The sequence below is a fragment of the Arthrobacter sp. 18067 genome (assembly GCF_902706295.1).
Classification (GTDB): Bacteria; Actinomycetota; Actinomycetes; order Actinomycetales; family Micrococcaceae; genus Arthrobacter.
The window spans coordinates 1-115,343 of the sequence record NZ_CACSJJ010000002.1 but is presented as its reverse complement, the minus strand read 5'-3'; the positions used below and the strand labels follow the sequence as shown (position 1 = coordinate 115,343).

Annotated in this window: 100 protein-coding genes and 1 pseudogene (1 of these 101 running past the window's edge); 31 read left to right on the top strand and 70 right to left on the bottom strand. The window is 62.1% G+C overall.

Annotated features, from left to right (window positions below):
- On the top strand, positions 1 to 192 hold the 3' portion of the coding sequence (locus GVL04_RS03035) for an Lrp/AsnC family transcriptional regulator (RefSeq protein WP_144648325.1). The gene continues 87 nt to the left of window position 1, outside the view; only the last 192 of its 279 coding nucleotides appear in the window; its start codon lies off the left edge, out of view; it ends in the stop codon at positions 190 to 192.
- Between the two features lie 36 nt (positions 193 to 228).
- Here the strand turns inward: GVL04_RS03035 and trpD are convergent, their stop codons facing one another.
- Positions 229 to 1,287: an anthranilate phosphoribosyltransferase gene (trpD, locus tag GVL04_RS03030; RefSeq protein WP_159699387.1), complete on the bottom strand. Its 1,059-nt coding sequence runs from the start codon at positions 1,285 to 1,287 to the stop codon at positions 229 to 231.
- A gap of 148 nt (positions 1,288 to 1,435) precedes the next feature.
- On the opposite strand from trpD, the gene GVL04_RS03025 reads away from it, so the two are divergent.
- The 4 genes from GVL04_RS03025 (at position 1,436) to GVL04_RS03010 (ending at position 5,770) form a co-directional block, all read left to right on the top strand.
- Positions 1,436 to 2,074, top strand: coding sequence for a heme-copper oxidase subunit III (locus GVL04_RS03025; protein ID WP_090821562.1), 639 nt, complete (start codon positions 1,436 to 1,438; stop codon positions 2,072 to 2,074).
- 88 nt (positions 2,075 to 2,162) lie between these two features.
- Entirely contained in the window at positions 2,163 to 2,951 is a 789-nt protein-coding gene (locus GVL04_RS03020) for a c-type cytochrome (protein ID WP_090821564.1), read from the top strand.
- Positions 2,952 to 3,048: 97 nt separating this feature from the next.
- Positions 3,049 to 4,119, top strand: a complete 1,071-nt coding sequence (locus GVL04_RS03015; RefSeq protein WP_159699384.1) for a ubiquinol-cytochrome c reductase iron-sulfur subunit — start codon at positions 3,049 to 3,051, stop codon at positions 4,117 to 4,119.
- Positions 4,097 to 5,770: a ubiquinol-cytochrome c reductase cytochrome b subunit gene (locus GVL04_RS03010; RefSeq protein ID WP_159699381.1), complete on the top strand. Its 1,674-nt coding sequence runs from the start codon at positions 4,097 to 4,099 to the stop codon at positions 5,768 to 5,770. The genes GVL04_RS03015 and GVL04_RS03010 overlap by 23 nt, the downstream gene beginning before the upstream one ends.
- A gap of 119 nt (positions 5,771 to 5,889) precedes the next feature.
- On the opposite strand, the gene GVL04_RS03005 is transcribed toward GVL04_RS03010, so the two are convergent.
- Complete coding sequence (locus GVL04_RS03005) at positions 5,890 to 6,678, bottom strand: GntR family transcriptional regulator (RefSeq protein WP_159699378.1); 789 nt, start codon at positions 6,676 to 6,678, stop codon at positions 5,890 to 5,892.
- 156 nt (positions 6,679 to 6,834) lie between these two features.
- Here GVL04_RS03005 and GVL04_RS03000 point away from each other — a divergent pair, with 156 nt between their 5' ends.
- Positions 6,835 to 7,128 carry an HPr family phosphocarrier protein gene (locus GVL04_RS03000; RefSeq protein ID WP_159699375.1) on the top strand — a complete coding sequence of 98 codons (294 nt, stop codon included), beginning with the start codon at positions 6,835 to 6,837 and terminating at the stop codon, positions 7,126 to 7,128.
- Positions 7,129 to 7,233: 105 nt separating this feature from the next.
- Here GVL04_RS03000 and GVL04_RS02995 read toward each other — a convergent pair whose 3' ends face one another.
- The 5 genes from GVL04_RS02995 to GVL04_RS02975 all read right to left on the bottom strand — a co-directional run bounded on the left by GVL04_RS02995 (position 7,234) and on the right by GVL04_RS02975 (position 12,427).
- Positions 7,234 to 7,635 carry a cytochrome c oxidase subunit 4 gene (locus GVL04_RS02995; RefSeq protein ID WP_090821571.1) on the bottom strand — a complete coding sequence of 134 codons (402 nt, stop codon included), beginning with the start codon at positions 7,633 to 7,635 and terminating at the stop codon, positions 7,234 to 7,236.
- Positions 7,632 to 9,356: a cytochrome c oxidase subunit I gene (ctaD, locus tag GVL04_RS02990; protein WP_159699372.1), complete on the bottom strand. Its 1,725-nt coding sequence runs from the start codon at positions 9,354 to 9,356 to the stop codon at positions 7,632 to 7,634. Before ctaD ends, GVL04_RS02995 begins: the two co-directional genes overlap by 4 nt.
- Before the next feature lie 10 nt (positions 9,357 to 9,366).
- The gene (coxB, locus tag GVL04_RS02985; protein ID WP_159699369.1) at positions 9,367 to 10,239 is read right to left on the bottom strand and encodes a cytochrome c oxidase subunit II; all 873 of its coding nucleotides are present in this window, start codon (positions 10,237 to 10,239) and stop codon (positions 9,367 to 9,369) included.
- A 183-nt stretch (positions 10,240 to 10,422) separates the two neighbouring features.
- A complete protein-coding gene (locus tag GVL04_RS02980) occupies positions 10,423 to 10,812 on the bottom strand; it encodes an iron-sulfur cluster assembly accessory protein (protein WP_090821577.1) in 390 nt (129 codons plus the stop codon).
- Positions 10,813 to 10,975: 163 nt separating this feature from the next.
- The gene (locus tag GVL04_RS02975) at positions 10,976 to 12,427 is read right to left on the bottom strand and encodes a dipeptidase (protein WP_159699366.1); all 1,452 of its coding nucleotides are present in this window, start codon (positions 12,425 to 12,427) and stop codon (positions 10,976 to 10,978) included.
- 115 nt (positions 12,428 to 12,542) lie between these two features.
- On the opposite strand from GVL04_RS02975, the gene GVL04_RS02970 reads away from it, so the two are divergent.
- Complete coding sequence (locus tag GVL04_RS02970; protein ID WP_159699363.1) at positions 12,543 to 13,136, top strand: DUF3043 domain-containing protein; 594 nt, start codon at positions 12,543 to 12,545, stop codon at positions 13,134 to 13,136.
- 69 nt (positions 13,137 to 13,205) lie between these two features.
- Here the strand turns inward: GVL04_RS02970 and GVL04_RS02965 are convergent, their stop codons facing one another.
- Entirely contained in the window at positions 13,206 to 14,285 is a 1,080-nt protein-coding gene (locus tag GVL04_RS02965) for a quinone-dependent dihydroorotate dehydrogenase (RefSeq protein WP_159699360.1), read from the bottom strand.
- A gap of 68 nt (positions 14,286 to 14,353) precedes the next feature.
- On the opposite strand from GVL04_RS02965, the gene GVL04_RS02960 reads away from it, so the two are divergent.
- Genes GVL04_RS02960 through GVL04_RS02950 form a run of 3 tightly spaced genes read left to right on the top strand, consistent with a single transcriptional unit; the run spans position 14,354 to position 18,141 of the window.
- Positions 14,354 to 16,036: an FAD-binding dehydrogenase gene (locus GVL04_RS02960; RefSeq protein ID WP_159699358.1), complete on the top strand. Its 1,683-nt coding sequence runs from the start codon at positions 14,354 to 14,356 to the stop codon at positions 16,034 to 16,036.
- A gap of 9 nt (positions 16,037 to 16,045) precedes the next feature.
- Complete coding sequence (locus tag GVL04_RS02955) at positions 16,046 to 17,071, top strand: alpha/beta hydrolase (RefSeq protein ID WP_159699355.1); 1,026 nt, start codon at positions 16,046 to 16,048, stop codon at positions 17,069 to 17,071.
- On the top strand, positions 17,068 to 18,141 hold the full coding sequence (locus tag GVL04_RS02950; RefSeq protein WP_159699352.1) for an alpha/beta hydrolase: 1,074 nt from the start codon (positions 17,068 to 17,070) through the stop codon (positions 18,139 to 18,141). Before GVL04_RS02955 ends, GVL04_RS02950 begins: the two co-directional genes overlap by 4 nt.
- 15 nt (positions 18,142 to 18,156) lie before the next feature.
- Here GVL04_RS02950 and GVL04_RS02945 read toward each other — a convergent pair whose 3' ends face one another.
- The 3 genes from GVL04_RS02945 to leuA all read right to left on the bottom strand — a co-directional run bounded on the left by GVL04_RS02945 (position 18,157) and on the right by leuA (position 21,561).
- Positions 18,157 to 18,981, bottom strand: coding sequence for an isoprenyl transferase (locus GVL04_RS02945; RefSeq protein WP_159699349.1), 825 nt, complete (start codon positions 18,979 to 18,981; stop codon positions 18,157 to 18,159).
- A gap of 2 nt (positions 18,982 to 18,983) precedes the next feature.
- Positions 18,984 to 19,736, bottom strand: coding sequence for a DNA repair protein RecO (recO, locus tag GVL04_RS02940; protein WP_159699346.1), 753 nt, complete (start codon positions 19,734 to 19,736; stop codon positions 18,984 to 18,986).
- Between the two features lie 85 nt (positions 19,737 to 19,821).
- The gene (gene leuA / locus GVL04_RS02935) at positions 19,822 to 21,561 is read right to left on the bottom strand and encodes a 2-isopropylmalate synthase (RefSeq protein ID WP_159699343.1); all 1,740 of its coding nucleotides are present in this window, start codon (positions 21,559 to 21,561) and stop codon (positions 19,822 to 19,824) included.
- A gap of 248 nt (positions 21,562 to 21,809) precedes the next feature.
- Between leuA and GVL04_RS02930 the strand changes: the two genes are divergently transcribed.
- Positions 21,810 to 23,762, top strand: coding sequence for a M13 family metallopeptidase (locus GVL04_RS02930; protein ID WP_159699340.1), 1,953 nt, complete (start codon positions 21,810 to 21,812; stop codon positions 23,760 to 23,762).
- Between the two features lie 68 nt (positions 23,763 to 23,830).
- Here GVL04_RS02930 and GVL04_RS02925 read toward each other — a convergent pair whose 3' ends face one another.
- The 5 genes from GVL04_RS02925 to GVL04_RS02905 all read right to left on the bottom strand — a co-directional run bounded on the left by GVL04_RS02925 (position 23,831) and on the right by GVL04_RS02905 (position 29,322).
- The gene (locus GVL04_RS02925) at positions 23,831 to 25,390 is read right to left on the bottom strand and encodes an LCP family protein (protein ID WP_159699337.1); all 1,560 of its coding nucleotides are present in this window, start codon (positions 25,388 to 25,390) and stop codon (positions 23,831 to 23,833) included.
- Positions 25,391 to 25,495: 105 nt separating this feature from the next.
- Positions 25,496 to 26,458 (bottom strand): GTPase Era, encoded by a 963-nt coding sequence (gene era, locus GVL04_RS02920; protein ID WP_159699334.1) that lies wholly within the window; start codon positions 26,456 to 26,458, stop codon positions 25,496 to 25,498.
- Complete coding sequence (locus GVL04_RS02915; protein WP_159699331.1) at positions 26,442 to 27,773, bottom strand: hemolysin family protein; 1,332 nt, start codon at positions 27,771 to 27,773, stop codon at positions 26,442 to 26,444. Before GVL04_RS02915 ends, era begins: the two co-directional genes overlap by 17 nt.
- On the bottom strand, positions 27,770 to 28,243 hold the full coding sequence (ybeY, locus tag GVL04_RS02910) for an rRNA maturation RNase YbeY (protein WP_089595199.1): 474 nt from the start codon (positions 28,241 to 28,243) through the stop codon (positions 27,770 to 27,772). Before ybeY ends, GVL04_RS02915 begins: the two co-directional genes overlap by 4 nt.
- Positions 28,240 to 29,322 (bottom strand): PhoH family protein, encoded by a 1,083-nt coding sequence (locus GVL04_RS02905; RefSeq protein WP_159699328.1) that lies wholly within the window; start codon positions 29,320 to 29,322, stop codon positions 28,240 to 28,242. The genes ybeY and GVL04_RS02905 overlap by 4 nt, the downstream gene beginning before the upstream one ends.
- A gap of 424 nt (positions 29,323 to 29,746) precedes the next feature.
- Here GVL04_RS02905 and GVL04_RS02900 point away from each other — a divergent pair, with 424 nt between their 5' ends.
- Entirely contained in the window at positions 29,747 to 30,619 is an 873-nt protein-coding gene (locus GVL04_RS02900) for a GerMN domain-containing protein (RefSeq protein ID WP_159699937.1), read from the top strand.
- A gap of 22 nt (positions 30,620 to 30,641) precedes the next feature.
- On the opposite strand, the gene GVL04_RS02895 is transcribed toward GVL04_RS02900, so the two are convergent.
- From GVL04_RS02895 to hrcA, 3 genes are read right to left on the bottom strand one after another with little or no spacing between them, the layout of a single operon-like run.
- On the bottom strand, positions 30,642 to 31,415 hold the full coding sequence (locus GVL04_RS02895) for a 16S rRNA (uracil(1498)-N(3))-methyltransferase (RefSeq protein WP_159699325.1): 774 nt from the start codon (positions 31,413 to 31,415) through the stop codon (positions 30,642 to 30,644).
- 2 nt (positions 31,416 to 31,417) lie between these two features.
- Positions 31,418 to 32,545 carry a molecular chaperone DnaJ gene (gene dnaJ, locus GVL04_RS02890; protein ID WP_159699322.1) on the bottom strand — a complete coding sequence of 376 codons (1,128 nt, stop codon included), beginning with the start codon at positions 32,543 to 32,545 and terminating at the stop codon, positions 31,418 to 31,420.
- Between the two features lie 50 nt (positions 32,546 to 32,595).
- Positions 32,596 to 33,603 (bottom strand): heat-inducible transcriptional repressor HrcA, encoded by a 1,008-nt coding sequence (gene hrcA, locus GVL04_RS02885; protein WP_159699319.1) that lies wholly within the window; start codon positions 33,601 to 33,603, stop codon positions 32,596 to 32,598.
- Positions 33,604 to 33,797: 194 nt separating this feature from the next.
- On the opposite strand from hrcA, the gene GVL04_RS02880 reads away from it, so the two are divergent.
- Positions 33,798 to 34,649 carry a DUF3097 domain-containing protein gene (locus GVL04_RS02880; RefSeq protein WP_159699316.1) on the top strand — a complete coding sequence of 284 codons (852 nt, stop codon included), beginning with the start codon at positions 33,798 to 33,800 and terminating at the stop codon, positions 34,647 to 34,649.
- A gap of 121 nt (positions 34,650 to 34,770) precedes the next feature.
- Entirely contained in the window at positions 34,771 to 35,184 is a 414-nt protein-coding gene (locus tag GVL04_RS02875) for a DUF4870 domain-containing protein (protein ID WP_159699313.1), read from the top strand.
- A gap of 28 nt (positions 35,185 to 35,212) precedes the next feature.
- Here the strand turns inward: GVL04_RS02875 and hemW are convergent, their stop codons facing one another.
- Positions 35,213 to 36,442: a radical SAM family heme chaperone HemW gene (gene hemW / locus GVL04_RS02870; protein ID WP_159699310.1), complete on the bottom strand. Its 1,230-nt coding sequence runs from the start codon at positions 36,440 to 36,442 to the stop codon at positions 35,213 to 35,215.
- A complete protein-coding gene (gene lepA / locus GVL04_RS02865) occupies positions 36,443 to 38,296 on the bottom strand; it encodes a translation elongation factor 4 (RefSeq protein ID WP_026540780.1) in 1,854 nt (617 codons plus the stop codon). It lies immediately after the preceding gene.
- 159 nt (positions 38,297 to 38,455) lie between these two features.
- Between lepA and GVL04_RS02860 the strand changes: the two genes are divergently transcribed.
- Together GVL04_RS02860 and rpsT are read left to right on the top strand one after the other, a co-directional pair.
- Positions 38,456 to 38,983 carry a type II toxin-antitoxin system PemK/MazF family toxin gene (locus GVL04_RS02860; RefSeq protein ID WP_159699307.1) on the top strand — a complete coding sequence of 176 codons (528 nt, stop codon included), beginning with the start codon at positions 38,456 to 38,458 and terminating at the stop codon, positions 38,981 to 38,983.
- A gap of 177 nt (positions 38,984 to 39,160) precedes the next feature.
- A complete protein-coding gene (rpsT, locus tag GVL04_RS02855; RefSeq protein ID WP_054808077.1) occupies positions 39,161 to 39,421 on the top strand; it encodes a 30S ribosomal protein S20 in 261 nt (86 codons plus the stop codon).
- An 87-nt stretch (positions 39,422 to 39,508) separates the two neighbouring features.
- Here the strand turns inward: rpsT and holA are convergent, their stop codons facing one another.
- Positions 39,509 to 40,525 carry a DNA polymerase III subunit delta gene (holA, locus tag GVL04_RS02850; RefSeq protein ID WP_159699304.1) on the bottom strand — a complete coding sequence of 339 codons (1,017 nt, stop codon included), beginning with the start codon at positions 40,523 to 40,525 and terminating at the stop codon, positions 39,509 to 39,511.
- Between the two features lie 951 nt (positions 40,526 to 41,476).
- Here holA and GVL04_RS02845 point away from each other — a divergent pair.
- The 3 genes from GVL04_RS02845 to GVL04_RS02835 all read left to right on the top strand — a co-directional run bounded on the left by GVL04_RS02845 (position 41,477) and on the right by GVL04_RS02835 (position 46,849).
- On the top strand, positions 41,477 to 44,191 hold the full coding sequence (locus tag GVL04_RS02845) for a SpaA isopeptide-forming pilin-related protein (RefSeq protein ID WP_159699301.1): 2,715 nt from the start codon (positions 41,477 to 41,479) through the stop codon (positions 44,189 to 44,191).
- Positions 44,192 to 44,281: 90 nt separating this feature from the next.
- A complete protein-coding gene (locus GVL04_RS02840; RefSeq protein ID WP_159699298.1) occupies positions 44,282 to 45,766 on the top strand; it encodes a SpaH/EbpB family LPXTG-anchored major pilin in 1,485 nt (494 codons plus the stop codon).
- Between the two features lie 144 nt (positions 45,767 to 45,910).
- Entirely contained in the window at positions 45,911 to 46,849 is a 939-nt protein-coding gene (locus GVL04_RS02835; protein ID WP_159699295.1) for a class C sortase, read from the top strand.
- 23 nt (positions 46,850 to 46,872) lie between these two features.
- Here the strand turns inward: GVL04_RS02835 and GVL04_RS02830 are convergent, their stop codons facing one another.
- The 7 genes from GVL04_RS02830 to GVL04_RS02800 all read right to left on the bottom strand — a co-directional run bounded on the left by GVL04_RS02830 (position 46,873) and on the right by GVL04_RS02800 (position 57,611).
- Entirely contained in the window at positions 46,873 to 48,546 is a 1,674-nt protein-coding gene (locus GVL04_RS02830; RefSeq protein ID WP_235036139.1) for a ComEC/Rec2 family competence protein, read from the bottom strand.
- Positions 48,539 to 49,363 carry a helix-hairpin-helix domain-containing protein gene (locus tag GVL04_RS02825; RefSeq protein ID WP_159699292.1) on the bottom strand — a complete coding sequence of 275 codons (825 nt, stop codon included), beginning with the start codon at positions 49,361 to 49,363 and terminating at the stop codon, positions 48,539 to 48,541. The genes GVL04_RS02830 and GVL04_RS02825 overlap by 8 nt, the downstream gene beginning before the upstream one ends.
- A gap of 73 nt (positions 49,364 to 49,436) precedes the next feature.
- Entirely contained in the window at positions 49,437 to 50,471 is a 1,035-nt protein-coding gene (locus GVL04_RS02820; RefSeq protein ID WP_159699289.1) for a DegV family protein, read from the bottom strand.
- 8 nt (positions 50,472 to 50,479) lie between these two features.
- The gene (gene leuS, locus GVL04_RS02815) at positions 50,480 to 53,008 is read right to left on the bottom strand and encodes a leucine--tRNA ligase (protein WP_159699286.1); all 2,529 of its coding nucleotides are present in this window, start codon (positions 53,006 to 53,008) and stop codon (positions 50,480 to 50,482) included.
- Between the two features lie 301 nt (positions 53,009 to 53,309).
- Positions 53,310 to 54,824, bottom strand: coding sequence for a glycerol kinase GlpK (gene glpK / locus GVL04_RS02810; protein ID WP_159699283.1), 1,515 nt, complete (start codon positions 54,822 to 54,824; stop codon positions 53,310 to 53,312).
- Positions 54,825 to 54,904: 80 nt separating this feature from the next.
- A complete protein-coding gene (locus GVL04_RS02805; protein ID WP_090821629.1) occupies positions 54,905 to 55,657 on the bottom strand; it encodes an MIP/aquaporin family protein in 753 nt (250 codons plus the stop codon).
- Between the two features lie 169 nt (positions 55,658 to 55,826).
- Complete coding sequence (locus GVL04_RS02800) at positions 55,827 to 57,611, bottom strand: glycerol-3-phosphate dehydrogenase/oxidase (protein ID WP_159699280.1); 1,785 nt, start codon at positions 57,609 to 57,611, stop codon at positions 55,827 to 55,829.
- 122 nt (positions 57,612 to 57,733) lie between these two features.
- On the opposite strand from GVL04_RS02800, the gene GVL04_RS02795 reads away from it, so the two are divergent.
- The 4 genes from GVL04_RS02795 to GVL04_RS02780 are packed head-to-tail and all read left to right on the top strand — an operon-like array spanning position 57,734 to position 61,645.
- Positions 57,734 to 58,696 (top strand): sugar-binding transcriptional regulator, encoded by a 963-nt coding sequence (locus GVL04_RS02795; protein ID WP_159699277.1) that lies wholly within the window; start codon positions 57,734 to 57,736, stop codon positions 58,694 to 58,696.
- Between the two features lie 34 nt (positions 58,697 to 58,730).
- Positions 58,731 to 59,612 (top strand): aldo/keto reductase, encoded by an 882-nt coding sequence (locus GVL04_RS02790; RefSeq protein ID WP_159699274.1) that lies wholly within the window; start codon positions 58,731 to 58,733, stop codon positions 59,610 to 59,612.
- Between the two features lie 9 nt (positions 59,613 to 59,621).
- Positions 59,622 to 60,566, top strand: a complete 945-nt coding sequence (locus tag GVL04_RS02785; protein WP_159699271.1) for an alpha/beta fold hydrolase — start codon at positions 59,622 to 59,624, stop codon at positions 60,564 to 60,566.
- Positions 60,563 to 61,645, top strand: a complete 1,083-nt coding sequence (locus GVL04_RS02780) for a glycosyltransferase family 1 protein (RefSeq protein ID WP_159699268.1) — start codon at positions 60,563 to 60,565, stop codon at positions 61,643 to 61,645. Before GVL04_RS02785 ends, GVL04_RS02780 begins: the two co-directional genes overlap by 4 nt.
- 7 nt (positions 61,646 to 61,652) lie before the next feature.
- On the opposite strand, the gene GVL04_RS02775 is transcribed toward GVL04_RS02780, so the two are convergent.
- From GVL04_RS02775 to pyrR, 13 genes are all read right to left on the bottom strand, one after another.
- On the bottom strand, positions 61,653 to 63,752 hold the full coding sequence (locus GVL04_RS02775; RefSeq protein ID WP_159699265.1) for a primosomal protein N': 2,100 nt from the start codon (positions 63,750 to 63,752) through the stop codon (positions 61,653 to 61,655).
- A gap of 167 nt (positions 63,753 to 63,919) precedes the next feature.
- Positions 63,920 to 65,149, bottom strand: coding sequence for a methionine adenosyltransferase (gene metK / locus GVL04_RS02770; protein WP_159699262.1), 1,230 nt, complete (start codon positions 65,147 to 65,149; stop codon positions 63,920 to 63,922).
- 75 nt (positions 65,150 to 65,224) lie between these two features.
- The gene (gene coaBC / locus GVL04_RS02765; protein ID WP_159699259.1) at positions 65,225 to 66,475 is read right to left on the bottom strand and encodes a bifunctional phosphopantothenoylcysteine decarboxylase/phosphopantothenate--cysteine ligase CoaBC; all 1,251 of its coding nucleotides are present in this window, start codon (positions 66,473 to 66,475) and stop codon (positions 65,225 to 65,227) included.
- Positions 66,476 to 66,502: 27 nt separating this feature from the next.
- Positions 66,503 to 66,763 (bottom strand): DNA-directed RNA polymerase subunit omega, encoded by a 261-nt coding sequence (gene rpoZ, locus GVL04_RS02760; protein ID WP_017197559.1) that lies wholly within the window; start codon positions 66,761 to 66,763, stop codon positions 66,503 to 66,505.
- Positions 66,764 to 66,802: 39 nt separating this feature from the next.
- Complete coding sequence (gene gmk / locus GVL04_RS02755) at positions 66,803 to 67,375, bottom strand: guanylate kinase (protein WP_159699256.1); 573 nt, start codon at positions 67,373 to 67,375, stop codon at positions 66,803 to 66,805.
- A 21-nt stretch (positions 67,376 to 67,396) separates the two neighbouring features.
- A complete protein-coding gene (gene mihF, locus GVL04_RS02750; RefSeq protein ID WP_159699253.1) occupies positions 67,397 to 67,723 on the bottom strand; it encodes an integration host factor, actinobacterial type in 327 nt (108 codons plus the stop codon).
- Positions 67,724 to 67,820: 97 nt separating this feature from the next.
- Complete coding sequence (gene pyrF, locus GVL04_RS02745) at positions 67,821 to 68,696, bottom strand: orotidine-5'-phosphate decarboxylase (protein WP_159699250.1); 876 nt, start codon at positions 68,694 to 68,696, stop codon at positions 67,821 to 67,823.
- Positions 68,689 to 71,997, bottom strand: a complete 3,309-nt coding sequence (gene carB, locus GVL04_RS02740; RefSeq protein ID WP_159699247.1) for a carbamoyl-phosphate synthase large subunit — start codon at positions 71,995 to 71,997, stop codon at positions 68,689 to 68,691. The genes pyrF and carB overlap by 8 nt, the downstream gene beginning before the upstream one ends.
- On the bottom strand, positions 71,997 to 73,238 hold the full coding sequence (carA, locus tag GVL04_RS02735) for a glutamine-hydrolyzing carbamoyl-phosphate synthase small subunit (RefSeq protein ID WP_159699244.1): 1,242 nt from the start codon (positions 73,236 to 73,238) through the stop codon (positions 71,997 to 71,999). The genes carB and carA overlap by 1 nt, the downstream gene beginning before the upstream one ends.
- On the bottom strand, positions 73,219 to 73,740 hold the full coding sequence (locus GVL04_RS02730) for a hypothetical protein (RefSeq protein WP_159699241.1): 522 nt from the start codon (positions 73,738 to 73,740) through the stop codon (positions 73,219 to 73,221). The genes carA and GVL04_RS02730 overlap by 20 nt, the downstream gene beginning before the upstream one ends.
- Positions 73,740 to 75,065 (bottom strand): dihydroorotase, encoded by a 1,326-nt coding sequence (locus tag GVL04_RS02725; protein ID WP_159699238.1) that lies wholly within the window; start codon positions 75,063 to 75,065, stop codon positions 73,740 to 73,742. The genes GVL04_RS02730 and GVL04_RS02725 overlap by 1 nt, the downstream gene beginning before the upstream one ends.
- Positions 75,065 to 76,072, bottom strand: coding sequence for an aspartate carbamoyltransferase catalytic subunit (locus GVL04_RS02720; RefSeq protein ID WP_159699235.1), 1,008 nt, complete (start codon positions 76,070 to 76,072; stop codon positions 75,065 to 75,067). The genes GVL04_RS02725 and GVL04_RS02720 overlap by 1 nt, the downstream gene beginning before the upstream one ends.
- Complete coding sequence (gene pyrR, locus GVL04_RS02715) at positions 76,069 to 76,653, bottom strand: bifunctional pyr operon transcriptional regulator/uracil phosphoribosyltransferase PyrR (RefSeq protein ID WP_159699232.1); 585 nt, start codon at positions 76,651 to 76,653, stop codon at positions 76,069 to 76,071. The genes GVL04_RS02720 and pyrR overlap by 4 nt, the downstream gene beginning before the upstream one ends.
- A 110-nt stretch (positions 76,654 to 76,763) precedes the next feature.
- Between pyrR and GVL04_RS02710 the strand changes: the two genes are divergently transcribed.
- Positions 76,764 to 78,056 (top strand): PrsW family intramembrane metalloprotease, encoded by a 1,293-nt coding sequence (locus GVL04_RS02710; RefSeq protein ID WP_159699229.1) that lies wholly within the window; start codon positions 76,764 to 76,766, stop codon positions 78,054 to 78,056.
- 69 nt (positions 78,057 to 78,125) lie between these two features.
- Here the strand turns inward: GVL04_RS02710 and nusB are convergent, their stop codons facing one another.
- The 14 genes from nusB to GVL04_RS02640 all read right to left on the bottom strand — a co-directional run bounded on the left by nusB (position 78,126) and on the right by GVL04_RS02640 (position 91,722).
- Positions 78,126 to 78,536: a transcription antitermination factor NusB gene (gene nusB / locus GVL04_RS02705; RefSeq protein ID WP_159699226.1), complete on the bottom strand. Its 411-nt coding sequence runs from the start codon at positions 78,534 to 78,536 to the stop codon at positions 78,126 to 78,128.
- Complete coding sequence (gene efp / locus GVL04_RS02700) at positions 78,536 to 79,099, bottom strand: elongation factor P (protein ID WP_159699223.1); 564 nt, start codon at positions 79,097 to 79,099, stop codon at positions 78,536 to 78,538. Before efp ends, nusB begins: the two co-directional genes overlap by 1 nt.
- 156 nt (positions 79,100 to 79,255) lie before the next feature.
- A complete protein-coding gene (locus GVL04_RS02695; protein ID WP_159699220.1) occupies positions 79,256 to 79,777 on the bottom strand; it encodes a lipopolysaccharide assembly protein LapB in 522 nt (173 codons plus the stop codon).
- On the bottom strand, positions 79,774 to 80,865 hold the full coding sequence (gene aroB / locus GVL04_RS02690) for a 3-dehydroquinate synthase (RefSeq protein WP_159699218.1): 1,092 nt from the start codon (positions 80,863 to 80,865) through the stop codon (positions 79,774 to 79,776). The genes GVL04_RS02695 and aroB overlap by 4 nt, the downstream gene beginning before the upstream one ends.
- Positions 80,862 to 81,428 carry a shikimate kinase gene (locus GVL04_RS02685; RefSeq protein WP_268825349.1) on the bottom strand — a complete coding sequence of 189 codons (567 nt, stop codon included), beginning with the start codon at positions 81,426 to 81,428 and terminating at the stop codon, positions 80,862 to 80,864. The genes aroB and GVL04_RS02685 overlap by 4 nt, the downstream gene beginning before the upstream one ends.
- Positions 81,428 to 82,627 (bottom strand): chorismate synthase, encoded by a 1,200-nt coding sequence (gene aroC / locus GVL04_RS02680; protein WP_159699211.1) that lies wholly within the window; start codon positions 82,625 to 82,627, stop codon positions 81,428 to 81,430. The genes GVL04_RS02685 and aroC overlap by 1 nt, the downstream gene beginning before the upstream one ends.
- 26 nt (positions 82,628 to 82,653) lie before the next feature.
- Positions 82,654 to 83,508, bottom strand: coding sequence for a shikimate dehydrogenase (locus GVL04_RS02675; RefSeq protein ID WP_159699208.1), 855 nt, complete (start codon positions 83,506 to 83,508; stop codon positions 82,654 to 82,656).
- A complete protein-coding gene (mltG, locus tag GVL04_RS02670; RefSeq protein ID WP_159699205.1) occupies positions 83,505 to 85,211 on the bottom strand; it encodes an endolytic transglycosylase MltG in 1,707 nt (568 codons plus the stop codon). Before mltG ends, GVL04_RS02675 begins: the two co-directional genes overlap by 4 nt.
- Positions 85,208 to 85,798, bottom strand: a complete 591-nt coding sequence (ruvX, locus tag GVL04_RS02665; protein WP_159699202.1) for a Holliday junction resolvase RuvX — start codon at positions 85,796 to 85,798, stop codon at positions 85,208 to 85,210. Before ruvX ends, mltG begins: the two co-directional genes overlap by 4 nt.
- A 2-nt stretch (positions 85,799 to 85,800) precedes the next feature.
- On the bottom strand, positions 85,801 to 88,479 hold the full coding sequence (gene alaS, locus GVL04_RS02660) for an alanine--tRNA ligase (RefSeq protein WP_159699199.1): 2,679 nt from the start codon (positions 88,477 to 88,479) through the stop codon (positions 85,801 to 85,803).
- A 115-nt stretch (positions 88,480 to 88,594) separates the two neighbouring features.
- Positions 88,595 to 88,825: a hypothetical protein gene (locus tag GVL04_RS02655; protein WP_159699196.1), complete on the bottom strand. Its 231-nt coding sequence runs from the start codon at positions 88,823 to 88,825 to the stop codon at positions 88,595 to 88,597.
- A 23-nt stretch (positions 88,826 to 88,848) separates the two neighbouring features.
- On the bottom strand, positions 88,849 to 89,223 hold the full coding sequence (locus GVL04_RS02650) for a DUF948 domain-containing protein (protein ID WP_159699193.1): 375 nt from the start codon (positions 89,221 to 89,223) through the stop codon (positions 88,849 to 88,851).
- A gap of 157 nt (positions 89,224 to 89,380) precedes the next feature.
- Entirely contained in the window at positions 89,381 to 90,001 is a 621-nt protein-coding gene (gene rpsD, locus GVL04_RS02645) for a 30S ribosomal protein S4 (RefSeq protein ID WP_011774968.1), read from the bottom strand.
- 215 nt (positions 90,002 to 90,216) lie between these two features.
- Complete coding sequence (locus GVL04_RS02640; RefSeq protein ID WP_159699190.1) at positions 90,217 to 91,722, bottom strand: replication-associated recombination protein A; 1,506 nt, start codon at positions 91,720 to 91,722, stop codon at positions 90,217 to 90,219.
- Between the two features lie 41 nt (positions 91,723 to 91,763).
- Here GVL04_RS02640 and GVL04_RS02635 point away from each other — a divergent pair, with 41 nt between their 5' ends.
- Positions 91,764 to 92,372, top strand: coding sequence for a Vms1/Ankzf1 family peptidyl-tRNA hydrolase (locus tag GVL04_RS02635; RefSeq protein WP_235036138.1), 609 nt, complete (start codon positions 91,764 to 91,766; stop codon positions 92,370 to 92,372).
- On the opposite strand, the gene GVL04_RS02630 is transcribed toward GVL04_RS02635, so the two are convergent.
- From GVL04_RS02630 to hisS, 3 genes are all read right to left on the bottom strand, one after another.
- On the bottom strand, positions 92,369 to 93,172 hold the full coding sequence (locus GVL04_RS02630) for a GNAT family N-acetyltransferase (RefSeq protein WP_159699187.1): 804 nt from the start codon (positions 93,170 to 93,172) through the stop codon (positions 92,369 to 92,371). The genes GVL04_RS02635 and GVL04_RS02630 overlap by 4 nt on opposite strands.
- A 71-nt stretch (positions 93,173 to 93,243) precedes the next feature.
- A complete protein-coding gene (aspS, locus tag GVL04_RS02625) occupies positions 93,244 to 95,037 on the bottom strand; it encodes an aspartate--tRNA ligase (RefSeq protein WP_159699184.1) in 1,794 nt (597 codons plus the stop codon).
- Positions 95,038 to 95,147: 110 nt separating this feature from the next.
- Positions 95,148 to 96,494, bottom strand: a complete 1,347-nt coding sequence (gene hisS / locus GVL04_RS02620) for a histidine--tRNA ligase (RefSeq protein WP_159699181.1) — start codon at positions 96,492 to 96,494, stop codon at positions 95,148 to 95,150.
- Positions 96,495 to 96,702: 208 nt separating this feature from the next.
- On the opposite strand from hisS, the gene GVL04_RS02615 reads away from it, so the two are divergent.
- The 3 genes from GVL04_RS02615 to GVL04_RS02605 all read left to right on the top strand — a co-directional run bounded on the left by GVL04_RS02615 (position 96,703) and on the right by GVL04_RS02605 (position 99,845).
- Positions 96,703 to 97,503, top strand: coding sequence for a peptidylprolyl isomerase (locus tag GVL04_RS02615; protein ID WP_200846731.1), 801 nt, complete (start codon positions 96,703 to 96,705; stop codon positions 97,501 to 97,503).
- 66 nt (positions 97,504 to 97,569) lie between these two features.
- Positions 97,570 to 99,141 (top strand): DUF349 domain-containing protein, encoded by a 1,572-nt coding sequence (locus tag GVL04_RS02610; RefSeq protein WP_159699178.1) that lies wholly within the window; start codon positions 97,570 to 97,572, stop codon positions 99,139 to 99,141.
- Between the two features lie 101 nt (positions 99,142 to 99,242).
- Entirely contained in the window at positions 99,243 to 99,845 is a 603-nt protein-coding gene (locus GVL04_RS02605) for a hypothetical protein (RefSeq protein WP_159699175.1), read from the top strand.
- A 1-nt stretch (position 99,846) separates the two neighbouring features.
- Here the strand turns inward: GVL04_RS02605 and GVL04_RS02600 are convergent, their stop codons facing one another.
- From GVL04_RS02600 to pdxT, 9 genes are all read right to left on the bottom strand, one after another.
- Complete coding sequence (locus GVL04_RS02600; RefSeq protein WP_159699172.1) at positions 99,847 to 102,240, bottom strand: bifunctional (p)ppGpp synthetase/guanosine-3',5'-bis(diphosphate) 3'-pyrophosphohydrolase; 2,394 nt, start codon at positions 102,238 to 102,240, stop codon at positions 99,847 to 99,849.
- A 151-nt stretch (positions 102,241 to 102,391) separates the two neighbouring features.
- Positions 102,392 to 103,381 carry a protein translocase subunit SecF gene (gene secF, locus GVL04_RS02595; RefSeq protein WP_159699169.1) on the bottom strand — a complete coding sequence of 330 codons (990 nt, stop codon included), beginning with the start codon at positions 103,379 to 103,381 and terminating at the stop codon, positions 102,392 to 102,394.
- The gene (secD, locus tag GVL04_RS02590; protein WP_159699166.1) at positions 103,381 to 105,132 is read right to left on the bottom strand and encodes a protein translocase subunit SecD; all 1,752 of its coding nucleotides are present in this window, start codon (positions 105,130 to 105,132) and stop codon (positions 103,381 to 103,383) included. The genes secF and secD overlap by 1 nt, the downstream gene beginning before the upstream one ends.
- A gap of 114 nt (positions 105,133 to 105,246) precedes the next feature.
- On the bottom strand, positions 105,247 to 105,630 hold the full coding sequence (yajC, locus tag GVL04_RS02585) for a preprotein translocase subunit YajC (RefSeq protein ID WP_200846730.1): 384 nt from the start codon (positions 105,628 to 105,630) through the stop codon (positions 105,247 to 105,249).
- A gap of 145 nt (positions 105,631 to 105,775) precedes the next feature.
- Positions 105,776 to 106,852 (bottom strand): Holliday junction branch migration DNA helicase RuvB, encoded by a 1,077-nt coding sequence (gene ruvB, locus GVL04_RS02580; RefSeq protein ID WP_159699160.1) that lies wholly within the window; start codon positions 106,850 to 106,852, stop codon positions 105,776 to 105,778.
- A complete protein-coding gene (gene ruvA, locus GVL04_RS02575; protein ID WP_159699157.1) occupies positions 106,845 to 107,489 on the bottom strand; it encodes a Holliday junction branch migration protein RuvA in 645 nt (214 codons plus the stop codon). The genes ruvB and ruvA overlap by 8 nt, the downstream gene beginning before the upstream one ends.
- Positions 107,490 to 107,585: 96 nt before the next feature.
- The gene (gene ruvC, locus GVL04_RS02570) at positions 107,586 to 108,164 is read right to left on the bottom strand and encodes a crossover junction endodeoxyribonuclease RuvC (RefSeq protein WP_159699154.1); all 579 of its coding nucleotides are present in this window, start codon (positions 108,162 to 108,164) and stop codon (positions 107,586 to 107,588) included.
- A gap of 45 nt (positions 108,165 to 108,209) precedes the next feature.
- Positions 108,210 to 108,965 (bottom strand): YebC/PmpR family DNA-binding transcriptional regulator, encoded by a 756-nt coding sequence (locus tag GVL04_RS02565; protein WP_159699151.1) that lies wholly within the window; start codon positions 108,963 to 108,965, stop codon positions 108,210 to 108,212.
- A 3-nt stretch (positions 108,966 to 108,968) separates the two neighbouring features.
- Complete coding sequence (pdxT, locus tag GVL04_RS02560) at positions 108,969 to 109,670, bottom strand: pyridoxal 5'-phosphate synthase glutaminase subunit PdxT (protein ID WP_159699148.1); 702 nt, start codon at positions 109,668 to 109,670, stop codon at positions 108,969 to 108,971.
- 102 nt (positions 109,671 to 109,772) lie between these two features.
- On the opposite strand from pdxT, the gene GVL04_RS02555 reads away from it, so the two are divergent.
- Positions 109,773 to 111,104, top strand: a complete 1,332-nt coding sequence (locus GVL04_RS02555) for a Mur ligase family protein (protein ID WP_159699145.1) — start codon at positions 109,773 to 109,775, stop codon at positions 111,102 to 111,104.
- Positions 111,101 to 111,859: a type 1 glutamine amidotransferase gene (locus GVL04_RS02550; RefSeq protein WP_159699142.1), complete on the top strand. Its 759-nt coding sequence runs from the start codon at positions 111,101 to 111,103 to the stop codon at positions 111,857 to 111,859. Before GVL04_RS02555 ends, GVL04_RS02550 begins: the two co-directional genes overlap by 4 nt.
- A gap of 3 nt (positions 111,860 to 111,862) precedes the next feature.
- Here GVL04_RS02550 and GVL04_RS02545 read toward each other — a convergent pair whose 3' ends face one another.
- Entirely contained in the window at positions 111,863 to 113,128 is a 1,266-nt protein-coding gene (locus tag GVL04_RS02545) for a CapA family protein (protein WP_159699139.1), read from the bottom strand.
- Between the two features lie 73 nt (positions 113,129 to 113,201).
- Here GVL04_RS02545 and GVL04_RS02540 point away from each other — a divergent pair, with 73 nt between their 5' ends.
- Positions 113,202 to 115,214, top strand: coding sequence for a M3 family metallopeptidase (locus GVL04_RS02540; protein ID WP_159699136.1), 2,013 nt, complete (start codon positions 113,202 to 113,204; stop codon positions 115,212 to 115,214).
- A 1-nt stretch (position 115,215) separates the two neighbouring features.
- Here GVL04_RS02540 and GVL04_RS02535 read toward each other — a convergent pair.
- A pseudogene (locus GVL04_RS02535) lies at positions 115,216 to 115,343 on the bottom strand (pyridoxal 5'-phosphate synthase lyase subunit PdxS); the annotation flags it as partial.

Here is a 115,343-nt window from a genome sequence, read left to right as displayed (position 1 = left end):
GAGGTCTATTCCGTCACCGGTGAGTGGGATCTCATTGCGGTAGCAAGGGTCACCAAGCACGACGAACTTGCGGACGTGATCGCTGACCGCCTTTCGAAGGTTGACTCAGTGGTCCACACCACCACCCACATAGCCTTCCGCGCCTACTCCCAACACGATCTCGACGCCGCCTTCGCGCTGGGGTTCGAGTAATAGTTGAAGTTCGGGAAGCGGTAGGACGGTCCGGGTTCAACTCCGGCTGAGTTCGGTCCACTTCGCGAGCACTTCGGCAGCCTTGCCCGAATCAATGGATTCTGCTGCACGGGTGAACGCACTACGCATGCGCGCGGTCAGGCTTCCTTCGGCATGCAGATCGAAAGACACCAGTCCCGCTGCGGCGTTGAGTAGGACGGCGTCCCGTACCGGACCTGTCTTCCCGTCAAGGATGTCCCGGACTACGCCTGCGTTTGCAGCGGCGTCGCCGCCGCGAAGGTCGGCCACCGTTGATGGCCCAATTCCAAGATCCGCCGGAGAGAACACCTGCTCGGTGACCGTTCCGTTCCTGATTTCCCAAACTGTTGATGGCCCGGTGGGCGTGAGTTCATCAAGGCCATCATCACCCCGGAAAACCAGTCCACGACTGCCGCGGCGCGCCAGGACTCCTGCCACCAGCGGTGCCATCCGGGCATTGGCTACGCCGACGGCCGAAGCCTGTACATGCGCAGGATTGGTCATCGGACCAAGGAAATTGAATGCCGTTGGAACGGCGAGTTCCCGGCGCGGGACAGCAGTGTGCCGGAAGGAGGGGTGAAAGACCTGTGCGAAACAGAACGTGATTCCGGCCTCTTCGGCGTTTCGCGCCACCTGTTCAATCGAAAGGTCCAGGCGGACGCCCAAGGCTTCCAGCACGTCGGCGGAGCCGGACGTCGAAGAAGCGGCCCTGTTTCCATGCTTGACTACTTTGGCACCGGCCCCGGCAGCCACGAGCGCTGCCATGGTGGAGATGTTGACGGTGTTCAGCCGGTCTCCCCCGGTCCCCACAATATCCAGCTTCTGCCCGGAGATGTCGATCGCATTGGCGTGCTGGACCATTGCTTCAACAAGGCCGGCCAGCTCTTCGACAGTTTCGCCCTTGGCGCGCAACGCGACCAGGAAGCCGGCGATCTGCGCCGGAGTCGCTTCGCCGGCCATGATGGTGTTCATGGCCCACTCTGTGTTGCCCACTGCAAGGTCGTCGCCGTTGATCAGTGCTGAGATGAGCCCTGGCCAGGTATTGCTGGCTGCAGGTGCCGATGCCGGAGAAGTCACTCCCTGATGCTATCGAGCCAGCCACGCCGATGACCAATGTGAACGCGGCCGGGAACTTTTCCGCGCGATTTCGCGTCTTTGTAGAAAAAGTCTCCCGAATCGGTGGTTTGCATTGGGAAGTCTGGACTTTTACAGACATAATGTCCTTGTGACATCTGCGACCCATGCCCCCAGTACCCCGGCGCACCCGACGCTGAACCGCCCCAACCTGGTTTCTGTTGGAACCGTTGTTTGGCTGTCCAGTGAATTGATGTTCTTCGCCGGCCTCTTTGCCATGTACTTCACCCTGCGCTCCACATCCGGATTGATGTGGGCCGAGGAGACGGCCAAGCTCAACTTCCCGTTTGCGCTCGTCAACACCATCGTCCTTGTGGCAAGTTCGTTTACTTGCCAGATGGGCGTCTTCGCCGCCGAGCGGCTCGAACCACGCCGCACGGGCGGCCCGCTCCAATTCACCCGCTGGGGCATGACTGAATGGTTTGTCCTTACCTTCATCATGGGTGCCTTCTTCGTAGCCGGCCAGACCACGGAATACGCCATGCTCGTCTCGGAGCACGTATCCCTGTCGTCCAACGCCTACGGCTCCGCCTTCTACATGACAACCGGCTTCCACGGCCTGCACGTCATTGGCGGCCTGATCGCGTTCCTGTTCATCATCGGCCGCGCCTTTGCGGCCAAGAAGTTCGGGCACTTTGAAGCTACGTCGGCGATCGTCACCTCGTACTACTGGCACTTCGTTGACGTTGTGTGGATCGGCCTCTTCCTGGTCATCTACGTCCTCAAGTAAGCCCGGCTTTGACTCTTTTTCTACAAGAGGCAGAATTTCAAGAAGCGGCTCGCGGAGCCGACGCAGGATCGAATAAAGGAACCACCACGTGAAGGCACTCTCGCAGAAGCGACGTCACCCACTGGCAGCCATAGCGCTGCTGTTGATGGGCCTCCTCCTCACTGGTGGGCTCTACGCCGTTGCCACAACTGTCAACCAGGCCAAGGCCGATACCACAAGCTTCAGCGCAAGTGACGTAGAAGAAGGCGGCAAGCTTTTTGCCGCCAACTGCGCCACCTGCCACGGCATGGGTGCGTCCGGAACCCAGGACGGCCCCTCGCTGGTCGGCGTGGGCGCAGCTGCAGTTGACTTCCAAGTTGGTACCGGTCGTATGCCCATGCAGATGAGCGGCCCGCAGGCCCAGCAGAAGCCCGCCCAGTTCAATGAGGAGCAGACCAAGCAGCTCGCTGCCTACGTTGCTTCCCTCGGCGCAGGTCCGGCCATCCCCGAGGAACACCTCCTCGACGGCAAGGGAGACGCAGCCAACGGTGGCGAACTCTTCCGCGTCAACTGCGCCATGTGCCACAACGCAGCCGCTGCCGGCGGCGCCCTGACCCGCGGTAAGTTCGCCCCCGCGTTGGCAGGTGTCAGCGCAGAGCACATCTACGAAGCCATGGCGACCGGCCCGCAGAACATGCCTGTCTTCAATGATTCCAACATCACGCCTGAAGACAAGCGCGACATCATCACGTTCCTGAAGACCATCGAAGCCAACGGTTCACCCGGCGGCGCTGACCTGGGTTCACTGGGCCCCGTGTCGGAAGGTCTCTTCGTTTGGGTCGCTGGCTTGGGTGTCATCATCGCTTTCACGATCTGGCTGACGTCCCGTACGTCCTGATCCGGACACGACAAAAACTCCTGCTGCACGGTCAGCAGTTTGAAACTGAAAATAACTCGGCTCCGGCCGGGACAACGAGAGAAGGATGAGGCGAATTATGGGCAACCATAGTGACGGCAGTCCGAACCACTCGGGCACCGTAGCTACGGCTGGTCAGAATGAGGTGGAGAAGTTCCAGGATCCTGGACTCCCTCCGCATCGTTTGCGCCTGGCTGACACGGACCCGGTAGCCGCAAAGCGAGCCGAGCGTCAGGTAGCCATTCTGTTTGGCACCTCCGTCATCGGTACGCTGGTCTTCCTGGTGGCATACTTTGCCATCGACCTTGGCGACGACACCACCATTGCGACCATCCGTACCCAGAACCTTCTTCTGGGACTCGGTACGGCCTTCGCAATGCTTGGAATCGGCACCGGCATCGTGCACTGGGCCAAGGCCCTGATGCCCGACCACGAAGTGTCTGAAGAGCGCCACGCTATCCGTACCGAAGAAGATCGCCAAGCGGCCGTCCGGATCGTCGATGACATCGTCGAAGAGACCGGCATCAAGCGCCGTCCGCTGATCCGCAACACCCTTCTTGGTGCCGTTGCGCTGGCCCCGCTGCCCGCTCTCGCCATCTTCGGCGACCTGGGACCACGTCCCGACGACGCCCTGGCGCACACCATGTGGGCTCCCCAGGACGGAAAGCTGAAGCGCCTGACCCGTGACCCTGATGGCACCCCCATCAAGGCGTCGGACGTCACCATTGGTTCAGCCTTCCACGTCATTCCCGAAGGGCTCAACGAGCTTCACGAGGGCAAGCTGAACGAGAAGGCAAAAGCAGTCGTCCTGCTGATGCGCCTGGATCCCAACTCCTTGAACCCCTCCGAGGGCCGCGAAAGCTGGAGCTACAACGGAATCGTTGCCTACTCCAAGATCTGCACGCACGTCGGATGCCCGGTTGCACTTTATGAGCAGCAGACGCACCACCTTCTGTGCCCCTGCCACCAGTCCACTTTTGACCTGACGCGGGAATGCAAGGTCATCTTCGGACCGGCAAGCCGTCCGCTCCCCCAGCTGCCCATCGCAGTTGACGCAGAGGGCTACCTCGTCGCCACGAGCGACTTCAGAGAACCTGTAGGACCGAGTTACTGGGAGCGTGACGAGCATGAGCGCCTCATCAACAGCTGAAGCCCCCTTCGTTCCGAAGACCAAGGTTGGTAGTTTCACCAACTTCGTGGACGAGCGTGTGGGTGGCTCCGGCATCCTGCGTGAGTTCGGCCGGAAGGTCTTCCCCGACCACTGGTCGTTCATGTTCGGTGAGGTGGCGCTGTACTCCTTCGTCATCCTGCTGATGTCAGGTACCTTCCTGACGTTCTTCTTCGATCCGTCCATGGCGGAAACCCACTACCAGGGTTCGTACACGCCGCTGTACAACGTCGAAATGTCCGTTGCCTACAGCTCATCGCTGAACATCTCGTTCGACGTCCGTGGCGGCCTGTTCATGCGCCAGGTGCACCACTGGGCAGCCCTGCTGTTCGTGGCATCCCTGGGTGTTCACATGCTGCGTGTCTTCTTCACGGGCGCTTTCCGTAAGCCCCGCGAAATGAACTGGGTTGTGGGTGGCGTCCTGCTCATCCTGGCCATGGCAGCCGGATTCACCGGCTACTCTCTCCCCGATGACCTGCTCTCCGGTAACGGCCTGCGCATCATCGACGGCGTGATCAAGTCGATCCCGGTTATCGGCACGTACACCTCGTTCTTCCTGTTCGGTGGAGAATTCCCGGGTACCGCGATTATCGGCCGCTTGTATGTCCTGCACATCCTGCTGGTTCCCGCGCTCATCCTGTTGATGATCGTGATCCACCTCTTCATGGTGGTTGTGCACAAGCACACCCAGTACCCCGGCCCCGGTCGCAATGACGGCAACGTCGTCGGTTACCCCCTCGGCCCGGTCTACGCAGCCAAGGCCGGTGGATTCTTCTTCATCGTCTTCGGCGTCCTGGCACTCATGGCGGCCGCGTTCACGATCAACCCGATCTGGAACTACGGCCCCTATGATCCCTCTCCGGTTTCGGCCGGCACCCAGCCTGACTGGTACATCGGCTTCGTAGATGGCGCCCTGCGCCTCATGCCTGGCGTGATCAACGACTTCCACTTCGAGTGGGTCATCTTCGGACGTACCTTGACGTTGAACGTATTGCTTCCGGCACTTGTACCCGCCGGAATCATCTTCACCGTGCTGTTCATGTACCCGTGGATCGAACGCTGGATCACCAAGGACAACCGCGAACACCACGTTCTCGATCGTCCGCGCAACGCTCCCACCAGGACAGCGATCGGCGTTGCAGGCTTCACCTGGTACTGCGTGATGTGGGCTGCAGCTGGTTCTGACCTTATTGCGACGCACTTCCATGTGTCCCTCAACGATGTGACCTACTGGCTCCGGACTTTGTTCTTCATCGGCCCGGTCATTGCCTTCATCGTGACGAAGCGAATTGCGTTGGCCCTCCAGCGCAAGGACCGCGAGATTGCCTTGCACGGCCGCGAAACCGGCCGCATTGTGCGACTCCCCCACGGTGAGTTCATAGAGGTCCATGCTCCTCTGGACGAGTACAAGCGCTACAAGCTCGTTGGGTTCGAATCACTGGCTCCCCTGCCGGCCGAACCGAACGAACATGGCGTTGTTACCCGGAAGGAAAAGCGCCGCGCGGCTCTTTCCAAGTGGTTCTTCGAAGACCGTGTTGCCCCCGCAACTCCCGCGGAGCTCGAAGCCGCCCACGCACATGGCCACCACGAGGCCATTGCGGCTGGTGAAGACCAGAAGAGCCTGAGCCACTAGCGCTTAGCACTCAACATAAATGTAGGGCCCGGTCCATTCGACCGGGCCCTACTTTTATCTTCTTCGAGGAACCGTCCATTCCATCCCAATGGCCAACACCAGCGCGTTGTGCGGAACTGCTACTGGGTACGGTATCCCGACGAATAGTTTCGAGTAGGCCGAACGCCTGGTCGCTGCAGGGGAACCCAAAGTTTGTAGCGGTCCGCCCGATAGTAAGAGACTGAATAATCCACCATCGCGCGGGCGACGAAGGCGTGTCGTTGAATCTTGAGTAAAGGGGCACCAACGTCCACGTTGAGGAGTCTCGCGGTGGACGGAGAGGCCGCAGTAGCCTCAATCATGTCCTCACCCCACTCCATCACCAAGCCGAACCGTTCACTCAAGACGTTGTACAGCGAGGTCGGCGGTGCCTCGTCCAGCAGTCCTGGAACCCGGTGCGCCGGTATGAAGTTCTCATCGACGCTCATAGGCTCGTTGTCGGCCAGCAGGAGTCGTCTGAAGCGGACCAAGGGCGTTCCCTCCTCCAGCTGCAACTCCCGGGCGAGGAACGCGCTGGCAGCGATCTGTTCAAAACTCAGCACCTTGGCTGCAGGAACCATGCCTCGGCGCTGCATTTCCTCGCTGTAGGACGTTAGCTTGACTTGGAGGTCCAGCTTTGGCTTCCTGACGAATGTGCCAAGCCCGACCACGCGCTCGATCACTTCTTCGCCCACCAAAGCATCAATGGCCTGGCGAACGGTCATTCGCGCGAGCCCGAAGCGTTCCGAAAGATCCCTCTCGGACGGGAGAGCCGATCCTGGCGGGCACGACTTCGCTATGAATGCCCTGAGGATTTCCCGCAGTTGAACATAGATTGGCGTGCCACTGCTGCGGTCGATCTCGCCGGCAATGTTTGCTGCCTCAGGCACGGCAGCTGTCCAGCAAATGAGTCATGTCTCAAGGATAATTCAGTGGCGCCGCAGGTCTAGACCACTGAACTCCGATGTGGAGTAGTCACTGCGCCTGAGGCTACGCTGGTATGGATCATTTTCTGACGGAACAACCGTCATAACAAAGGAGTTGGGTTGCCGGAGCAGAAGGCCTTCGTTGCCGCCGAAATCGGATTGCACGCAAGGGCGGCCGCGGTTTTCGTCCGCGCCGTCACCGAAACCGGTATGCCGGTCACCATTCGAAAGCAAGGTGGTCAGCCGGTCGACGCCCGCTCGCTTCTGGAAGTCATGACCGAAGACTTCGGTCACGGCTGTGAAGTATATCTATCGGTCCAGCCAGACGCACTCAGCGCCGAACAGACGCTCTCTGGCGCCAAGAACGCGCTGGTCGCCCTTTCAGCCGTTCTTGAGGCCGCAGAGGCCCGCTGAGCGGCACTACGCGCTCAGGTCGAACCGGCCTTGTCGATTTTTGGAAGGCACTTAAAGAGAATGGGCCCCACCGAAAGGTGGGGCCCATTCTTCTGTAGCTGAAAGCTAGTGTGCGTGGTCACCGCGGCTGTACTCGAAAACCCAACCGACCAATGCAACCAAGGCGAGACCGCCGGCAACGTACGTCACCCAGAAGCCGATCGCGAGGCCGAGGAATCCGCCGGCACATGCCAGTCCGAGAACCAGGGGCCACCAGCTCCAAGGGCTGAAGTGACCCTGTTCGCCTGCACCTTCATGAACCTCGGCATCGGGACGGTCCTCGGGTCGCATACCGATCCGCTTGCCCGTGAAACCAAGGTAGGCGCCGATCATGCCGGCGAGACCGCCAACCAGGAGGATGCCCAGGACACCAACCCACTCAGACCATTCCGTCAGGAAGCCATATGCAATGGCTACGGGAACGAAGAAGAAGACTCCGGCTCCGAAGAGCCACGATTCAATTTTCATTTGTTGACGTCCCTCTGGTCGGCGTTACCCAAGACAGCTGCTGCGGGCGACGGGGCCTCGGCCGTGTGAACCTGGGCCAACTCCGGGTGGTGAAGGTCCAGAGCCGGGCGCTCGGAGCGGATACGGGGCAATGAGGTGAAGTTGTGGCGCGGCGGCGGGCAGGACGTTGCCCATTCCAGCGAAGCACCAAAGCCCCACGGGTCATCGACTTCAACCTTCTTGTTGCTGCGCCACGTGATGTAGACGTTCCAGAAGAACGGCAGCAGCGATGCACCCAGCACGAAGGAGGAAATAGTCGAGAACTGGTTCATCCACGTGAAGTTATCCTGCGGCATGTAGTCGGCGTAGCGACGCGGCATGCCCTCTACACCCAACCAGTGCTGGATCAGGAACGTGCCGTGGAAGCCGAGGAACAGCAGCCAGAAGTGAATCTTGCCGAGACGTTCGTTGAGCATCTTGCCGGTCCACTTGGGCCACCAGAAGTAGAACCCTGCGAACATCGCGAACACCACGGTGCCGAAGACCACGTAGTGGAAGTGGGCAACCACGAAGTAGGAGTCCGAGACGTGGAAGTCCAGCGGCGGAGAGGCCAGGATGATACCGGTCAGACCACCGAAGAGGAACGTCACCAGGAAGCCGATGCTCCAGAGCATGGGCGTTTCGAAGGTGATGGAGCCCTGCCACAGAGTACCGATCCAGTTGAAGAACTTCACACCCGTTGGAACGGCAATCAGCATGGTCATGAACGCGAAGAACGGCAGCAGCACAGATCCGGTCACATACATGTGGTGTGCCCACACCGTGACGGACAGCGCGGCAATGGCGATGGTCGCATACACAAGACCCTTGTAACCAAAGATCGGCTTGCGGCTGAAGACGGGGAAGATCTCGGAGACGATGCCGAAGAACGGCAACGCGATGATGTACACCTCAGGGTGTCCGAAGAACCAGAACAGGTGCTGCCAGAGAACGGCACCGCCATTCTCGGGATCGAAGATGTGGGCTCCAAAGCGGCGGTCGGCACCGAGTGCGAACAACGCTGCTGCCAGTGGCGGGAAGGCCATCAGGACCAGGATCGCCGTGACAAGGGTGTTCCAGGTGAAGATCGGCATGCGCCACATGGTCATGCCGGGGGCGCGCATACAGATGATGGTGGTGATGAAGTTGACGGCACCAAGGATGGTTCCGAAACCGGAGAGTGCAAGGCCAAAGACCCACAAGTCACCACCGACGCCAGGACTGAATGTCGTATTGGACAACGGGGCGTAGGCGAACCAACCGAAGGACGCAGCACCCTGCGGGGTGATGAAGCCGGAGACGGCGATGGTGGAGCCAAAGAGGAAGAACCAGAAAGCCAGGGCGTTCAAGCGCGGGAAGGCGACGTCGGGGGCGCCAATCTGCAACGGCATGATGACGTTGGCGAAGCCGGCAAAGAGCGGCGTTGCGAACATCAGGAGCATCACGGTGCCGTGCATCGTGAACATCTGGTTGTACTGCTCTTTGGTCTGCAGGATCTGCATGCCGGGCTCGAACAGTTCAGCGCGGATCAACAGCGCCATGACGCCACCGAGGCAGAAGAACACGAAGGACGCGATCAGGTACATGTACCCGATCGTCTTATGGTCGGTGGAGGTGATCCAGTTGACGACGATGCGCCCCTTGGATTTAGGAACTACGGGAGCGTCTAGGACCCCCGCGGCGGATTGAGTGTACGTAGCCACGTCGCTCCCCTTACTTGGTTTCGTTCAGGTTCGGGTTGCGGTCGTATTCCGCACCGAGGAGGCCCGTGTTGCCTTCCTGGCGAAGCTTGTCCATGTGTGCCTGGAACTCAGACTCGGAGACAACCTTGACGCGGAAAAGCATTTCGGAGTGGTATTCACCGCAGAGTTCAGCACACTTACCGTCGAAGGTGCCTTCCTTGGTGGGGGTGAACCTGATGTAGTTCGTCTTGCCGGGGATCATGTCGCGCTTCTGGAGGAACGCGGGGACCCAGAATGAGTGGATGACGTCGCGGGAGTTCAGCTCCAGGTCCACGGACTTGCCAACGGGCAAGTAGAGGGTGGGGAGAAGTTCCTTGTTGACATCGTTGCCGGTCAGGTGCGCCTGGACGCCGGCCTCGTGGAGGTCTTCATTAATGACCTCACCCTTTTTGTAGTTGAAATCCCAGGCCCACTGCTTGCCGCGGACGTCAACAACGACGTCGGCAGGCTGCGATCGGTCATCGATCGCACGCTGGTCCTGATCGGTGAAGTAGAAGAACACCAGCACCATGAACAGCGGGATGGTCAAATAGAAGACCTCGAGCGGCAAGTTGTAGCTGAGCTGCTTGGGGAATCCCGTGGTGCCCTTGCGGCGACGGTAGGCAATGATGCACCAGACCAGAAGGCCCCACGTGATGATACCGACTGCCAAGGCGGCGATCCATGAGTTGACCCAGAGGTCCATGATCCGGTCAGTGTGGTTGGTCGTGCCGCGCTCTGTAGGCAGCCAACCCTTCTCTACCTCTGGTGAACATCCGGTCAAAACCAACGCGCCGGCGAGTGCCAAGCCAGTGATCGATGTGATCTTTATGCGTCGGCTGCCGGTTCGGTTCTGCGAACTCACAGACGGCCCTTCCTCTTGTTGCTGTCTCCCGGCAGGCCGAAGGCTCACCGGGCACACTAAAAGTTTTACTACCCGATGTAGAGCTTACCGCTATCAAGCGGTTTTCGCGCACATGTCAGCGCCGTGGCTCCGAACGGTTTAAAACCAGTCCGAAGGGGCGCCGACATGCGGCGATGGCTCACATCAGTGGAACGAATCGCCGCAGGCGCAAGACCCGCCGGCATTCGGGTTGTCGATGGTGAAGCCCTGCTTCGAAATGGTGTCCTCGAAGTCGATGCTGGCACCGCTGAGGTAAGGAACGCTCATCTTGTCAACTACGACCTCAACGCCGTCGTAGTCACGCACAGCGTCTCCATCGAGCATGCGCTCGTCGAAGTAAAGCTGGTAGATCAGGCCGGAGCAACCGCCAGGCTGGACTGCAACGCGCAGCCGAAGGTCGGTGCGCCCTTCCTGCTCGAGGAGGCTGCGGACCTTGCCTGCGGCTACGTCGGTCAGATTGACCTCGTGCGTGGGCAGTTCGTCGTTGGAGACGACCTGTGCTCCGGTGCTGTTTTCGTTGGTTGCAGTGCTCATTGGCCTACCTTCTTATGAAGCTCTTGGCGGCCGCGCCGGAACGCTGCCTGCCCTTACCCAATTACGTACGGATTATAGCTAATGCTACGTCGCACAGACGCTTAGCTATAACTCCTGACGTAACCACAGACAGCATTTCGTTGTTCCCGGCGCGCCGTGGAGCTTAGTCCCCGAGCCCTTCGGCACTAACGAGCCCTTCGTCATTAAGCCGGGCCAGCATCAAGGCCTCAGCCAGCACTGCATGGCGGAAGTCTCCGATGTGAAGCGACTCGTTGGCGCTGTGCGCCCGGGAATCGGGGTCCTCGACTCCCGTCACCAGGATCTGGGCGTGCGGATACAAGTCCAGGAGGTCCGCAATGAACGGAATGGAACCGCCGATTCCCATCTCCACGGGCTGGACTCCCCACGACTCCCCCAGCGCCCAGAGTGCCACGCGTGCGGCGGCTGACGAAGTGTCCGTGGAGAAAGCGTTGCCCCGCTCCCCCGGGCTAAAGGTCACCTTGGCCCCAAATGGCGCGTGGGATTCCACATGCCGCTTCAAGGCATCCATCGCGGCTTCCGGGTCCTGCCCCGGGGCCAGCCTCATGCTGAACTTTGCACGGGCCGCGGGAATAAGGGTGTTGGAGGCAACGTCAACGGAGGGGACGTCCATGCCGATGATGGACAGTGCGGGCTTGGTCCACAGGCGTGAGGCGATTGTCCCGCTGCCGGCGAGCTTCACGCCGTCGAGCACTGAAGCATCAGCACGGTAGTCCGCTTCGGCGAGATCGACCGCCACATCGTCGCGGGCCACCAGGCCTTCGACCGCTACGTTGCCGTCGTCGTCGTGCAGGGTCGCGATGAGACGCGACAAAAGGGTGGGGGCATCGAGAACCGGTCCACCAAACATCCCGGAATGGACCGCATGGTCCAGGACGCGCACCTCGAAGGTTCCGTCCACCAGACCCCGGAGGCTGGTGGTCAGGGCGGGAACCCCCACCTTCCAGTTGCTGGAGTCGGCCACCACGATGACGTCGGCCCGGAGGAGCTCCTGATGTTCCTCAAGGAACGTACGGAAGGTGGGCGACCCTGCCTCTTCCTCACCTTCGAAGAAGAACGTCACACCAAGTCCAAACTCTTCACCCAGAACCTTGGTCACAGCACTGTAGGCGGCCAAGTGGGCCATGATTCCAGCTTTGTCGTCGGCAGCACCACGGCCGTAGAGCCGGCCCTCGCGTTCTTCGGCGACAAAGGGCTCTGAGTTCCACAGGCCCCTGTCCCCCGGCGGCTGGACATCGTGGTGGGCGTACAGCAGGATTGTTGGCTTGCCGTCCTCGGCTGCACGACGCGCGACGACGGCAGGACCACCGGGCGACCCGTCGGCTTTGCTGCTGCGAAGCACGCGGACGTCTTCCATGCCCGAAGCCTTGACCAAAGCAGCGACTGCTTCGGCACTGCGGTCGAGTTCGGCCGGGTCAAAACTTGCCCAGGCAATGCCGGGAATGCCGACGAGGTCTTTAAGGGATTCCATCGTGCTTTCGAAGGAATCGTTAACCGCTGCGGTGAGTGCTTCCACCGGAGTTTCGCCTGAGTGCCCTTGCTTGTTCTGCGGGGTCTCCGCATGTGCTGAAGTCATGGCCACACTTTACCGCCGGGGATTCCCCCGCCAGGGCAGGCGCGGCCCGACGCAATCACGGCCTGGCATTGGGACACGTAACGTACGCCACCTCCGTGAGGGGTATTCTGTATGGGTGTTCGGACGCAAAAAGGAAGAGCCCAGCGCTCAATCAGTAGTAGACCAGGCCTACGCCACCGCCCCGGAGCCAGGTGGCGCAAAGGGCGCGCCTACGCCCAAGCGGAAAGACCAGGAAGCAGCGCGTAAGCGGCCCCTGGTTCCCAATGACCGCAAAGCCTCCAAGGCCGCGGAAAGGGTAGCAATCCAGGACCAGCGGCAGAAAATGCGGCAGGCACTCGATACGGGCGACGAGAAATTCCTCCCCATCCGCGACAAGGGTCCCCAAAAGCGCTACACGAGGGACTATGTTGATGCGCGTTTCAGCCTCGGTGAGTACCTCATGTTCGGTGCTTTGCTGTTCGTGGTGATCTCCCTGATCATTCCGCCCACCAGCGCCGGCATCAGCTACGTGTTGATCGGCTTCTGGATCATGTTCCTGGCTGTCTTCGTGGACGTCTTCATCCTGTCCCGGAAGCTTCGGAAGCGCCTTACGGAGAAGTTCGGCGAGGTGGAACGAGGCTCTGTTTGGTACGGCTGCATGCGGGCCCTTCAATTCCGCAAGCTTCGCCTTCCCAAACCGCAGGTGAAGCGCGGGCAGTACCCGGCCTAAGCGCCCAAAACCCCAGACACAGGAAGACCCCGGACCGTTGGTCCGGGGTCTTCCTTGTCGATGGCCTGATTAACGCGCCGACCTCTTACGGATCTTTGCCAGTCCCTTGTTAATGCGTGAGGCCCAGAAGGGCCCTTCATAGAGGAATGCCGTGTAGCCCTGGACCAAAGTCGCGCCGGCATCCAAACGATCCTGGACATCTGTAGCGGTTTCCACACCACCAACGGCGATGAGTACCAAGTCGTCCCCCACAGCATCCTTGAGCCTGCGAAGAACCTCCAGAGACCGATGTTTGAGGGGCGCTCCCGACAATCCACCTGCACCCAGCGACTCCACCTTTGCAGCATCAGAGAGGAGTCCATCACGGGAGATCGTGGTGTTGGTGGCGATGATTCCATCAAGTTTCAGGTCCAGGGCCAGCCGAGCGACGTCGTCGATGTCCTCATCGGACAAATCCGGCGCAATCTTTACCAGCAGGGGTATGTGCCGTCCGGCAGCTTCATCAGCAGCGTCACCAACGGCCCGCAACAGCGGCCGCAGCGTTTCCACGTTCTGGAGCAAGCGAAGACCCGGCGTGTTGGGAGAGCTGACGTTGACTACGAGATAGTCTGCAGCAGGAGCCAGGCTCCGGGCACTCACCAGGTAATCCTCGGTGGCATCGTCGAGTTCCACCACCTTGGTCTTGCCGATGTTCACACCGATGACCGGGCGGACGTCCGGGTGCTGCCTTTGCAAAGCAGCCCGCGCGGACTTGAGCCTGGGCGCGACTGAAGCGGCGCCGTCGTTATTGAACCCCATGCGGTTAATCACCGCGCGGTCCTCAATCAGGCGGAACAGCCTGGGCTTCTCATTGCCTGGCTGCGCCTGGCCCGTGATGGTTCCCACCTCCACATGCCCGAACCCAAGCTCAGCCAACGCTTCGATACCGTGACCTTCTTTGTCGAAACCTGCCGCCAGGCCGAAAGGTGACGGGAACGTGAGTCCCAGCGCCTCCGTGCGAAGTGAAGCGTCCGGAGCTGTCAGCCGGGCAAGGATCCGGCCGGCACCGGAGCGGTGGGCCGCCCGGATTCCCTGGAAGCCGATCTTGTGTGCCTTCTCGGCGTCCATCCAGGAGAAGGCCAGCTTGAAGAATGTGGGGTAAACACGCATGGTCCTAGTTTTCCGCCTTACGGACAACTCACCAAACCCATGACTACCGATGCCGCTACCATGTACGCATGCTTGGGGATAATGGTGATGCAAATCATGGAAGCTACAGGATCAACGCCGACGTCCTAGTGGTCGGCGCAGGCCTGTCCGGGCTGGTTGCGGCCGCCACCGCCTATGCGGCCGGCAAGACAGTGGCTGTGCTGGATCAGGAGCCGGAGGCTTCCGTGGGTGGCCAGGCCCATTGGTCTTTTGGCGGGCTTTTCATGGTGAATACACCTGAGCAGCAGCGCCTGGGTGTCAGGGACAGCGCTGATCTCGCACTGCATGACTGGCTTGCCTCCGCAGCTTTCGACCGGTCCGATGACGGGACGGCCCGTGAGTGGGCAGAGGCGTACGTCGACTTCGCCGCCGGAGAGAAGCGGGCGTGGCTCAGGAGCCTTGGCGTTGGCATCTTCCCGTTGGTGCAATGGGCGGAACGCGGCGGCTACGGGCCGGAAGGCCATGGCAACACTGTTCCCCGCTTCCACGTCACATGGGGCACGGGGCCCGCCTTGGTGGAGCCGTTCCTCGCCAAGGTCTTGGAAGGCGTAAGTACCGGCCGGGTCAGTTTGCACTTCAGGCACCGCGCCCTGTTGCTGACGACCACGACGGGAAGGATCACGGGCGTTTCGGGCGAGGTTCTTGAACCGTCGACGGCGGTGCGGGGCCAAGCGTCCGCGCGGGTCGCCGTCAGTGGTTTCGAGGCCACGGCAGGCGCTGTTGTGGTGACGACGGGAGGCATCGGCGGCAATCACGCGACCGTCCGCAGCCAGTGGCCCGGGGGAAACGCGCCCGACTACATGCTGAGTGGCGTGCCGGCCTCCGTGGACGGCAGCTTCCTTCCCATCGTGGCAAGCGCTGGAGCTGCGTTGATCAACGGCGACCGCATGTGGCACTACCCCGAAGGAATCCACAATTACGATCCTGTGTGGCCCAATCATGGAATCCGTATCCTGCCCGGGCCCTCTTCGTTGTGGCTCGATGCCGAGGGCCGCCAGTTGCCCGCGCCGCTGTTCCCCGGTTTTGATTCGTTGGGGGCATTGCGCCACATCGTCGGGACGGGGTACGGCTACTCATGGTTTGTCCTCAACCGCACGATTGCCCTCAAGGAACTTGCCCTGTCCGGTTCCGAACAGAACCCCGACCTCACCGGCAAGGACGTCCGGCTGCTTGCATCGCGCCTGCGCCCAACAAGCGAGACCCCCGTCCAGCGCTTCCTGGACCGGGGCGTGGACTTTCTGCAGGCGTCATCTCCAGGGGAACTGGCCTCAAGAATGAACCGGCTCGCGGGCAACTCCCTCATCGAAACCCGCGCACTTGAACTACTGATAAGCGCCCGGGACCGTCAAGTGGAGAGCGGTCTTGGGAAGGACCCACAGCTGGCCGCCATCAGGGCAGCGCGTCGATTTGCCACGGACAAACTGATGCGGGTGGCACCACCGCATCGGCTGACCGACCCGACTCATGGCCCACTGATTGCCATCCGGCTCTCCGTGTTGACAAGGAAAAGCCTGGGCGGCCTCGCCACGGATCTGCGCTCCAGGGTCCTGGACCGTAAAGGGCAAGCCATCCCGGGCCTCTACGCAGCTGGTGAAGCGGCCGGATTTGGTGGCGGTGGCATCCATGGATACCGGGCGTTGGAAGGAACATTCCTGGGCGGCTGCCTCTTCACGGGGAGGGCGGCGGGCAGGGACGCCGCCGCCAGTGTCTAAGCTAAGGCCATGGACTGGACGGAGGACTTCCTGGGAGCGGACTTTCAGTCCTGTGGCCTTGATGCCACAGGACCCGATGGTGTGGTCCGCCACGCCACGCTGATCCGCCACCGTGCGAAGCCGACGAGCGAGGATGCCGGTCGCAGTGAGGGCGCCCCGAAGCGATTTGGTGCCGTGTTGTTCCTGCACGGGTGGAGCGACTACTTCTTCAATACCGAGCTTGCCAGATTCTGGGCCGGGCAAGGATATGACTTCTACGCCCTGGACATGCACAACCATGGACGGAGCCTGCAAGCGGGAAACCCGGGTGGATACGTGGCGAACCTGACAGACTACGACGCCGAAATCAACCAGGCCGTTGAGGTCATCCGGCGTGACCGCGGCGTATCGCTGACGGGCAGCCTGACTCTGATGGGGCATTCCACCGGAGGGCTCGTGGCAGCCCTGTGGGCAAGCCGCCACCCAGCAGAGGTCCAGTACCTGATCCTCGACAGCCCCTGGCTGGAAATGCACGGCAGCTCCTTGGTACGGCGTGCCGCGCAAGCGATGGTGGCGCCCGTAGCGAGATTTCGTCCCAAGACCGTCCTGAAGTTGCCCGAACGGGGCTTCTATTTTCGGAGCATCAGCAGTTCCGCCGAAGGCGAATGGTCCCTGGATGAGAAGTACCGGCCACCTTTGGCATTTCCAGTCCGGGCGGGATGGCTCAGTGCAGTCTTTGCCGGCCATTCGCAGGTAGCCCGAGGCCTGAAGCTGGAAATGCCAGTCCTGGTGCTGGCGTCGTCAGCCAGCGCCAACGGCATGGTGTGGCAGGAGTCCATGCGGCGGTCAGATGCAGTGCTTGACGTCAGTGTCATGGCCTTGCGCGCCATGGCATTGGGCAGGACCGTAACCCTGGAACGTATCGACGGCGGCCTCCACGACGTGTTTCTTTCGGCGCCGCCGGTGCGCAAAGACGCCTACGCACGGCTGGCCCGATGGATCAACGGATTCATGCAGTACGAAGCGCCGGATGAACGGCACGAAGGGGATCTATGACCACCGCAGGGGAATCGGTATCACTGTGGAAACGCGACATCCTTGGCCACGGCTACGAATGCCTCGACCTGCCGCTCAAAGCCGATGACGAAGGGCCTGTCAAAGCGACACTCGTCAGGCATGCTCCACCTGTTGAGCATGCCTCCCCTCAAGGCCTTCTTGACTTCCTGGCATCTTTCACCAAACGCAAGCGTCGAGCGGCCCCAGCCGATCCTGGCGGAGCGCCGCGGGTGGTTCTCTACTTGCATGGATGGGCAGACTACTTCCTGCAAACCGAGCTTGCCGAGTACCTCACGGCGTCGGGCTTTCATTTCTACGCATTGGACCTCCGCAAATTCGGCCGTAGCCTGTTGCCCGGCCAGACGCCCGGCTACACCTCCGACCTCAGCGTTTACGACGAGGATCTTGCAGCGGCCTTCGTGGAGATCGACCGCGACGTAGCAGCACGGACCAGCAACGGTACGGCACCCACGATCCACATGCTTGGTCATTCGCTCGGGGGCTTGATCGCTGCGCTTTGGGCCGATCGCAATCCTGGCAGGTTGGGAACCCTGGTCCTGAATTCCCCGTGGCTCGAGCTTCAGGGCAGCAGCCTCGTCCGCAGTATCGCCATGCACTTGGTGGAGCCTTTTGCCCGCACGGACCCCAAGCGTCCCTTCCGCTTTCCCGAGATGCCCGCCTATTGGGAGAGTGTCAGTAACGAAGCCCACGGCGAGTGGATCCTGGACCCTATCTGGCGTCCGCGGGCTTCGTTCCCTATCCGGGCTGGTTGGACGAAGGCCGTGTTGGCTGGTCACGCGGCCGTGGAGCGCAAGCTCAACATTGACGCACCCGTTCTGGTGCTCCTATCGGGGCGGACCAGAATCCAATCCGAATGGACGGCTGACCTGATGCGGGCAGATGCGGTCATTGATGTTGAGGAGACTTCCCGACGAGCGCTGGGTCTTGCGCGGCGCACTGCTGTGTTCCGTTATCCGGGGGCCCTTCATGACGTCTTTCTGTCCAGGCGCACCGTCCGCCAACAGGCCTATCGCGACGTCGCCGTCTGGCTGGCTGCCTACCCCTACTGATTTGGCAGGTGCGTGCTATTTGTTGGCGGGCGCAGCGTCCACTGCTCCCCCATAGCGCCTATCGCGCTTGGCATAGATCTCGACGGCGTCCCACAATGTCCTTCTGTCGACATCCGGCCACAGAGTGTCCATGAAAACGAATTCCGCATAGGCCGATTGCCACAGCAGGAAGTTGGAGAGCCGCTGCTCCCCCGAACTTCGAAGGAACAAGTCCACGTCCGGGAGGTCGGGTTCATCGAGGTACTTCTGGATGGTCTTCTCGGACACCGCTCCGGGCTTTAACCTTCCTGCGGCGACGTCGTGGGCGATAGCCGAAACAGCATCGGCGATCTCAGCCCGGCCACCGTAATTAACACACATGGTCAAAGTGCACGTGTCGTTGGCCCGCGTGTAGTCCTCGGCCTCTTCCAATTCCTTGATGACCGAACCCCACAAGCGGGGCCGGCGTCCAGCCCAGCGGATACGGACGCCCCACTCATCGAGCTGGTTGCGTTGTCGGCGTAGTACATCCTTGTTAAAACCCATGAGGAAGCGGACTTCCTCGGGTGAACGCCGCCAGTTTTCCGTCGAGAAGGCGTATACGCTGACGTATTTGATGCCGAGCTCGATAGCCCCTGCCATTACGTCCAGCAACGCAGGCTCGCCGGCCTTATGACCCTCTATGCGGGGAAGGCCACGCTGGTTCGCCCAACGCCCGTTGCCATCCATGACGATTGCCACGTGCTGCGGGATGAGATCACTTGGGATATTCGGTGGCACTGCCCCGGACGGATGTCCGTAAGGGACAACTACCGGTGCCGTCCTGGCCGTTGTTGCCTTGCTCTTCTTACCAAGTGCCACTGTCAGCTTCGCTCCACGTGTTTGAGTGATTTCAAGGCCCGCTCCAGATGCCATTGCAGGTAGCTGGCCACCAGCCCCGCGGCTTCTCGCCGGTGCCGAGGGTCGGATGCATCGGCTACGCCCCAATTACCGGTCAACAGCGCGCCGAGCAGCACCACCGTCTCCGGTGCCGGCGCAGGTGAACCGGGCGGTCTGCAATCACTGCAAACCATTCCGCCAACCGGAGCGGCAAAGGCGGTGTGTGGACCCGGGCGACCACAGCGGGCACAAGCGGTGAAACTCGGCGCCCACCCGCCTGTAGCCAAAGCGCGCAACAGGTAGGAGTCAAGGATGAGTTCAGGTGGATGGTCAGAGCGACTGAGGGCAGCCAGTGCACCAACCAGGAGATTGTATTGTGCCGTCCCGGATTCTGTATCGGCGTCCGTTAGCTTCTCGGCGGTCTCGGTCATGGCCGCAGCCACGGTAAACCGCCCATAGTCGGCAGCGATGCTGCTTCCGTAAGCACCCTTGGCCACAGCCTGCGTCACAATGTCGAGTGTCCGGCCGGCCACTAGCTGCAAATCCGCAACCATGAACGGCTCCAGGCGTGCCCCAAAACGGCTGCTGGTCCTTCGTACGCCCTTTGCCACGGCCCGGACTTGCCCATGGTGTTTGGTCAGCAAGGTGATGATGCGATCGGCCTCGCCCAACTTGTGGGTACGGAGCACCACGGCATCGTCCCTGTAGGACCGTGCTGCAAACGACGGATTGGCCACAACTAATCTTCGCACTATGCCTGGATCCAGCGGTGACCGCCAGACCGTGTGGTGACGGTATTTCCCGTCACCACACGGCAGACTCCTAGGCTCGGGCGTCCCGGACGGCCCGGTTGACAGCGGAAATCAAGGCCTTGAGGGACGACGTAGTGGTGCTGGGGTCAATACCCACGCCCCACAGGACCCGTTCGCCGACGGCACACTCGACGTATGCTGCCGCGCTGGCACTGCCGCCTTCGGACAGGGCATGCTCGCTATAGTCCAGCACACGGACATCAACACCGTCGTGGTGCAGGATGTCCAACAGCGCAGCAATCGGACCGTTGCCGTTGCCGGTCCGCCGAACCTCTACGCCATCGATCCGCAAGTTTGCGTTCATGGTCATGGCGCCGGATTCATCGGTTTCGGTGCTTATGCTGCCCAAGGCATAACGCCCCCACTGCGCCTGCTCCTCGTCGGACGGCAAGTACTCGTCCTGGAAGACCTGCCACAGCTGCGCGCCGCTGACCTCGCCACCCACGGCATCTGTCCGGCGTTGGATGACTCCGGAGAATTCAATCTGGGCACGACGGGGCAGGTCCAGGTTGTGTTCGTTCTTCAGCAGGTAGGCAACCCCACCCTTGCCCGATTGCGAGTTGACGCGGATAACGGCTTCATAGCTGCGGCCGAGGTCCTTGGGATCGACTGGCAGGTACGGAACCTGCCAGGTGAAGTCATCCACTGACTTGCCTGCCGCAGCGGCGTCCTTCTCCAGCGCTTCGAAGCCCTTCTTGATGGCGTCCTGATGTGAACCGGAAAAAGCCGTGAAGACGAGGTCACCACCATATGGGGAACGCTCGGGAACCGGCAGCTGGTTGCAGTACTCCACAGTGCGGCGGACCTCATCGATGTCGGAAAAATCGATCATCGGGTCAACGCCCTGCACGAACATGTTCAACCCCAACGTCACGAGATCCACGTTGCCCGTACGCTCACCATTGCCGAACAAGCAGCCTTCGATCCGATCCGCACCAGCCAGGTAGCCCAGCTCGGCTGCAGCGACGCCCGTACCGCGGTCGTTGTGCGGGTGCAGGGAAATGATGATGCCCTCGCGCGGGTGCAGATTACGGTGCATCCACTCAATCGAGTCGGCGTAGACATTCGGGGTTGCCATCTCCACGGTGGCCGGCAGGTTGATGATGACCTGGTTGTCGGCGGAAGCCTCGAAGACGTCGGCAATGGCGTTGCAGACTCGGGCGGCATACTCGAGCTCGGTTCCCGTGAAGGACTCCGGCGAATATTCGTACGTGATGTGCGTATCTTCCAGTGTCTCTTCGTACTTCTTGCACAGGCGGGCACCCTGCAGGGCGATGTCCAGGATGCCGTCTTCGTCCTGGTTGAACACCACTCGCCTTTGCAGGACGGACGTGGAGTTGTACAAGTGAACGATTGCCTGCTTCGCACCCACCAAGGACTCATAAGTCCTTTCAATGAGATGCTCGCGTGCCTGGGTCAGGACCTGGATGCTGACGTCATCGGGAATGTGGCCGCCTTCGATGAGCTGGCGTACGAAGTCGAAATCAGTCTGCGACGCCGAAGGGAATCCGACTTCAATCTCCTTGTAGCCCATCTTGACCAGCAACTGGAACATCTTCAGCTTGCGGGCCGGGCTCATGGGGTCGATCAGTGCCTGATTGCCATCCCGCAGGTCCACTGCGCACCAACGCGGGGCCTTGGAGATGACTTTGTCCGGCCAGGTGCGGTCAGGAACGTCGACGGTGATCTGGTCCTGGAACGGCAGGTAGCGGTGAATCGGCATACCGGAGGGCTTTTGTGCATTACGCATGACGTGTGGCCTTTTCTCTAAGAACTAAGTGAAAGCTTAGCCGGACACAACGGAACTCCGCGGCGAGGATGGCCCAGCTTCAGATAGCTTTCAGGCCTCGCCGCGGCAGCTAAGAAGAAGCATCGCCGTACGCACAAATTCACACTAACACGATGCGTATGATGACAGTGCAACACCTCATGCAACGTCCACTATGCAGACGCCGCGACGGTGGAAACTCCGGCGCAGTGTCCACACAAGGAGCCACAGTGCCACAGTCGGGGATCACTCTTTCGAACATCGATCACAGCGTCCGGCCCCAGGACGACCTCTACCAACACGTCAATGGCGCGTGGCTCAACAGCACAACGATCCCGGATGACAGGCCGTTGGAAGGTACCTTCACCGCACTGCGGGATGGGGCCGAGCTGGCCGTTAAGTCGATTATCGAAGAAGCTGCCGGCAAGGGCGAGTCCGCAACCGGCGTCGAGCAGCAAGTAGGCGGCCTGTACGCAAGCTTCATGGATCAGGCCACGGCCGAGGCAAAGGGGCTCGACCCGGTCCGGGGACGTCTCGAAGAAGTTCGTTCGGTGGGGTCCGCGCGTGAGCTGGCTGCGCTGATCGGCCGTTTATTCCGATCAGATGTCTCGGGCTTGTTCTCCATCTACCCGGCTCCGGATGCCGGGAACCCGGAGCGCATCCTGTTGTACATCGGGCAAGGAGGCCTGGGACTGCCGGACGAGTCCTATTACCGGGAAGAAAAGTTTGCGGGCATCGTGGCGGCCTACGGCGAGTACATTGCCAGGTTGCTCACCCTCGCAGGCGTCCCCGACGCGCAGTCAGCCTCAACCCGCATTGTCGCCCTCGAAACCGCACTGGCTTCCCATCACTGGGACAATGTCACGCTGAGGGATCCCCAGAAAACCTACAATCTCAAGACGGCCGATGAAGCAGTTGCGCTTTTCCCCCTGCTGGATACCTGGTTCGAAGCCGCGCGGGTTGAACGGGACAAGCGCAATGAGATAGTTGTCAGCACCCCGGACTTCTTCGCGGGCGCAGCAGGATTGCTGGAGTCCGAACCATTGGAAACGTGGAAGGAATGGTTGACGCTCAGGGTTCTTAGCTCGGCTGCCCCCTACCTTTCCTCAGAGTTCGTGGACACCAACTTCGACTTCTACGGCACCAAACTCAGCGGCACGCCCCAAAACAAGGAGCGCTGGAAACGAGGAGTTGCCGTTGTCGAAGCTGCGCTTGGCGAAGCCGTCGGTCAGATCTACGTGGAGCGCCACTTCCCCGCCGGCCATAAGGCACGGATGGAGACCCTCGTCGCCAATCTGATCGAGGCTTACCGCGACAGCATTTCTTCCTTGAAGTGGATGGGCGAAGAAACCAAGAAGGAAGCGCTCAAGAAGCTGGAAGCCTTCCGGCCGAAGATCGGTTTCCCCGAAAAATGGATCGACTACTCCGCCGTGGAAATCGATCCAACCGACCTGCTGGGCAATGTGGAACGCGCCCATGACGCTGACGTCGACCGGCATCTGGACGAGATCGGCAAGCCCGTTGACCTGACCAAATGGCTCATGACACCGCAAACGGTCAACGCCTACTACCACCCCATGCTGAACGAGATCGTCTTCCCGGCCGCGATCCTCCAGCCGCCCTTCTTCAATGCAGATGCTGACGATGCTGTGAATTACGGCGGCATCGGGGCTGTGATCGGACACGAGATCGGACACGGTTTCGACGACCAGGGATCACAGTTCGATGGAAGCGGGGCACTGCGTAATTGGTGGACCGAAGAGGACCGGTCCGCCTTCGAAGCACTCACGGCCAAGTTGGTGGCCCAGTACGACGCCCTCTCCCCCTACGCCGCACCCGACCACAAGGTCAACGGCAAACTGACCTTGGGTGAAAACATCGGCGACCTGGGGGGTTTGACCATTGCCTACAAGGCCTATCTGCTTAGCCTCGGCGACGCCGAGCCCGAGGTCATCGACGGCTTCACGGGCCAGCAGCGCTTCTTCATGTCGTGGGCAGCGGGCTGGCGCCAAGTGATCCGCACCGAGGAAGCAATCCGACGGTTGGCCACGGATCCGCACTCCCCGAACGAGTTCCGCACCAATGCCATCGCCCGCAACCTCGACGCCTTCCTTGAAGCATTCGATGTCAGCGCCGCGGATGGTATGTGGATGGAATCCGGCGACCGCGTGAGCATCTGGTAGGACAAGCATGAGAGAGGCCGGGCCACATGGCCCGGCCTCTCTCATACTCCAATGATTTCTGCGATCGGCTATTGATCGATGTACAGCGGATTTACCTGCTGGCAAACGGCTTCACTGGCTGTCTGATTTACCACGTCCGACGGAACCGACGCTGCCCCGTAGGCTGTACCCGTGCCAAAGTCCGTACCAACGTAGAGCTGGACTCCCGCAACTCCGGGTGCCTCTTGCACCTGGGCCGCCGGGATGCCGTACAGAGCGGCGACGTCAGCTGCCACGTCGGCAAAGCCGGCTCCGTAGTAGATCACGGTCTGGTCCACGGGGTTCGCCAGATATGATACCGCCTGGGTAAATCCGTTGCCCGTCAGCACAGCCATCATTTCCTGGGCCCTCGCGGCAATGCCGCTGCCGTTGGCAACTGCGACGGGCTGGATCGCTTTGTCGTAGGCCGGAGCCGCGGGCGTGGTTGCAGTGGGCTGCGGTGCAGGTGTTTCCGTGGCAGCCGGCGAAGAGGTAGCGCCGGGAGTCGTCAGGTCAAGGTCAGCGCGCAAAGCGGCGAAGAGTTGGGATGCCTGGGGCTCAATAAGCTCGAGCCTGTTCGGATCAATTGCTGCTGCTTGAGTCGGCACAGCTACGAACGCAACCTTGGAGACATCGATGTCCTTCAACCGCCCCCCGATGGTCAACAACGACGGTACGGACGCCAGGCCCTCATCGACCGTGAGGTTCTGCGTTACCACATCTGCGATCTGCAGGAGTCGCTGGGGGTTGCCGAGGGTTCCCTCATCCTTGAGCTTCCTTGTCAGGGACGAAAGGAAAGCCTGTTGTCCCTTGATGCGTCCAAGGTCCCCTCCGTCACCGAAAGCGTGTCGGGTCCGCAGGAAGGCGAGGGCTTGTTCTCCCTCCACCAGCGAGTCACCCTTCGGCAGGCGAAGCCGGGAATCCGGGTCAAACACGGGGTCGCTGACGCACACGTTGACACCGCCGATAGCGTGGGACAACTCCTTGACGGCGTTGAAGTCCGCCATCATGAAGTGGTCGATTTCCAGGCCCGTCAGCTTGTTGATGGTATCGACAGCACAACCGATACCGGCTTCTGCCATGGCCTCGTTGATCATCACGCCGCTGCGGGCGGGGAACGTCTGGTTGTTGGTGTGGTCAGTACACTGGGGTACGTTCACCAGGAGGTCACGCGGGAAACTCATGACGCTGACGCGCTTATTGTCAGCTGAGATGTCCAGCAGCATCATCACATCGGAGTGACCGTAGCCCGTGGAATCCTCGGAAGTTCCGTACTCGGAGTTCTTTCCGTCACGGGTATCAGAACCAAGGATGAGGATTTGCAAGCGGTCGGACTTGTCGTTGGCCAGGGCCTCGCCGGAATCCCGGGACTCCCCGGCGCTCAACGGTGCCTTGGTAATGTTGCTCTGCAGCCGGATGAACCAAAAAGCCGCAAAAGCAACGCCTGCAACCAGCGCCACGGAAACCACACCGGTAACAATCTTCAGCCAGAGCGGAAGTCCCTTGCGGACCTTCATGTGGCGGGGAGTGCCCTCGGCATCCTCGCCATGGCGGGCCGCAACGGAGCCAGCGGTGCCGGTGCCCTGCGGGCGGGCGTCACGACGTCGCACTATTCGGTTTACCTTTCCTCAAACACGTGGATTCCCGCCATCATAGTTGCCGATTCTGGGAAGTTCCTTATCGGGCCGAAGCCACGCCGGGACGTGTGACGCCCATTAGAATCCGAGTTTGACCAATTGCTTGGGATCGCGCTGCCAGTCCTTGGCTACCTTGACGTGCAAATCGAGATAGATCCGGGTACCCAGGAGTGTCTCGATTCCCTTTCGCGCGTTGGTCCCCACTTCACGAAGCCGGCTTCCGCCCTTGCCGATGATGATGGCCTTTTGAGAAGGACGCTCGACATAGAGATTTACCCGCACGTCCAACAGCGGGTTGTCTTCGGTTCGACCTTCGCGGGGAACGATCTCGTCCACCACCACAGCCAGGGAATGCGGAAGTTCGTCCCGGACACCTTCCAGGGCGGCCTCGCGGATGAGTTCGGCGATCATGACGGCCTCGGGCTCGTCCGTCAATTCGCCATCGGGATAAAGCGGTGGCGAAGACGGCATATGGCTGATGAGTACGTCCGCGACTGTGGAGACCTGGAAGCCGTCGGCCGCAGAAACGGGAACGATGTCGGCCCACCCCTGCTCGCCAAGGACCTCGCGCCCCAAAGCTGCGACGGCAAGCAACTGCTCAGTCAGTGCTTGACGGTCAACAAGGTCGGTTTTGGTCACGAGGGCCACGATCGGCTTACGCCCCACGGCGGCCAGTTGGGCCGCAATGTATTTGTCGCCGGGGCCGATCTTTTCGTTGGCCGGCAGGCAGAATCCAATGGCGTCCACTTCGGCCAAGGTATCGGCCACGAGTTCGTTGAGGCGCTTACCCAACAGCGTGCGCGGCCTGTGAAGGCCCGGGGTGTCTACCAGGATCAATTGAGCATCGTCGCGGTGGACAATACCTCGAATGGTGTGCCGGGTGGTTTGGGGCTTGGCTGAGGTGATGGCCACCTTCTGGCCGACCAAGGCGTTGGTCAGCGTCGACTTGCCCGCGTTTGGCCGGCCCACCAGCACCGAGAAGCCTGCGTGGAAGCCGCCGAAGTCATCATCGGCATCGAATTTCTTATTTTGCTTGCTCACGTGGAACTCCCTGTTGCGTTGAGTCGGCGTCATCGAGTAGGTCTTCAAAGTCAGTGTCTTCCTTTGGCATGGCTGCCGCAATGATATGGCTGACCCTGTTTCGGCGACCCTCAAGCCTATCCGCCCTGAGTGATATTCCGTTCACCTCAACGGAGCTTCCTACAATCGGAACCTGGCCGAGGGCCTTGGCGAGGAGGCCACCCACGGTATCCACCTCGTCGTCGTCGAGGTCGATGTCGAACAATTCGCCCAGATCATCAATGCTCATGCGCGCGCTGACCCGGAACGTACCGTCGCCAAGGTCTACGGCTTCTTCCGCGGCGGCATCGTATTCATCCACGATTTCGCCCACTATTTCCTCGATAAGGTCTTCGAGGGTGACCAGCCCGGCGGTTCCGCCGTATTCGTCAATGACGATCGCTACGTGGGTCGACTCCTGCTGGAGCTCCCGGAGAAGGTCGCTCACGAGCTTGGATTCGGGGACGTAGCGGACATCCCTGGCCAGGGAGTCAACGTCATGTGCCTGAAGTCCCGGTTCGCCGCGATGCATGGCCGCGGCGACGTCCTTCAGGTAGAGAATTCCTCGGATCTGGTCCGTGTTCTCGCCAATGACCGGAATCCTGGAGTAGCCCGAACGCAGAAAGAGGCCCATGGCCGTCTCGAGGTCTGAGCCGGTACCGATACTGACAATGTCCGTGCGAGGGACCATGACTGAACGCACCAAGGTGTCGCCGAAGTCAAAGACCGAATGGATGAGTTCAGCTTCGTTGTCCTCGATCATGTCCGACTCCGCGGCACGATCCACGAATTCCCGGAATTCTTCTTCGCTGACGAACGCGTCGTCGCCACTCGGGGCACCGGGAGCCACAGCTTGGCCAAGCGCCACGAGCCAGCCGGGAATGGGTCCAAGAATCCAGCAGAGAAACCTGATCAACGGAGCTGTGAAACGTACCACGGGTCCGGAGTGTGCACGGCCTAACTGCCTGGGCGAAACGCCAACCAGCACGAAGCCGATCACGGCCATGATTCCGGTAGCCGCAAGGCCGGCGAGCCACACGTTGTCCAACAAGCTATGCAGAACCACCGCAACGGCCACCGCAGCGGCCATTTCGAACCATACGCGCCAGAAGCGCAAGGCGCGCATATGCGCGATGGGAGCTTTGAGAATGCCGCTCAGGGCTTTGCCCTTGCTGCGGACAATGGATTGTTCGGCCTCATGCCGGGGCAGGAAGTTGAAAGCGGCCTCAGCAGCGGTCAGCAAAGCCACGAAGCTGAGGAAAACCAGCGCCATGCCGACCAGGATGATCCAGGTCACTGCATGGTCTCCATGGGGGCATCCTTGCCCAGGAATTCAGACAGCAGTTCGCGCTGTAAACCGAACATCTCTTCTTTTTCCTCGGGTTCGGCATGGTCGAAACCGAGAAGGTGGAGGATGCCGTGGGTGGTCAGCAACAGCATCTCGTCCTGGGTCGGGTGTCCGGCGTTGCGGGCCTGAACCTCAGCCACCTGCGGGCAAATGGCGATGTCTCCCAGCATTCCTTGTGGCGTGGGCTTGTCCGGAGTGCCCGGCGTCAATTCATCCATCGGCACGGACAGGACATCGGTGGCGCCGGGCTCATCCATCAGTTCAATGTGCAGCTTCTCCATGGCGGGTTCATCAACCAGGAGAATCGAAAGCTCGGCCTGGGGATGGATGTACAGCCGCTCAAAGATGAACCGGGACAACGTCACCAGCTGGGCCTCGTCCACCGCCACGCCGGACTCGTTGTTGACTTCAATGCTCATTTGCGTTCTCCACGTTTGTACTGTGTGCCGGCGGCGTCGGTGCGGTGCGCGTCATCCCATGTGCTGTAGGCGGACACGATATCGGCGACGAGGCGGTGCCGTACCACGTCAGCCGCCTCAAGAATGGAGAAGTTGACGTCATCGATGCCCGTGAGGATTTCCCGGACGATCCGCAGCCCCGACGTGGCACCCAGGGGAAGGTCGATCTGCGTGACATCGCCGGTGACCACCATTTTGGAGCCGAACCCAAGACGCGTCAGGAACATCTTCATTTGTTCCGGAGTGGTGTTCTGGGCTTCATCGAGAATGATGAAGGCATCGTTCAGAGTTCGTCCGCGCATGTACGCCAACGGTGCCACCTCGATGGTCCCTGCAGCCATCAGCCGCGGAATGGATTCCGGATCCATCATGTCGTGCAAGGCATCGTAAAGAGGGCGAAGATAGGGATCGATCTTGTCGCTCAACGTGCCCGGCAGGAACCCCAGCCGCTCCCCCGCTTCCACGGCGGGCCGCGTCAGGATGATCCGGCTGACCTCCTTCATCTGGAGCGCCTGGACAGCCTTCGCCATGGCCAAGTACGTCTTACCCGTACCGGCTGGACCGATACCGAAAATCACTGTGTTTGCGTCGATGGCATCCACGTAGTTCTTTTGGTTCAGCGTCTTGGGCCGGATGGTCTTGCCCCTGCTGGAAAGAATGTTGTGGGTCAGCACGTCAGCAGGATTCTGCACGGACTGGGTCCTCAACAAGGAGACGAGCTGCTGAAGGATATCCGGGGTTACCACGGTCCCCTTCGCCACAAGACCACGGACTTCCTCGAGAAGTCGCATGATCCGGGGAATAACTGCGGAAGGCCCCGTCATGGAGAGCTCGTTGCCGCGGACATGGAAATTGACGTCCTGGAACTGTTCCTCGATGTACCGCAGGGCTTCGTCGTGGCTGCCCAGCGAGTGAACCATCTGGTCGGAGTTATCGAACGTGACAACTTCCGTGCGCGTGCCCGGTAAGGTGTGCGGGAACTCGTTGGGCGGCTGGTTGCCGTTTCCGGTCCTGAGCCGCCCGTTCAAAGATTCACTCATAGTGCTGGCCGTCAGGCCTGTTCTCCTCCGGTTGGTCGTAATAACGCCATCGATTCGACATTCGCATGAGCTTTCAGCGCCCGCATTGATGCCGGAATGTCTCCAATCCTACGCCAGCCCGGCCTGCGATGAACCTCAGCAGGCGGCCACGTTCATGTCCGCATCCTGATTGCCGACATTTTGTCTCAACTCTGCATCAAGCCGGTATCAATCACGTTTCAGTTGGCGCAGGTCCGCGGAATCCCGGCCGACCGCCGTCGGCAATGTGCCAAGCTGGCATAGCGGGTGGAACCCCAACCCCGCACCCCAGCCACTCCACGGCGGCCAAAACAATGCAGGGCAGGACAGGAAACGCATCAAGAAGTCAGCCAACATCGCTCCGGGCGCGAAAAAGCGGACCAAGTCCGCCATCGCCGTGCCTGCGATGCTTGCTGCGCTCTTGCTGACCGGGTGCATTGCCAACGGTGAGAGCACCCAGGCCACCTCCAGCCCACCGCCTTTGACCATCCAGGATGCCCCGGCCAGCAACGCCCCCCTGGAGACAACCCAGGCCTCAACCAAGATCCCGGTGTATTGGATTGGGCGGAGCAAGGAAGAGGTCTACCTCTACCGCGAGTTCAGGGATATCTCCGGCGACGGAAACCCCGTGACCACGGCACTGCGGATCATGATGGCGGAAAAGCCACTGGACCACGACTTCTTCACGCCATGGCAGGAACCAGCCAGCCTGGCCACCTCCATTTCAGGCAAAAACGTGATTACAGTCGACATTTCCCGCGACGCGTTCAATTCGAACCTGGACGCCGGCATGGCACAGCGGGCCATACAGCAGCTGGTGTATACGGCGACAGCAGCGGCTTCATCCTCGGGGCTCATCAATTCCGGACAGCAAATCCAGGTGGTCATCCTGGTTGACGGACACAAGGATTACATGGCGTTCGGGCAAATTCAGCTGGGCCAGCCCATGGCGCGGGATGCCTCCCTGGTGGCGCCGCTGTGGATCATCGATCCGCAGGAAGACACCTCGATGCCCACGGGATTGGTCAAATTCAATGGGCGGAGTACCGACAGCTCCAAGCCCATCGCGTGGCAGGTCCTGCAGGACAACGGCAAGGGCGAAAAGACGAGTCTCCTGACGGGTCAAACTAAAGCCACTGGCGAGCCGGGACAGTACGGCCTCTTTACGTTCGGCGCCACGCTGAAGGCCGGTCAGTACGAGGTACGTGTCTCGCAGGTCGACGATGCCGGGAACACGATCGCGACAAGCACGGACACCCGGTTGTTCAGGGTCGGCTAGCTTTTCAGGGTGGCCGGGCCGGCTACCAGCGTCCCAGAATGTCGCTCGCAAGAACGACGGCGGCAGGTCCCGCTGTCGACGATCGCAGAACGTGTTGACCCAACAGCGCCGTAACGGCCCCGGCGTCACTGAGCCTCGTCACTTCCCGGGGCGAGATCCCACCCTCCGGTCCCACGATCAGAAGTACTTCCCGGAACGTCCCGGCGTCCGGTCCACTCGCCGCCTGTAACCCCTCAAGGACAGTCCTCAACGGGTTCTTGGCGTCCTCATGCAGGATGATGGCCAGGTCGGCGGTGGCCACTGCTTTCGCCAAGGCCCCGGTATCCACGATTGACCGCACATCCGGAATCCATGCCCGCCGCGCCTGCTTGGCCGCGGCGGTTACCACAGACTGCCACTTCGCATGGGCTTTAGCGGCGCGGTCGCCCTTCCAGCGGACGATTGAACGCTCTGACTGCCATGGAATCACGGCGTCGATGCCGAGCTCTGTGGCCGTCTCGATGGCAAGTTCGTCGCGGTCACCCTTGGCCAAGGCCTGGACGAGCACCAAGCGCACGTCGGGCTGGTCCTCGAAGACAACATCGGACGCAGTGACGGTCAGGCCGGCGGGCCCGGCCTCGGCGACCGTGCCGGTCAGCCGTGCGCCGGAACCATCGGCAATGTCAACGGGCTCTCCCACCGCCAGGCGCTTGACCGTGACGGCGTGACGTGCCTCGGGCCCCTCCAGCACGAACGTGCCACCGGGACTTACATCGCCAAGGCTCCCGGCCGTGGTGAAGAAAACGGGATTGCTCACCGCTACAGGTTACCGAGCTTGTCACGCAGCTTTGCGAACATCCCGCCACTGGCCACGAGCTTGCCTTCGGTGAACTGCTCCCCGCGAAGCTTGGCGAGTTGCTGCAGCAATTCTTCCTGGGCGGGATCGAGCTTGCCCGGCGTTTCAACGTGGAGGTGCACCTTGAGGTCCCCACGGCCGTAACCGCGAAGATGCGTGACACCCAGGCCGCGGAGCGTGATGACCTCGCCCGACTGGGTTCCGGCCTTCACATCAATGTCCTGTGCGCCATCGAACGTTTCCAACTGCAGCTCAGTACCCAGTGCCGCGGCTGTCATGGGCACGCTGAAGGTGGCGTGGAGGTCGTCGCCTTCGCGCATGAACACGGAATCGTTGTTGACCCGGATCTCCACGTACAGGTCGCCGGAGGGGCCGCCTGCGGGTCCTGCTTCGCCTTGGCCGGACAACTGGATCCGGGTACCGGTCGCAACGCCGGCGGGAACCTTGATGGTGAGGGAACGGCGGCTGCGGATGCGGCCCTGGCCGTTGCACTCATTGCAGGGATCTTTGATGACTGTGCCGAAACCTTCACAGGATCCGCAAGGGGCGGTGGTCATGACCTGGCCAAGGATGGATCGGACGGCGCGCTGGACCTGGCCGCTGCCGCCACAAATGTCGCAGCGTTCCGGATGGGTTCCCGGGCGGCAGCAGCTGCCCTCGCACGTCGGGCAGGTGACGGCAGTGTCTACTTCGAGCTTCTTGTTGACGCCAAATACGGCGTCTTTGAGATCGATACGGACACTGATAAGAGCGTCCTGTCCGCGACGAACGCGGGAAGCAGGTCCGCCGTGGCCGCCGCCACCACCAAAGAAGGTGTCGAAGATGTCCTGGAACGCGAAGCCCTGGCCGGAGTAGCCGCCGCCGAAGCCGTTGTCCGTTCCGTTCTCATTGCCGGTGGCATCGTAGACGCGACGCTTCTGGGGGTCCGACAGAACCTCGTAAGCATGGGTCACGGCCTTGAACTGCTCCGCGACGTCCTCACCCGGATTTACGTCCGGGTGGAGTTTCCGCGCCAACTTGCGGTACGCCTTTTTGATCTCTTCCCCGGTGGCTTCCGGCGAGACTCCCAAAACGTCATAGTGGCTGCTCAAAGTCGGTATCTCTTCCTTGTTGTACTGCGGATGTTTCCTCGGGCCTGCGTTCAGCCGCCGAGAATGCGTGAAAGGTAACGGGCCACGGCCCGAACTGCGGCCATGGTTGTTGGATAGTCCATGCGAGTTGGACCGAGGATCCCTACTTTGGCACCCGAGCCGTAGCCGGTGGCCACCACCGAGGCTTCGGCCAATCCGTCGTAGGGGTTCTCACGGCCGATGCTCACGGTGACGCCGCGGGGGTCGTCCCCCATGTCGGACAACAACCGGAGCATGACAACTTGTTCCTCAAGGGCTTCCAGTACCGGGCCGATACTCAACGGGAAGTCCACGTTGGACCGGGCGAGATTGGCTGTGCCGGCCATGAGGATGCGCTCTTCGCGGCTGTTGTCGCTGAGCGCCTGCAGTCCGTGCGCCAATGTTTGAGCCAAGCCGCGAAGCTCCGGCTGGCACAGGGCAACCACCGATGGAAGTACCTGCGGCAAAAGGGCCAGTTGCGTCCCTGCAATACTGCCGAGGAATCGTGACCTCAAAAGCATCAAAGCATCATCGCCCACGTCCGAACCTGCTTCGATGACCTTCTGGCCAACGCTTCCGGTATCAGCAATCAGGACAACGAGGACTTGCTTGGGAGCCAGGAGGACGAACTCCACGTGCCGCACCAGGGCCCGGTTTGAGTGTGGATATTGCACGACGGCGACCTGGTTGGTCAGCTGCGACAGGAGCCTTACGGTGCGCTCCAGGATGTCGTCGACGTCGTCAGGCCCTTCAAGCAACGAATGGATCGCGCGGCGTTCCGCCGCGGACAGCGGCTTGACCTGGGATATGCGGTCCACGAACAGGCGGTAGCCCTTGTCAGTGGGAATGCGTCCGGCGCTGGTGTGGGGCGCTGCAATGAGGCCTTCTTCTTCAAGAACAGCCATATCGTTCCGGATGGTGGCGCTTGAAACACCAAGGTGGTGCCGCTCCACGAGGGCCTTGGATCCGACAGGCTCCCTTGAATGCACGTAGTCTTCAACGATGGCACGCAGTACTTCCAACTTGCGCGGTTCACTCATTGCTCCACCTCCTGACGACTGCCATGGTCGCTGCGACCGGTCACCGCGGGATCCCATGGGATCCCCGCACTTAGCACTCAACATGCACAAGTGCTAACCAGTCTAGTATGAGCCACCCCGTTGCTAGCATTGAAACTGCCCATGGCCGGCTTCTGGCAACCCAGCATAAACCAGCATGAAAAGGTAGGAAATTCTTGGCTTTCGACACTTGGGGTCCGCAGGATCTAGCAGCTCCAGCCAAACGACAGCTGCCCGAGGTGGCGGTCCAACGCGGGATGGTCCTCGAAGACGTCCAGTCAGGCTGGGTGGGCGAAGTCACCCGGGTTGAAAAAACAGGGGGCATGCACATCGTGTCCCTTGAGGACAGGCGCGGCAAAACGAAGTCCTTCCAACTCGGATTCGGCTTCCTGCTTGAGGGCCAGCCCATCCGATTGATGCCTCCGGCCCCCCGCCAATCGACGGCTCCCGTGCAGCCCGGACGAACGGCCTCGGGTTCGGTGAAGGTCCAGGGACAACGCGCCCAAGTGGCAAAAGCCAGCCGGATCTGGGTGGAAGGAAAGCACGACGCAGAACTCGTGGAGAAGGTCTGGGGCGACGATCTCCGCGTCGAAGGCATCGTGGTGGAGCCTTTGCACGGCGTCGATGACCTCAAAGCTTCCATCGCCGCCTTTAATCCGGGCCCTGGCCGCCGCCTCGGCATCCTGGTGGACCACCTCGTGGCCGGATCCAAGGAGTCCCGGATTGCAGCCGAAGCCATGACGGTCCCGGGGGCATCGGGAAATGTCTTGATTGTCGGCCACCCGTACGTCGATGTCTGGCAGGCCATCAGGCCGAAGGTGCTGGGCATCGATGCCTGGCCCTCCGTACCACGCGGCATTGACTGGAAGACGGGGATTCTCACCGCCTTCGGGTGGCCTCACGAGACCGCTGAGGACGTAGGCCTGGGCTGGCAACGGCTTCTCGGGGCGGTTCGCAGTTACGCCGACCTTGAGGCCTCGCTGCTGGGCCGAGTGGAGGAAGTCATCGATTTCCTCACGGTTCCCTGACGCTGGCCCCGAAAGCGGCAGCAACTGACGTGTCTTCGTGGCGCTTGTCCCGGGAAGGCCACGGAGGCCGGTATTCTGGGACAGCAACACCGCAGCATCTTTACAGCAAAGGGAACACACCGTGGCAGAGAACGCTCCTGAAGAACCGGGCAGCGCCGCAGGCCAGCCCCAGTACCATGGCGCGCCTGCAAATGCGCTGCCACTGACGGCCAGCGAGGACCGGCAGTGGGCAACCTTGGCTCATTTTGGCGGCATTTTGGGGTGCCTGCCATCTCTCCTGATTTACCTGATTTTCCGCGACCGCGGACCCTTCACGGCACAGGAATCCAAGGAAGCGTTGAACTTCACGTTGCCGCCTACGATCGCTGCGGTTTTGGCGAATATCCTGGTGCTACTACCCGTGGTAGGCAACATTTTCGCAGTGATCGCCACCGGCATCTGGGTAGCCCTGACGTGCTTCTCCGTCTCGGCGGGAATTCGGGTCAACCATGGTCAGCCGCACCGCTACAAGCTCAATCTGCGCTGGATCAAGTAGCTTCCTGCTGCCTTCCAACTCCTGATTGTTAGTCGGGCAGGATCCTGCGCACCACAGCGTCAGCGAGCAGCCGACCCTTCAGCGTCAGGATCAACCGGCCCTTGAAGGCCTGCACGGGATCCACAAGTTCATCGGCGATGAGCCCAGCCATCGCGTGGCGCCCAATCGCATCCAATGCATCCACAGATAACCCGGTGCCCAGTCTTGCTTCAAGCATGACGCGCTCGACTTCCCGCGTGTCGGCGTCGAGGGTTTCCCGGCCTGCCGCCGGCGAGGTTCCTGCAGCCAACCGTCCGGCATAGGCAGTGGGATGCTTGACGTTCCACCAGCGGACGCCTCCCACGTGGGAGTGCGCCCCGGGACCGATGCCCCACCAGTCGTCCCCGCGCCAATAAGCCAGATTGTGCCGGCACGCTTGGTCCGGCGTCCTGGACCAATTGCTGACCTCGTACCAGCTCAAACCTGCTTCGGAGATCATTTTGTCGGCCAATTCGTACTTGGCTGCATGATCGTCGTCGTCAATTCCTGGCACTTCGCCGCGGCGGATCTGGGCAGCAAGCTTGGTGCCGTCTTCCACTATCAACGCGTAGGCACTGATGTGGTCAGGTTCGTAAGACAGCGCCGTCTCAAGCGACAACTGCCAATCCGCCATGGACTCCCCCGGCGTACCGTAGATCAGATCCAGGCTGACGGCGAGGCCAGCCTCGCGCGCCCACTGCACAACGAGCGGCACACGACTGGGAGTGTGGGTGCGATCCAGCACCTTCAGGACATGCGGCACGGCTGACTGCATGCCGAACGAGACCCTCGTGAAGCCGGCATCGGCCAGTACCCTGAGGGACTCGGGAGTCGCCGAATCGGGATTGGCTTCAGTGGTTACTTCAGCACCGGGCTCAAGCCCCCAGCGCCCGACGGCGGCACGCAAGATCCGTGCCAGATCCTCCGCTGGGAGGAGCGTGGGAGTGCCGCCGCCAAAGAAGACTGTGCTCATGCGACGCTGGGGAAGCCCCGAGGCGTCAAGGGCCGTGGCCGCAAAGTCGAGCTCGGACACTGCGGTGGTGGCGTAGGCATCCTGCGAAGCGCCGCCACCCAACTCGGTGGCGGTATAGGTGTTGAAGTCACAGTAGCCACAACGAACGGCACAAAACGGGATATGGACGTAGAGCCCGAACTTACGGTGCTCGACGCCGGCCAACACCTGCGGAGGCAATATGCCATCCGCAGGTGCCGGATCGCCCAAAGGTAGGACGCTGGGCATCTACTTCTTGGCCTTGTCCTTGGACTCGTCAGTGGTCAGGGCTGCGATGAAGGCTTCCTGCGGCACCTCAACGCGACCCACCATCTTCATGCGCTTCTTGCCTTCCTTCTGCTTCTCCAGCAGTTTGCGCTTACGGGTGATGTCACCGCCGTAGCACTTGGCAAGAACGTCCTTACGGATGGCCCGGATGCTTTCGCGGGCAATAATACGTGATCCAATGGCAGCCTGGATGGGCACCTCGAACTGCTGCCTGGGGATGAGCTCGCGAAGCTTACCGGTCATCATCACACCATAGGCATAGGCCTTGTCGCGGTGCGTGATGGCACTGAAAGCATCCACCTGTTCACCCTGCAGGAGAATGTCCACCTTGACGAGGTCGGCGACCTGTTCGCCGTCGGCCTTCCAGTCCAGCGAGGCGTAGCCGCGGGTCTTGGACTTCAGGAGGTCGAAGAAATCGAACACGATCTCGGCCAACGGGATCCAGTAGCGAAGCTCAACGCGGTCCTCGGACAAGTAGTCCATGCCCCGCATTTGTCCACGGCGGCTCTGGCACAGTTCCATGATGGAGCCCACAAACTCATTGGGCGCCAGGATGGTGGCGGACACCATCGGCTCACGGACCTCGGAGATCTTGCCTGTGGGGTATTCGCTGGGGTTGGTGACGTGGATGACCTTCTTGTCCTCGAGCGTCACCTCGTACTCCACGTTGGGAGCGGTGGAGATGAGGTCGAGGTTGTACTCACGCTCCAAGCGCTCACGGGTGATCTCGAGGTGAAGCAAACCAAGGAACCCAACACGGAAACCGAAGCCTAGCGCTGCAGACGTCTCGGGTTCGTAAACCAACGCAGCGTCGTTGAGCATCAGCTTTTCAAGGGCATCGCGCAGGACCGGGTAATCCGTACCGTCCAATGGGTACAGACCGGAGAAGACCATCGGCTTGGCGTCGGCGTAACCGCTGAGTGATTCGGATGCCGGCTTGGCCAGGTTGGTGACAGTATCGCCAACCTTGGACTGACGTACATCCTTAACGCCGGTGATCAGGTAGCCCACCTCGCCGACGCCCAAGCCCTTGGACGGTGTGGGCTCCGGAGAGCTGACACCAATTTCCAGGAGCTCGTGCGTTGCCCGGGTGGACATCATCTGGATGCGTTCGCGCGGGTGGAGCATACCGTCCACCACACGAACGTAGGTGACTACGCCGCGGTAGGTGTCATAGACAGAGTCGAAAATCATGGCGCGGGCCGGGGCGTCGGGGTCGCCTACGGGTGCGGGGAGGTCGCGGACAATCTTGTCCAGCAGCGCCTCCACTCCCACGCCGGTTTTGCCGGAAACCTTAAGTACGTCTTCGGGATCGCCACCAATCAAGTTGGCAAGCTCCGCCGCATACTTCTCGGGCTGGGCGGCCGGGAGGTCGATCTTGTTCAGCACAGGAATGATGGTGAGGTTGTTTTCCATCGCCAAATACAGGTTGGCGAGGGTTTGTGCCTCGATACCTTGGGCTGCATCGACCAACAGCACAGCGCCTTCACAGGCTGCCAGGGATCGGGAGACCTCATAGGTGAAGTCGACGTGGCCAGGGGTATCGATCATGTTCAGCGCGTAGCTGTTGCCATCGAGTTCCCACGGCATGCGGACAGCCTGGGACTTAATGGTGATGCCGCGCTCACGTTCGATATCCATGCGGTCCAGATACTGGGCCTTCATGTCGCGTTGCTTAACGACGCCGGTGTACTGCAGCATGCGGTCGGCCAAGGTGGACTTACCGTGGTCAATGTGGGCAATGATGCAGAAGTTCCGGATGATGGCCGGATCTGTTGCGGCGGGCACCGGTGCGGTGCGGGCCATGGGAGACACGCAGGATCCTTACTGTCGACACTCACACGGCAATTCCGGAACTGGGCATAGGCCAGCCGGAACACGCCGCGCATCTGATCCTCTAGTCTCCCATGAACCGGCGCTTCGCCGTACATTGCCTGCCGGGGCTTCAGCCGCATACGGCTGTAGCGTGGTCACATGGCTTTCGACTTGCGCCCCTTGGGCAAACTCATCCTGCGGTCCCTCAAGTCACTTGGAGGCAATGGCACCAAGGCAACCACCCCCGGAGGGGCCCGAAAGACGCAGACCCGGCGATCCGACGTCGTACATCAGCCCGGCTCCTACCCAGGCGACTTTCGCGGTTCGTTTAAGGTCAGCTACTCCCCCAAGCCCGATGGTCAACCGGACCCCGGCGAAATTGTCTGGAGCTGGGTCCCCTACGAAGAGGACCACACGCAAGGCAAGGACCGGCCCGTACTTCTGGTTGGCCGGGACCGCGAATGGCTTTTGGGCCTCATGCTGACGTCCAAGGACCACGACAATGGCGCCCGGGCGGACAACTATGTTGACATAGGAACCGGCTCCTGGGATCGGCAAGGCAGGCCGAGCGAAATCAACGTCGGGCGCGTTATCCGGCTTGATCCCGGCGCGATCCGGCGCGAAGGCGCCATCCTGGGAAAGTCGCAGTTCCGGGAGGTAGCCCGGGCCCTCCAAGCACGGCAATAGAGCGACGGAGCACCGGTTCGGTATGGGCCCTGACTTTCTGCTATCCTTTATAGCTGTGTGTCCGTGCAGGTCGACGGCCACTCATGGTTGGCTGCCATAGGCATCCCCACGCCGCTCAGTCGATGGCCAACCTGAAAACCCTCTAGACCATTTCCGCATTAAAAAGAGAGTTCATACGTGGCTAATATCAAGTCCCAGAAGAAGCGCATCCTCACCAACGAGAAGGCTCGCCTGCGTAACAACGCAGTCAAGTCCGAGCTGAAGACGGCCATCCGCGCCGTCACCACCGCCGTTGAGTCTGCTGACAAGGATGCTGCTGGAACTGCACTTGTTGCTGCCAGCCGCAAGCTGGACAAGGCTGTCAGCAAGGGCGTTATTCACAAGAACAACGCTGCAAACCGCAAGTCGGCGATCTCCAAGAAGGTCAACGCACTCTAAGGTTTTTCCAGTTCGACTGAGCTGATCAAAAGGCCGGCACCCAACGGGTGCCGGCCTTTGGGTTTAAAGGATGCCGGAGCGGCAGCTTCAGCGACGGCTGGCTGACATGGCAATCACCGTCACCGCGTGCTCTACGGCGTAGACAGGGTCCCGCGACTCACCCTTCACCTGAGCGTCCGCTTCTGCGATGACCTGGATGGACCGGATCAGGCCTTCGGGGGTCCAGCGCCGGACATCCCGTTGCGCCTGTTCCACGAGCCACGGCTGCATTCCCAGGTTTTTGGCGATGGTGGCCGGAGAACCGTTGGCTCCCGCAACTTTGGCCAGCGTCCGCAGCTTGGCCGCCAACGCTGCAACCAAGGGGACCGGATCCACGCCAGTGGCCAGGGCGTGCCTCAGGGTGGACAATGCCACTGGCCCATTGCCTGCCATCGCGGCGTCGGCCACTTTGAAAGCCGTTGCTTCGACGCGGCCGCCGTAATAACGTTCCACGGTCTCCGCCGTCACGGCGGCAGTGGCATCGGCGATCAGTTGGTTGCACGCTGCTGCAAGTTCGGAGAGGTTGGCGCCGACGGCGTTGACCAAGGCCTGGACGGCCTCGCCCTCAATGCGGCGCCCGCCGGCCCTGAACTCGGAGACAACAAACGCCGTCTTGTCCGAGTCCTTCTTCAAGGGCTGGCAGTCGATGACGGGCCAGCCGGCGGACTTCACGGCGTCGAGCAGCTTCTTGCCACGGACTCCCCCAGCGTGACGCAAGACAAGGACAACGTCCTGGTCCGGATGCTGGAGATAGGCCAATCCGTCGGCGAGGAAAGCGTCATTCATGGCCTCAAGGCCCTCGACCTCGATGAGCTTGCCCTCGCCGAAGAGGGACGGCGTGACCGTCATCGCCAGGGAACCGGACTCGTAGGAGCCTGCGTTCAGGCGGCTGAGCTCGACATCCGGAGTAGTGGCTCGCACTTGGGTGCGGATGCCATCCATTGCACGGATCCCAAGATACTCTTCCGGGCCCGTGATCAGGACTATGGCGGCCGGTGCCGCGTCCCGCCAGCTGATGGTGTTCGCCGCGACGCTCTTGGCCCGGGTGTTTTGGGCAGCAGCCACAGGTGGTTCCTTCCGGACGTTTCTTTGCAGGCTTCAAGTCTGCCATGCCTGCGCGACACTCCGCGTTCGAGGCGCACCATCACGGGCATGACAAGAGCGCTGTTCCCGCGGGTCCAGCCCACAAAGTCCTGGCGATTAATGCTCTCTGCCAGGACGCCTCCCGAAGCGTCCACGACCTGGCTCCGGACGTCTTCCATAAAAGCAATCACACGGGCCGCAGTAACGCGGGCACTAACCGCGGCACCGGTATCAACATTCGACTCACACCCACCCGGAGGCCACGGTGTGATTCATCTATCAATGCTGTCCTGCTGGCACGCCGCTGGATGCGCCCACCCGGAACAGCTTCACTAAGGTTTCACAAAACCGTGACACGATTGCGCACCCCGCTGCACTGAATGACGACTCAAATCCATGTCCTCATCCAGGAGCCGCACCCCATGCTTTCGCCCCATGCCCCACTGCGGGCTTCATCAGCCCTGACCGAAAACAGCCTGATAGACCCCCCTGCCGCCGTCATGGCCGGACTCGTGCTTGCCAGCATTGCTCTCGTATCCCTTGGGGTCGCGCTGCTGCTGGTCATGGCACCGCTGATCCAGATCGCCCTAAGAAGGCACCAGCAAGCCCAGGGGACCAACAGCGCTGCACAAACTCCGGCCGGCACAGGCTCAATTCGTCCCCGCCATCTCGCCTCCCAGCCGCGACCAGCGCAGTCAAACAGTACTTCAACGAAATGTGACGGAATTCACTAACATCTTTCGCCATGATCGTGGCCAAAAAGTGACTAGGTACCCGATGAGGCAAAAGAACCACCGGGTTACCGGCGGCACGTCAGGAGACAAGGACCATGCAGAAGTACTTCAAGCGCAGGAATTCATACATACGGAAAGTGCTGGCCGGACACAGGGGGCTGCCGGAACTGCCCCCCGGCACCGCCACCAAGAAGGTCTCATGAAAACCATCCGCCGCCCCCCGGCCAGCACCCGCTCGCGCCGTGCACTCACAGCTTCGGCGCTCTTGGTCCTCGTCGGTTTGACCGGTTACAGCGCAGTCAACACCGCCACACCCGTTTCCGCTGTACCCGGAACGCCCGGCGTCACCCAGGCCGGCAAGTTGATCTACAGCGAAGACTTCTCCAATGCCAGTGCGGCCACGGCAGCAATTCCGCTGGGCTCTTACACGGGCGGCACGGCAGCTGACGACGACCAATACACAGCCGACCTCACCTGGCTGCCCGGCGCGCAGGCCTGCAACGGCTGGATCCTGCGCGAGGGAACTCCCCTGCCCAGCAACGGCGGCCCGCTGAACATCCTGACAAACGACCAATGCGGCCGCAATTTTGCCTTCACCGAACTCGGAAAAATGGCCCACGCCATGGGTCTGTACCAAGGAATGACGGACGCCCAGGCTGCCCAGAACCAGATCCTTAGCGAGTACACCAACAGCTTCACCGGCCTTCAGTTCGCTGGTGTGCAGCTGCAGACAACCAAGAACACGATCCCGGCGGTCGCTGGGCACTACTACACGATGTCAGGCGTCTTCGGCGCCACCAGCTGCTTCTCAAACCACGCGAGCCAAGAGTTCGCCATCCTGATCAACGGCGCAGCCACTGTGGTTGGATCTAACCTGGATCCGTGCGCTGATGCCAGCACCCAGATCATCAACTACGCCGGAAGCAGCTTCAGTGTGGCCAAGCTGCAATCCGGAGCCATTCAATTGCCTGTTTCAGGTGCTGCTCCGACGCTCGGCGTTAGAGTGCGGAACCTTACGGCCAGTGGCAACGGTAACGATGTCGGTTTTGACCTGCCTCAGCTGGTGGATGTCACCCCTCAACTGGACAAGGCTTTTGCTCCAAGCAGCATTACCCAAGGTCAGAACACCACACTCACGTACACAGTGACCAACACCTCGGACCTCATGGCCAAGAACGGGTGGCATTTCGTTGACACTCTGCCTACTGGTCTAACTGCCGTCGCGCCGCTCGGTGGCACGTGTGCCCGCACCGCTGGAACCGTCTCCGGCCGCACGGTTGATGTCGCGGGAAATCTCGCCCAAGGCATCGCCTCCTGCACCATCACCGTGACTGTCACCTCTAACAACCCCGGTGTCTACAACAACTCCGGATGCCTGGCCAACAACGGCACGACGATCCCCAATTGCACCAACAACTTCCCCACCATCACAGGTTTATACGCCCCGGGGACTGCACCACTGACCGTGCGTCCGTTGGTTGATCTGTCCATCACCAAGGACGCCAACCTTGCCAACTACATTCCGGGCCAACCCATCACCTACACGGTTGCAGTCCACAACAATGGACCGAGCGACGCCGTCAATGCTGTGTTCACTGATTCGCTGCCGGCAACAATCCAAAGCGCCACGTGGACCTGTGTTGTAACAGCTGAAGGAACCTCCACCCTCCCTCCGGCCGGGCCTACAGCGTGCAACGCTGCCAGCGGCACCGGCAGCATCTCCGGTGCGATCCGCATCAATACCGGTGGGACGCTGACCTATACCGTCAAGGGCACAGTTGCCGCGGCAAGCGCAGCAAACATCATCAACACAGCCACCATCGTGCCGGCAGCGCAGACGGCAGTTTCGAACATGCCAGGTGGCGGGCCGGTTCCCGTAGCAGGTTCAACTACCCTGGTCGCCACGGTGGACCCTGCATGTGCACCGTCTCCTGGGTCAGGCTGCTCCGCAGCCGTCACCACTCCCGCCGTGCCCCGGTGGACCATGGCAAAAGGCGCCTCGGTGAACGGAGCCGCATCAACCGGCAACACCTCGGTCAAGCCCGGGGACACCATCACCTATGCCGTGACCGCCACGAGCGACCGCGGCCAGATCAACAATGTCGTCCTCACCGACAACCTGGCTGATGTACTGGATCAGGCGACCTTCGTACCGGGATCCGCTGTGCTCACAATCGGCACGGCTGCGCCGGTCACAGTGGCCAACCCCGCGGTGGGTTCTTCTGTACTGGCCACGGCACCCTTCACCCTTCCCGCCGGCGAGACGGCAACCCTGAGCTACAAGGTCACGCTCAAGCAGAACACCTGGGGCTCCCAGCTCATCAACATAGCCACGGCCAGCGGGAGTATCCCACCCATTCGCTGCGCCACAGGCACATCACCGGTGGATCCGGCCTGCGTGACTACCCACCACACGCCGGCAAAGATGCTTCTTCAAAAGCTCGGTGAGTCATCTGGTTCCACATGGGTACCTATGGCGGGCTCTACCTGGGCCATCCACAACGATGCGGCCGGCGCGCCGGGTGCCCTCAACACCAGCTACACACTGGCCCCTGTCCCCTCACAGACCGGCACATTCCAGCTCGAAGGTATCGAGCCGGGTGTGTATTGGCTCGAAGAAACCAAGGCCCCGGTGGGGTTCAACCTCTTGGCTGAACCAATGCAATTTTCGGTCGCTTCCAACGGTGTGCTCACCCTGGGCACTGGCACCAACCCGGACGTCGTGACGAGCAGTGATTCCGAAGGCGACGGCGTCTACCTCATCACTGTTCGAGACGTGCCTGCACTGAAGATGCCCGAATCAGGCGGCATTGGTTGGTGGCCGTACACAACAACCGGTGCAGGACTGCTCCTGATGGCAGTGTGGGTCGCTTCCACGAACGCCAGGCGCTCACGCCGGCAACCCTCCGCCTGATCACAGACCCGGTCACACCGGACACCGGTAGACCGCAACTCCCACAAATGTTCACTCCTGAGCATCACCACCACAAAGAAAGAGGTACACGTGAGCACTCCACGCTCCCGGGGACTTTGGAAGACTGCCGCCGCCACTATGGCCGGGGCGGTGTTGGCAATGTCCTTCTCCATAACTCCGGCATCGGCTGCTCCCATTGTTGACGGAACCCGGACCGGTTCCATCAGCGTTCACAAGTTCGAACGCCCGGCCAACCCCACCGGACTGCCGAACAACGGCACTGCCGTCGATACCAGTACGCTGACACCGTTGTCTGGGATCACGTTCAGCATTCAGCAGGTCAACACCATCGACCTGTCCACCAATGCGGGATGGGACGCAGCCCATGACCTGAGCTCGACCTTTTCTCCGGCAAACCCCGCCGGTTCCATTACTGGTGCCGGCTATGCCCTGGGCACTGCACAGGCACAAACCACTGACTCGACCGGCACGGCTTCCTTCGGCAACCTGCCGCTGGGCCTCTACCTGGTCACCGAGACCGGCTACCCCGCCGGCATCACACCCTCGGCTCCGTTCCTGGTCTCGGTGCCGCTGACTGATCCGGACAACACCAACAACTGGATCTACGACGTCAACGTCTACCCGAAGAACTCGGTGACCGGTGCTGAAAAGACCGTCACCGATGCACCGGCTGTGAAACTGGGCGACGCGGTGGACTTCACCATCACCGGTGACATCCCCAACGAAACAGCCATTGATGGCTACAAGATCGTCGACGCACTCGATACCAAGCTGAACTACGTCGGCGCCACGGCGACACTGGTTGATGGCACCGTCATCGTCGAAGGTACCGACTACGTCGTAGCCTTCGACGCCGCGACCAACACAGTTTCTGCTGTTTTCACGGACGCCGGCCGGGCTGTACTGGCTGCGAACAACACCACCCGCGTGCAGCTGGTCGTCAGCACCACCGCCAACACTGTCGGTGAAATCGAGAACGTCGCTTCCGTCTACCCGAACGCTGCAAGTTTCACCGGCACTCCGGGCCAGCCCGCTGGACCGATCCTCACGCCGCCGGTAGTTACCAAATGGGGCGCCATGACGCTGCAGAAAGTCGACGAGAACGGTGCTGCACTGGCTGGAGCTTCCTTCTCGGTGTACACCAATGAAACAGACGCCAAGGCTGGCACCAACCCGATCGCACTGAACAGCCAGACTGAGTTCGCAGTCGCTGCCGATGGCACGCTGACGCTCTCGGGTCTGCGTTACTCCGACTGGGCCAACGGCGCCGCTGTGGCATCCGGTGATGCAAACTACCGGACGTACTACCTGGTCGAAACCGTCGCCCCTGCTGGCTACGAACTGCTGGCCGAGCCGGTGTCCTTCGTGATTACCGCCGGCTCCACGGCGGTCGGCACTGACCTGCAGGTCCAGAACGTCCCGTCCAACGGTGGTTTCGAACTGCCGCTGACCGGTGGCGTCGGAACCGGCCTGCTGTACACAGCCGGCGGGCTGCTCCTCGCTGGTTCAACCCTCATGCTGTTGCGTTCACGCCGGAACGCTGAGAAGCGCTAACAGGCACGGGCCTCCATCCTTGGCCCACAGACTGAGCACCCGTGGTGGGGAAGACCGCACACAATGCGCTCTTCCCCACTTTGGGTTACGCGAGTTTTGCTTTTTCACCACTTACCCTCATCACTGTCTTCCCCCAGGATCGTCATGACAAAGACCCAGTCACGTCACGAACAACGGCGCGCGCGCCGCCACTTCCTAAGCCGCGCTTGGAGCGGACAGCCCATCTTCATTGTTCTAGCTGCCGTCATCGGCGTCGGCATCCTGCTCTATCCCACCGCGGCGGCCTGGTTCTCGGACAGGGTTCATGCCACGGAAATCAGCGGTTACGCCGACACCGTGAAAGACCTCGCACCTTCTGCCCAGAACGCACTTCTCGAAGAAGCACAGGCTTTCAACGCAGCGCTTCCCAACGGTCCCCTTCGTGACCCTTACTCACTGAACGGCAAGGGTGAGCAAATCGTGGTCGGGGCAGGTTCCGAGGCGTACAAAAGCGTCCTCGACGTCGGCCCGGAGGGCATGATGGCGCGCATCAGCATTCCCGCCATCCACGCTGACCTGCCCATCTTTCACGGCACAGACGAGGAAACCCTCTCCAAGGGCGTCGGGCACCTTTTTGGTTCGGCGCTTCCGGTTGGCGGTGAAAGCACCCATAGTGTCCTGACAGGGCACTCCGGTTTCGTGAACGCAACGCTCTTCGACAACTTGGACAAAGTCAGGGATGGCGATGTCTTCTCGATCTCTGTCCTTGGGCAAACGCTGTACTACGAAGTCGACCAGATACTGACAGTGTTGCCTGAAGAATCAGATGCCCTCCGTAAGGTCAAAGGCGAAGACCTGGTCACGCTGATCACCTGCACCCCCAAAGGCGTCAACAGCCACCGGTTACTGGTCCGCGGCCACCGCATCGAGGCGCCGGCTGATGACGGAAGCCAGTCCTTTGCCAGCCAGTCGCTGGATCCCGGTTTCCCGTGGTGGGCGATGGGTCTGGTCGCTACAGCAACGCTGGCGATCTTCGTAACACGCCCCCGCAAGCGGGTCGTCGAGAGCACAGCCGCTGAGGCTGATCATCAACCGCAGCCTTGAGGTGGCGCACCTGATTCGGCGCGTCAATGGAATCGGGTCCTCGTGGGTATCCGCTGATGGAAAGCATCTTTTCGCGTTCCTTCCCTCGATAAAGCCCGAGTACCAACCCGACGCGCTGACCAGCGCTCGAGGAGCACCATCACAGCGCAGTGCAGACCCCTGACGTGCCGCTGCACATCTGCAGGGTGCAGCGACATCCAGACGACCAGCACGGTCACGATCGATGAGAGCACCATAGCCACCATTCCGATCGGCCCCTCGGCCCAGGGCAGGGCAGCTCCAGGCAAACCGGCAAAGAACCGCGCCAACCCCGCAACCATCCCCGCGAAGACCCCCGCAACGGCAATAGGGACCACCGCCAGCCAAGGCAGGACCGTGGCCAGCGGCGCAGCAAGCGTCCCAACAATAGTCACCGGGGCCACCAACGGACCCGCCGCCACGTTGGCAATCAGGGCGTACGGCGTGAACTGAGGCTGAAGTGCCACGATCACCGGGCCGCACAACAGCTGCGCCGACAACGGCACCGCAATTCCCGCGGCCAACCACCGTGGTACCCATAAGGGAATCCACGACGCAATACGAGTGGCCAGCAGCACTATCCCGAGCGTAGCCAGAACCGACAAGAGAAACCCCACGCTGGCCGCCATGGCGGGGTCCAGTACCAGCAGAATCGTCGTGGCGAGGCAGAGGAAGGACAAGGACCGGCCCCGCAAACCACCCGTCAAAGCAGCCAGACCCACAGCCCCCATGACCGCAGCCCGCAAGACACTCGGATCGGGCCCCACCATCATCACGAACGACAACAGGCCACACGCGGCGAATGCCCCGGCAGCCGGGCGTACCAGCCGGAAGCATCGCGCCAACAGAATGAAGCCACCCAAGATCAGGCTGCAATTGGCTCCTGAAACGGCAGTTAAGTGCGTCATCCCCGTGGTCTTCATTGCGGTTTCCAGGCTTTCCGGCAGCGCACTGGTGTCGCCTGTCACCATTCCCGGTAGCAACCCGGCCGCGTCCGGAGGCAGCCACTGGGCAGCGGATACGAACCCTTTCCGCACGTCGGCCGCGGTTTGTCGGACATCGAACCCGGAATCCGTAACGACGGGATCAGAGGACGCGCTCAGAAGCGCAGCTTCCGATTGCCCTTCTCTCACCTGTTTGAGCGAGCCTGTTGTTCTGACCTTTTGCCCTGGCCTCACATTCTCCCAGCCGTGACCGCCTGTCACTACGATGTCGGCAGATCCGCGCACCACACTTCCCTTGGATATGAGATCAATCAGGCTCGCCTCCACCATCCATCTGTCGTCACTTGAATGACCCGGCGAAGGCGCCGCTGTGGGGCTGCCCGTGATGAGTACATGGATCACAACCCCCTCATCGGCGGCAAACGCGGGGGCCAGTGGCCCGTTCTCACGACTGCCGGCCGTGACGGCGCAGTGAACCGCAACAGCGGCCCCCAGGGCACAGGCAAGAGCGAGGGTCGCGAACAGTGTCCGCCTCCGTGCTCCGGACGGTCTTTGGTGACGCCCCAAAACCAGGAACACTCCGCCTATCAGCGCCAGTGCACCCGCGATCGCTGCGGACCAGGCAGCATCCATGAAACCGCCGAGCAGTGCCGCGGACCATGTCACCGCCGCTACAGGTACGAGCCTCAGGTCCGTGCGCTTTCCGGATTCCGGGCCACGGCCGGAATCAGCCACCTTGCACCGTCACAAGGTCCTTCAAGGACTCCATGAGCTTGGGCCCTATCCCGTCAATGGCGTCCAGTTCATCCACCGACGCGAAGGGGCCGTGTTCTTTCCGCCAGTCCAGAATTCGCTGTGCAGTCACGGGTCCCACCCGGGGCAAAGTCCCCAACTCTTCCAGGGTGGCTGTGTTGATGTTGACCTTCGTGGCAGCTCCGCCGGAGCTGCCAGTGCCGGCAGCACTGCCAGAAGGCGCGGACGGGACGGCCTGCGGCGCCTCTCCCATGGCTGGAACGATCACTTTGACCCCATCGCTGAGCACCTCCGCAAGGTTCAGCCGGCCGAGTTCAGCGGTGGGGGCTGCGCCCCCGGCAGCATCTATTGCTTGAAAGACCCGGCTGCCCTGCGGCAGGGAAACGACACCGGGCTTCTGCACGGCCCCCGCCACATGGACAAGGAGGCTCCCTTCAGCCTCTGTGGCCTCTGGCTGCGGAGGTTCTGACGGACCCGATGGTCCCGGGCCAACCGACGTCGACGGATCCAACGGTTCTGATGTTGGCTGGCCCAGTGAGGACTGCCACAAGTGCCACGCAATGAGGCCTGCCGCGACGACAGCCAGGAGTACCGCCACCCGCCAGGGAGTCCGCCACCGAATCCGGACACTTCGAACGTGGGCGCCGGGTTCTTCATGGCCAACTGAGCCGGGCGGATCTTCCGCTGGCAACTCCAGGAGCGGCGAGGTCTGGGTGTCCCCTGCCATTCGCGAGGCAAAACGTTGCCGGACTGCCTGCGCTGCGGCATCTGGGGAGGTATCCCGGCTCAGGCGTGGCATACAACGAGCCTATGGCTGCCGCCGCTGCCACGAAGGGGACGCGGTGCCTTATGTGGATAAGACGACCCAGGGGTCAGTCTGTTGGCGTGCTGCTCTCCCCCACGATGACAGCAAGAACGCCCAAGCCAGCATGTGCCGCCAGGACGGCCGGGAGCGCGCTGATTTGGGGCGCGGGACAGTCGGGGCACATTTCGTTCAGGCGGGCAGCCAAGGCTTCGGCCTCCAACTGGTTGCCAAAGTGGTGAACTGCCAACCGTTGCTGTCCGGCCGGGCGGGACGCAACGTCCGCTGCAACAATCTCCTCCAAGCGAGCTACGGCGCGCACAGCGGAACGGACCTTCTCCAGCGGCACGATCTTGCCGCCGTCGACCGCCAAAATGGGCTTGATGGCGAGGACTGTACCCAACAGCGACGCTGCGGCACCGATACGCCCACCCCGTCGGAGCTGCTCGAGGCTGGGCACGTAGAAGTAGACCTTGGTCCGCTCCATACGCCGCTCAGCGAAGCCGCGGACTTCTGCAGCATCCTGTCCATCGGCGGCGGCAACCACCGCACTTTGTACCCCCATTCCCTGCGCCATGCCCACCGTGCGTGAGTCCACCACTTCCACGGGGATGCTGACTCGGGCTGCAGCCAGACGGGCAGCATCGGCAGTTCCGGATAGTTCGGACGATATGTGGATGGACACCACCGACTCGAAACCGTGACGCTGGGCTGCGAGGTACGCCTGCTCAAATTGCCCGGGTGAAGGCCGGGACGTTTTCACTGAGGCACCCGAGGCGAGGGCCAGTGACAACGTTTGAGTGATGTCGTCTTCGCCTTCGCCGTAGATTTCGCTGCCGACCATGACCGGCATGGGAACCACCGCGAGTCGCCCGTCGGCGGTGAACGCAGACACCCAGTCTGTTGGGAGGGCGGCTGCCGAATCAGTGACGATCGCCGTCTTAACGACGGCGGCCAGTGGCTCGTCCTCGACGGGAACCGGCGCGGTGGGCTGCCTCAGGCGCGCCACTCTTTCCTTGAGCCATATCCATGCGGGTGGTTCTCGCTCAGGCACGCAACCTCCAAAGATGATGGCTGGCCGCCGGCACAATGCCGGCGGCCGCACGATCCCTGCTAGGCAGGGACGATGTTCACCAGTTTAGGTGCCCGCACGATCACAGTACGGATGCCGCGGCCGTCCATGGCACGCTGGACGTTTTCCGAGGCCAGGGCGAGTTCACGCAAGGCGTCCTCGCTGATATCCGGCGATACTTCCAAACGGTCGCGAACCTTGCCCTGGACCTGAACCACAGCAGTGACGGTGTCCTGCACCAGCAGTGCGTCGTCGTGCTTCGGCCAGCCCGCATTCGCTACTGAAGCAGGGTGACCCAGCGTGTTCCAGAGGTCCTCGGCGGTGTACGGAGCAAACAGGCTCAGGATGACAGCCACGGCCTCCACTGCTTCTCGTACAGCCGGATCAGCAGCGCCAGCACCTGAGTCAATGGTCTTGCGGGTCGCGTTGACCAGCTCCATCAAGCGGGCCACCACCACGTTGAACTTGTTGTTGTCCAACAGTTCTGCAGCGTCGGCGATGGTCTTGTGAGTGATTGTGCGCAGGGCTCGGTCGCCAGTCGCCGGATCAACACCAGGCTCGCTGCTGACGTCCTGGCCAAGCCGCCATGCCCGTGCCAGGAACTTTGCAGAACCCGACGGCGAAACGTCCGCCCAGTCGACGTCGTCCTCCGGTGGGGAGGCAAAGACCATGGTGAGGCGAACGGCGTCGACGCCGAATTTGTCCAACTGCTCACCGAGGTCCACACCGTTGCCGAGGGACTTGCTCATGGCCTTGCCACCGTTGAGCACCTGCCCCTGGTTCAGGAGTGCCGAGAACGGCTCGTTGGCTTCGATCAGGCCGATGTCCTTGATGACCTTGGTGAAGAACCGCGCGTAGAGCAAGTGCAGGATGGCGTGCTCAACGCCACCCACGTACTGGCCCACCGGCATCCAGTTGTTGATCTTCTCGGGATCGAACGGGCCGTCGGTGTATTCGGGCGAAACGAAGCGCAGGAAGTACCAGGACGAGTCCACGAAGGTGTCCATGGTGTCAGTATCGCGCTGGGCTGCACGGCCGCAGTTGGGGCACTCAACGTTGACCCACTCGACGGCGGCGGCCAAAGGGGAGGTCCCCTTCGGCGACAACGCCTCACCGCGCAGGTTGTCGGGCAGCCTCACGGGCAGCTGGTCATCCGGAACGGGCACTTCGCCGCACTCACCACAGTGGATGATCGGGATGGGCGTGCCCCAGAAGCGCTGGCGGCTCAACAGCCAGTCGCGCAGCCGGAAGTTCACGAACTTCTCGCCGGTTCCGAGCTTCTGGAGGATCTCGATCGCGGCCGGAATTCCTTCGGACTTGGACAAGCCATCCAGGTCGCCCGAATTCTTCAGGGTGCCTTCGCCGGCAGTGGCAACACCCGTCTCGGAAGGGTCCTCGGCGCCAGTCTCCAGGACAGCCCGGACTGGCAGGTCAAAGGCCTTGGCAAAGTCGAGGTCGCGCTGGTCATGCGCGGGCACGGCCATGATGGCACCCGTGCCGTAGTCGGCCAGTACATAGTCAGCAGCCCATACCGGCAGTTTCTCGCCGTTGAGCGGGTTGATGGCGTAGCGGCCGGTGAACACACCGGTCTTCTCGCGCTCGGTGGACTGGCGCTCGATTTCGGAGAGGGCTTTGACCTTCTCGCGGTAGGCCATGAGTTCGTCGTGCTGTTCCGGGGTAACCAGGTCAAGCGCCAGGTGGGCATCCGCTGCGACAACAAAGAAGGTTGCACCGTAGAGGGTGTCCGGACGGGTGGTGAAGACGGTGACTTCGCGCTCGGCACGGTCCTCCGTGGCTTCGATGACGAAACGCACGTGGGCGCCTTCTGAGCGACCAATCCAGTTGCGCTGCATAGCCAGGACACGCTCGGGCCAGTGGCCTTGCAGCTGGTCCATGTCCTCAAGGAGACGGTCGGCGTAATCGGTGATCTTGAAGTACCACTGGTTCAGTGACTTTTTGGTAACAGGGGTGCCGCAGCGCTCACAAGCGCCATTGACGACCTGCTCGTTTGCCAGCACTGTGAGGTCCTTGGGGCACCAGTTGACAGGCGAGTCCTTGCGGTAGGCCAGGCCGCGCTCGTAGAAGCGCTTGAACAGCCACTGGGTCCAGCGGTAATACTCGGGGTCCGAGGTGTGCAGGCGGCGTGACCAGTCGGCAGAGATGGCGTACCGCTTGAACGATGCAGCCTGGGTGTCAATGTTCGCGTAGGTCCACTCGCTGGGGTGTGCGTTGCGCTTGATGGCAGCGTTCTCAGCGGGCAGGCCGAAGGAGTCCCACCCAATGGGGTGCAGGACATCGAAGCCCTTCTGGCGCAGATAGCGTGCCACGACATCGCCCATCGCGAACGCCTCGGCGTGGCCCATGTGAAGGTCGCCGGAAGGGTAGGGGAACATGTCCAGCACATAGCGGCGTTCCCGCGAGCCGTCGTCGGCCGGCGTGAAGACTTTGAGGTCTTCCCAGACCTGCGGCCACTTGGCTTCCATCGCAGCGAAGCTGTAGACGCCTTCTTCAGGCGCTTCGGCTGCGGCTGTTTGTGCTGTTCCGGTCTCTGTCTCCGGCTTAACGCTCACTGCTGCCCTCTTCTGTTCTTCGATGGCGGTTTTGCCTCCTGCTGCGGTCCCGGATAACCCCGGACACACAAAAGCCCCTCAACTATGGAGGGGCGGCCGCACGGCTAATTGAAGCCGGGCGGCTAGCTAAGCAGAAGGATCGCACGCATAGATCTACAATAGCGCACGATCAAACTCCCAGATCGCATCGAGCGGCTTACAGAGCTGATGGTTGAGTTGACGGCAGCCGCGCCTCGCCCGGGTGTGGTGGGCACCGCGAAGCGGGCGGGGCAGGCGCGGCTGCCGTCAACGTCGGGTCGGACTACTTAACGTCCTCGTCGACCCAATCCATGGACTTTGTCACAGCCTTCTTCCAGAGACGCAGCTGACGCTCCTGCTCCTCTGCAGGCAGTTGCGGCTCCCAGCGCTTGTCTTCGTTCCAGTTGGCACTGAGCTCGCCGAGGTCCTTCCAGAAGCCAACCGCCAGGCCAGCAGCATATGCAGCACCGAGTGCCGTGGTTTCAACGACCTTCGGGCGGACCACAGGCACACCCAGGATGTCTGCCTGGAACTGCATGAGTGCCTCATTGGCGACCATGCCGCCGTCGACCTTCAACTCGGTGAGCGGTACGCCCGAGTCGGCGTTGACGGCGTCGAGTACCTCGCGGGTCTGGAAGGCCGTGGCCTCCAGCGCAGCACGGGCAATGTGTCCCTTATTGGCGAAGCGAGTAAGTCCGACGATCGCGCCGCGTGCGTCTGCACGCCAATACGGTGCGAACAGACCTGAGAAGGCCGGGACGATGTAGACCCCGCCGTTGTCCTCCACTCCAGCGGCCAGTTCCTCTACTTCAGGAGCGGAACTGATCATGCCGAGGTTGTCGCGCAGCCACTGGATCAACGAACCGGTGACGGCGATGGAACCTTCAAGGGCGTAGTGCGGTTTGGCGTCGCCCAGCTTGTATCCCAGCGTGGTGAGGAGCCCGTTCTTGGAGTGGACAATTTCCTCGCCCGTGTTGAAGATCAGGAAGCAACCCGTGCCATAGGTGTTCTTCGCTTCGCCGGCTTGGAACGCCGCCTGGCCGAAGGTTGCTGCCTGCTGGTCGCCCAAGATACCGGCTACCGGCGTTTCGCGGAGTAGCTGCGATGTGTGGACCTGGCCGTAGACCTCGGAAGAGGACTTGATGGCCGGCATCATGGAGGCCGGGACGCCGAAGACGTCCAGGATTGCCTGGTCCCACTGCAGCGTCTCAAGGTCCATGAAGAGGGTGCGTGAAGCGTTGGTGACGTCCGTGACGTGCACGCCGCCGTCCACACCGCCGGTCAGGTTCCACAGAACCCAGGCGTCGGTGTTGCCGAAGAGGAGGTCGCCGGCTTCTGCACGCTCGCGGGCTCCTTCGACGTTGTCCAGGATCCATTTGATCTTGGTGCCCGAGAAGTAGGTAGCCAGGGGCAGGCCGACCTTCTGTTTGAAGCGCTCGAGCCCACCGTCCTTGGCCAGTTCATCGACGATCGGCTGGGTGCGTGTGTCCTGCCAGACGATGGCGTTGTAGACGGCCTCGCCGGTGTTCTTGTCCCAGACAACGGCCGTTTCGCGCTGGTTGGTGATGCCGACGGCGGCGATGTCGTGCCGTGTCAGGTTCGCCTTGGACAGGGCCGAAGCAATGACCTCGCGGGTGTTGTTCCAGATTTCGGCGGGGTTGTGCTCAACCCAGCCGGCCTGCGGGAAGATCTGCTCGTGTTCCATCTGGCCCGTGGACACGATGTTGCCCGAGTGGTCGAACACGATGGCGCGGGAGCTGGTGGTGCCTTGATCAATGGCGATGACGTATTGATTCATGGTGACGTCCTTGTCTGAAGTTGTTGTCTACTCAGGTGGTTATCTACAGCGTGCGGATAGGTGAGGTGTTTCGTGCGTGACTAGCCAGCGAGTGCAGGCATGATGTCCGGGACCCAAATGGCTACGAGGCCTGCGAGGGCACCGCCAACGAGCGGTCCGACGACGGGGATCCAGGAGTAGGCCCAGTCGCTGGAGCCCTTGCCCTTGATCGGGAGGACAGCGTGCGCGATGCGGGGGCCGAGGTCACGGGCAGGGTTGATGGCGTAACCGGTGGGGCCACCGAGGGATACACCGATACCGACAACGAGCAAAGCAACCGCCAACGGGCCGAGCCCCGAGGGCGTGCCGCCGAAGGTCAGGATGACGAAAACCAGGACGAACGTGCCGATGATTTCGGTGATCAGGTTCCACGGGGTGGAGCGGATGGCCGGTCCGGTAGAGAAGGTACCCAGCTTGTTGGCTGCGAGGGGCTCCTCATCGAAGTGCTGCTTGTACGCGAGCCAGCAGACAACGGCACCCAGGAAGGCGCCCAGCAGTTCGCCGCCGAAGTACGTCAGCGTTGACCCGAAGGTGACTGCAACGTCCGGGGCGTATTCCTTGCTGCCCTTGACCAGCAGGCCCAACGTCACGGCCGGGTTCAAGTGCGCACCGGACTTTGCGGCCACGAAAACGCCCGCGAAGACCGCAATACCCCAGCCCCACGTCACCATCAAGAATCCACCGTTGTTGCCCTTGGTGCCTTTGAGCGCAACGTTTGCCACGACGCCACAGCCCAGCAGGGTCAGCATCATGGTTCCGAATACTTCGGAAAGGAAAACAATTCCAAGAGACATCTTTGACTCCTCATTTTTCTGTTGTCAGCCTCCTCGCGGGTGAAGAGGCCGTTTGGGACGGTTCCGTTGTCCGGAACCGTCCCGGTGCGGTGATCCCCTGTCGGGCCCACCTACCCCATTCCGCCCCTGCCGCACGCCGGGACGGTCAAGCTTTTTCCGCTGCTTGGTGTCAGGCTACGAGACTGTGCACGTCAACCTTGTGGAACCGCTGCAGTACTTCCTGGGCGTGGCGGATTTCCGCTTCGCGGGCAGCAGCGTCCCACCCAAGCGGCTCTGCCAGCGCCGCGGCAATTTCGTTGAGCAACTCCCCTGTAACCAGGCCTCGGAAGGCAAGCGATGTCCTGCGGATGAGGACATCCACTAAGTGCCCGATTTGCTCGTGCTCGGCCATGAATGCCAGTTCCCGGACACTCAATTCGCGGGTGGAGCGCAGCGGCGCGTCGTGGCCCGCGTTCAGGTACTCGATGACGGCGTCGGCGCGGGTTCCGTACCGGGTCAGCAGCACAGCCACGCGGTCAGCGTCCAGGCCGGGCCCCATGTGCTTCTTGATCCATTCCTGCTCGCCCTGTTCAGTGGCCGGGAAGCCTGCGCCGCCACCAATGGCGAGTTTCGCCGTCGAGACTTTGCGTTCCATGCCCAGTTCGCGGAGGACGTCGTTGGTCATGTGTTCGGCCAGCGCGCGGAACGTGGTCCACTTGCCGCCCACCAGGCTGAGTACGACGGCGGCCTTACCGCCTGGCGTTGCGGCGGCATCGCTGCCGGTGCGGACGCTGCGTTCGATGCGGTAGTCGCGTGAGACGAACCCCGGCTGGGTTTCGTCGTGGCGCGGCAGGGGACGGACACCGGCGAAGCTGTAAACGATCTGCTCGCGCTCAACCTTGATGGTAGGGAACACATGACCGACGAGGTCGAAGAAGTAGTCGATCTCTTCGTCCGTGCACACGGCGTCTTCGGACATATCCGCGTCCACGTCTGTTGTTCCGACCAGCACGCGGTCACCCATGGGGTAGATCAGGACGATGCGGCCGTCTGTGTGCTCGAAGAAGATCTCCCGGCCGTTGCACGCTGCAAGGAGTTCAGGGTGGTCCAACACGATGTGGGAGCCCTTTGTGCCGCCCATGAACTTGCTGACGGCGCCCATGGCCTGGTTGGTGAGGTCTACCCAGGCACCGGTGGTGTTGACGATGACGTCGGCCTGGAACTCGAATTCCTTGCCGGTCAGTTCATCGCGGAGCAGGACTCCGTCCGGGCCCATGGAGACGAGGGAAACGTAGTTGCTGGCGCGGGCGCTTCCTCCCGGAAGTCCCCCGCCGCGTCCTGCCTTCTCGCCATCCTGCAAGACGTCCAGGGTCAGGCGTTCCGGGTTGTGAACGGAGGCATCGAAGTAGGTTGCTGCGTACTTGATTCCGGAGTTCAGCTTGGGAAGCTCGGCAAGGGCCTTGGTCCGGCCACGGAACTGGTGGCGCGGAACGCTGCCGCCGTCACGGGAGAAGAAGTCGTACATGCTCAGGCCAACCTTGATAAGGAACGCTCCGCGTTCCTTGGGCTTGCCCTGCTTGTGGGTAAGGAAGCGCATTGGCGCGGAGAGGATGCCGGAGAACGTGCTGTAGATCGGGATGGTGGTCTGAAGCGGCTTGACGTAGTGCGGTGCGATCCGCAGGAGCCGGTTGCGTTCAACCACTGATTCCTGGACGAGTCGGAATTCGCCGTTTTCGAGGTAGCGGATGCCGCCGTGGATCATGTGGGACGAGGCGCCGCTGGCGCCTTGGCAGTAGTCACCGCGTTCAACAAGCGCGACGTCGACGCCCTGCAGGGCGAGGTCGCGGAAAGTCCCAACACCATTGATGCCACCGCCGATGATGAGTACCTTTGCCGAGGGCCGCTCTTGCAGTGCAACGACGGAGTCGCGCTGCTGTGCGTGCTGTGAGGTACCGGAAATCCTGTTGTGTCCCAAAACTGCTCCCTTGGGCTTGGTTCGTGCGCCGCGCCACTCGCTGCTGCACCGTTCACCACTAATCTTGCGAAGGTGGAAAATGGAGTCAAGCTATTTGCACAAACGTGCAGTAAGGAAATGAGATGGCACGATCACGTCACTCGGATGCGCTCCGGGCTGCACAGATGTATTACCTGCAGGACCTGACCATGGATGCGATTGCCCGCGAGTTGCGGACCTCCCGCTCCACGGTGTCCCGGCTGCTGTCCTCAGCCCGGGAAACAGGCTTGGTCCAGGTCCAGATCCGGAGCCCATTCGACACCGGACCCGAACTGGAAAGCCAGATCCGGAGCCAGTACGGCGTCGATGTCCACGTTGTCCCGGTCCTGGACACCCTCAACGAGGCGGAGACCCTGGACCGCGTGGCCATGCAGGCAGCACGAACTATCGGACCTCTAGTGGACTCGAACGCCATCATTGGGGTGGCATGGGGTGCAACACTCAGCGCCGTCAGCCGCCACCTCACGCGCAAGGTGACCCACGACAGCATCGTGGTCCAGCTCAACGGCGCAGGAAACATGCAAACCACCGGCATTACCTACGCCAGCGACATCATGCGTCGCTTCGGCAGTGCGTATGGCGCGCGAGTGGAACAGTTCCCCGTGCCGGCATTTTTTGACCACGCATCCACCAAGACGGCGATGTGGAATGAGCGCAGCGTTCAACGCATCCTGGATTTGCAGGACCGCATGAGCATCGCAATATTCGGGGTCGGATCGGTCGATTCGGACTACCCAAGTCACGTATATGCCGGAGGTTACCTCGATGAACACGACCTCACCGTGTTGGCTGCCGACGACGTGGTGGGCGACGTCGCCACCGTCTTCTTCCGCAGTGATGGGTCCTCGGACGGCATCACCCTTAACGAGCGGTCCACCGGCCCCAGCCACGAACAACTCCGTCAAGTCAGGCGCCGGATTTGCGTCGTGTCCGGAGCTTCGAAGATCAATGGGCTCCAGGGGGCGCTGGCGGCAGGGTTGGCCACGGACCTCATCCTGGACGAAGCTTCCGCCCGACGACTGGTCAGTTTCAACGGCCATGCCTGAGGCATTCGTGCACGGAATGGGTAGAGTCGTTGCTATGAGATCCCCAGCCCGGCTGACATTGAACAACGGCGTACAAATGGAACGCCTGGGATTTGGCCTCTATAAGGTTCCGCCCAAAGACGCCGATAACTTAGTAGCTACCGCCTTGGGCGAAGGTTACAGACGCTTCGATACAGCAGCCATGTACGGCAACGAGGTAGGTGTGGGCCGCGGCATCGGGGGCGCAGTTGGAGATGCGGCGGCAGCCAACAACGGCACCGGTGGTTCCGGGGAATCGGTGCACACCCTCTCACGCGAGGACCTGTTCGTCACCACCAAAGTCTGGAACGACGACCAAGGCTACGATGCCACCCTCAGGGCGTTCGACACCTCCATCTCAAACCTTGGTCTCGACTACGTGGACCTCTACCTCATTCACTGGCCTTGCGCGGGCCGGGGGCTGTTTGCGGAGACATACAAGGCAATGGAAACCCTGTACAGGGAAGGCAAAGTGCGGGCGATCGGCGTATCCAACTTCCAGCCCGGGCACCTTGAAGAACTCATGCAGAAGGCCGAGGTTGTACCTGCCGTGAACCAGGTCGAGTTGCACCCCTGGCTCCAGCAGACCCGGTTGCGGACTTTTCATGACCAGTTGGGAATCGCCACGGAGGCCTGGAGCCCGCTCGGCCGCGGACAGGTCCTGGCTGACCCCGCCATCGTGGCGTTGGCGGAGAAGTACAACAGGACGCCGGCGCAGGTCATTCTCCGCTGGCATCTTCAACTGGGGAACCTCGTCATTCCCAAAGCCAGCTCTGCGGGACGGATCAAGGAAAACTTTGCCATCTTCGACTTCGAACTGGACGCCACCGACATGGATGGCATCGCAGGACTCGAACGCCACCACCGGACCGGGTCGCACCCGGACAATGTGAATTAGGACCACCGTATGGAAAGAGTGGACACCGCGCATTCGCCTGACGGCGCGCAGGCCCCCAGCGAATTCTTCAGCAAGTCACTGACGGGACGCACGCACGCTTCGGACGTGGATGTCGATGGCAGCAATGTTGCCTACTGGACCTACGAACCAGTGACCGTGACCCCAGCGACCCGCACCATCCTGGTCATCCATGGGTTCCGTGGAGACCACCACGGCCTGCTGCGCGTCGCGGACCAGCTTCCGGAAATGCGCATCATCATGCCGGACCTGCCGGCTTTCGGAAGCTCGGAACCGTTCGTCGATGCCGAGCATAGTGTTGAACGCTACGGCCGTTTCATTACCGGCTTCATGGCCGCCCTCGGGCTGGGACCCAGGACTGTGTTGCTGGGACACTCCTTTGGTTCGATCGTGGCCAGCCATTTCGCGGCCTCGCACCCAGGCGCTGTCTATCCCTTGATCCTGATCAACCCCATTGCCGCACCGGCACTGGAAGGTCCCAAGGGAATCATGACCAAACTTGCCGTCCTGTACTACCAGGTGTCAGCCAAGCTCCCGCGCCGCTTGGGACTGGCAGTCCTCCGCAACCGGGCGATCGTCCGGATCATGAGCATCACGATGGCCAAAACCAAGGACAAGGATCTGCGCCGTTTCATCCACGGACAGCACGATGCCTACTTCAGCGCGTTCGCGGACCGGCAATGCCTGCTTGAATCCTTCAAAGCCTCTGTTTCCGGACACGTGGCCGAGGTTGCCGAGCAGCTGACCCTTCCAGTGCTCCTTGTCGCCGGCGAAAAAGACGAGATCGCCACCCTTCCCAACCAGCACAAACTCATGGAGCGCCTGCCGGACGCAACGCTGGAAGTCATTCCCGGCGTCGGACATTTGATCCACTATGAGACGCCGGTTCCGGCGGCAGCAGCCATCCGCACCTTCCTGGAGGAACATCCCGCGTGAAAATTGTCATCGACGCCCGCTTTACCAGAACGGACCACCACGATGGCATCAGCCGCTACGGTTCCAGCCTCATAGCCGCCACATCCAAGATCGCGGATGTCACCATGCTGATCAGCGACAAACGCCAACTCGCACTGTTGCCGGACGTCCCCTATGTGATGGTCAACAGCCCGTTGTCCCCGTTGGAGTTGTTCGTGGCCCGGCGCGTTAATCCCCTCGGCGCCGACGTAGTGGTGTGTCCAATGCAGACCATGGGAACCCTGGGGCGGCGTTACGGCCTGGTCCTCACACTGCACGACCTCATCTACTACGAGCACCCGACTCCCCCCGGCTTCCTCCCCGCACCAGTACGCCTGCTGTGGAGGCTCTACCACAAGGCTTTCTGGCCGCAGCGTCTCTTGCTGAACCGGGCGGACGTGGTGGCCACTATCAGCCGCACCACTGAAGCTTTGATAGCCAAATACAAGCTGACCAAACGGCCCGTGCGGATTGTGGGCAACGCTCCCCAACCAGGCCAGACGCCACGCGGTCCCGCCGCCGGCGCCGAGAAGACCCTGCTGTACATGGGTTCGTTCATGCCGTACAAAAACGTGGAAACCATGATCCGGGGCATGGCCGGCCTGCCGGACTACACCCTTCATCTCCTCAGCAGGATCACCCCGCAGCGCAAGGCGGAATTGGAGGCTTTGGTTCCCCACGGAGCCAAAGTCCAGTTCCACAACGGCGTCACGGACGCCGAGTACGACGAACTCCTCGTCCGGGCAACTGCGCTTATCAGCCTTTCCCGTGCGGAGGGATACGGCCTGCCCTTGGTAGAAGCGATGGCCTTGGGAACTCCGGTGATCGCCAGCGACATCCCGATCTTCCGGGAAGTGGGCGGCGACGCCGTCAGCTATGTCGACCCGGAATCACCCACGGAGTTCGCGGCAGCAGTGACCGCACTGGGCAGCGACAGTCTTTGGCAGCAGCGCTCCCGCAGATCGGTGGAGCGCGCGTCAGACTTCAACTGGGACGAATCGGCACGGCAACTTCTTGCAGCCGCCGAGGAAGTCGTAGCATTGCGCAAGCGAAAGGCCTAGCTGGCCGCTACAGCACGTCAACGCCGTCCAAGCGAAGCTGTACAGGACCTGAAGTGCGCTTCGCCGCGTTGGCTGCCTTGACGGCCCGCAGCGCCCGCGTGGTCTCCGCGGCATCAGCGTATGGAATGAAGTAGAGCGTCCGGACGTCCGCATCCACCTCGCCGGTGTTCGCTTGGGAAGCGCCCGAGAACAGCTGCACAGGAGCAGGCCCCGCACTGCGGAGCCTGGTGCCCGGGGAACGCGCAGCACTGGCCTCGAAAGCGTCGGCAAAATGTCCGACGTCGGCCCTTGATCCGGTCACCGAGGCCACCCTGACCGCCGGGGGCAGTTGCAGTTCCTTCCGCAGGGCCAGCTCCCGTGACGCATAGCCGGGGGCGTCCCACCGCAGGAGTGCCCCCGTGGCGGCGGTATCGTCAGCGGTGATGACCACGAGGCCCCCTTGGCTTGCCGGCTTCACGAGGGAAGCGGCATTGAACCACCGGCGAACAGTGTCCTCCCCTGCCCTGAGGTTTTCGCGTCGGAGGAGCGAATTTCCGTCCAACAGCAAAGCGGCCGCGTAGCCATGGGCAGCCACCGGCTCAGCTCCAACCGTGGCCACTACCAGGGCGGAAGCATCAGGCACTCTTGCCTTGATGTGCTCACCTGAAGAGGTCACGACGGCCTTGCCCGGGAAAGCCCGCCCCAGTTCTTCGGCCGTCCGCATAACGCCCGTTGCGCCCTTGCGCAGCTTGGTCGCGCTGCAATGCGCGCAGCGCCATTGGGGAGCCGGTGTGGAGCACCAACGGCATGCGGGTATGGCGGAACTGCTGGAGACTGCCAGGGGCCCTTGGCAGGCGTTGCAGCGGGCAAGCTCACGGCACGTCTCGCACACCAATGACGGTGCGTAGCCGGCCCGGGCCACTTGCACCAAAACCGGTCCACGTTCCAAACCCTCCTTGGCGGCGCGCCAGGCAGCACCGGGCAGTCGCGCGATACGTGCCAACGGATCACGTTCCTGTTCGAAGCTGTCCGCCGTGTTGAGGACCCTTGGCACCGTGGAACGGATTCTCGTGCGCGGCGCGTCAATAGGGACTGCCCACTGCATTTCAACGAGGCGTTGGAGTTCAGTGCTGCGGCTGTGGGAGGCCATAAGGCACGCCGCCCCCTCCTGCTCCGCGCGCAGCAGTAGGATCTCCCGAGCATGGGCGTAAGGGGCACGTTGCTCGATGTGGAGGTCGTCGCCGTCATCCCAGCACACCACTAGACCAAGATCCTTGACGGGCGCGTACGCAGCCGAACGAGTGCCGATGGCAACCCCGGCCGCACCGCTCAAAAGCCGCAGGAAGTTCCTGTAGCGGGGCGTCTGGCCGTCGTCCGCGGTGAGTCGTGCAACGTCCGAAGACGGCAGGACTTTGGTCAGTGCGGTCTCCAACTGCTCAAGATCCCGATAATCCGGCACTACCACCACAGCGCCCCGCCCGGAGGAACGGACTGTGGCAACGGCTGAAGCAATGAGAGCCGGCCACCCTTCAGGCCCGAATCCCTGAAGGGCTGTGAGGACAGCCTTGGGCGAACCGCCACTGGCAAGGTGCTGCAAATACTGCGTTCCGTTGGAGTACGCCGCCCAGATGTGGGCATCCGTGAACGGCTTCAGATCCGCCACGTCGCCGCCCAACCCCCCGGCAAGTAATTCCTTCTCCACCTTGGCAACACGGGGAGGAACAGCCGTCCGGAGAACATCGCTGAGCGTACCGGCGTACCGGGCAGCAACGGTACCGGCCAACTCAGCAACGGCCGGAGTCAAGACAGCCACCGGAGATACCACTTTATGGAGCGTTGTCAGCGGGTGGGCCGCAGCCGAGTCTGCACGCCGCTCAATGATGTAACCGTTGAGTTCCTGTCCGTTGAATTTGACCTTCACCCGGACGCCCGGGACGGCGGAGTCGGAGAGTTCGGCCGGCACGCTGTAGTCGAACGGCCTATCCAAATGGGGCACTGACGACTCAAGCACCACGCGCGCCACGGGATTCTCTGTGGCAAGGGGTGGACCGTTGATCGGCGCACGGTCAGGAAAACCTTGCAACAACGACGGCTGGAGCAGTGACGGCTGGACCTCGCGTCCTGCCATGCCTTTCACCTCCACCTCATCCTCACTACGCGGTCAACCACCGCACACCATCAACGCAGAATGCCCGCAGCGGGATTATCCCGCTGCGGGCATCTCTCTGGCTCCAGCCAACCACGAACCACCGACAAAACAACATCAGCGGCGGGACCAACCGGAAGTACCAGCGATCAGGCGTTGAAGTATTCCTTCAGGTCAGCCACCCGGTCCAGGCGCTCCCACGTGAAGTCGGGCTCGTCGCGGCCAAAGTGACCGTGGGCTGCCGTCTTGGCGTAGATGGGCCGCTTGAGGTCCAGGGCATCGATGATGGCGCGGGGACGAAGGTCGAAGAGTTCGTCGATGGCCTCGCTGATACGGGCCGGATCCACGGTCTCCGTACCAAAGGTCTCTACGTACGTTCCGACGGGGCGGGCCTGGCCAATGGCGTAGGCAATCTGGATCTCGGCACGCTTGGCCAGTCCGGCGGCCACAACATTCTTGGCTACCCACCGCATGGCGTAGGCAGCCGAGCGGTCGACCTTGGACGGATCCTTGCCGGAGAACGCGCCTCCGCCATGGCGGGAGAACCCACCGTAGGTGTCGACGATGATCTTGCGTCCGGTGAGGCCGGCGTCGCCTACCGGGCCGCCAATGACGAAGGCACCGGCAGGGTTCAGGATGTTCGCTGTGCGCGAGAGATCAAGGTTCGACGCCGACAGAACGGGCTCGATCACGTAGCTGGCGAGATCGGCCCGGAGCTGCTCAAGGCTCGCTTCCTCAGCGTGCTGGCTGGAGATGACAACAGTTTCCACCGAAACCGGACGGTCGCCGTCGTATCCAACCGTGACCTGGGTCTTGCCGTCCGGGCGGAGATATGCCAACTCGCCGTTCTTACGGACTTCGGTGAGTCGTTCCGACAAGCGGTGGGCGAGCCAGATGGGGGTGGGCATGTACGAGGCAGTCTCATCACTGGCGTAGCCGAACATGATGCCCTGGTCGCCGGCGCCTTGGAGGTCGTAATCGTCTTCCTGGCGGCCTTCACGGGCCTCCAGCGAGTTGAAAACGCCGCCCGCAATGTCATTGGACTGCTGTCCGATGGACACGGAGACACCACAGCGTGCACCGTCGAAGCCGTTGGCGGAAGAGTCGTAGCCAATGCCGAGGATGGTCTCGCGGACAATCTGCGGAATCTCCACATAAGCGTCGGTGGTGACCTCACCAGCCACATGCACCAAGCCGGTAGTGGCCATGGTTTCAACGGCCACGCGGGACTCAGGATCAGCGGCCAGCAGTGCATCAAGGATGGCGTCGCTGATTTGGTCGCAAATCTTGTCCGGGTGCCCTTCGGTGACCGACTCGGAAGTGAAGAGCCGGAGCTTGGACGGGGTGCCATGGGGTTCATGGTGCAGCGGTAAAGTCACTCGACCACCTTACTGGGTTGCGGGACGGCGGCATCTGCCGTGTGTCCCTATGCTAAGAATTCGGTGTGGGCTCGGTTACAGGGCCGGGAAGACGCGTGCGAGCTCGGCCCCAACGCGGTCCACCACGGCGGCGGCGACGTCGGACTTGGAGCCGGCGGCCGACTGTGGCTCGGCACCGTGGCCGGACAGAATGACCACGGAGTTCTCGTCCTGGCCGAAGACGCGGCCAATGCCCACCTGATTGACCACCAGGAGGTCGCAACCCTTGCGCTTAAGCTTTGCTGTGGCGTGTTCAAGGACATCTCCTTGGGCGTCGCCCGTTTCAGCTGCAAACCCGACGATCAGTTGCTGGCCGCCCTCAGCGTTCCGCCGCTCAACAAGCTCGTGAAGGATGTCCGGGTTCCGGATCAGCCGCACCACAGGTGCGTCCTCGCCGTCGACCTTCTTGATCTTGGTATCCGAGAACTCCGCCGGGCGGAAATCCGCAACGGCGGCCGCCATGATAACGACGTCGGAATCCACTGCCGCTTTCAGCGCTGCTTCGCGCAGTTCCAAGGCTGACTCAACCCGGACAAGCTCGACGCCCGCGGGGGCCTCGACGTCCATATGCGCAGCCAGGAACCGGACCGTCGCGCCGGCAGCCAAAGCAGCTGCGGCCAGTGCCGCGCCCTGCTTGCCCGAGGAACGATTACCCAGGAAGCGGACAGGGTCCAGCGCCTCCCTGGTTCCACCGGCGGAGATCGTTACGATGCGGCCAGCCAGGGGCTTTTCCGCCGCAGGCGAAGCCGTAGCGCCGACTGCGGACTCAGCCAATGCCATGGCAGCGGCAAAGATCGCCTCGGGCTCAGGCAGACGGCCGGGACCGGAGTCAGAACCAGTGAGTCTCCCGGACGCAGGTTCAAGGACAGTCACGCCGCGGCTCCGCAGTGTTTCCACGTTGGCCTGCGTAGCGGCATGCTGCCACATTTCCGTGTGCATTGCCGGAGCGAAGAGCACCGGCCCGTGGGCCATGAGCAGAGTGTTGGTGAGGAGGTCGCCCGCTTGTCCCGTGGCTGCTTTTGCCAGGAGGTCGGCAGTCGCCGGGGCAACCACGATCAAGTCTGCCTCATGACCCAACCGGACATGGTTGACCTTCTCGACATCGTCAAAGACGCTGTTGCTCACCGGGTTGCCCGAGAGCGCTTCCCAGGTGGCCACCCCGACAAACCGGGTAGCAGCTTCGGTGGGAATGACCGTCACCTTGTGACCGGCTTCAGTAAAAAGCCGGAGGAGCGATGCAACCTTGTAGGCTGCGATCCCTCCCCCGACTCCGAGGACTATGCGCACGTGACCTCCGTCAACAGGCAGTCTGTTTTATTCTGCGGGCTCGATCGGCGTGGAAACCAAAAGACCTTCGTTGATCTCGCGCAGTGCGATCGAGAGCGACTTCTCGTTCAGCTTGGTGTCAACCAACGGGCCGACGTACTCGAACAGGCCCTCGTGCAGCTGGGCGTAGTAGGCGTTGATCTGGCGCGCACGCTTGGCGCCGAAGATGACCAGGCCATACTTGGAATCAGCAGCCTCAAGCAGCGAATCGATCGGCGGGTTGATGATGCCTTCAAGGTTCGTGGACACGAATTCTCCAAATTTTAGCGGGCCAACAAATGCAAGCGCTTAGCGCCCGTGCGGGGTAAGCCCCATGAGTGAAACAAGCTCGTCCGCTGCCCGGCGAACGTCGTCATTGATGACGGTGTGGTCAAACTCCGGTTCAGCAGCAAGTTCCAGTTTAGCGGTTTCCAGCCTGCGCTGCTGTTCCTCGGGAGTTTCCGTGCCGCGGCCCACCAGCCGGCGGACCATTTCATCCCAGCTGGGCGGTGCCAGGAACACAAAATTCGCGTCCGGGACCGCCGCTTTGACTTGGCGGGCACCTTGGAGGTCGATCTCCAACAACACGGACTTGCCGTCGGCGATGGCCGCATCAACGGTGCTGCGGAGCGTGCCGTAGCGGTTCTGGCCATGGACGACGGCCCACTCCAGCAGTTCCCCGTCAGCCACCAGGGAATCAAATTCTTCGGCAGACTTGAAGAAGTAGTGGACGCCGTCCGTTTCCCCGGGACGCGCCGCCCGGGTGGTCGCCGAGACCGAGAGCCAAACCTCCGGATAGTTGTCCCTGATGTAGGTGGATACGGTTCCCTTGCCAACGGCAGTGGGGCCTGCAAGGACAGTCAGTCCGGGTTTCTTGCTCACGGATTCCTTCGGGGAGATGCGTTACACGCTTTGCTGGGTATCCATAAAATCTACCAGCGCCCGGGCCTGGTGAATTCCCAGGCCCCTGATCCGGCGGGATCCGGCGATGCCAATCTCCGCCATGATCCCAGCCGCCCTGACGGGCCCAATGCCCGGCAGCGCCTCCAGGAGTTCCACCACACGCATGCGCGCAATCGCCTCGTCTGTTGAGCTCGACGAAATCAACTCCGCAATACTCAGCTCGCCGCGCTTGAGCCGTTCCTTGGCGGCGGCACGCACCGCCCGCGCCCTGGCAGCCTTCTCCAACGCATCGGAACGCTCCTGTGGTGTCAGCTCTTTAAGGCCCACTGCCAAACCCCTGTCAGATCGAGATTGTGATCCAGATCACGCGGACTGATCCTGAACCTACCGGCAGGGGCCCGGTTGCGCAATGAGGCTTGGCAACTTACTCCGAGCGAAGCCCGTCCAGTGTCTCCTCGGTTGCGGCACGCAGCGCTGCAACGGCAGGACCAGCAGCCAGGATCCCTCGGCTGGAGGTGGCCAAGACGCTGGAATACGCGTCACCAAAGGTCGCACGGAGATCGGCCGGCGTAGCGCCCTGGGCACCGAGCCCCGGAGCCAGGATGGCGCCACGAACTGGACCAAGATCGATGTCCAGATCCTCCAGGGCCGACCCAATCGTGGCGCCTACCACCAGGCCAACCGAACCAAGGGCGCCGGCATAGCGCTGGTTCTCAGCGGTCGCGGCAGCTACGATCCGGCGGGCAACGGAATCGCTTCCGCCAACATGCTGGACCGACTTTCCTTCAGGGTTCGACGTCAGCGCAAGCACGAACACTCCCCTGCCGTACTGGGCCGCGAGCTCCAGCGCCGGACGCAGCGACTCAAACCCAAGGTATGGGCTCAAAGTCACCGAGTCCGCGGCCAAGGATGACCCGTCACGCAGCCAGGCATCGGCATAGGCGGCCATCGTGGAACCGATGTCACCACGCTTGGCGTCAGCGATGCTCAGTACGCCGGCCTCGGCTGAGGCGGCCAGCGTACGCTCCAGGACAGCCATTCCAGCCGACCCATGACGTTCGTACAGCGCCACCTGCGGTTTGACCGCGGCAGCGAGGGAACCCACTGCCTCCACGACCGTCAGCGAGAAGCGCTCCAGCCCTGCGGCGTCGTCGTTCAATCCCCATTCAGCCAGGAGCTGCGGATGCGGATCGATTCCGACACAGAGCGGACCGCGCGCGGCCATGGCGGCAGCCAGCCGGGAGCCAAAGGACTCCCGGACCGGCTGCTGCCCTTGCTGTGCTTCAGCAGACTCAGGCATTGGCCGCTTCCACTGCTGCTGCCAGGTTCACTGCGTGCTCCTGCAAGCTGGTCACGGACCACTCGTAGGTGCGCAGCGCCTCAATGGCCTGCACCGCGGCATTGAATTCGGCGACGGTAGTGATACAGGGAATGCCGATGGAAGTCGCTGCAGCACGGAGCTCGTAACCATCGCTGCGGGCTTCGCCGCCGGAGGGCGTGTTGAAGACCATGTCGATCTCGCCCGCGATGACCAGGTCCGCGATGGTCCCTTCGCCTTCGGCGCTGCTGCCCTCGGCCACCTTGCGGACCGGAGTCGCCTGAATGCCGTTGCGACGAAGGACGTCGGCCGTGCCACCGGTGGAGACAATCTCGAAGCCCAGGTCTGAGAGGCGTTTGACGCCCATGATGACCGAGCGCTTGTCGCGGTTGGCCACCGAGACGAAGATCTTGCCCTCTGTCGGCAAGGCGTTGTTCGCAGCGGCCTGGCTCTTGGCGAACGCTGTGTCGAAGTGCTTATCGATGCCCATGACTTCACCGGTGGAGCGCATTTCCGGGCCGAGAAGGGAGTCGACAACCTTGCCCTCGGGAGTGCGGAAGCGGCTGAACGGAAGAACCGCTTCCTTGACGGCCACGGGGGCGTCCAAGGGCAGGGTGGAACCGTCGCCGGTTTCCGGCAGCATCTTGTAGGCGCCGCGGAGCTGGTTGATGGTCACGCCGGTGCCGATGAGGGCAGCAGCCTTGGCCATCTGCACGCCCGTTGCCTTGGAGACGAACGGAACGGTGCGGGAGGCGCGCGGATTGGCTTCAAGGACGTACAGGACGTCTGAGGCCAACGCGAACTGGATGTTGATGAGGCCGCGGACGCCCACGCCTTCGGCAATGGCGCGGGTAGCCGTACGCACTCGCTCGATCACGTTGTTGCCGAGGGTAATCGGGGGCAGGACACACGCGGAGTCACCGGAGTGAATACCGGCCTCTTCGATGTGCTCCATGATGCCGCCGAGGTACATGTCAGTGCCGTCGAAGAGAGCGTCGACGTCGATTTCGACGGCGTCTTCGAGGAAGCGGTCGATGAGCACCGGGTGGTCCGGGGTGATTTCCGTGGCGTTGGCGATGTAGCGGGAGAGGTTGGCTTCGTCGTAGACGATCTCCATGCCACGGCCGCCAAGGACATACGAAGGCCGCACCAGGACGGGGTAGCCGATCTCGTCAGCGATCTTCTTGGCGTCCTCGAAGGAAACGGCGGTGCCGTTCTTCGGGGAGGTCAGGCCTGCTTCGTCCAGTACGCGGGCAAACGCGCCACGGTGTTCGGCGAGGTCGATTGCTTCCGGCGAGGTTCCCAGGATCGGCACACCTGCGTCGGCCAGCTGCTGCGCCAGCTTCAGCGGAGTCTGTCCACCGAGCTGCACGAAGACGCCCATGACGCCACCCGTGCGTTCTTCGGCCGCAATGACCTCAAGGACGTCCTCGAGTGTCAGCGGTTCGAAGTACAGGCGCGTGGAGACGTCGTAGTCGGTGGAGACAGTTTCCGGGTTGCAGTTGACCATGACGGTCTCATAGCCGGCCTTGCGCAGTGCCATGGAGGCGTGGACACAGGAGTAGTCGAACTCGATGCCCTGGCCAATGCGGTTGGGACCCGATCCGAGGATGATCACGGACGGCTTGGAGTGCAGGCCTACTTCGTCTTCCTCGTCATAAGAGGAGTAGTGATAGGGCGTGTAGGCGGCGAACTCAGCGGCACAAGTGTCTACCGTCTTGTAGACCGGACGAATGCCCAAGGCCTGGCGGACACCACGAACCACAGCCTCGTTGTTGTGCGTCAAGGCACCGATCTGCTCGTCGGAGAAGCCGTGGCGCTTGGCGTTGCGCAGCATTTCCTCGGTAAGCACGCCTGCCTTGCGGATCTCCTGCGCGGTCTCGTTGAGAAGCTGCAGCTGGTCCAGGAACCACGGATCGATCTTGGTGGCCTCGAAGAGGTCCTCCACGCTGGCGCCGCCCAGCATCGCACGCTGCACCTGGTGCAAGCGGTCCGTGGTGGGGCGCTTGGCCTTCTCGATGAGCTCTGCAACCTCGTATTCGGGCACGGAGCTGAAGTCCAGCTGGGACCCCTTCTGCTCGAGGGAGCGCAGGGCCTTCTGCAGGGCCTCGGTGAAGTTGCGGCCCATGGCCATGGCTTCGCCCACCGACTTCATAGTGGTGGTCAGAGTGTTGTCTGCTGCCGGGAACTTCTCGAAGGCGAAGCGGGGAACCTTGACCACAACGTAGTCGAGCGTCGGCTCGAAAGAAGCCGGCGTCTTCTGCGTGATGTCGTTGGGGATCTCGTCCAGGGTGTAGCCCAGGGAGAGCTTGGTGGCGATCTTTGCAATGGCGAAGCCGGTTGCCTTCGATGCCAGGGCAGAAGAACGCGACACGCGCGGGTTCATTTCGATGACCACGACGCGGCCTGTGGCGGGGTCGATGGCGAATTGGATGTTGCAGCCACCGGTGTCCACGCCTACCTCGCGGATAACCGCGATGGATACGTCCCGGAGCTTCTGGTACTCGCGGTCGGTGAGGGTCAGCGCCGGAGCAACCGTGATGGAATCACCGGTGTGGACACCTACGGGATCGAAGTTCTCGATGGAGCAAACAACAACGACGTTGTCGTTCTTGTCGCGCATCATCTCAAGCTCGTACTCCTTCCAGCCGAGGATGCTCTCTTCGAGCAGGACCTCGGTGGTGGGGCTGTACTGGAGGCCCTGGCCCACGATGCGGCGAAGGTCGTCTTCGTTGTAGGCCAGGCCGGAGCCCAGGCCACCCATGGTGAAGGAAGGACGGACCACCATCGGGTAGCCGAGGTCTTCCGCAGCAGCGAAGGCCTCGTCCATGGTGTGGATGATGTGGCTACGGGCAGACTCCGCGCCACAACGCTCCACGACACCCTTGAACTTCTCACGGTCTTCGCCGAGCTCAATGGCAGCGATGTTCGCGCCGATGAGTTCCACGTTGTACTTCTCCAGCACGCCGTTCTTGTCCAGCGCGATGGCTGTGTTCAGTGCCGTCTGGCCACCCAGTGTGGGCAGGATGGCGTCCGGACGCTCCTTGGCGATGATCTTTTCCACCACCTCCGGGGTGATGGGCTCAACGTAGGTGGCATCGGCGAACTCGGGGTCCGTCATGATGGTGGCCGGGTTGGAGTTCACGAGGATGACGCGCAGGCCCTCCTCCTTGAGGACGCGCAGTGCCTGGGTACCGGAGTAGTCGAACTCGGCCGCCTGGCCGATGACGATGGGTCCGGAACCGATGACAAGGACGCTCTTGAGATCTGTACGCTTGGGCATTACTTCGTGTCCTCAGTCTTGGAATCGGTGGTGTTGGCGGCGCCGGACTTCGTCTCAGCCATGAGATCGATGAAGCGATCGAACAGGTACGCGGCATCGTGCGGGCCGGCCGCGGCCTCGGGGTGGTACTGGACCGAGAACGCCGGGATGTCGAGGCAGGCGAGTCCTTCAACGACGTCGTCATTCAACGAAACGTGGCTGACTTCAACCCGCCCGTAGCGCTCTTCGGGAGCCACCGTGGCGCCGTTCATCGGCGCATCGACGGCGAAGCCGTGGTTCTGCGAGGTGATTTCCACCTTGCCGGTCCGACGGTCCATGACGGGCTGGTTGATGCCGCGGTGACCATAGCGCAGCTTGTAGGTGCCGAAGCCGAGTGCGCGGCCGAGGATCTGGTTGCCGAAGCAGATACCGAAGTACGGCAGCTTCTCGTCCAGCACCGAGCGCAACAGGGAAACCTGGTGATCAGCCGTGGCCGGGTCGCCAGGTCCGTTGGACATGAAGAATCCGTCCGGGTTGACCGCGTTGACGTCTTCCAGCGTGGACGTGGCCGGCAGGACGTGGACGCGCACACCGCGCTCGGCGAAGCGAACCGGTGTCATGGCCTTGATGCCGAGGTCGACGGCGGCAATGGAGAACCGCGGTTCGCCTTCCCAGCCGTGGTCCTTGGGCTCGACAACGTATGCCTTATCGATGGAGACTTCCTCCGCCAGCGCTGCACCTTCCATGGGGGCGCTGGCCAGGACAGCATCGACCAGTTCCTTGTCGGATACCTGAGCGGCCTCACCTGAGAAGATGCCGGCCCGCATGGTCTTGTGCTCGCGGAGGTGGCGGGTGATGGCGCGGGTGTCGACACCCTGGATGCCAACAATGCCCTGCTCCACCAATTCGTCGTCGAGGCTCCGTTCGGAGCGCCAGTTGGACGGACGGCGGGCGGCGTCGCGCACGATGTATCCGGCAACCCAGATACGGCGGGACTCAGCGTCTTCGCTGTTGACGCCGGTGTTACCAATGTGCGGGGCCGTCTGGACTACCAGTTGGCGTGCGTAGGAGGGGTCGGTGATGGTCTCCTGGTAGCCGGTCATGCCGGTGGCGAAGACGGCCTCACCGAGCGCGGTTCCCTGGGCGCCGTAGCTGCGGCCGCGGAACATGCGGCCGTCTTCGAGCACCAGCACTGCTGCTGAGGAGGTGGGTGTGGTGGCTGCTTTACTATCCGTCACTTTATTACTTTCCACTATCGGCATCTGCCTGAGGGGCTGCGGAGATCAAATCCTGAAGGGCTTCGAGGAGGAGCTGCTTGTCGGCTGCGTGCCTGGACCGGAATCCTGTATCCAGTTCCCGGCTGCCGAGCTTCCAACTGATGACCAGGAGTCCGTCTTTCTCGACGAACTTCCCTGCCATGCCGTTGGACTCACGACTGTCCACTACCGCGGCGCGCGGGATGAAGACGGGGGCGGCGCCGGAGCGGTCGAACAGCACGCCTTCGGCGTGGATGCTCAGTTCCGCGTTGGTCCGGATGCCAAGGCCCTGAACCGCGATCCGGTCCAGCCAGTCCCCTGCCGTGGTGGTGGCAACGTACTGCCCTTCCGCGACGACGGTGGCCGGCGTCAGCTGCTCCGGCACCTCGGGAAGGCGTTCGACGTCGGCTTGTCGCCTGAGCCTGTTTCGCCACCCCAACCAGATCATCGCCAAAACGACGACAATCAGCGGCACCGTGATCAGCACGGTAAGTGTCTGGTTGTCCATTAATTGCTGCTGACTGCCGGGTACCGGTACGGGGTGTTGAGCTTGCCGTCAAGGACCGTGGGGTGGCCCTTGAAGAAGGTGGCAACGACGGATCCGGGCAGCTCCTTGCCCTTGAACGGTGAATTGCGGCCCATGGTTGCCATTTTATGGGGGTCAACCGTCCAACGCGCAGCCGGGTCCACCAGAATGACGTTGGCGGGTTCGCCAACTTCCAAGGGACGGCCTTGATCAGCGACGCGGCCGATGACCGCCGGAGTGAAGGAGGTGACCCTCGCGAAGTCGGCCCACGACATGAGGCCGGTTTCAATCATGGTCTCCTGGACCACCGAAAGTGCGGTTTCCAGGCCGGTCATGCCCATCGCCGCCTGCGCCCACTCGCATTCCTTATGCTCGCTGGGGTGCGGGGCGTGGTCCGTACCGACGACATCGATGGTGCCGTCGGCGAGGCCCTCGCGCAGCGCTTGTACATCAGCATCGGTACGCAGCGGCGGGTTGACCTTGTAGACGGGGTCATAGCTGCGGACCAGTTCATCGGTAAGGAGGAGGTGGTGGGGGGTGACCTCGGCAGTGACGTTGATTCCCCGTGCCTTGGCCCAGCGCACAATTTCCACGGATCCAGCGGTGGAGACGTGGCAGACGTGGAGGCGGGAACCGACGTGCTGGGTCAGCAGGACGTCGCGGGCGATGATGCTTTCCTCGGCAACAGCAGGCCAGCCAGTAAGCCCGAGCACTGCAGAGACAGTGCCTTCGTTCATCTGTGCCCCGGCGGTAAGGCGCGGTTCCTGCGCGTGCTGGGCCACGACGCCGTCGAACGCTTTCACGTACTCCAGCGCACGGCGCATGATGACGGGATCGTGGACGCAAATACCGTCGTCGGAGAACATGCGGACCTGGGCCCGGGAGTCGGCCATGGCGCCCAGCTCGGCGAGCTGCTCACCGGCCAGGCCCACGGTGACTGCACCCACGGGGCGGACATCCACCCAGCCGGACGCGCGGCCCAGGCTGTGGACCTGTTCCACAACGCCCGCAGTGTCGGCCACCGGGTTGCTGTTGGCCATCGCATGGACGGCTGTGAAACCACCCAAGGCGGCGGCGCGGGTACCGGTTTCCACCGTTTCGGCGTCTTCGCGGCCAGGTTCGCGCAGGTGGGTGTGCACGTCAACCATGCCGGGGAGGGCGACGAGGCCCGCGGCATCGATGACGGTGGCACCCTCAGCCGCAAGGTCCTTGCCGCGGGCTTCGATCATGCCGTCGCGGATCAGCAGGTCCTCGGCTTCGCCGCCGAGGATGGCGGCCCCACGAATCAGGTAGGTGTTCTCGGCCATCAGTTGGTCTCCTTGCTGGACTGGCTTACGTTCGAGGCTGCTCCGCGGGAATCCCCGGAGAGCAGCAGGTACAGGGCGGCCATGCGGACCGAAACGCCGTTGCGCACTTGGGCAAGCACAGTGGATCGCGGCGAATCAGCGGCGGCCGAAGAAATTTCCAGGCCCCGGTTCATGGGACCCGGGTGCATGATGATGGTGTCTTTCATTCCGAGGTCATCCAACGCACGGAGCCTGGCGTCGTCGAATCCCCAGCGGCGGGAGTACTCGCGGGTGGAGGGGAAGAACGAAGCGTTCATCCGCTCACCCTGGACGCGCAGCATCATCATGGCGTCGATGCCGGCTTCAAGAGTCTGGTCCAGGTCGTAGCTGACCTTGCAAGGCCAGTGCTCGACGCCGATCGGCAGCAGCGTGGGGGGCGCCACCAGCGTGACCTCGGCGCCAAGTGTCTTCAACAACCAAACGTTGGACCGGGCAACACGTGAGTGCAGGACATCGCCGGCAATCGCTACCCGCATGCCCCTGAGGTCCGCACCGGTGGACTCTGTGCCGTTGACCCGCGACCAGTGCCGGCGCATCGTGAAGGCATCCAGAAGCGCCTGCGTTGGGTGTTCGTGGGTGCCGTCACCGGCGTTGATGACGGCTGCGTCGATCCAGTCCGTGGCGGCGAGGCGGTGCGGCGCGCCGGAAGCCCAATGGCGAATAACGACGGCGTCCGCGCCCATGGCGGCCAGGGTCTGTGCCGTGTCCTTGAGGGACTCCCCCTTGGACACCGAAGATCCCTTCGCGGCGAAGTTGATGACGTCTGCTGACAGGCGTTTTGCTGCTGCTTCGAAGGAGATACGGGTGCGGGTGGAGTCTTCGAAGAAGAGATTGACCACGGTGCGGCCGCGCAGGGCCGGCAGTTTCTTCACTTCACGCTCGCCCACAGCGGACATTTCTTCTGCTGTATCCAGGACACGGATGGCATCAAAAGCGCTGAGGTTTTCTGTGGAAAGGAGGTGTTTCACTTGCCTGCCTCAATAACTACTTCGTTGACGGGCATACCGTCCACGGAGTCGATTTCCTCAAGATGGACGCGGACCTTTTCCGCGGAGGAGGTGGGCAGGTTCTTGCCCACGTGGTCTGCGCGAATGGGGAGCTCGCGGTGGCCCCTGTCCACCAGCACAGCCAAGCGGACAATCCGTGGGCGGCCAAGGTCCACCAGGGCGTCCAAGGCGGCGCGGATGGTTCGGCCCGAATACAGGACGTCGTCGATCAGGACAACTACTTTGTTGTCGATGCCGGACAATGGCAGCCGGGTGTGGCGAGGGGGCCGCGTGGGCTGGTGGGAGAGATCGTCACGGAACATGGTGACATCCAGTTGGCCAACAATCGTTTCGGCGTTGACCGAGGGGTCGGCTGCTGCGATTTTGTTGGCAAGCCGCACGGCCAAAGGATAGCCGCGGCTGGGAATGCCCAAAAGAACCAGGTCCTGGGAGCCTTTGTTGGCTTCGAGGATCTCGTGGGCGATACGAGTGAGCGCACGATCAATGTCCGCCTGATTGAGAACAACCCGCGACGGCACGTGCGCTGAAGTGACTTCAGTCATCGCTCGTCTCCCCTTTCCCCGCCTCACGGGACGGAATTAAAAAAGGAATATTTGCTTTTCAAAGCTACCACAATGGCACTTACCGACCTCACCCTCAGCCGAAGCCGGACATGAGTTTAAGCTCACACTCCCTGCCGTGGAATAGGCTCTTGCCCATGACCATGAACCCGAACGGGCAGCCTGGCGGACAACCCTATCCGCGGCCCTATCTGGAACCTGCCGCCAACCCCACATGGATTGGCCGTGTCCAACCAGGGAACTTCCAGCCCGCGCCGGGAAATCCGACATCGCTCCCCCAGCAAACCTGGGCCATGCCACCAGCACCACGCGGCCGTTCGTTGGGCACACTGCCCTTGGTCATCGCGGGCGCAGTGCTGGCCCTTGCCAGCCTCCTCCTGGTGGTGCCGTTCCTGCTGGGCAACACGGGCGTCACCGGCTTTGTCGTTGGTTTTATTGCTTCCTTGATTCCCTTGTCGGTGGTTCTGCTGACAGTTCGCCTTATTGACCGGTGGGAGCCTGAACCGAAAAGGCTCCTGTGGTTCGCCTTCACGTGGGGTGCCGCTGTTTCCATTGCCGGGACGCTGCTCATACAGCCTCTCTTCGCCCTTGCCGCGCCCACCAGCAGCGAAGAAGCATTCACCTATTTCATGGCCACGGTGCAGGCGCCCATCGTGGAGGAATTCACTAAGTCGCTGGGGTTGCTGGTATTGATCCTGGCCGCTCGGAAGTACTTCGATGGTCCGGTGGACGGGGTGGTGTTCGCATTCACCATTGCTGCCGGTTTCGCCTTCACAGAGAACATCCTGTACTTCGGACGGGAAATTGCCTCGTCAACGGATCCGGGCACGGACCTGGTACGCATCTTCATCCTCCGCGGCGTCATGTCGCCCTTTGCGCATGCGGTCTTCACGGGAACAACCGGCTTGATCATGGGCTTCGCGGCCCGGAAGTGGCACCCAGGTTATGCCGTTTTGGCGTTCTTCATCGGTTTGCTGCCCGCAATGTTCCTGCACAACCGCTGGAACAGCATGGGCCAGGACTTCCTGGTGGAGTACTTCGTAGTCCAGGTGCCGATTTTCCTGGTCGCCGCTGTGGGCATCATCCTGCTCCGGGTTGCTGAAGGGAAACTCACGCGGCAGCGGCTCATGGAGTATGCCCGGGCGGGGTGGTTCACTCCGGCCGAAGTGGAAATGCTCGCCACTGCGAAGGGCCGCAAGCATGCCGTTCGCTGGGCATCGTCCCGCGGCCGTGGGCCTCAGATGAGGGCTTTCATCAAGGGGGCCACCGCGTTGGCGTTCACACGTCAACGGATACTTAGCGGCCGTGACGTCCATGTTCACCAGCACGATGAGCTTGAACATCTCCGCAGCATCCCGGGCCTCAGGGCGGCAGTACTCCAGTAACGCAAAAAAGACCCGCTTCCACAGTCTCCTGTGAAGCGGGTCCTTATGCGTTTAAGCCCGGCGATGAACCTAGGCGAGAAGTGACGGTTTGAGCTTCTGCAGACGGCCAAGGAGGCCATTGATGAAGGCCGGGGACTCGTCCGTGGACATCGTCTTGGCGAGGGCAACGGCTTCGCTGACCGCCACGCCATCCGGAACCTCATCGTTGTAGAGGAGCTCCCAGGCGCCGATGCGAAGAATGATGCGGTCTACTGAGGGCATCCGCTCCAACGTCCACCCTTGGGCGTACGTCTGCAGGAACTCATCGATGGTTGCCTGCATGGAAACAACGCCCTCAACGATTTCCACCGTGTAGGGGTTGATGATCAAGTCGGTTTTCTCCCGGCGCGCGGTCATCGCGTCGAAAGCCGAAACGGAGCGCTGCTCCGCCTCGAAGAGTACTTCAAGAGCCCTGCTACGGGCTTTACCGCGTGCGCTCACTAGTCGTTGACCCGACCCAGGTAGCTGCCATCGCGGGTGTCGACCTTGACCTTGGTGCCCTGCTCAACGAACAGCGGAACCTGGATCTCGTAGCCGGTTTCAACAGTGGCCGGCTTGGTGCCTGCCGAGGAGCGGTCGCCCTGAAGGCCCGGCTCCGTGTAGGTGATTTCGAGGACGACGCTCGGGGGCAGTTCGATGTACAGCGGGTTGCCCTCGTGGATGGCGATGTTGACCATCTGGTTTTCGAGCATGAAGTTGGTGGCGTCGCCGACAGTTGCACCGGTGACGGTGATCTGGTCGAAGTCCTGGGTGTCCATGAAGACGAAGTCTTCGCCATCCTGGTACAGGTACTGGTAGTCACGGCGGTCAACCGTTGCGGTTTCGATCTTAAGGCCGGCGTTGAAGGTCTTGTCGACCACCTTGCCGGACATGACGTTGCGCATCTTGGTACGGACGAACGCGCCGCCCTTGCCCGGCTTGACGTGCTGGAACTCGATGATGTTCCAGAGCTGGCCCTCGAGCTTCAGTACGGTCCCGTTCTTGATGTCGTTTGTGGTTGCCACTCGTATCCTCAGGTTTCTCTCACTGGTTCAAGCTGCCAGTTCGTCTATGCCAGGCAGGCATGCCAAACGGCCCGCCAGCGCGTATTTATCAAAAATCCAAGAACCATTCTACCGGCAAATAAGCCGGGGGCCTGCGAACGGGGATCTGAGCAGCTTTCAGCAGGCAACTTCGAGTACGTTGCGGGCCCGCTGCAGGGCTACGGCTGATGAATAGATCAGCGCCGCATCGGCAGCCATGGACACCCTCAGGTCCAGCGCCCTGGAGAACTCCTCGGACGCTGCAAGGGCGTTGCCGCTCACGAAATAAGCGCGCCCCAAATACTGATGAACGATCGCTTCCTTGGAACTCCCCTGAACCTCGTGAAGCAACTGCCGGAACAACTGCACAGCCCGGTCAAGGCGGTTGGTGGCCCGGTGGACTTCGGCTTCGAAGATTCGAAGGCGGAATGACTCAGGATCTTTGTAACGGGCCTCAGCCAGCAACTCGGCGGCCTCCTTGGGCTGGTTTTCAAGCAACAAGGCCATGATGCGGTCAGCAGGGTCTTCCGACGCTGCAAGCGCAGATTCCATGACTTCCTCGTTGACGACCACAGGCAGCAGCGTGTCCGGGTTCATTCGGACGCCCGGGAAGCCGGCAGTCGGCCAATCGCTCACGCCCTCACGGACTGCGGCACTCATGATGCGATCTCCTGGTAGGCCGCAAACAAGAGTGAGGTGTCGGGAACGTCCAGGATGCCGGGCCTGGCCACGCCGTCGAGGACAACGAAGCGGAGAAGGTCGCCGCGGGATTTCTTGTCCCGGCGCATGCCGTCCAGCAGGCCCTGCCAACGGTCCCGACGGTAGGTAGTAGGCAGGCCCAGGCTTTCCAGGATGGTGCGGTGACGATCTGCGTCGACATCGGACAACCGGCCCACGCTGCGCGACAACTCCGCAGCGAACATCATGCCCACCGAGACAGCGGCGCCATGGCGCCATGAGTAGCGTTCCACCAGCTCAATGGCGTGTCCCAAGGTGTGGCCGTAGTTCAGGATTTCACGGAGGCCGGATTCCTTGAGGTCCTGGGACACTACCTCGGCCTTCACGGAGATGGCACGTTCAATAAGTTCGCGGACAACATCCGAACCAGTGTCCATAACGGCGTCGGTGTTCTTTTCAACCAAGTCAAGAATCACGGGATCGGCGATGAAACCACACTTAATGACTTCCGCCATGCCGGAAATGAGCTCGTTCTTAGGCAATGTCTGGAGGGTGTCCAGATCTGCCAGGACGGCTGCGGGAGGGTGGAAGGAACCCACGAGGTTCTTGCCCTCGGCGGTGTTAATGCCGGTCTTCCCGCCAACCGAGGCATCCACCATGCCGAGCAGGCTGGTGGGCATGTGGATGACCTTGACCCCGCGGAGCCACGTAGCGGCCACGAAGCCCGCGAGGTCGGTGACAGCGCCGCCGCCGACAGCCACGATGGCATCGGAGCGCGTGAAATCGTTTTGACCCAGTACTTGCCAGCAGAAGGCAGCAACCTGAATGTGCTTGCCTTCCTCCGCGTCCGGGATTTCGGCCGTGAGCGCGGTAAAACCAGCTGCTTCGAGCTCGTCGCGGACGGTATCCCCCGTCAGGCGGAGGGCGCGGGGGTGGATGACAAGAACCCGCCGGACACGCTCACCAAGTTTCCCGGGCAAGGTCTCCAGGAGGCCGCGTCCAACCACGACATCGTAGTTTTCATTGACGGACTGGCCAGTCACCTTGATGACAGTTGCTTCGTTGCTCACTTTTCAACTTCCTCTTTCAAGGCTGCATGCTGGCGCAGCCGCTCCTCCAAGTGGAGGCCGATTTCCGCCACGGATCCGGAACGGACGTCCATGACGATGTCCGCGAGACGCTCGTAGACAGGACGCCTCGTGGCAAACAAGGCCTCCCATCGGGTCATCGCATCACCTTGCAGCAAAGGCCTGCCCGTGTTCCGCGCGATCCGGTCAGCAACGGTTTCTGCGTCACACTCGAGGTAGACCACTGTGCACTCCCCCAGCAGTTGCTGGGTGCCGGAGTCAAGAACTGCACCCCCGCCGAGGGAAATGATGGCTGGTTGAACCTTGGCATTTTCGATTGACTTCGCCACCGCACGCGCTTCGATTTCACGGAAGGCGTGTTCTCCGCGTCCCGCGAAAATATCAGCGATGCTGCCGTGGGCAGCAACCACCACAGCGTCGGTGTCCACAAACGGGAGACCGAGCTGCTGGGCCAGCTGCTGGCCGATGGCCGACTTGCCGACAGCCATGGGCCCCACCAGGACAACGGGACGGCCGGGACAGCCATCCAGGACAGGGCGGACCACTACCGGCCGACCGAGTCCAGGGTGGCCGGGATGCTGTCGAGGTAGCTCTGCAGGTTTCGCTGTGTCTCGGCAACGGAGTCGCCACCAAACTTCTCGGCGACAGCCTCAGCCAGAACCAAAGCCACCATGGCCTCGGCAACGACGCCGGCCGCGGGCACTGCACAAACGTCCGAACGCTGGTGGTGGGCCTTGGCGGGCTCTCCCGTACTGACATCTATGGTTCGCAGAGCCCGCGGAACGGTTGCGATCGGCTTCATGGCAGCGCGGACCCTCAGGACCTCACCGATGCTCATGCCGCCTTCAATACCGCCGGCCCGGTTGGTCTGGCGGCTGATCTTGCCATTCTCGTCCTTGAGGATCTCATCATGGGCAGCAGAACCGCGACGGGCAGCCGTCAGGAAGCCGTCGCCAACCTCAACACCCTTGATTGCCTGGATACCCATCAGGGCTGCAGCCAACCGCGAATCAAGGCGGCGGTCCCAGTGCACGTAGCTGCCCAGTCCCGGCGGCAGTCCGTAGGCGAGAACCTCAACCACTCCACCGAGGGTTTCGCCCTCTTTGTGCGCGGCATCCACCTCGGCCACCATCGCGTCCGAAGTCTCACGGTCGAAGCACCGCAGGGGATCGGCGTCAAGGGCAAGGACGTCTTGCGGCAACGGCAGAGGCCGGCCCTCGGGGACGGTCACGCTGGCAATGGAAACAGTGTGGCTGACCAGCTCGATGCCCAGCTGCCTCAGGAACTGGGCGGCAACGGTACCAAGAGCGACGCGGGTGGCAGTTTCACGGGCACTGGCGCGCTCAAGGACGGGGCGGGCTTCGTCGAAGCCGTACTTCTGCATGCCCGTGAAGTCGGCGTGGCCCGGGCGCGGCCGGGTCAGTGGCGCATTGCGGGCCTGGTCGGCGAGGATTTCGGGGTCCACAGGGTCTGCAGACATGATCTGCTCCCATTTGGGCCACTCCGTGTTGCCCACCTGGATGGCCACGGGACCACCCTGGGTCAGTCCATGACGGACGCCGCCCATGATGGTGACCTCGTCCTGCTCAAACTTCATGCGGGCACCACGTCCATACCCCAGGCGGCGACGCGCCAGCGCGTCACGAATCTGCGCGCTGGTGAGTTCAACACCGGCGGGCACGCCTTCAACAATTCCGATCAGAGCCGGACCATGGGATTCACCGGCAGTCAACCAACGCAACATATAACCAATCCTGCCATGTAAGGCCTCTAGAACACTCGCCGGGGAAGCCCGACTGAGTCGCACATCACATCTATGACGGCGGCATCCACGTCACAGCCGCTGAAGCGCCTGATCTGTTCTGCCGCCTGGTACATCAGCATCTCCAAGCCCGGAACCACGGCTCCCCCATGGCCGTGCCATACCTCCGCCAGCCGGCTGGGCCAAGGATCGTAAGCGACGTCCAGCAGGACACCGGCCCCCGTTCCCGGCAGCGCTGCGAGCTCCTCCGCCAAAGAGTCGGCGGCGCGCGGCGGGAAGGTTGAAATCACCAGATCCGCGCCCGCAACGGCTGTGGCTGCTTCAGTCAAAGGCCGGATACTGAGGGAGATTCCGACGGCGGCAGCCGCGCCTTCCGCGTCGCCGGCACGCCCTGGGTCGCGGACAAAAACGTCGACGTGGCCTCCACCCAGTTCCTTGACGGCGGCCACCGCGGCAGCCGAGGTGCCACCACCACCAAGGATTGCGGCGTGGGGCGTGGAAGCAACCCCCGCATACAGGACTGCTTCAACGATTCCGGCGACATCGGTGTTGTATCCCACCCGACGCACCAATCCGCCGTCGTGCTCGAAAACAACCGTGTTGATGACGCCCAAGTGGGCGCCCGCACCGCGGACCTCGTCTACTTCCCCGACCATTGCTGACTTCAACGGCATGGTGACCGACAGGCCACACCATGAGTCGTCACCACGGAGCGCTTCCATGAACGATGGAAGGCCATCCACGGTGACGTCAATCGCCGAGTATTCGATGTCCGCGCCGAGCTTGGCATAGGCAGCGGTGTGCAACGCCGGGGACTTCGAATGCGAGATCGGATGCCCCAGGACGGCGGCCCGACGACTCACACACACCGTCCAGCGTTGGCCTGGCACCAGGCGTTGTACTGCTCAACGTATGTATTGTGCTCCGCCAACGTCTTGGAGAACTTGGTCTCCTTGGTATCCAGGTTGATGGTCACCCAGTAGAGGTAGTCATTCTGCGTGGGCTTGGCCGCGGCATCGATGGCGGTCTTGCCGGGTGAGCCGATCGGTCCAGCCGGAAGACCGACGTTGGCGTACGTGTTGTACGTGTTGGACTTATCGGCCTTTTCTTCCTCAGTGAGGTGGAAGGACTTCTTTCCCAGACCGTAGGTCACCGTGGCATCAGACTGGATCAGGCCGCTGGTTTCCACGTTGTTTGGCTTCAGCCGGTTATAGATGGCGCCGGCCACGTTTCCGTAATCCGCCTGCCCGCCCTCAGCCTGCACGATGCTGGCGATGGTCACGGCGTCATACTGCTTCGCTGGATCCGTGATTCCTTGGGACTTAAGTTCATCCAACGTAGTAGTGACCAGCTTCTGAATGATGTCCTTGGCCGGTGTGCCAAGCTCAAAGCGGTACTCACCGGGGGCGAGGAAGCCTTCCAGGTTCTTGGCCTTGGAGGGGACACCGAACTGTGCCGGGGCCTGGTTGAACGCATTGAGCTCTTGCATTGAGACGCCGGAGCCCTTGGAAATGGCCTCGAGGGACTCATTGATGCGGAGGCCCGCGCTCAGGGCGAAGTACATCACCTTCGAAGCGTCCTTGTTGACCAGGACGTCCACGGCATCGGAATTCTTCATCTCGGTTCGGAACGTGAACTCGCCCGGAGACAGCTCACCGCCATCGTTGAGGAATTCCTTGACGAAAGCATCGGCGTCTGCCACCACTTTGTTCTCGACCAGTTCAACGCCCACTGCTTTCGGTCCGGAGCCTTCGGCCACCGTGATGGTGACCGAGCCCGTTCCCGGACCCGGATAGTCAGTGACCTTGTCCATGCCCAGCAGCGGCTTGAGGAACTGTGCCCCAATGGCAATTGCGGCGACGAAGACACCCAGGGTGATCAGGAGAGCAACAACGCGACGACGGCGCCTGGCCTTCTTTGCCGCTGCCTTGGATGAGGCCGTCTGCTCGACGGCTGCAATGAGGTCATGGTGGTGCTCATCGGCATGGTGTTCGCCATGATAATCGTCATGGGCTTCGAAGCCGTGGTGGGGATCGAGCTCAGCGAAGCCATGCAGTCGTTCAGCGTCAACGTGGACAGGCTCGAGGTGCTCCGGATCTACATGTTCCGGGTCGTGATGCCCGGCGAGTTCATGGGAGCCTTCGCTGTCGTGGTGAACCTCATCATGCGCCGGTTCAACATCATGCGCCGGTTCAGCATCATGTTCCGGTTCAGCAGAGTGCGACTCGACGGGGGCTTGCACATCACTGGATTCGCGGGCAGGAACCGGTGCAGAAGCCGTAGCGTCGGGTATTGGCAATGGAGCAGCGGGCTTGGCCACGGGTACCGGTGGAGCCACAGGAACCGGTGGAGCAACCGGCGCTGGAGGCACTGCGGGAACGGGACGGGGCAGCTCGGGCTCAACGCCCGCCGGCGAGGCGGTCTCCCCCGGCGTCGCTTCGGGAACGGGTACGACGTTGTGGTTCTGCGTGGCGAGGAATCGTTCCCGCGCCCGCAGCTCCTTGCGGGTCAGCGGCATACCGCCGCCGGCGGTACCGCTGGAGGGGTCGTTGTTGACCGGGCTCACAGTTGCAGTCCCCTCGTAGAAGAATCGGGTTCATTGCCGGAGGCAGCCCGCAGCGTTGGGGCACTGCTGGGTTTTTCGGATTGCGCCGGTGCCTGCACTCGGCGGCCAACATCCGTTCCTCTGGCTTTTTGCATGTCGATTGCGTGCTGAAGTATTCCAGCAGCGGCAACCTGATCAACCACTTTACGGTGGTTCTTGCTGCTCATGCCAGCTTGGTGAAGGTTGCGGTGTGCCGTCACGGTTGAAAGTCGCTCGTCCACGAGGTTCACGGGGATGTCCAAACCGGCCCGCACAAGTTCACTTGTGAGGAGCTCGGCGTAGACGCTGGCCATTTCGGCGGACGCGCGTTCTTCACCCTTCATGGTGCGTGGAAGGCCTACGAAGATCTGCACGGCGGGCAATTCCGCAGCATGCTTAACCACGACACGGACGTCGGAGTTCTTTTTGGCGTCCCGCGCAACCGTTTTGAAAGGTGTGGCCAATATTCCGTCCGGATCGCACATGGCCAGGCCCACCCGGACGGTACCGACGTCTACCCCCAGCTTGATGCCTTGGGGGTAGACGTCACCGTTAGTACTCGCAGCCACCGTCAGCGCTTGGCTATCGCATCCACCACCGCTGTGAGGGCCTCAGAGACCTTCCCAGCGTCGGCGCCGCCGCCCTGGGCGACGTCGTCCTTGCCGCCACCGCCGCCACCGAGGATGCCTGCGGCCACGCGGACCAGCGCTCCGGCCTTCACGCCGGCTTCGCGTGCCGCCTCATTGGTAGCGATGAGGATCACGGGACGGTCATTGCTGACGCCCGCAACGGCCACGGCGGCAGCTTCCGAGCCCAACCGGCTGCGGAGGTCCAAGGCGAGGTTCCGGAGATCGTCCGCTCCGCCAACCTGACCGGCGTCGTGGGCTACAACCCTTACACCTGCAGCATCCTTGGCGGTGCCCACCAAATTGGCCGCCGCTGCGGTCAATTGCTCCTTGCGAAGGCGGTCGAGTTCCTTCTCCGTGGCCTTCAACTTGCTCAGGGTGCTGGAGATGCGGTCCGCAAGCTGACCGGAAGGGACTTTCAAGAGTTCCGTGAGCTCAGTAACCAATGCCCGCTCAGCGGCGAGGTGACGGAAAGCATCCAGGCCAACGAAGGCCTCCACGCGCCGGTTTCCCGAGCCAACAGACTGCTCGCCCAGCAGCGAAAGACTGCCGATGAGGGACGTGTTGGACACGTGCGTGCCACCACACAACTCCCGGGACCAAGCCCCGTCGATCTCCACGACACGAACTTCGCTGCCGTAGTTTTCACCGAACAGGGCCATGGCACCCAGTGCCTTGGCCTCAGCGAGCCCCATCACCTTGGTGTCCACCCGGAAATTATTCCGGATGGCAATGTTGGAGACCTCTTCGATTTCAGACCGCGTGGCAGTGCTGAGGCCCTCCCCCCAGGCGAAGTCGAAGCGAAGGTATCCGGCCTTGTTGTACGAACCGCGCTGAGTGGCTTCCGGGCCGAGGATCTGGTGCAGGGCGGCATGCACGATGTGCGTGCCTGTGTGCGCTTGCTCGGCCGCATGGCGGCGTTCACGGTCGACGGCGGCGCGCACCAGCGCGTCAGAGGCAATCTCACCTTCACGGACAATCGCCTTGTGCACACTGAGGCCCTTGATGGGACGCTGGACGTCCAGCACCTCCACCACGAAACCGTCGCCGGTGATGAGGCCGGTGTCAGCGGACTGGCCACCGGCTTCGGCGTAGAACGGGGTTTCATTGAGCACCAGCTCAATCTCGTCGCCTGTCGAGGCGTGCGCTACCGGCCGGCCACCGCTGACGATTCCACGGACCTTGGACTGGCCCTCAAGTTCGTCATAGCCCGTGAACACGGTCTCGCCCTTGCCGAGGAGCTCCTGGTAGGCGCTGAGGTCGGCATGGCCACCCTTCTTGCCCTTGGCGTCGGCCTGTGCACGCTGGCGCTGCTCGAGCATGAGCGCGCGGAAGCCTGCCTCGTCGACCTTGAGGCCGGCTTCTTCCGCCATTTCCAGGGTCAGGTCAATCGGGAAACCGTAAGTGTCATGAAGCGCGAAGGCGTCGGCGCCGGACAACGGGACCCCGGCAGCCTTCGATTCGGCGACGGCATCCTCCAGGCGGGTGGTACCGGAAGCAATGGTGCGCAGGAACGCCTTTTCTTCGGCATAAGCAATGCGGCTGATGCGGGCGAAGTCAGTCTCCACCACCGGGTACACGCCCTTCATGGCGTCGCGGGAGGCGGGAAGAAGGTCCGGCAGGCAGGCCTTTTCGACGCCGAGCAGGCGCATGGCGCGAACGGCACGGCGGATCAGGCGGCGCAGAACATAACCGCGGCCTTCGTTGGACGGTGAAACTCCATCAGCGATCAGCATCAGGGCAGACCGGATGTGGTCTCCCACGACGCGCATGCGGACATCGTCCGTGTGGTGCGGGTCTTCCGGGGACTCGGCCGAAGTGTATTCACGGCCGGACAGTTCAGCAGCCTTGTCGATGACGGGACGGACCTGATCGGTCTCGTACATGTTCTCGACGCCCTGGAGGATCATCGCAAGACGCTCCATGCCGAGGCCGGTGTCGATGTTCTTCTGCGGCAATTCGCCGACGATGTCGAAGTCCACCTTGGAGCGCACGTTCTCGATCTGGTACTGCATGAACACGAGATTCCAGATCTCGATGTACCGGGTCTCGTCGGCGAGAGGGCCGCCTTCGATGCCGTAGGCAGGGCCGCGGTCGTAGTAGATCTCCGAGCAGGGGCCGGCCGGGCCAGGCTGGCCGGTGGACCAGTAATTGTCCGCCTTGCCCATGCGCTGGATGCGCTCAGCCGGGATGCCGGTGTTCTTGAGCCACAGTTCTTTGGCCTCGTCGTCTTCTTCGTAAACGGTTACCCAAAGGCGCTCGGCGGGCAGGCCGTAACCGCCGTCGTCAACGCTCTTGGTGAGCAGCTCGAAGGCGAACTTGATGGCGTCTTCCTTGAAGTAGTCGCCAAAGGAGAAGTTTCCGCACATCTGGAAGAAAGTGCCGTGACGGGCCGTCTTTCCCACTTCCTCGATGTCGCCGGTGCGGATGCACTTCTGGACGCTCGTGGCACGGCTGTAGGGGGGCTCTTCGCGCGCAGTCAGGTACGGAATGAATGGCACCATTCCGGCGACAGTGAAGAGAAGGGACGGGTCGCTGGAAACGAGCGACGCGGAGGGAACGGCGGTGTGGCCCTTGCTGACAAAAAAGTCCACCCAGCGTTTGGTGATCTCCTGCGACTTCATTAGCTGATTACTTACCCTTCTCAATTCACTGCACATGATGTGCGCGGTACCGGCTGGTGCCGTTCCGCAGTTTTCCATTCTGCCCTGTTGAGGGCACGGGAGCGAACCGCACCCGCTAGCGGCGGCCTGCTCCGGCGTCGTCAATCCCCAACGCAGCCCGTAGGTCCTCTTCGCGCTGGTGCATGCCCGTCCGCACGGCGTCGGCAAAATCGAACAAGCCATCAGCCATCCGCCCCACGGCACGATTCAGGCCATCAGGGCCGATGTTGGCCCGGGCTTCAGTGATCTTCCGGAAGGCGATGACGCCGATGGCGACGCCTATGCCCATCCACACAATTCTTTTCATGGGTTTCTACTCTCCCTTGTTGTTCAGCGGCTGCGGCGGCCGGAGGTAGGTGCACGGCGACCAGCGAATGCCGAGCGTACGCCGTAACTGAACGCGGCAACCTTGATTAGGGGAGAACCAACCGTGGCGGCCACGAGCGAGGACAATGCGGAGATATTGGCCGAGGCGTCCGAGACGTTGGAGGCGATGCCGTCAACCTTCTTCAGCTGCTGGTTTGTGGTGGAGACCGTTGCGGTCACTTCATCCATCAGGGGCGTGGCGCCGTCGCTGATGGACCGGATCGAGGTGCGGACCTCGTCAAAAACGCCGCCCAGCTTCAAGATAGGCACAGCCAACAACAACACAAGGAGTGCGAAGACTCCTGCTGCGATGAGGCCGGCGATGTCGCCACCTGACATAGAACTCTTCTCCTAGGGTCGTTGCGCTGCCCTGCACCAGCCGGATATCGGCTTTGGACAAGGCCTCCCCAGTACCTTACCTACTTTGGACCAGTACCTTACATACAAAGAAGCCCGCGGCATGTGCCACGGGCTTCTTTGTATGCGCTGCTGGAATTTAGCGAGCGTAGAATTCGACGACGAGCTGCTCTTCGCAGATCACGGGGACCTCGGAGCGCTTGGGGCGACGAACCAGGCGTGCCTGCAGTGCGTCGATCTTGACGTCCAGGTATGCCGGCACGTTGTTCAGAACGTGTGCGCCTGCAGCTGCCACCTGGAACGGGGGCATAACCTCGGAGCGGCTGTGAACGTGGATCAGCTGGCCTTCGCCAACGCGGAAGGACGGGCGGTCCACGCGGATGCCGTCAACCATGATGTGGCGGTGCACAACCAGCTGGCGGGCCTGTGCGATGGTGCGGGCGAAGCCTGCACGGAGCACGAGGGCGTCCAGACGCATTTCGAGCAGCTCAACCAGGTTTTCACCGGTCAGGCCCTTGGTGCGGCGTGCTTCTTCGAAGGCACGGGTCATCTGGGCTTCGCGGATGCCGTACTGGGCGCGCAGACGCTGCTTTTCGCGCAGACGTACGGCGTAGTCGGAGTCCTGCTTCTTGCGGGCACGGCCATGCTCACCGGGGCCGTACGGGCGGCGCTCCATGTACTTGGCGGCCTTGGGGGTCAGAGCAATGCCGAGTGCACGCGAAAGACGTGCGGTACGGCGAGCACGAGTGTTGTTAGCCACTTGTGTCCTTCCAATTACTGCGGTGTGTCAGTGTTACTGGCCTCCATCAGGGAGAGCATCGGCCAACCGCTGCCTCTTGCTACTAGCCCGGGCGCACAGCACTATGGAAGAAATCTTCAAAGGGATTGTGCGTCGGGCCATGCCAGACAAGCAACTATCCTACCATGCGCAGGGCCGCCGCCCTGCGGCCTTGCACATGGGCACAGGCCCGCTGGCTACTCCCCACGCACGATCTTTCGGAGCCGCTCCAGCCTGGCCGCGATATCCCGTTCAGCTCCGTTATTGGTGGGCTCGTAATAGTCTTTGCCCACCAAATCGTCCGGCGGATACTGCTGCGTAGCCACACCGTGGGGTTCGTCGTGCGCGTACTTGTAGCTCTTGCCATGTCCCAGTTGCTTGGCACCCGGGTAGTGCGCATCCCGCAAATGCATGGGAATGCCGCCGCCGAAACCTGCCCGGACATCGGCCACCGCTTTGTTCAACCCCATGTAGGCGGCATTGGACTTTGGCGCGGTAGCCAAATGGACAACAGCTTCGGCGAGAACGATCCGCCCTTCCGGCATACCGATCAGCTGCACTGCCTGAGCCGCCGCCACCGCCGTCTGGAGTGCCGTGGGGTCGGCCATTCCGATGTCTTCGGCCGCGGAAATCACGATGCGCCTCGCAACGAACCGCGGGTCCTCGCCGGCCTCGAGCATGCGCGCCAAGTAGTGCAGTGCGGCATCCACATCCGAGCCGCGGATGGACTTGATGAATGCGCTGGCCACGTCATAATGCTGGTCTCCGGCACGGTCGTAACGAACTGCAGCTGCGTCCAATGCCCGCTCGGTGTGGCGAAGTTCCACCAGTACCGGAGCGTCGGGCGCGCCGTCGTTGGCGAGCCCCGGTTCGCCGTCGTCAGTCTCCCCGTCCGTCCCGGGCCCGTCTCCCTCCTCGTCGTCAGCGTCGGAAGTCATGACGGCGGCGGTGTCACCGAACGCGACACCGGCGGCGGCCTCCAGCGCTGTCAGTGCCCTGCGGGCATCGCCTCCGGAGAGACGAACGAGGTGGTCCAAGGCTTCGACACTGAGTTCCACGCGTCCGGCCAGGCCGCGGGCATCGGCGACGGCCCGTTGAAGGAGCCCTGAAATGTCGTCATCGGTGAGCGGCTTCAGCGTCAGCAGGAGCGACCTCGACAACAGCGGCGACACCACCGAGAACGACGGATTTTCCGTGGTGGCTGCCACCAGCACCACCCAGCGGTTCTCCACGCCCGGCAGCAGGGCATCCTGTTGGGCCTTGTTGAAGCGGTGAATCTCATCCAGGAAGAGGACGGTGGTTTTCTTGTAGAGATCACGTGCAGTCAGTGCTTCGTCCATGACACGCCGGACATCCTTGACGCCCGCGGTGATGGCGGAGAGTTCAACAAACTTCCGGCCGGGGCCCCTGGCGATCACATGGGCCAGCGTGGTCTTACCGGTTCCGGGCGGCCCCCACAAGATGACGGAGCTCGGGCCGGCGGGGCCGGCAGCCTCGGCACCGGCCGCCAGCTGCCGCAGCGGGGATCCTTGCCCCAGCAAATGCTGTTGACCCACGACATCGTCCAGCGTACGGGGGCGCATGCGGACTGCCAACGGACTGCGCTGGGAAGCCATCCAGTTGGCGTCGGAAGGTCCCCCGGCCGCAGGCAGGTCCTCCGACTCGTCGTCGTTGACTGCACCGGCACCAAAGAGATCTTCCACATGGATAGGCTACTCATAGTTCCAGCAAAGGAGACATCGACGTGGGCCGCCCCCAATCCACCCCACTGCCGAAGCAACCACATACCGCCACCCGCACCGCATTGGTACCGGCACAGCGGATCCATGGATGGGTGGACAGGTTCACCGCCGGTCATGGGCCCCTGGTTGAGGACTTCGACGACACCGGACTGCTCCTGCGTGCCGCTGATGGTGCCACCGCGCTGCTGAGGGCGCCTTGGCCCGCAGACGGAAGACCAGGCCGCGGAACCACCGAGCTTGAGCGCCTTGCATCACTCGCCGCCCAGGAACGCGCCCTGGGCCTGCTGCTGGTTCGCCGCGGTGGCTACGCCTTGGCATCGGCCAGCGGAAGCACCGTCCGAGCTACCAAGAGCGGCAACCGCTTCATCGACGCCAAAACCACAGCGGAGCACGCGGCAAAGGTCTTTGCCGGACAGCACATTGAGTACATCGTTCCCGGTGGTGACAGGGCTTTGGTGGAACAGGTCCTTGCGCAACCCGCCCTTAAAGCCGTGGGCGGCCGCACACGGCTGGCCTTCCTTGATGTTCAGGCGGCCAAATCCGCCACCCTGCCCAAAGCGGCCGCTGACGCTTGCTGTATCCGGGTCACAGTGACGGATCCCCCGGGTTAGCAACCGCTGACGGAACGCTTCAACGGAGCCTGCCGGTACAGGTAGCTGCCCTGCTCCGTGAAACCAGCCTGCGCGTACATGGACTGCGCTCCATGATTGCCGGCTGTGACCAAGAGCCAGAACCCCTCAAGACCCCGCTGTGCGCCGGCCTCCAGCAACCCGTCCAGCACGCGCGTGCCATAACCCTGCCTGCGGTGCTCCACAGATGTCGCCATGCTGTAAATGCCACCCCAGCCGTCCACAAGGGCCAGGCGCCCGACGGCGGCGGGAACGCCGTCGTCGTCCCTCACCAGTGCGTACACCGCCGGGCAACCGGTGAGAATCCTTTGCGCGACCGAGAGTTCGGCCTCGCCGCCACGGCCATCGACGGACCACCACACCCGGAGCCATTCCTCCGAGGGAACATCGCTGAGTTCCACGTCCTGCGCTGAAAAGTTGATCGGCAAGCCGTCCAGGCCGCGGACCATGATCATCGTTTCGGACTGCCGGGTGAAGCGCTGCCGGTCCAGGACGGCATTGAGGGCAGCGCTTCGGGAGTCATCGAACACCTGGAAAATCAGGGGAAGCCGGCGACGCCTGTACCACTCTGAGGCGGTACGGACGGATCGTTCAAGGCGAACGTCCACGTCAGGGGCAGCAATGATTGCCGGTGCAACCGGCCACACAGAGTTCGCGCGCTGCGTTACGCCCTCCGAGGCCCGCAGCACCCACTTCGCCGTGCTTTCGCAATCAAGGTCTTCGCGCTCGATGGCAGGCCACGCCTTGTCCATGAGTGTCTCGATGCTCGCTTGCTCAACCACAGATCCGTCACCTTTCGTTGGCAGGAACACCAAAGGCTCCCCACCGCAGTGGAGAGCCTTTGGGCATTGTTCTATTCGGACTTCGATTCCGCCTTGGCGGCAGGCTTGGCCTCAGGCTTGAAATCGACGCCGGCCTCCTTGCGCTGCTGAGGCGTGATCGGCGCAGGCGCCGCCGTCAGTGGGTCGTAGCCGTTACCCGACTTCGGGAACGCAATGACGTCGCGGATGGACTCCACGCCGGCAAGCAAGGCAACAACACGGTCCCAGCCGAGGGCCATGCCGCCGTGCGGAGGAGCGCCGTACTTGAAGCCCTCCAGCAGGAAGCCGAACTTGGTTTCGGCGTCTTCCTTGTCCAGGCCCATGAGCTGGAAGACGCGTTCCTGTACTTCGCGCTCGTGGATACGGATGGAGCCGCCACCGATCTCGTTGCCGTTGCAGACGATGTCATAGGCGTACGAGAGTGCGGACTCCGGGTCCTTGTCGAAGGTGTCCAGGAACTCAGGCTTTGGCGAGGTGAACGCGTGGTGCACTGCCGTCCACTGGCCTCCTCCGACGGCTACGTCGCCGGAAGCGACGGCCGCGGCAGCGGGCTCGAACATGGGAGCGTCCACGATCCAGACGAACGCCCAGTCCTTGGGGTCGATCAAACCGGTGCGGTGACCAATTTCAACGCGGGCAGCACCGAGCAGGGCGCGCGCGGCTGACTTCTCACCTGCGGCGAAGAAGATGCAGTCACCGGGCTTGGCACCCACGGCATCGGCCAAGCCGGCACGCTCTTCGTCCGTGAGGTTCTTGGCAACGGGACCAGCGAGCTCGCCGTCTTCCTTGAAGAGGACATATGCCAGGCCCTTGTGTCCGCGCTGCTTGGCGAATTCCTGCCAACCATCCAGGGTACGGCGGGGCTGCGAAGCGCCGCCCGGCATGACCACGGCACCGACGTAGGGTGCCTTGAAGACGCCGAAGTTGGTGTCCTTGAAGAACTCAGTGAGTTCCGTCAGCTCCACGCCGAAACGCAGGTCCGGCTTGTCCGAGCCATACTTGGCCATGGCGTCCAGGTACGTCATGCGTCGGATCGGAGTGGGGATCTCAACGTCGATCAGCTGCCACAGGGCTTTGACGATTGCCTCGCCAAGCTCAATGACATCGTCCTGGTCCACGAAGCTGGCTTCGATGTCCAACTGTGTGAATTCCGGCTGGCGGTCCGCGCGGAAGTCCTCGTCACGGTAGCAACGGGCAATCTGGTAGTACTTCTCAAAGCCGCCCACTTGGAGGAGCTGCTTGAAAAGCTGGGGCGACTGCGGAAGGGCGTACCAGGAACCCGGGGCCAGACGTGCCGGAACAACGAAGTCGCGGGCGCCTTCCGGCGTCGAACGCGTCAGCGTGGGGGTCTCGATTTCGATGTAGCCGCGTTGGTGCAGCAGTTCGCGTGCTACCCGGTTGGCTTCAGAACGAAGGCGCATGTTGCGGGCAGGGCCGGGACGGCGAAGGTCCAGGTAGCGGTGCTTGAGCCGGGCTTCCTCGCCAACTTCCACGTGCTCGTCGATCTGGAACGGGAGTGGCTCGGACGTGTTGAGGATAACAACCTGATCGGCGATAACCTCAATTTCGCCTGTCGCCAGTGCCGGGTTCTCGTTGCCTTCAGGACGCTTGTTGACGGTGCCCGTCACCTGCAGCACGTACTCGTTTCGCAGGCCGTGGAAGACTTCTTCCTCACGGACTACCACCTGTGCGACACCGGAGGCGTCACGCAGGTCAACGAATGCAACGCCACCGTGATCACGGCGGCGGCCCACCCAGCCGGCCAGGGTAACGGTTTGTCCAATGTGCTCGGAGCGAAGTGATCCGAGGTCATGTGTGCGCAGCACAGCATTCCTTTCAGCATGAAATTTAGAGGGACCACTGCGAAGCGGTCCCGTCCGAGTTTACCCGCCCCGGCCACGGCTCCTGCCATAAGGCAGGACAAGCACTGTGTGTATCAGGCAGTGGTGACGCGGACGTACAAGTCCTCTTCGGCAGGGGTCCATTCGGCGGGGTCGGCGTCCACCTGCTCACCGGTGCGGATGTCCTTGACCTGGTGCTTGCCGTCGTCGTCGGTAAACCACACGAAGGGAATACCGCGCCGGTCGGCGAACTTAATCTGCTTGCCGAACTTCTCAGCCTTCGCCGCGACTTCGGTAGCGATGCCCCGGCCACGCAGCTGGGCAGCAATGTCCTGCGCTGCGGACCAGCTGTCGTCAGTATTGAGGGCAACCAGTACCGCGGTGGGTACCGCTCGCGAGGCCGTTGCCAGTTCCTGGCTGAGGATACGCGAAACGAGCCGCGTGACACCGATGGAAAGACCGACGCCGGGGAACTTGCGGTTGCCCTTGCTCGCCAGGGCGTCGTAACGGCCACCGGAGCAAATGGACCCAAGCTGCTCGTGGCCCACCAGCACGGTTTCGACGACGGTCCCTGTGTAGTAGTCCAGGCCGCGGGCGATGCTCAAATCAGCAACAACTTTGCCGGGGGCGCGCAGGACGGCCGCCTGGATAACCTGCTCCAGTTCGTTGAGGCCTTCTTCGAGAAGATCGTCAGTGACGCCCAGGGCGCGCACCTGCTGGACGAACGAGGTATCTTCCGTGCGGATACCCGCCAGTTGAAGGGCCAGGCCTGCTTGCTCATCCGTCGCGCCGAGCTCACTCTTCAAGAGCTCAGCGACCTTGGCCGCACCGATCTTTTCCAGTTTGTCGATACTGCGCAGGACACCTGCGGTGTCCGTCAGGCCAATGCCGCGATAGAAGCCTTCGGCCAGCTTCCGGTTGTTGATCCGCAGCCGGAAATCCGGAATCGGCAGGGCGCTCAGTGCCTCGGCAATAACCAAGGCGATCTCGACGTCGTAGCGGAAGGGGAGCTCTCCGTCGCCCACGACGTCGATATCCGCCTGCGTAAACTCGCGGGCACGGCCTTCCTGGGGGCGCTCACCACGCCAGACCTTCTGGATCTGGTAGCGGCGGAAGGGAAACGCCAAGTAACCGGCGTTCTCCACCACGTAGCGGGCGAAAGGAACAGTGAGGTCAAAGTGCAGGGCCAAGGCATTGGGGTCAGCCTTATCCGATTTGGCCGCCTCACCCTCATCGTCCTGGAGCCGGCTCAGGCCATAAACCTCTTTGTCGATCTCGCCTTTACGGAGCAACTGCCCAACCGTTTCAACGGCCCGCGTCTCGATGGAGGAGAATCCGTGCAGTTCGAACGTCTTCCGGAGTGTGTCCAGCACATGCAGCTCCACCAACCGCTCCTGGGGAAGCCACTCGGGGAATCCGGACAGGGAGGCGGTACGTGCCATGGTGGAAATGTCTCCTCGAAGAAAGTTGACGCCGGCGTGGGCCCCGCAGCTTTAAACGCCTGTTCGGCGTTTACAAGGCGGGCGTCCAGCCGGTCATGCATAAACTATGTGCGGCAGCCAGTTTATGCTTTCCGCGCGTGCACATCTAATGCAGCATGCCCGGATTCCTGTCGGCAGCCTCGGAAAGTGGACACAATCAGGAGGACTCTTGGCAACAAGGTCGCGGGATGACCGCGAAGCGAAACGTCGCATCAGGCAGATGGAAGCCAAGCGTGCCCTCCGGCAGGAACAGGGCAAGCGGCGCAAACGCGACAACACCATCGCCATCGGTGCCGGTGCGGCGGCAGTAATCCTCGCCGTCGTGCTGCAACTGACGGTTTTCAGCTCCAATCCCACCGAGGCTGAGTTCGCCGCGGCCGAAGCCGGCCTCAGTTCCCCCTCCGCTTCGCCGTCGGCCTCTGCATCCAACAGCCCCGATGTTCCCAGCCCTGACACGGCAGCGGGAAAGACCTTTACCGGTGAGCTCGCACTGAACGGCGGAGTTGTCGGAATCGAACTGAACGGCACAGCGGCACCTCAGGCAGCCGCGGTCTTCAAGTCCCTGAGTGACGCCGGCTATTACAACGGGAAGTTCTGCCACCGCCTGACAACGTCCGAAACATTCGGGCTCCTGCAGTGCGGCGCCACCGACGAAAACGGGACGGACGACCCCAATTACCGATGGGGTCCACTGGAAAACGCGCCTGCAGACAACAAATACCCTGCCGGGACCATCGCCGTGGCACGAACAGGAAACGACGCATACGGTAACGGCCACCAGTTCTTCGTCGTCTACAAAGACACCACCATTCCGGCAGACACTGCGGGCGGATACACCGTGGTGGGCAAGGTAACCAGCGGCCTGGACGTCGTGACCAAGATAGCTGCCGCAGGCCTCAAGTCCGGCGAAAACCCCAACGACGGCGCCCCTGTGGCACCTGTCACGATAGACTCGTTTTCTCTGAAGTAACCAGCTCCGGGCCCCGGCCAGGGGTGCATTACCTTAGCAGTCCCTCCAAGCGAAAGACTTTTAGCGGTGACAGACAGTCAGAAATCCGACGAAACAGCAGTAGTGGCCGACGAAGAAGCAGTCGAGGCGAACAGCGCCGACATTGCCGAAACCCCCGTCACGCCAGCACCTGCACAAGAACCAGCACCGGTTGACGAGGAAGCGCCCGCCGAAGAAGCAGCGCCCGCCAAGGAGACGGCTCCGGCCCAGGCTGAAGCGGCCGCCCCTGCAACTCCGGCCGCACCGCGGCCGGTCCCCTCCGCAGCCCCTTCGCCAGCGGCATTTGCAGCACGTCCCAAGGCTCCGGCCGCCGTCGTGCCTGCCGCCCCGGCTGTGTCCGCTGCGTCACTCGCCGAGGCCGCCAAGTGGGGTCGCGCTGAAGGCGACGGCCACGTCTTCCTGACGCTGGATGGCGAAGAAATCGCTGTCGGCCAATACCCCGGCGTCAGCCCCGACGAAGCTTTGGGCTACTTCGCCCGGAAGTTCGACGACATCATCGCCCAAGTGGTCCTCTTGGAACACCGCGTTGAGTCCAAGGCCCCCGCAACGGATATGCAGAAGACCGTCACCCATCTTCGTGAGCAGTTGGCCGAGCGCAACATGGTGGGCGACATCCGTTCCGCCGAGGCTCGCTTGGACGCCCTCTCCACACAGGTCGTGGAACTGGAGAAGTCCGAAAAAGCTGCCCATGACGCCGTCCGTGCCACCGAACTTGCAGCCCGCGAAGCGATTGTGGCCGAAGCTGAGTCCATCGCCGGCCAGGATCCCGCGCAGATCCAGTGGAAGACCTCCAGCGCCCGCATGAACGAGTTGTTCGAGACATGGAAGGCGGCGCAGAAGAGTGGCGTCCGGCTGGGTCGGAGCAACGAAGATGCTCTCTGGAAGCGGTTCCGTTCGGCCCGGACAGTTTTCGATCGTCACCGCCGCGCGTACTTCTCGCAGCTGGACAGCAACAATTCCGCTGCAAAGTCTGCCAAGGAAGCTTTGATCGCCGAGGCCGAGGCTCTCTCGTCGTCCAGCGACTGGGGGTTCGCTGCCGGCGAGTACCGCAGGCTGATGGACCAGTGGAAGGCCACTCCACGTGCCAGCCGCAAGGACGATGACGCGTTGTGGGGCCGCTTCCGCGCCGCCCAGGACGTCTTCTTCAGCAACCGCCAGGCCGCGAATGACCAGATCGACCAGGAATACACAGCCAACCTGGTGGTCAAGGAGCAATTGGTAGCCGAAGCGCAGGCCCTGCTGCCCATCAACGACCTCAACGCAGCCAAGAAGGTTCTCCAGTCCATCCGTGACCGTTGGGAAGACGCAGGCAAGGTTCCCCGCGGGGATATGGGCCGCATTGAGGCCGGACTGCGGAAGGTTGAAGACGCTGTCCGGGAAGCCGAGGAAGAGAAGTGGCGCCGGAGCAACCCTGAGACAAAGGCCCGCACCAACAGCGCGCTCTCGCAACTCGAAGCCGCCATCGCCGGCCTCACGGACGATCTCGAAAAGGCGGAGAAGGCCGGCGACCAGCGCCGCATCAAGGCTGCGCGCGAGGCATTGGAAGCCCGTCAGGCATGGCTGGACCAGATCCAGCGTTCGGCGAGCGACCTCGCCTAGCCCCAACTGACGATTCGTTATCCTGCAGGCTCCGTTCCGGTTATCCACATAACCGGGGCGGAGCCTGTACTCGTAGGTCGCGGGCACGAAATGATCAGTGGATGGTCCCCGCTGCTACTGCCCCGTCCCTCTTGGAGCCTGTCATCCCTGAGCTCTACTCCCCCAGCCGCATCTTTTCGTGGAACGAACTGCAGAGCATGGCTTTTGACGGGATTCTCCTGCCCCTCTACGGCAAAAGTTATGCCTCACCCGGTGTGGCTGTCACCCATCGCCTGAGGGCCCGCGCAGCCGCCCTCACGGTTCCGGAACGGATCCGGACAAAGGTAGTTGCCGGCCGGCTCACCGCAGCCTGGATCTACGGGTGCGCAAACCCGCCCGAGCACCTGTCGCTGTTGGTTGACGCGAAGCACCGCATCTCAAGCCTGCGGGGAAGCACGGCGTGCAGCCTCCATGAGGTGCGGCTGGGCCAGATGGATGTGGTGAGCCTCGGCGGAATGCTGGTGAGCAGCCCTCTCCGCACCGCAGCAGACATCGCCTTGCACGTCGAAAGCGATCGCGCATTGCCCGCTCTCCGGCGCCTCCTGGACAAGGAAGATCTGGGTGTCCGGCTGCGGCTGCTCACATTGGCCGTCGAGGCGGTCCCGCGGGTACCCCACAAGCGGCGTGCCCTTGCAACCCTGTCACAACTGGCTTCCCAGCCCTGAACTAGCTGCGGCGCCTGTTGCCAGTGGTGCGGTAGACGTCAAAGACACCGTCGATCCGTCGCACGGCGTTCAGGACGTGGTGCAGGTACTTCGGATCGCCCATCTCAAAGGCGAACTTCGAGATGGCCACCCTGTCACTCGAAGTGTGAACCGAGGCGGCGAGGATGTTGACGTGGTTCTCCGACAGGATGCGGGTCACATCGGAGAGCAAGGACTTACGGTCCAGCGCCTCCACCTGGATCTCCACCAGGAAGACACTCGACTGTGTGGGAGCCCATTCGACTTCGACGATTCTGTCCGGCTGGTCCCGGAGCCCGGAGACGTTGGTGCAGTCTGTCCTGTGGACGGATACTCCTGAGCCACGGGTAACGAAGCCAAGGATGGGATCCGGTGGCACCGGGGTACAGCACCGCGCCAGCTTGACCCAGACATCGCCCACACCGCGCACGATGACACCGGAGTCCGAGAACTTCGACTTGGCAACCTGCGTGGGAATGCTGACCTCGTCGAGGTCTTCGTCCGGGGTTTCATGGCCACCCAGGTGCTCGACGAGCTTTTCCATGACGGACTGGGCGGACGTATGCCCGTCACCTACGCCCGCGTAGAGTCCGGAGATGTCGACGTAGTGGAAGTCTTCGGCGACAGCTGACAGAGCGTCATGGGTCATGAGGCGCTGCAACGGGAGGTTCTGCTTTCGCATGGCCCGCGTCAGCATGTCCTTGCCTCGGTCGATCGCCTCTTCACGACGTTCCTTCGTGAACCACTGGCGGATCTTGTTGCGTGCACGCGCAGACTTGACGAAGTGCTGCCAGTCCTGGCTGGGGCCGGCTCCTTCGGCCTTGGAGGTAAAGATCTCCACCCAGTCGCCATGGTTCAACTCGCTGTTGAGGGGAACCAACTTGCCGTTGACACGCGCGCCGATGGTCCTGTGACCCACCTCGGTATGGACGGCATAGGCGAAGTCCACAGGGGTGGAACCAGCCGGAAGAGCCATGACCTCACCCTTGGGGGTAAAGACGAAAACTTCCCGTGCATTGATTTCGTAACGCAGTGAATCCAGGAACTCACCGGGATCGGACGTTTCCTGTTGCCAGTCCACCAACGACCTCAGCCAGCCCATGTCGCCATCGCGGGGGCTGCCAGGGCCCTGTGCCGTCCGGTTGGGCTGATCCTTGTACTTCCAGTGCGCTGCCACACCGTACTCTGCCCGGCGGTGCATCTCATGGGTACGGATCTGGATCTCCACAGGCTTGCCGCCCGGGCCGATCACTGTGGTGTGCAGAGATTGGTACATGTTGAATTTGGGCATGGCGATGTAATCCTTGAAACGTCCCGGCAGGGGGTTCCATCGCGAATGCAAGGTACCAAGGGCTGCGTAACAGTCCCGGACGGAGTCCACCAGGACGCGCACGCCCATGAGGTCGTTGATGTCGTCGAAGTCCTTATCCCGGACGATCATCTTTTGGTAAATGGAGTAGTAGTGCTTGGGTCGGCCAGTGATGGTCGCCTTGATCCGCGCCGTCCGGAGATCATCCGCTATCTGGTTGCGGATGACGCTGAGGCTCTTCTCGCGCTCCGGCGTCCGGTCTCCCACCATTCGCACGATTTCCTCGTACACCTTGGGGTATAAGGCGGCGAAGGACAGGTCTTCGAGTTCCCATTTGATGGTGTTCATGCCCAGGCGGTGGGCCAAGGGTGCGAAGATTTCCAAGGTTTCGCGGGCCTTGCGTGAAGAGGACTCAGCAGAGACGAAGCGCCACGTACGTGCGTTGTGCAGGCGGTCGGCCAACTTGATCATGAGGACGCGGATGTCCTTGGCCATGGCCACAACCATCTTGCGGACGGTCTCCGATTGCGCGGCTTCGCCAAAGCTGACCTTGTCCAGTTTGGTCACGCCGTCCACCAGCATGGCAACCTCGGGACCGAAGTCCCGCGTCAGGTCAGCGAGGGTGTACGGGGTGTCCTCTACGGTGTCGTGGAGCAACGCGGCGGCCAACGTGGTGCCCGTCATTCCAAGCTCAGCCAAGATGGTGGCCACGGCCACGGGATGGGTGATGTAGGGATCACCGCTCTTGCGTTTCTGGCCCTGGTGGCTTCGCTCTGCGACGGCGAAGGCCCGCTGGATCAAGTCAAAATCTTCTTTGGGGTTGTTGGCCCGCACTGTCCGCAACAGGGGTTCCAGGATCGGAGAGTACGGGGCGACGCCGCGGCCGGTCAGCCGGGCGAGCCGGGAACGCGTACGCTCCCGCCGCCCCGGGAAGGTGGGACGCACGCCAGGGGTATCGACCGGAACTGCTCCCGCAGTCCGTCCAGCCACGCTTGTTGCCGGAACCGCCACAGCATTGTGGCCGTCTTCCCCGCCCGCCGGTGGTGCCGACGTCGCACGTTCTTCCACAGAAGTACCCCTCACAACCGATTTAATTCTCCCAGTCTATTCCCGCAAGTGAATGCTTCTGCAACTGGGCAGCACATGACGGGCGGACGGGCAAGTCAAAGAGCCGGCCCCCGCATTGGTGCGGGGACCGGCTCACGATCAAACTACAGCCCTAAACAGTGGCTTCGGCCCTGCGGTGGGCTACCTTTTTGGCCTGCTTCACAAGGTCCGGTTCACCCTGGCGCAGCCACGCATACAACGGCGCCGCAATGAAGATCGTTGCTGCCGTACCGATGAGGATGCCGACGAACAATGCCAGCGAAAGGTCGCGCAGCGTGCCCGCACCCAGGAGCCCGGCACCGATGAAGAGGATCGCTGCCACCGGGAGCACGGCGACCATCATGGTGTTGATGGAGCGGACCAGTGTTTGGTTGACGGCCAGGTTGACCTCTTCGCCAAAAGTGCGGCGCGTGGAGGTGGAAATGTCCGCAGTGTTTTCACGAATCTTGTCGAAGACCACCACAGTGTCGTAAAGCGAGTAGCTGAGCACGGTCAGGAAGCCGATGATCGCCGACGGCGTGACTTCAAAGTCGCTCAGGGCGTACACGCCCGCTGTGGTGAACATCGTGACGAGCATGCCAACGAGGGCCGACAGCGACATCTTCCAGGTCCTGAAGTACAGCGCCATCAGGACAGCTGCCAAACCAACGAAGACCACCAAACCTATGAGGGCCTGCCGCGTGACATCCTGTCCCCAGGTTGGACCCACGAAGTTGGAGGTCACTTCGTTTTCAGTGACCCCGTAGGCGCTGGTGAGGCCGTCCTTGATGCGGTTCGTCTCATCGTCGGTCAACTGGTCTGTCTGGATCCGCATGGTGTTGCCGGCCACGTTCGCGACCCGGGGAATAGCGCCGGGTACGACGTCGTGAACGGCCTTTTCGCCGAGGCTCGCGTCGGTGGTGCTCACGTTGGAGACGGTGAACTCCGAGCCGCCACGGAACTCGATGCCAAGGTTGAAACCGCCCTTGGCCACCGGGATAAGGATGGAGAGCGCCACGGCAACGGCCGCGATGATGAACCAGATCTTCTTCGAATTGACGAAGTTGTACGAGCGCTTGCCCGTGTACAGCTCATGGCCGAAGGTTGCGAAGCTCGTAGTCATTACTTCTCCTCCTTGGTTGCCTTGGAGGAACCAGTCAGCTGGCCCTTCTCGGCCAGACGTCGTTCGGCGATGGTCATGCGACGTTCGGCTTCGGCAACAGCACCGGTGTTGCGCGCACGTACGGGCGTGGGCTTCTCATCGGGAGCACGGAGCCGCCCCGCGCCACGGTACAGCGGAATTGCACCAAGACGGTCCGGGGAAAGGCCCGAGAAACGGTGTCCTTCTCCGAAGAACTTGGTGCGTGCCAAGACCTGCAGCATGGGGTGCGTGAACATGAAGACGACCAGGAGGTCGGCAAGCGCCGTCAGGCCCAAGGTGAAGGCGAAGCCGCGCACATTACCAACAGCAACGAAGTAAAGGACAAGGGCAGCCAGGAGGTTGACGGCCTTGGAGGCCAGCACCGTGCGCTTGGCACGCTTCCAGCCATTCTCCACGGCGGACACCAGACCACGGCCCTCGCGCAGTTCATCACGGATGCGCTCGAAGTAGACGATGAAGGAGTCTGCAGTCTGTCCGATAGCCACGATCAAACCGGCGACGCCGGCAAGGGAGAGCCGATAATTCTCGGTCCAACCAAGGATCGCAATGGCCAAGTATGTCAGGACACCGGCCACCACGAGGGAGGCGATGGTGACAAGGCCAAGGGCCCGGTATTGGAAGAGTGAGTAAACCACAACCAGGAACAAGCCAATCATGCCTGCCAGCAACCCGAGGCGAAGCTGGTCGCCACCAAGTGTGGCCGAGATCTGCTCCTGTGACTGGATCTCGAAGCTGATGGGAAGCGCGCCATAACGAAGTTGGTCGGAAAGCGCCTTGGCAGTCGCCTGGGTGAAGTTGCCGGTGATCTGTGGGCGTCCGTCAGTAATCACTGCCAGGGAACGCGGCGCGGAAATGACTTTGTCGTCCAGGACGATGGCGAACTGGGACTTGGGATCGTCAGTTCCTTGGGCCTGCGCCGCCACATAGTACTGGTTGAGACGCTCTGTGACGGCCTTGAACTTCTCCGTGGCATCCGCATTGAAGACGATGTTCACGCCCCAGGAGTTGGTGACCGAACCCTGGGCGCCCTGCACCTGGGAGAAGGTGGAATCGCTGATGTCCTGGCCTCGGACTTCTACCGGCCCAAGGATGTACTTGATGGCGGGCGTCGTAGCCGTGGCAGCTTCGCAGGTCACAAGGGGCTTGGCCGGATCGGAGCGTTCACGCCTTTCAGTCGAAGGATTGACGCAGTCCAGAGCTTCGAATTCCTTCTGGACTTCCGGGGTTATCCAGTTGACATCACTGGCGTTGGCCGGTTCCGCCGTCGGCTTGTTCAGCTGGTCATCCGGTGTGCGCGATTCCACGGGAACGGCGGCGGGATCGCCATAGGTGATCACCGGCCGGAAGTTCATGTCGGCGGAAGCCTGGATCAAGTCGCGGGTTTCCTTGGACGGAGTTCCCGGAAGGCTGACCACCACATTGCGGCCGGACTGGGTGCTGATTTCGGCTTCAGCAACGCCTGATCCGTCAACGCGCTGCCGGATGATGGCAACTGCCTGGTTGAGCTGCTCCTCATTAATCTCGCTGGAACCCTCAACCCTGGGGGCCAGGATCATTTGGGTGCCGCCTTCAAGGTCCAAAGCAAGCTTGGGAGCCCAACTGGCGTTGCCAGTCACCACTCCGCCAGCCAGGACAGCGGTGAGTACAACGAATATTGCTCCAAGCCAGGTCAGCACCCTGCGGGCTGAATTTTTGGGGCGGGTCCGTGCCATTATCGATCTTCCTGTTATCGCCGAACAGCCGCCGGCGCACGCTGGTGAGCGTCTGCCGGCGGCTTTCCGCTGCCGTAGAAGTTGTCTTCCGCGGTGTTGCCGCGACTGACGATGCTAGTTGTCCTTCTTGTCCTCTTTGTTGAGGCGCGCGATGGTTTCTTCCGGCGTCTCAACAGCGGCAGGAGATTCGGTGTCCGCGGTGGTCAAGGAAGAAGCGTCGTCCGGAACAACGGGGGCTTCCTCGGAAGCCGGTTCGACTACCTTGGTGACCGCTTGGCGGTGCACCGTGGCCTCATTGCCCGGGGAAAGTTCGATGACGACCTTGTTCTCGGCTTCGTCGATGGAGACGATGCGGCCAAAAAGACCGAAGCTGGTCATGACGTCGACGCCCGGAGCGAACTTGGACTGCATCGCAGCCTGCTGCTGCTGGGTCTTCTTGTTGCGGCGGAACATCATGAAGACAAAGAGTCCAAGCATGACGAACAGCAATATGGTCATTGGATCCACAGGGAAGTTCCGTTCTGTACTTACGTTTTGGTTCACGGCAACGTCCCTGGCAGATCCGCGAGGCGGGCGCATGGATCAAGGACTCGAACGTGCCGAGCGTCATACCAGTCTAGAGGGAAAAGCTGAACACGGCGTGTTAACCGATGGTATCTACGCTTTCGGCGTGGTTTTCGTCTTCGCCGAAGAGAGCCAAGGCCTCCTGGCCGAACACCCCGGCCGGCACAGCATAACCAAGATGCGTCCAGGCCGATGCCATGGCGATGCGGCCCCGCGGCGTGCGCCCCAGCAGTCCCTCACGCACCAGGAACGGCTCGGCCACGGTTTCCACTGTTTCCGGCTCCTCGCCTACAGCGATCGCCAAAGTGGACAGGCCAACAGGACCACCATTGAACTTGGTGATCAACGCTTCAAGCACGGAGCGATCCAACCGATCCAGTCCCCGGGCGTCCACTTCATACATATCCAAAGCCGCCGACGCCGACCTGGCGTCAATTTGTTCGATGCCGTGAACCAGGGCCCAGTCGCGGACGCGGCGAAGAAGGCGGTTCGCGATACGAGGCGTGCCGCGAGACCGGCCGGCGATCTCCGTAAACCCGGCAGAGTTCACCTTCAAATCCAGAAGACCGGCAGAACGCCGAAGGACCAATTCCAGCTCGGCAACCGAGTAGAACTCGAGGTGCCCGGTAAAGCCGAACCGGTCGCGCAACGGACCTGGCAGGAGGCCGGCGCGCGTGGTAGCCCCTACCAACGTGAAGGGCGGAAGTTCAAGGGGTATGGCGGTAGCGCCTGCTCCCTTGCCCACCACAATGTCCACCCGGAAGTCCTCCATTGCCATATAGAGCATTTCCTCCGCCGGCCGGGACATCCTGTGGATCTCGTCGAGGAACAGGACCTCCCCTTCGGACAAAGAAGAGAGGATGGCGGCGAGGTCTCCGGCGTGCTGGATGGCCGGACCACTGCTAATGCGCAGCGGCGCGTTCATTTCTGCGGCGATGATCATGGCCAGGGTGGTCTTGCCGAGTCCGGGCGGACCGGACATCAAAACATGGTCGGCGCTGCGTCCCCGCATTTTTGACGCTTCAAGGACGAGCGCCAGCTGTTTACGGACGCGGTGCTGGCCAACGAAATCGTGCAGGTTCTTAGGGCGGAGGGCGGCTTCAATAACCCGCTCCTCCGGCTCCTCTCCCCCGTTGACGAGAGACTGTTCAGCCACGGCTGCCTACGCGGTTGCCGGCGCGGGCGCCGTCCTGGCCCAGCCAACGCAGGGTGGCGCGGAGGATTTGAGCCACGTTTCCTGCATCCACCAGCTCCGGCGAATCGGCCATGGCTTTGTCGATGCTTCCTGTGGCGTCTTTCTCGGACCAGCCCAGGCTGGTCATCGCAGCAACTACTTGCGGCTTCCATTCGGCCTTGATGGCGGTCTCGGGGGCCGAGGCTGTACCCGTGCCGTGCGGGACCAACTTACCGGCCAGCTCCAGGACAATCCGGCCGGCGACCTTGGGGCCAATTCCCGGCACCTTAGTGAATGCTTTGCCGTCGCCGGTATGGGCTGCCACCCGGATTGCTTCGGGCTCGTGTACCGCCAAAACAGCCAGCGCCAACCTCGGCCCCACTCCGCTGACGCTGAGCAGGACATCGAAGACTTCGCGTTCGTCGTCGTCCGCGAAACCGAACAATGTGAGTGAATCTTCCCGGACGATCATGGAGGTGAAGAGCTTGGCTTCGGTTCCAACTTTGAGGTGGCTCAGGGTCTGCGGCGTGGCGTAGACGCTCATACCCGCACCGTTGAGGTCAATGACGGCGGTGGACAACCCCACGTGGGCTACGGTTCCACGGAGAAAACTGATCAAGACCCGGCTCCTGAATTAATACGGCCCAAAGCTGTTAGGGCCCGATGCGGACTATCCGAACATATCTACGAATACCCTAGCAAGGACGGCGCGCAATCACCGTCCGCGGCGCGCTTTTGCTTCGGCTTCGGCCCATGCCTTCTGTGCCGGAGTCAGCGAGCCGGCACCCGGAACGCCACCAGCCGCCCCCATTCCACTGCCTGCACGCCACGCGTGAGTGAGGGCAAGGGCCAGGGCATCAGCAGCGTCTGCCGGCTTGGGTGGAGCATCCAATCGCAGGATCTTGGTCACCAGCTTGGTCACGGCGTCCTTGTTGGCAGTGCCACTACCGGTCACCGCGGCCTTGACTTCGGACGGCGTATGCAAGGCGACGGGGATGCCCCGGCGGGCGGCGGCCGCAATCACCACGCCGGAGGCCTGGGCGACACCCATCACGGTACTGACGTTCATCTGAGAGAAAACACGTTCGACGGCGACGACGTCGGGCTCGTGCCGGTCAAGCCATTCATCGATGGCTTCGGCGATCACCAGCAAGCGCTTGTCCAGGGTCAATTCGGCCGAGGTTCCAACAACCCCCACGGCAACCATGGTGGCGCGTCGATTCCGTTCGATGTCCACCACGCCGATGCCGCAACGGGTAAGGCCCGGATCGACTCCCAATACGCGAAGAGTCAAGTCCGGGCCTTCCTGTTTGATGTCAAAATTGTGTGCTGCCCCGGCCTACTCGGCGTCGAGGGCAGCCTGCACTTCCTCGCTGAAGTCAGCATTGCTGTAGACATTCTGGACATCGTCCAGGTCTTCCAGCGCATCGACGAGCTTCATGAACTTCTTGGCACCGTCAACATCGAGTTCCACCTGCATGGAGGGCACGAACTCGGCCTCATCGGTTTCGTAGTCGATGCCGGCATCCTTGAGGGCGTCACGGATGGCTTGAAGGTCAGAGGGCTCGGAATGAATTTCCCAGTTCTCGCCACTGTCCTTCACTTCTTCGGCTCCTGCTTCCAGGACGGCCATCAGGATGTCATCCTCGCTGAGGCCGTTCTTCGGCAGAACCACGACACCCTTGCGGGCAAACAGGTAGCTGACAGAACCGGGATCGGCGATGGTGCCGCCGTTGCGCGAAATGGCGAGGCGCACCTCTGAAGCTGCCCGGTTCTTGTTATCGGTCAGACATTCGATCAGCAAGGCCGAACCCTGCGGACCGCGGGCTTCGTACATGATTTCGGTGTAGTCGACTACCTCACCGGTAAGGCCTGCTCCACGTTTGATGGCGCGGTCGATGTTGTCGTTGGGAACCGAGGTCTTCTTTGCCTTGGTGACGGCGAGTTCCAAGCCAGGGTTACCGGCAAGGTCCGGGCCACCCATGCGGGCAGCAACTTCGATGTTCTTGATCAGTTTTGCGAACGACTTTGCACGCCTGCTATCAATGATGGCTTTCTTGTGCTTTGTGGTCGCCCATTTGGAGTGGCCTGACATGCTTTACGCTTCTCCTCTGATCATTCGAATAAAGAGTTCATGCACGCGCTTCTCCCCAGTCACTTCCGGGTGGAAGGAGGTGGCCAGCAGGTGGCCGGAGCGCACTGCAACAATTCTAGCCACTCCGTGCAAAGTAGCCGTGTGGCTGGCATGGTCCGGATCAACCTGCGCCAGGATTTCAACGTCCGGGCCTACACGTTCCACCCACGGTCCACGGATGAATACAGCGTGAACGGGATCCACGCCTGACTCGCCGGCGCTGAAGTCCAAGCCTTTGAAATCAAGATCCGTTTCGAAGGATTCGCGCTGGCGGCCAAAAGCGTTTCGGCGCACAGTGATGTCCAGGCCACCGAAGGTCTGCTGCGGATTCCCATCGAGATCCTTTGCGGGGTCGGCAATCTCGTCGGCCAGCAGGATCATTCCAGCGCAGGAGCCGTAGACGGGAAGGCCGTCCGCTATCCGCTTTCGGATCGGATCCCGAACTTCGAAAATCCGGGACAGTTTGTCGATGGTGGTGGATTCGCCGCCGGGGATGATCAGGCCGTCAATGTCGTCCAGCTCGGACGGCCGGCGGATGCCCACGCCGGTGGCTCCAGAGGCCTCCACAGCGTGGATATGCTCGCGGAAGTCGCCCTGGAGTGCCAGAACGCCGATCCTGAGTCCTGAACCCACGCGCGATGAAGCGTCGGAAAGGGGGTTGGTCATTGATCCATCATAGTGCGGCGTACCTGCCGCCACGTCTTCTGCGACCTCCGCGGACTGCCCGCGGGCCGGGTTCCATGCCCTGACTGGGATATATTACAGAGCATGCTTTCCTTCAGCGTCCCCCTCGGCAAGCTGGTCCGCACACTGTCCCGGCTTCGGGGTGGAGGATCGGCTTTTCCCGGCCTCGTGGTCGAGAAGATCGACCCCGGCTTCATGCAGCGAACGCTGGCCTCACTCCCCCACGGCGTGGCCGTGGTCAGTGGCACCAACGGCAAAACCACCACCACCAAGATGGTTGTGGAGCTCCTCGAAAGCCAGGGCCTGAAGGTCTTCACCAACCGCACCGGCAGCAACTTCACCCGTGGCGTGGCCGCTTCGCTCCTCGGTGAGGTGGATTGGCGCGGAAGACTTGACGCCGACATCGCCATCCTCGAACTCGATGAAGCCCATGCCGTGCACTTCGTCAACAAGGTCCAGCCCCGCTTCAGCCTCCTGCTGAATGTCCTCCGCGACCAATTGGACCGCTTTGGCGAAATTGACAAGACCGCCCGTCTGCTGGAGCACATCGCGTCCAAGACAACGGACACTGTGGTCCTGAACCGCGAGGATCCGCGCGTAGCCCGCATCGCCAGGATCGTCCATGGCGTTGACGCGCTGCACCACCCCAACGTCCGGTATTTCGGTCTCGATGAATCCCTGCGGAGCACCTTTCCCAACGACGACGAAATGCGGACTTCCGGCTCAGGGCCGTCGCCATCGGGCACTTCGGTTGCCGCGGCGGCTGGTGAGGTGGTCGATTTGCCGGCCGCCGACGTCGTACTCCGCCGGGTTGGAGCGCAGGACGCTGACTTCGAGTTCGACGGTCAGACGGTCAGCACTGAGATGAAGCTGCGAGGCGTCTACAACATCTTCAATGCAGCTGCCGCCCTGTCGTTGGCGCGCGCCGTCCTCGGTACCGGCCCTGTCGACACTCCCAAGCTGGTGAAAGCCCTGGCCGATGTAGCTCCCGCGTTCGGTCGTGGCGAAAGCCTTACCGTGGACGGACAGCCCCTGGAACTTGTCCTCGTGAAGAACCCCAGCGGGTTCAGGCTCGGGCTCAAGTCTTTCCCCGCCGGTGGGTACGCCACGATGATCGCCATCAACGACAACTACGCGGACGGCCGGGACATGTCCTGGCTGTGGGATGTCGAATTCGAGTCCCTGCGGGAAGATGGCGTGGAAGTCCTCACCGGCGTCCGCGCCTACGACATGGCGCTGCGGCTGCAGTACGACGACGTTCCCTTCGGCGTCGTGGAGCCGGACATCACCGCCGCCTTGCGCACCTTCATCAACGGCTCCCGCGGCAAACCCAAGCGGATCTTCTGCACCTACACCTCCATGCTCGCTATTCGCCGCGAACTGGCCAAAATCACCATAGTTGAGGTGGTCTCATGACCTCGGAAGCACAATCCACCCCAGAGGCGCAGCAAAGCAAGGGAACACTCCGTGTCCTCCAGCTCTACCCGCGCGAAATGAACATCTATGGCGACTGGGGCAATGCCCTCGTCCTGAAGCAGCGCATCAAGTGGCACGGCTACACACCGGAGTTGCTGGAGTACAACGTGGGCGACGAGTTTCCCGGGGACATCGACATCGTGGTCGGTGGAGGCGGGCAGGACAGCGGCCAGGTGGTCATTCAGGACGACCTCCAGGCACGGGCCGATCATCTCCGGGAACTCGCCGATGCCGGTGCACCCATGTTGGTGATATGCGGTCTCTATCAGCTGTTCGGCAAGTTCTTCAAGACCAGCGCCGGACCAACAATTCCCGGAATCGGCATCCTGGACGTCGAAACCCATGGTACGGATGAGCGGCTCATCGGAAACGTGATCATGAAGTCCACCGAGTTCGGAGACATCATGGGCTACGAAAACCACAGCGGGCAGACCACCCTGGGTCCCGGCGTCGAGCCTCTGGGAATCGTCACCAAGGGGGCCGGAAACAACAGCAAGGATGGACACGAGGGCGCCCGCTACAACAATGTTGTAGCCAGCTACCTGCACGGTTCATTGCTGCCGAAAAACCCGGCGATTGCCGACTTCCTGATCCGAACGGCAGCCGAACGCAAGTACGGCACTTTCGTCCCGGGAGCGCCCGACGACGACTACGCCCGCCTCGCGCGCGAACACGCCGCCCGACGGCCGCGCTAGGGCCTATTTTTCCTTGGTGATCAAGAGTTCGTGGGCGCCGGCAGTCGCTGCGCCCATGGACTCAACCACCGCTTTGGTTCGCTGGTAGGTCGCAGCGTCGGCGGCAGGGGTTGCGCAGACTCCCTGTGGAGCATCGCTGGCCACCGAGCACCACCGGTAGGGATCCCGGACAATGACGGACGGAGCCCATGCCAGGTCCGAAGCGGTCCAGACACCTGCGGAATTCTGGCTGAACTGGGCCCTGACCAGAAGCCCCTCGTTATTGACCACGTACCAAGGCGACAATTCCGTGATGCCGTTTCCCAGTCCATAGACAATCCACGTGCCCTTGTAGTTCTCGATCGGCAACACGGAGTGGGTGTGGTGCCCATAGATCATGGTGAACTGCCCGCTGTCGATGAGGGCGTGCGCCACTTCCTGCTGCTGCGCGTTTGCTTCGCTGGCGTACTCGTCACCCGCATGCATGACACCCAGTACGATGTCTGCCCCCAGTGCCTTGGCCTGCGTCGCTTTTGCGATCATTGCTGTGGGATCAAGCTCATCCACCAACCACGGGTACTCGGGTATCTGTCCGTTGTGGCCGTATGTCCCGATGATGACTGCTACCTTTGCAGCGTCTGTTTCAAGCATCAGTATTTCCTTGGACGCGGCCTCAGTCCGGTAGGAGCCGGTGTGCTTGAGCCCGGCCGCGTCGAGTGCATCGAGCGTCCGCAGAAGCCCGTCGGTCCCGCGGTCAATAGTGTGGTTACTCGCCGTAGTGCACGCCTGGTAACCAACATCCTTCGAAGCCGTGACGATCTGCGGTGGAACGTTGAAGGACGGGTAGGCCGAAAATGGTCCCTCCGGCGTGGCCACCGGCGTCTCCTGATGGCAGATTGCGAGGTCGCTGTTGCGGATATAGCGGCGTTGACCTTCGAGGAGGGGAACAAAGGTGTAGCCGGGCAACCCTGCCGCCGCGGCGTCAGCCCTCGCTTGTTGCCAGAGTTGGGTATGGACCAGCATGTCGCCGGTCACCGTAATGGAGGTGCAACGCAGTTCCGGGCACGCAGGGCCTTTGCCGGGGGTCGGGTTCGGAGCAGGAGTACGCGTTGGTGCCGGCGTCTCCATGGCTGGAGCCGTAGCGGCATTACTGCGGTTCTGGTCCTCGTTTTCTGCAATGACACCGCATGCACCCAGAGACAGGGCAAGAGCCGCGGTCATCAGCACGATTGCCGACTTTGGAGGACGTATCCACGCCACCGTAGATGTGATTTTGCCCATGCTTTTCATCCTAGGGCGGAAGACCGGCCGAACCGTGCGCGCCGCTCTTGAGGACACGATTCTTACGTGAAAGAGTCACTTCATGACCAATCCCCTCCTGAGTCCCAGCCCTTTGCCGTACGGCCTTACGCCTTTCGCCGGCATCACTCCTGAGCATTATGCCGAGGCTGTCGATGCCGGATTGGCCGGCCACCTGCAGGAAATCCAACTGATCTCGGGCAATCCCGAACCCGCGACCTTCGAGAACACGGCCGTGCCCATGGAGCAGTCGGGACTCCTCCTGGACAGGGCCGCGGCAGCGTTCTTCACGCTTGTCGCAGCAGATGCTTCCCCTGCCATCAAAGAGCTCGAGACAGTGCTGTCACCCAAGTTCTCGGCGCATCAGGATGCGGTGTACATGAACCGGGACCTCTACGAACGATTCGCCGCCATCGATGCCGGAGAACTCGACGCCGAGTCTGCACGATTGGTGGAGGAATATCTTAAAGAGTTCCGGCAGTCCGGCATCCAACTCAATGAGGAAGGCCAGGCCCGACTGCGTGAAGTCAACGCGGAGCTCTCACGCTTGGGCACCGAATTTGGCCAGCGCGTCAAGGAGGCCATGAAGGTCTCCGCGCTTCTCTTGGACGACGCCGGCGACCTTGCCGGGCTGCCGGCTGAAGGTATCGCCGGCGCAGCCGAAGCCGCGAAGGCCGCTGGGCATGACAGGAAGTACCTACTGACGCTGATCCAACCCAGCAACCAGCCGGCCCTGGCATCGTTGGAGAACCGGTCCATCCGCCGTCGTCTGCATGAGGCGTCCCTGGCGCGCGGCATCGACGGCGGGGAACTGGATGTGCGCGACCTCGTAACTGCCATAGTCCAGTTGCGGGCGGAGAAGGCATCACTGCTGGGATTCGCGAACTTTGCCGAACTGGTGGTGGACCAGCAGACAGCACCTGAGTTCGGCGAAGTCCAGGCGATGCTGCGCCGGATATCACCTGCGGCCATCCGCAACGCCCAGGCAGAAGCCGACGCCCTGGCGGAATCAGCCGGGCATGATCTGGAACCGTGGGATTGGGCCTACTATTCGGCCCGTGTCCGCAAAAACAAGTTCGAGGTGGATGAGCAGGCGCTGCGCCCCTACTTCAGCCTGGAGACCGTCCTCACCGACGGCATTTTCCATGCGGCCACCGAGCTTTACGGCATCACCTTCCACGAACGCGCCGACCTCGTCGGCTACCACCCTGACGTCCGCGTGTGGGAGGTCCGCGACCACGACGGCAGCGGCCTTGGGTTGTTCCTCGGCGACTACTACACGCGGGAGTCGAAGCGCGGAGGTGCCTGGATGAACTCCCTTGTGGAGCAGTCCCGACTGCTGGGCACAAAGTCCGTGGTGATCAACAACCTCAACATCACCAAGCCTTCCCCCGGCGAGCCGGCGCTGCTTTCCCTGGATGAGGTCCGGACCGTCTTCCACGAGTTTGGCCATGCACTGCACGGCCTGTTCTCGGATGTCACGTACCCGCGCTTCTCTGGAACGTCCGTTCCCCGCGACTTCGTGGAATACCCCTCGCAGGTCAATGAAATGTGGATCATGTGGCCCGAGGTCCTGACCAAATATGCCCGCCACTACTCCACAGGCGAAGTCCTCCCCCAGTCCACCGTGGACAAGCTAAATAACTCACTTCTGTGGGGCGAAGGATTCGCAACCACCGAGTACCTCGGGGCTGCGCTCCTGGACCTCGCATGGCATGTCCTCTCGGAAACGGATGTCCCGGACGATGTCCTCGCCTTCGAAGCCAAAGCCCTGGCCGACGCCGGCGTTGCGCACTCCTTGATTCCACCTCGGTACAGGACGGGCTACTTTCAGCACATTTTTGCCGGCGCGGGCTACGCAGCCGGCTATTACTCCTACATCTGGAGCGAGGTACTTGATGCAGACACTGTGGAATGGTTCAAGGAAAACGGCGGGCTGACGCGGGCGAACGGCGATTACTTCCGCTCTGAATTGCTTTCCCGGGGCAACAGCCGCGACCCGCTGGATTCATTCCGTGCCTTCCGTGGCCGGGACGCTGAGCTGGAACCCCTCCTGAAACGCCGCGGACTGGAATAGAAACGACGGCGGCGGCACGCTCGGCCGGGTTGCCGGACTTGAAGATCCCCGAACCAACGAACACGCCGTCAGCGCCGAGCTGCATCATCATCGCAGCATCAGCCGGGGTCGCGATGCCACCGGCAGTGA

Coding starts and splice junctions, on each gene's coding strand:
- leuA (WP_159699343.1), bottom strand. CDS start 21,561: ATGCGTAATGCACAAAAGCCCTCCGGTATGCCGATTCACCGCTACCTG.
- pyrR (WP_159699232.1), bottom strand. CDS start 76,653: ATGACTGAAGTCACTTCAGCGCACGTGCCGTCGCGGGTTGTTCTCAAT.
- GVL04_RS02980 (WP_090821577.1), bottom strand. CDS start 10,812: ATGAGCACTGCAACCAACGAAAACAGCACCGGAGCACAGGTCGTCTCC.
- hemW (WP_159699310.1), bottom strand. CDS start 36,442: ATGCCCAGCGTCCTACCTTTGGGCGATCCGGCACCTGCGGATGGCATA.
- GVL04_RS02540 (WP_159699136.1), top strand. CDS start 113,202: ATGACCAATCCCCTCCTGAGTCCCAGCCCTTTGCCGTACGGCCTTACG.
- GVL04_RS02860 (WP_159699307.1), top strand. CDS start 38,456: ATGGCTTTCGACTTGCGCCCCTTGGGCAAACTCATCCTGCGGTCCCTC.
- GVL04_RS02730 (WP_159699241.1), bottom strand. CDS start 73,740: ATGGACAACCAGACACTTACCGTGCTGATCACGGTGCCGCTGATTGTC.
- GVL04_RS02950 (WP_159699352.1), top strand. CDS start 17,068: ATGACCACCGCAGGGGAATCGGTATCACTGTGGAAACGCGACATCCTT.
- GVL04_RS02695 (WP_159699220.1), bottom strand. CDS start 79,777: ATGAGTGCCGCAGTCCGTGAGGGCGTGAGCGATTGGCCGACTGCCGGC.
- GVL04_RS02835 (WP_159699295.1), top strand. CDS start 45,911: ATGACAAAGACCCAGTCACGTCACGAACAACGGCGCGCGCGCCGCCAC.
- GVL04_RS02900 (WP_159699937.1), top strand. CDS start 29,747: ATGCTTGCTGCGCTCTTGCTGACCGGGTGCATTGCCAACGGTGAGAGC.
- hrcA (WP_159699319.1), bottom strand. CDS start 33,603: ATGAGTGAACCGCGCAAGTTGGAAGTACTGCGTGCCATCGTTGAAGAC.
- secF (WP_159699169.1), bottom strand. CDS start 103,381: ATGACTACGAGCTTCGCAACCTTCGGCCATGAGCTGTACACGGGCAAG.
- GVL04_RS02960 (WP_159699358.1), top strand. CDS start 14,354: ATGCTTGGGGATAATGGTGATGCAAATCATGGAAGCTACAGGATCAAC.
- yajC (WP_200846730.1), bottom strand. CDS start 105,630: ATGACCATATTGCTGTTCGTCATGCTTGGACTCTTTGTCTTCATGATG.
- GVL04_RS02555 (WP_159699145.1), top strand. CDS start 109,773: ATGCTTTCCTTCAGCGTCCCCCTCGGCAAGCTGGTCCGCACACTGTCC.
- GVL04_RS02710 (WP_159699229.1), top strand. CDS start 76,764: ATGAGTTTAAGCTCACACTCCCTGCCGTGGAATAGGCTCTTGCCCATG.
- GVL04_RS02965 (WP_159699360.1), bottom strand. CDS start 14,285: ATGCGTGTTTACCCCACATTCTTCAAGCTGGCCTTCTCCTGGATGGAC.
- GVL04_RS02550 (WP_159699142.1), top strand. CDS start 111,101: ATGACCTCGGAAGCACAATCCACCCCAGAGGCGCAGCAAAGCAAGGGA.
- hisS (WP_159699181.1), bottom strand. CDS start 96,494: ATGGCACGTACCGCCTCCCTGTCCGGATTCCCCGAGTGGCTTCCCCAG.
- pyrF (WP_159699250.1), bottom strand. CDS start 68,696: ATGCCTGAGTCTGCTGAAGCACAGCAAGGGCAGCAGCCGGTCCGGGAG.
- pdxT (WP_159699148.1), bottom strand. CDS start 109,670: ATGACCAACCCCCTTTCCGACGCTTCATCGCGCGTGGGTTCAGGACTC.
- GVL04_RS02845 (WP_159699301.1), top strand. CDS start 41,477: ATGAAAACCATCCGCCGCCCCCCGGCCAGCACCCGCTCGCGCCGTGCA.
- GVL04_RS02775 (WP_159699265.1), bottom strand. CDS start 63,752: ATGGCAGGACGCGAGGTCCAGCCGTCACTGCTCCAGCCGTCGTTGTTG.
- GVL04_RS02790 (WP_159699274.1), top strand. CDS start 58,731: ATGAGATCCCCAGCCCGGCTGACATTGAACAACGGCGTACAAATGGAA.
- alaS (WP_159699199.1), bottom strand. CDS start 88,479: ATGAAGTCGCAGGAGATCACCAAACGCTGGGTGGACTTTTTTGTCAGC.
- glpK (WP_159699283.1), bottom strand. CDS start 54,824: ATGAATCAATACGTCATCGCCATTGATCAAGGCACCACCAGCTCCCGC.
- GVL04_RS02825 (WP_159699292.1), bottom strand. CDS start 49,363: ATGCCACGCCTGAGCCGGGATACCTCCCCAGATGCCGCAGCGCAGGCA.
- ybeY (WP_089595199.1), bottom strand. CDS start 28,243: ATGAGCATTGAAGTCAACAACGAGTCCGGCGTGGCGGTGGACGAGGCC.
- GVL04_RS02650 (WP_159699193.1), bottom strand. CDS start 89,223: ATGTCAGGTGGCGACATCGCCGGCCTCATCGCAGCAGGAGTCTTCGCA.
- secD (WP_159699166.1), bottom strand. CDS start 105,132: ATGGCACGGACCCGCCCCAAAAATTCAGCCCGCAGGGTGCTGACCTGG.
- GVL04_RS02995 (WP_090821571.1), bottom strand. CDS start 7,635: ATGAAAATTGAATCGTGGCTCTTCGGAGCCGGAGTCTTCTTCTTCGTT.
- GVL04_RS03015 (WP_159699384.1), top strand. CDS start 3,049: ATGGGCAACCATAGTGACGGCAGTCCGAACCACTCGGGCACCGTAGCT.
- GVL04_RS02565 (WP_159699151.1), bottom strand. CDS start 108,965: ATGTCAGGCCACTCCAAATGGGCGACCACAAAGCACAAGAAAGCCATC.
- GVL04_RS02795 (WP_159699277.1), top strand. CDS start 57,734: ATGGCACGATCACGTCACTCGGATGCGCTCCGGGCTGCACAGATGTAT.
- carA (WP_159699244.1), bottom strand. CDS start 73,238: ATGCCGATAGTGGAAAGTAATAAAGTGACGGATAGTAAAGCAGCCACC.
- GVL04_RS02905 (WP_159699328.1), bottom strand. CDS start 29,322: ATGAGTGAATCTTTGAACGGGCGGCTCAGGACCGGAAACGGCAACCAG.
- GVL04_RS02785 (WP_159699271.1), top strand. CDS start 59,622: ATGGAAAGAGTGGACACCGCGCATTCGCCTGACGGCGCGCAGGCCCCC.
- GVL04_RS02605 (WP_159699175.1), top strand. CDS start 99,243: ATGGTCCCCGCTGCTACTGCCCCGTCCCTCTTGGAGCCTGTCATCCCT.
- aroC (WP_159699211.1), bottom strand. CDS start 82,627: ATGTTGCGTTGGTTGACTGCCGGTGAATCCCATGGTCCGGCTCTGATC.
- GVL04_RS02805 (WP_090821629.1), bottom strand. CDS start 55,657: ATGTCTCTTGGAATTGTTTTCCTTTCCGAAGTATTCGGAACCATGATG.
- GVL04_RS02975 (WP_159699366.1), bottom strand. CDS start 12,427: ATGACTTCAGCACATGCGGAGACCCCGCAGAACAAGCAAGGGCACTCA.
- GVL04_RS02655 (WP_159699196.1), bottom strand. CDS start 88,825: ATGAAAAGAATTGTGTGGATGGGCATAGGCGTCGCCATCGGCGTCATC.
- GVL04_RS02725 (WP_159699238.1), bottom strand. CDS start 75,065: ATGGCCGAGAACACCTACCTGATTCGTGGGGCCGCCATCCTCGGCGGC.
- GVL04_RS02955 (WP_159699355.1), top strand. CDS start 16,046: ATGGACTGGACGGAGGACTTCCTGGGAGCGGACTTTCAGTCCTGTGGC.
- GVL04_RS02545 (WP_159699139.1), bottom strand. CDS start 113,128: ATGAAAAGCATGGGCAAAATCACATCTACGGTGGCGTGGATACGTCCT.
- carB (WP_159699247.1), bottom strand. CDS start 71,997: ATGCCCAAGCGTACAGATCTCAAGAGCGTCCTTGTCATCGGTTCCGGA.
- GVL04_RS03010 (WP_159699381.1), top strand. CDS start 4,097: ATGAGCGCCTCATCAACAGCTGAAGCCCCCTTCGTTCCGAAGACCAAG.